We start from the raw sequence: 115,343 nt of genomic DNA, 5'->3' as shown, positions 1-115,343 counted from the left end.
ATAAGATGGTTACGGCTTTAAAGAATCTAGGCGCAGATTATGTATTTGACACCGATTATGCGGCAGACCTCACAATCATGGAAGAAGGAACAGAGTTAATTGGACGGCTTACAAAATTCTTAAATGGCGAGAAGACAGCACTTCCACTGTTAACTTCTTGCTGCCCAGGCTGGGTGAATTTTTATGAAAGTCAGTTCCCAGATATGTTAGATCTTCCATCAACAGCAAAATCACCACAAGGAATGTTTGGTGCCGTTGCAAAGAATTATTTTGCTGAGAAGTTACAAATTCCTAGAGAGAAGATGTTTGTTGTATCCATCATGCCTTGTACGGCTAAGAAGATTGAAGCAGCAAGAGATGAACTCAAAGCAGATGGAAATCCAGATGTTGATGTTGTCTTAACAACAAGAGAAGCTGCTCGTTTGATTAAGTTTGCTAACATTGATCTGGCAAATCTTCCTGAGAGTGATTATGATAACCCATTGGGAGAATCCACTGGGGCAGCAGTAATCTTTGGTGTAACGGGTGGAGTGTTGGAAGCAGCCTTAAGAACGGTTTACGAAGTATTGGAAAAGAAGACGTTACCTAGTATTGAATTCGAAGAAGTAAGAGGATTTGAAGGAATCAAAGTTGCGACCATATCAATCGCCGGACAGGATATCAACGTTGCAGTTGCCCATGGATTGGGAAATGCACGTAAGTTAATGGAAGAGATTAAGAATGGAAACCCTCGCAATCTTCATGCTGTTGAAGTTATGGCATGTCCTGGCGGCTGTATAGGTGGAGGTGGTCAGCCTTATCATCATGGAGATGGTGATATCTTAGCAGCGCGTATGAACTGTACTTATGAGATTGATGAAGGTAAACCAATTCGTAAATCACATGAAAATCCAGCTATTCAAGCACTTTATAAAGAGTATTACCAGAAACCAGGAAGTGAGATTGCCCATAAGCAATTGCACACGCATTATACATATCGTGAAAAATATTAATGTTCCGATGCCACGAACCTAGGAGGTAGGAAAATGATTGTTACAGTTTGTATCGGGAGCTCTTGTCATCTAAAAGGATCACGAGAGATTATCGAAAAGCTACAATACTTACTTCAGGAAAAGGGATTGGATAAAGAAGTGGAGCTGAAAGGTTCTTTTTGCATGGGAGAATGCGTGAACGGAGTATGTGTGAAAGTGAATGATACACTGTTTTCACTCTGTCCAGAGAAGGTAGAGCAATTCTTTGAAGAGGAAATTCTTAATAGACTGACATAAGGAAGGTGGAGCTATGAATGTAATTGGATTTAAAGAGGCAAAATGTAAAAACTGCTATAAATGTGTTCGGACCTGTGAAGTAAAAGCAATTCAGGTGAAGAATGAACAGGCGCAGATTATGAATGATATGTGCATTTTATGCGGACACTGCTTAGAAGCATGTCCACAAAACGCGAAAACATTTATCAGTGATCTTGAAAAAGTGAAGGATTACATCGCTTGTGGTCATAAGACGATTATATCCATAGCCCCTTCTTATGCTGGAATTATGAAGTACAAGAAAGCAGGACAGATTGTAACAGCACTAAAAAAATTAGGCTTTTATCAAGTAAGGGAAACGGCAGAGGGTGCCGTGTATGTTACTAGAGAATATGAAAGACTAATCAAGGAAGGAAAGAGGCGTAATATCATCACCACTAGTTGTCCAAGTGCCAATGAACTGATTGAGATTTATTATCCTTCCCTGGTGGCCGATATGGCACCTGTAGTATCTCCTATGATCGCACATGGGAAAATGCTTCGTAAGCTTTTTGGTGAGGAAGTAAAGATTGTATTCTTAGGACCATGCATAGCGAAGAAGAGAGAGGCAGAAGGGGATGAAAGAACTAGAGGATACATCGATGCAGTAATCAATTTTGAAGAGATGGAGAACTGGCTTCAGAAGGAAGGAATACATATTACGGAGTTAGACGAATCCGAATTTGATAATAGTAATCCAGAGGTGAACCGTCTTTATCCAATTACAAGTGGAGTGATTAGTTCGGTTATTGCTATGAATCAGGGAGTTGAGGCAAAGCAATATCGAAAATTTTATGTTCACGGAATCAAGAATTGTATGGAATTGTTTGAGAGTATGGAACGTGGAGAGGTAGAAGGGTGCTTTATTGAGGCAAACATATGTAATGGTGGTTGCATTAAAGGACCTGCTGTAAACCGTAAAGATTTGTCACGCTTTAAAGTAAAATTGGATATGGAAGAAAGAATTCCAAAACAAGCGCCGGAAGAAAGAAAATTTACGGAATTAAGCAGAGAAGAACTAGGAAAAGAGTTCCATGATCGAGCACCAAATGATCCAATTCCAACGGAAGAAGAAATAAAAAAGATATTAAGGAAAATCGGAAAAGTAAAGAAAGAACAGGAACTCAATTGTGGAGCATGTGGGTACTCTTCCTGTAGGGAGAAGGCAATTGCCGTATACCAGGGAAAAGCAGAACTAACGATGTGTATCCCATATATGCATGAGAAGGCACAGTCTATGGCGAACGTCGTATTGGATACGACACCGAATATTATTATGATTGTGGATGCAGATATGAAGATTGTTGAATTCTCTGGAGCTGCTACAAGATATTTTCATATTACAAGAGCGGAAGCGCTGACAAAGTATTTATATGAGCTAATCGATCATACGGATTTTGAAGATGTTATGCTGACCCATGAGAATATCTATGGTAAGAAAGTGGATTATCCAGATCGGAATCTATCCACGTTACAAAATATCGTATATATTGAAGGTCAGAATAATGTTCTTGGTATATTCCAAGATGTAACCCAAGACGAAGAGAAGAAACAACAGGCATATCGAGTTAAGGTTGAAACAATAGAGATGGCGCAGAAGGTAATCGACAAACAGATGCTCGTGGCACAACAGATTGCTGGTTTACTAGGTGAGACAACAGCAGAAACCAAGGTGACACTGACAAAGTTAAGAGATACCATATTGAATGACGGTGAAGAGTAGTTGGTTCTTTACAACGAAGAGACAGGAGGATAACAGTATGCGTGTTAGTGTAGATGTGTCATATAAGAGTTTGAATAAACATCACGAGGAATTATGTGGCGATAAGGTTGAAATTCTAAAAACGGAAAACTCCTATATTATCATATTAGCAGATGGTATGGGGAGTGGAGTTAAGGCAAATATTCTTGCTACTCTGACTTCTAAGATATTAGGAACAATGTTTCTTAATGGAGCGATGATCGATGAATGTGTGGAGACGATTGTTAAAACGTTGCCAGTTTGCCAGGTTCGACAAGTGGCATATTCTACTTTTAGTATTCTCCAGATCTTTCAAGATGGAAAGGCATATTTGGTAGAATTTGATAATCCTAGTTGCGTATTCATACGGGATGAGAAAATCATTCAATTACCATCAACAGAACGCATCATAGCAGATAAAAAGATTCGCGAATGTCGTTTTGATGTGAAGCTGAATGATTGCTTTATTCTAATGAGTGATGGAGTTATTCATGCAGGAGTTGGACAGGTCCTAAACTTTGGTTGGACATGGGACAATATGGCGGAGTATTCTTTAGAGGCTACGAAACGAACATTATCTGCATCTCGTTTGGCATCAATTTTGAGTAAAGCATGTGATGATCTCTATATGCAAACACCTGGTGACGATACAACAGTAGCAGTTGCAAGAATCATTGATAAAAAAGTCGTTCATATCTTTACAGGGCCACCACAAAAGAAAGAAGAAGATGAAAAAATCGTAGAACAGTTAATGGAAGGAGAGGCAGAACGTATTGTGTGTGGAGGAACAAGTGCGAATATCGTTTCAAGAGTTTTAAATCGAGAGATTAAGACGTCATTGAATTATATTGATCCAGATATTCCACCAACGGCACACATTGAAGGATTTCGTTTAGTTACAGAAGGAGTATTAACACTGAATCGTGCTGTATCTTTATTAAAGCATTATGTGGAAGAGGAAATCGATGAAAACTTCTTCTTAGAATTAGACAAGGAGAATGGAGGATCACAACTTGCAAAAGTATTGATCGAGGAATGCACCTCATTGAAATTATTCGTTGGAAAGGCGATCAATGTTGCGCACCAGAATCCGAATCTACCATTTGATCTAAGTATTCGTATGCATCTAGTAGAACAGTTGTGTGATTACATGAAGAAGATGGGAAAAGAAGTGCATGTGACTTATTATTAGCTTGTTATTCGTTTTAAATCCTTTATGTTTTTGACACCCGAGTATATAAAAAAGAGCTTTTGCATGAAATGACTTGCAAAAGCTCTTTTTACGTATGGTTTAATTATAGATCACAGTTGTTTACCGTTCTAGGGAATGGGATTACATCACGGATGTTGGTCATACCAGTTAAGTACATTACACAACGCTCAAATCCTAAACCGAAACCGGCATGTCTTGTAGAACCGTACTTTCTAAGATCTAAGTAGAAGTCATAATCTTCTTCTTTTAATCCTAATTCGTTCATACGAGTTACTAACTTGTCATAGTTATCTTCTCTTTGGCTACCACCGATGATTTCGCCGATACCAGGTACAAGAAGGTCCATTGCAGCAACTGTTTTATTGTCTTCATTTAATTTCATATAGAATGCTTTGATCTCTTTTGGATAATCTGTTACGAATACTGGTTTTTTAAACACCTGTTCTGTAAGGTAACGTTCATGTTCTGTTTGAAGATCACAACCCCATGAAACCTTGTAATCAAAGTTGTCATTGTTTTTCTCAAGAATTTCGATTGCTTCTGTATACGTAACATGTCCAAAATCAGAAGTAGCCACATGTTTTAAACGTTCAATTAATCCTTTGTCAATGAAAGAGTTGAAGAAATTCATCTCTTCTGGAGCATGTTCAAGAACGTAATTGATTACATATTTGATCATGTTTTCAGCAAGAATCATATCATCTTTCAAATCAGCAAATGCAATTTCTGGTTCAATCATCCAGAACTCTGCAGCGTGTCTAGTTGTGTTGGAATTCTCTGCACGGAAAGTTGGTCCGAATGTGTAGATGTTACGGAAGGCCATTGCATATGTTTCACCATTCAACTGACCACTTACGGTTAAATTGGTTGGTTTGTTGAAGAAATCTTGTGAATAATCAACACTGCCATCTTCCTTCTTTGGAATATCATTCAGATCCATTGTAGTTACCTGGAACATCTCTCCAGCACCTTCACAGTCACTTCCTGTGATCAATGGAGTGTGTACATATACGAAATCTCTTTCTTGGAAGAATTGGTGAATTGCATATGCGATTAAAGAACGTACACGGAATACAGCTTGGAAAGTATTCGTTCTTGGTCTTAAGTGAGAGATTGTTCTTAAGTATTCCATTGTGTGTCTCTTCTTTTGAAGAGGATATTCTGGTGTAGAAGCACCTTCTACAATAATCTCGTCTGCTTGAATTTCAAAAGGTTGCTTTGCTTGTGGAGTAGCAACTAATTGACCTTTAATAATGATAGCAGCGCCAACATTTAATTTTGAAATATCGGTAAAGTTGTTTAATTTGTCGCTATATACGATCTGTAATGTCTCGAAAAAAGATCCATCATTAACAACAATAAATCCAAACGTTTTGGAATCACGAATACTTCTTATCCATCCGCCAACTTCAATGGTTTGACCGATGAATTTGTCTTTTTCTTTGTATAACTCTCTAATAGTTACTAGATTCATCTTAGAATAACTCCTTTAACATAATATTATTAATAGATGTAAGGGGCAAAATATTACTTGTCCCTTATTGATGCACGAATTGTTCCGTTGCTTTGCAACTCCTACAATCTAAAACACTTGCAGTCCACGCATCTGCACGATCGGCTCATGTCCTGCAGGTCAACACATCATGTTCCTGTTTGTGCAAGCACAACGTGAAATGACCATTTGACCCTTGCATCATTAAGTAATGTCCATAATCTGTTTATTATTATAACATAATTAATTGGTAATACAAGTAGAACTAGGGAAACAAACTGCGGTATTCTAGTAGAACAGAAGGAAGAATATTACATATTGTTACCAAACCTTGTATGTACAATTCTTATGGAACTGTGCTATACTACATAGGAATAGCCACTCATATGGAACAATGTGAATGGGACAGAAAGGGAGTATCAGAACAATGAAAGTATTGCTGACAGCCATTAATGCTAAGTATATCCATTCGAATCTGGCAATATTCTGCTTGCAGGCATATGCAAAGAAATATAGAGAAAATATTGAACTTGCGGAGTTTACCATAAATCACTATACGGACTATATCATTCAGGAAATTTACAAGAAGAAGCCAGACGTATTGGCTGTTTCTTGCTATATCTGGAATATTGATATGGTGGAAGAAGTGTTAACCGAATTGCATAAATTACTTCCTGATATGAAAATATGGTTAGGGGGTCCTGAGGTGTCTTATGATGCCAAGGAGAGGATGAAACGAATCCCATTCCTTACCGGAATCATGATTGGGGAAGGGGAAGAAACATTTCTAGAATTGATGGAACATTATGTGGATCATAAGGGACAGCTTGGAGCCATTCGTGGTATCGCTTATCGAGAGTTGAAACAGTATGGACAAGTTGAGATAGGAAATGATTCGAAGGAGAATACGGAGATGGATATCATCGTAACATTACCTCGAGAACAGATGGATCTTAGCAAAGTACCATTTCCATATGAGGATATGGAACAATTTAAGAATAAGATTATCTACTATGAATCAAGTCGAGGGTGTCCATATTCTTGTAGTTATTGTTTATCCTCTATTGATAAACGAGTACGGTTTCGTAGCCTCGATTTGGTACGAAAAGAGTTAAAAATCTTTTTGGATCATAAAATACCACAGGTGAAATTCGTGGATCGTACGTTTAATTGTAACCGGGAACACACAATGGCAATCTGGCGGTTTATCCATGAAAATGATAATGGAATAACCAATTTTCATTTTGAGATATCAGCAGATATCTTGACAGAGGATGAACTTGCTCTGTTAGGTCAAATGAGACAGGGCCTTGTTCAACTTGAAATCGGTGTACAATCCACCAATGAACAGACAATTCATGCCATACAGCGAAAAATGAATCTGGATAAATTGAAACAGGCAGTAGATCGTGTGAATGCTGGACACAATATTCATCAACATCTGGACCTTATTGCGGGATTACCATATGAAGATTATTCCTCATTTCGTAATTCCTTCAACGACGTTTATGCTATGCGACCAAATCAACTCCAGTTAGGATTTCTAAAAGTATTAAAGGGCTCGGCAATGTATGGATTTAGTCAGAAAAATACAATTGTATACAAAAATACAGCTCCATATGAGGTTTTATTCACACAATGGTTATCCTATGATGAAGTATTACAATTAAAACAAGTGGAAGATATGGTGGAAGTATATCACAATAGTGGACAGTTCACCTATTCTATACAATATGTAGAACATTTCTTTGAAACCCCGTTCGATTTTTACCAAGAGCTTGGAAAGTATTATGAGGAACAAGGGTTAAATGCAAGGAATCATACCCGTATGAGCCGTTATGAAATCCTATTATCCTTTATGCAATTTGAAAAAAAAGGAGACGAGAATGTTCTTAAAGCAATTCTCTTATATGATCTATACTTAAGGGAAAACCTAAAAAGTAAGCCAGAGTTTATTTCAGCAATGGAAGTTGAACGTGAAATCTATCATCATTTCTTTGTGGAAGAGGAGTTGGTAAAAGAATATGTGAAAGGATATGAATCGTATTCTGGTAAACAGATCAGTCGTTTAACACATTTAGAAAAGTTCGCTTACAATATAGAAGAAACAGCACAAACCGGTGTTGCTGCAAAGGCGGAAGAGTATATATTATTTGACTACCAAAATCGTAATCCACTTGACCATGGGGCGAATACCATACGTTTTCAAAAGGTGAGTGGAGATATGCTTCGTATTATAGAAAGTTAGGGAATAGATATGGCAAAAAGAAGAATAACGAAAGTGGAACGGGCAAGGATTGATGAGATTCTATCCCGTTTAGATCAGACCTATTCACGGGAATATGTGTGTTATTTGAACCATGAGAATGCATGGCAATTGTTAATTGCTACAATATTAAGTGCACAATGTACGGATGAGCGAGTCAATATGGTTACGAAAGACCTTTTTCAAAAGTACCGCTCCTTAGAAGCGTTTGCAAATGCAGATCTGAAGGAATTAGAAAAGGATATTCATTCTACGGGATTCTATCATAATAAAGCGAAAAACATCATCTCTTGTGCGAATAAGATTCTACTAGAATATGGTGGAGAGGTTCCCAAAACCATAGAAGAGTTAACTTCTCTTGCAGGGGTAGGGAGAAAAACAGCTAATGTGATTCGTGGAAATATATATCATGAACCAAGTATTGTGGTGGATACACATGTAAAGAGAATCTCTAGAAAGTTAGGGTTTACCAAAGAAGAGGATCCAGAGAAGATAGAATTTGATCTAATGGAGGTTCTACCAAGGGACCATTGGATCTTGTATAATATACAGATCATCACACATGGACGTTCCATTTGCACGGCTAGGAATCCTCAATGTACAACTTGTTTCCTACAAGATCTATGTAAGGCATCAGGAAAAGTAAAGTAGGGAAGGAATCGAGAAAGTAATGAGCAAAGAGTATGTTCCATTAAGAGATTACGTTGCATTTGATATAGAAACAACAGGTCTTCATCCAGAGCAGGATGAGATAATTGAGATCGGTGCAGTCCGTTATCGAGAAGGTGTACCAGTAGAAAGTTATACGTCGTTTATTCGGCCAAAAGCAAGAGTATCAGAGAAGATAACGGAAATTACAGGAATTACTAACGATATACTACTAGGTGAGAGAGAATGTACAGAGGTTTTGCCTGAATTCTTAGCGTTTGTTAAGGATGATGTGGTCATTGGACACAATGTACGATTTGATCATAGTTTTATTAAGTTACAGGCAGAACTTCAACAACGCACCTTTCGTAACAAAGCGATAGATACACTATATTTGGCAAAAAAATTACACCCAGATTTGGAAAGTAGATCTCTTGCAGCAATGTGCCAATATTATGGAATTATTAATGAACGGGCACACCGTGCAAAAGAGGATGCAGTAGCATGCGCAAAGCTATACGAACTTCTATTGCAACAGTTTTATGAGAATGCTCCGAAAGTATTCCAGGCAAGGCAAATCGTATACAAGAGAAAGAAAATAGAAGGAATTACGACTAGGCAAAAATACTACTTGAATGATTTGGCGAAATATCATAAAATAAACCTTGAAATGCCAATTGAGGAATTATCCAAAAGTGAGGCTTCAAGGTTAATTGATAAAATCATATTTAATTATGGTAGAATCTCTTATCGATAGTCTGTCATGGTATTAAAGGCAGACAATTTTGTTAATACTAGGAAGAGAGTAATTGTTCTAGATAATGAACCGTGTTGCTTTGATTCGGGCTATTAATAGTTTTGGCTACTTCAAGTAGAGATTGAATCTTTTCTTTGTTATGCTGTTTGGCATAGATATCACCAAGTAAGGTATACGAAACAGCAATATCCGTTTTGCAAGTAACAGCAAATTCAAGTACTGTTTTTGCATCATCAATCTGATTGGAATCCAGTAGAGCTTTTCCCCATTGCTGAAGGGTTTTGATGAGTTCCGTATAGGAGACATCACAATCCATTAAAAAGGGAAGATTGGCTACACCATAGTTAAGTTTCAAGTCAGTATTCGACTGGGTAGACAGATTCAAAATCTTTCGCTCTGCAATTCGTTTAATGGAATCTTGATAGCGTATAATGCTACTGTCTTCTGAATTGTGAAAAGGAAGTTCATCAAGAGGAACAGTAATATATGGAAGATTTGAGATATCCTTTTTACGAACAGAATTGGATTCTTGTTCTCGTTCCCAAAAACTTTGCGCTTCTTCTTGATTTATTTTATTGGTTTTTGAGGAGCGCGTACGAATGAGCAATGATGTAAATGCAAGAATCATGAAGATTGCAATAGCAACTAGCATATATATACACACCTTTCTATTAGTTAATAGTAATACCATTCAATTGTGGCATTGAAATATGCCATGTATTAAACGAAAGAGAAGTTTTTTAAATAATTTTGCCTTTTTAAGTCGATCGACTTATGAAAAGGCATGGATAATAATATGTAAATGAAATATAGGAATATGGAGTATCAGGAAGGAAAATACCTTTTTTAATCCGTATATTCTTAATAATAAAATGAAAGAGGTGATAAAATGATTAATTTTAATAACAAAAAAACGAAAAAAACAATATCAACAGTTATCATAATCTTATTAGTATTATCCATGGTTGTTCCTGTCGTAGTTGATGCAATTGCACGATAGTTCGTGGAACAGGAAAACGTTTGTTTTAACTATACATAATATTTATTAAGTTGTCAATGAATCAGTAGTCAGTGCAACAGGGTATAAAGTGCTATCATTAGGATAGGAAGAATTACTTGATAAATTTATGAATTATGTTAAAATGTAACCTAGGTTTTAAAGCGTAAATAAAGGGGATAAGAAAATGAATAAGAAGAAAGTTGCCTTAATTGTGGCAGGTGTGATGCTTGTACTGACCATTATTGTAGCCGGAGCTTATGTTACGATCTCTGCCTCCATCGATGATGATACAATATGCAAAGGTATATTCATTGATTCAGTTGATGTTGGTGGTATGACAGTTGAGCAGGCACAAGAAGCAGTCGATGCCTATATTACAGATCGAGCAAAGAAAGAGATTACCATACAAGTAGATGAGGATACTGTAACAGGAACATTAGAAGAACTTGGATATCAAGTAAGTGACAATGAAATTATTGATGAAGCCATGAAAATTGGAAAATCCGGAAACATCATTAAACGATATAAAGAGACAAAAGATGTTGAAAAAGAAAACAAAGTTTTTAATTTGGAATTTACTTTAGACCAAAATGCTGTTCAGGAACTTGTAGAAAAAGAATGTACCAAATATGATATTCCAGCAGAAAATGCGACAATGAAACGTGAAAACGGTGAATTCGTATTTGAAGAACATGTCATTGGTAGAAAAATTGATGTAGATGCAACGGTACAGGCTGTTAGTGATGCTGTTATGAATGACTGGAATGGAGAAAATCTTACAATCAATGCCAGCGTGGAAGAGGATATCCCAGAGTATACCTCTGATGAATTGAGAGAATGTACGGATGTATTAGGTACTGCTACTACGAATTTTGCGGACTCAAAGGCAGCACGTGTGAATAATGTTACGGTTGCAACGAACTTTATTAATGGTACCGTTGTATATCCAGGTGAAACATTTTCTGTATATGAGGCCATTTCACCTATTACCATTGCAAATGGTTATGAGAAAGCTGGCGCTTATGAAAATGGTGTTGTTGTAGAAAGTGAAGGTGGAGGAGTATGTCAGGTATCTTCTACTTTATATAATACTGTATTAAAGTCAGAGTTAGAAGTAGTTGAACGTTCCCCACACTCTATGGTTGTATCTTATGTACCTAGATCAGCAGATGCTGCTATTGCAGGTACGTATAAAGACCTTAAGTTTAAAAATAGTACAGAATCACCAATCTATATCGAAGGATATATTGTAGGAAGAAATGTTACATTTACCATTTATGGTAATGAGACAAGACCATCAAATCGTACGATTGAATTTGTGTCTGAAACGATTAGTACAACACAACCACCAGCTGATGTAATAACAGAAGACAAGACGTTACCATCTTCTTATAAGAAAGTAACTTCACCAGCTCATACAGGATATCGGGCACGTTTGTGGAAAGTTGTATATATAGATGGAAAAGAAACGGAACGTATACAAGTGAATTCAAGTACGTATACGGCTTCTCCTCGCTATATAACCGTTGGTAAGCAGGAAGAAGAAAAAGAAGAGGAAGATAAGGACAAGGAAGAGGATAAGAATAAGGAAGAAGATAAAGTTACCGATAAAGATAAAGACGATAACAAGGACAAAGATCAGGATAAAGACAAGACAGAGGAAAGTAAGCCATCCAAAGATGAGACTTCTGAGGATAACTCTGATGATACAGAGGAAGACACCAATCCAGATACGGAAGAGTCAACTGGTGAAGGCGAAGAATAATTTACAATGTCTATGACAGGGAGGCTGTTACACTGTTTTCGAAAATCAAACGATCAGATGATCATGATTACTGGAGAACAAAAGTGTAACAGCCTATCTTTATATAAATTGGAAGGAGAAAAGATGAAAGTAGGGAAAGTACCAGAGATGGTTTTGAAGCGATCGGTATTTAAGCAGATCAGACATAGAAGAAATGAAGTGTTAGTTGGACCTGGTGTGGGATTGGATTGTTCAGTATTTGAAGTGGGTCCTGATGAAGCCGTGGTTCTTTCTACCGATCCAATTACAAGCACAGCAGATCATATTGGAGATCTAGCTATTCACATAACAGCCAATGATATAGCGGCGAGTGGTGCAGAGATGATAGGTGTTATGTTAACAATCATCATGCCTGAACGTGGAAAAGAATCGGAGTTACGACAAATGATGCAAAGAATAGAAGCTTGTTGTGCATCACTTAATATAGAAGTAATGGGAGGACATTCGGAAGTTTCGAGAGCTGTGAATCAGACCATTGTTACGGTAACTGGAGTAGGAAAGATTACGAAAACGAAGCTGAGTAATCCAAAACAAATGAAGGAAGGGCAGGAAATCGTCTTAACCAAATGGGCTGGTTTGGAGGGAACAGCCATTCTTGCAAATGAAAAAAAAGAAGAACTGTGCACACGATATACAACCAACTTTATTGAAGAAGCGTGTACATTCCTTGATTATATATCCATAGTGAAAGAAGCAACAATAGCAAGGAAACATAATGCCGTTATGATGCACGATGTGACAGAAGGTGGTATCTTTGGGGCACTTTGGGAAGTTGGTGCTGCGGGCAATGTGGGAATTGAAGTGGATCTGAATAAGATCCCAATGAAACAAGAAACGGTAGAAATTTGCGAATACTATGATCTTAATCCCTATATGTTGATCTCTAGCGGTAGTTTATTGATCGTAACGGATCGTGCCAATGAATTAGTGGAACATCTGGAAAAAGAGAAAATTAAAGCGACTGTAATTGGACGTGTTACAAGTGGTACAGATCGAATCGCTTGGAATGATTACGAAAAGAGATATCTAGAACCACCAAAGGTGGATGAATTATATAAAGTATTGCGTTAGAACAAGAAGTATAAAACTTTTAATGCTCATGATACTACGTATTGGTAGCGCATAGCACTTTTGCAATACGACAACATGGAATAACTTATGTCCTGCAGGGAAAATTGGGAAAGAACTTTTCTAACAACCTTGCACAACGCCACCAAACTACGAATAGCATGGTGACTAGTAGGAAAGGAGTCTATTATGAGACAAAAAATCTTGAAAGCAATTGATAAGAATAGCAAGTTAACGAGTAAAGAACTGGCTAGTATGCTTGGAATGACCGAGGAGATTGTTGATGCGGAGCTTCGAGCGATGGAGAAGGAATCCATAATCTGTGGGTATCCAACGCTTATTAATTGGGACAAAGCAGATAGCGAACGTGTAACTGCTCTAATTGAAGTGAAAGTTACACCACAACGCGGAGAAGGCTTTGATAAGATTGCAGAGAGAATATACAAATTTCAAGAAGTTGAATCTGTATATTTGATGTCTGGCGGATTCGATCTGACTGTTATTATTGATGGAAAAAGTATGAGAGAAGTCGCTAATTTTGTCTCAAGTAAGCTCGCACCGATGGATTCCGTATTAAGTACAGCAACACATTTTGTTCTTAAAAAATACAAAGAACACGGAATTGAACTAGACAACAAGAAAGTAGACGAAAGGATGTTGGTGACACCATGAGAAACCCATTATCAAGTAAAGTGGTTAATATACAACCTTCAGGGATACGTAAATTCTTTGATATCGTCAGTGAAATGAAAGATGCGATCTCACTTGGCGTAGGCGAACCTGATTTTGATACCCCTTGGCATATTCGAGAGGAAGGAATCTATTCCTTAGAGAAAGGAAGAACATTCTATACGTCCAATGCCGGGCTAAAAGAACTAAAGATGGAGATTAGTAATTACATAAATCGGAAATGCCATATAAACTACGATTACAATAAAGAAATTATGGTGACGGTTGGTGGTAGTGAAGCAATTGACATTGGTTTACGTGCCATGTTAGATCCAGGCGATGAAGTGTTGATTCCACAGCCCTGTTATGTTTCCTATGTGCCATGTGTTACATTAGCAGATGGTGTACCCGTAATCATTGAACTGAAGGAAGAGAATAATTTCAAATTAACAAAGCAGGAATTATTAGATGCAATTACAGATAAAACAAAAATCTTAATTCTACCATTCCCGAACAATCCAACCGGTGCAATCATGGAGTATGAGGATCTTGTGGATATTGCGGAAGTAGTAAAAGAACATGATCTTTTCGTTATGTCGGATGAGATCTACTCTGAACTTACCTATGGTAGACAACATGTTTCTATCGCTTCTTTACCTGGAATGAAAGAACGAACCATATTGATCAATGGGTTTTCCAAAGCGTATGCAATGACAGGTTGGCGTTTGGGATATGCTTGTGCTCCTGAAATTATTATGAAACAGATGATCAAGATTCATCAATTCGCTATCATGTGTGCACCAACAACAAGCCAGTATGCTGCAGTGGAAGCAATGCGTAATGGTGATCAAGACGTCGTATTAATGCGGGATGCGTATGATGCAAGACGAAGATTTCTAATAGATGAGTTGAGACGAATCGGATTGGATTGCTTTGATCCATATGGTGCCTTTTATGTATTCCCAAGTATTAAGAAATTTGGCATGACATCGGATGAATTTGCAGAAACATTATTACGAGAAGAGAAGGTTGCAGTGGTACCAGGAACGGCTTTTGGTGACTGTGGAGAAGGATTTCTACGAATATCTTATGCCTATTCGATCGAGAATCTGAAGATCGCATTGGAAAGAATAGAGAGATTTTTGTCGAATCACAAACCAAAAGAATGACATTTCTAATAGAATTTTCTTGTATAATATAAAAAAATAAGAATTCTTTCTGTGATATTGTTGATTAGACTTGAATTATAAGTCTTAAGTATGATAAGATAATTATACTAACTTGGGAGGAATGTGTATGGGTGAATTGAATGCAGATTTTATCAATCCATTTTTAATTTCAGCGACAAAGATACTGAAAGATATGTGTTTTATTGATCTGAAGATTGGAAAACCCTATATTAGGGATAATAATATAGATAATGAAAGTGTAATCATTATGTTAGGAATCACAGGTGAATTAAAAGGACAAGTTATGATTATACTAAATCAAGTGGCTGCTTGTGATATCGCAGGTAAGATGATTATGACACCAGTTAGCCAAATTGATGAACTTTCAGGGAGTGCAATCTGTGAACTTGGGAATATGATCTTGGGAAATGCGGCTACGATCTTTTCTACAAAGGGGATTACAATTGATATAACACCACCATCATTATGTATTGGTAGTATGGCATTTATGAATACTGCAAAATCCATCTGTGTACCATTAACCTATGATGATAATAAAGTAATTGAGTTGAATATTGGTATTGTATAAGAGAGGCTAATATGTTTAATATTGTTTTACATGAACCGGAAATACCTGCAAATACAGGTAATATTGGAAGAACATGCGTCGCTACTGGTGCAAGATTACACTTGATTGGGCCTCTAGGTTTTAGCTTAGATGAGAAACAATTAAAGCGTGCAGGTTTGGATTACTGGAAGAATCTTGATGTAACTGTTTACGACGATTTTGATGATTTTATGAAAAAAAATCCTAATGCTAAGATTTTTATGGCAACGACGAAGGCACTACATGTGTATAGTGATGTACATTATGATCCAGACAGCTATATTATGTTTGGAAAGGAAAGTGCAGGAATTCCAGAAGATATTCTTTTAGAACATAAGGACACGTCTATACGAATTCCTATGATAGGTGATATTCGTTCTTTGAATCTCTCAAATTCCGTTGCAATCGTATTATATGAAGCGATTCGACAAAACAATTTCTCGCATATGCAGTTAGAAGGACAGCTTCATCATCACTCTTGGAGTGAAGCAAAGTAAAGTAAAGCAATAAAAAAAGCATTATGTTTCAACTAGACAGACTTAATCGTCTATAGTTGATAACATAATGCTTTTTATATTGAAATGAGAAAATAGTAAAATCAATTATTTCGATTTTGGCAGAGTGAAGATGAACTCTGTGCCAACATTTTCGGTACTGATGACATTAATATTTTCATTATGTGCGTTGATGATTTCTTTTGTAATGGATAAGCCAAGACCAGTTCCCTTTTTATCTTTTCCACGAGATACATCTGTTTTATAGAAACGCTCCCATATCTTTTTTAGAGAATCTTTTGGGATACCAATTCCGTAATCTTTAACAGCAGTGAACACCTTGTCGCCTTTCACTTCGGTGGAAACCTTGATTGTAGAATTCTGATGAGAGAATTTGATGGCGTTATCGATCAAGTTATATAGAACTTGCTGAATCTTACCAAGGTCTGCATCAACAAACTGTTCTCGATTGGAAAAGACTAGCTTAAAGGAAATCTTCTTCTTTGTGCAGATTCCTTCAAAAGTTTCTGCAGTATGCTTGATGATCCGATTGATATCAAAGGAGGAAATCTCTAAGATTGTTCCATTGTTATCAAAGGTATTCAAAGCAAGCAGATTGGTTGTTAGTTTCGTTAATCGTTCCGTTTCGAATAGCACGATATCAAGGTATTTGCCCTGCATTTCATAAGGAATCGTACCATCTTGAAGAGCCTCGATGTAACCTTTGATTGAGGTCAGAGGAGAACGGAAGTCATGGGAGATGTTAGCCACGAATTTTTTTTGATAATCATCGAGGCTGTTCAACTCACTAGAAATATAACGGACAGCGTCGGAAAGTTCCTTGTATTCATCGGTAGTATGAATGTTCAGTGGATAATCAAAATTACCAGAGGAGTACTCAATGGCAGCTTTAATTACTTTTTTCAATGGGCGTACCGTTAGATAATAGATATACATAAATACAAAGATCATCAAAACTAAGAAAATAAGAAAACAAATATTGATGATATCCATATAGTAGATACTATCATGTTTGATGGAGGATAAGGAGGTTAGCATAACAATATAACCTCGAATCTCGTATCGGTAGGAAATGGGATACACCACACTTACCATTGGTTCCGTCAGGATTCCCTTAAAATATGTTTGATCGGAAAAGGTTTTTGATAAGAATTTGGAATCCAGTTCATTAAGATTGATCTTGGAATCGGTTGTATAACTAGAACGGGTATCCATTGTTATGGTTCCGCTCTGGTTAACAATCCAAATTCGTGTATTTAAAAATGTATCAATGGTTTTTAACTGAGTAAGCACATCTCTGACCGATTGAGCAGAATTATAGGAATTGCTGTAATAATTGGTCATATATTCAGAGGCTATCGTGGAAGCTTCATTATGAAGAACTGTTTTCTGCCTTTCAACAAGGCTATGTTTTAGCCTATTCACGCCATACGTATTCAAAAGTGTAAACATGGAAATTGCAACGATAAAATAGCAAAGCAATAGCTTAATCAGCAAAGTTCGCTTCATTAGTTCTTCACCTCGAATTTGTAACCAATACCCCAAACAGTAGATAAACTCCAGCTTGTATGGTCTTTGATCTTCTCACGAAGTCTTTTGATATGCACGTCTACCGTTCGCGTGTCTCCAATGTACTCATATCCCCAGATATGATCTAACAGCTGTTCTCTTGTAAATACTTGATTTGGATGAGAAGCTAAGAAATAGAATAGTTCCAGTTCTTTTGGTGGCATATCAATCGTATTCCCATAGTATGTTACAGAATAATTAGATAAGTTGATTAACAAATCTGGATATTCTACGAACTCACCACTTGGTTGCACGATAGGAGATGCCATTTGTGGAGCTTGTGCAGCTACCGGATGGAAGCGTCGTAAAACCGCTTTCACCCGAGCAACCAATTCCTTTGAATCAAAAGGTTTAATAATATAATCATCAGCACCAAGTTCCAATCCAAGAACTTTATCAAAAATCTCTCCTTTAGCAGAGAGCATAATGATCGGAACGTTAGACGTTTTACGAATTTCACGGCAAACCTCATAACCATCAATACCTGGTAGCATTAAATCTAACAGGATTAATCCAGGCTGATACGTATGGAACTTTTCAATCGCTTCTTCACCATCATTTACAATTAATGTGTCAAAACATTCTTTCAGCAAATAGAGCGAGATTAATTCGGCAATATTTGCATCATCATCTACAATTAAAATCTTCTGTTTTTCTGCCATGAAATCTCCTTTCTGCTACTTTTTAAATTCTACAATCGTAACACCTTGGTCGCCTTCACCAAATGTACCAAGGCGATAAGAAGCGACATATTTTAATTTCTTTAAATGTTGATGAACTGCATTTTTTAAGATGCCAGTTCCTCTACCATGAATAACCGTACATTGAGGTAAATGTGCAAGGTATGCATCATCTAAATACTTATCTAGTTCAGGTAATGCTTCGGCTACCGTCTTTCCTATGAGGTTTATACTAGCACTAATGTTCATACTCTTTGTCATCTTGATCTTACCACTGCCGGTTTTCTTTAATGATGGGGTTGTGATAACTGGTTCATCGATCAGTTCAAGATCAGTGATGTTAACTTGAGAACGTAAAATACCCATTTGTACAAATAGGTCTCCTTTGGCATTTGGTAAAGAACTAACCGTACCTTTTAGATTAAGACTAAGCACATGAACAGCATCTCCAAGGTGGAAATCCTTTGGCTTGTTTGTTTTATTCGTTTTTGTTTTATTCTTTAAAGCAAGTTTGGATTCTGTGGAATTAAGTTTCTCGCGAAGTTTAGAACGTTCTTGCTCCATCGCACGACCAAGACCACTTTCCTTCGTCCATTTGTTGTAATTCTTAATGGTTTCATCGGCATATTCCTTAGCTTCGGCAAGGATATCACGGGCTTCTTCATTGGCTTCTCGTAATATTCTTTCTTTTGCTTGATCCAATTTGTCTTGTTTTTGTTCTAACTGTTTCTTCAACGCAGCAGACTCTTGCTTCAGTTTTTCAATCTCTTCCCGTTCTTTTTCAATTGTCACGCGACTTGCTTCAAGATCGCTGATGACATCTTCAAAACTTTGCTCTTCACTATCAATACGACTTTTGGCATCATCGATGATGTAATCAGGAAGACCAAGTTTGCTAGATATGGCAAAGGCATTACTCTTACCAGGAATTCCAATCAAGAGACGATAGGTAGGACGTAAGGTTTCTACACTGAATTCACAGCAAGCATTCTCGACACCTTCTGTAGATAAGGCAAAGATCTTAAGTTCACTGTAATGAGTAGTCGCCATTGTTCGAATATCCTGTTCATGAAGGTAGGATAGGATCGACATAGCCAAAGCTGCACCCTCTGTAGGATCGGTTCCAGCACCTAATTCATCAAATAGAACCAAACTGTTTGGCGTGGCATTCTTAATAATATGAATGGTATTGGTCATATGAGAAGAGAAGGTACTTAAACTCTGCTCAATACTTTGCTCATCACCAATATCTGCGAATACTTCTTCGAAAACCGCAAGGGAAGAACCATCAAATGCTGGAATGTGAAGTCCTGCTTGTCCCATCAGAGTAAAGAGTCCAACCGTTTTAAGGGAAACGGTTTTACCACCGGTATTCGGACCAGTAACAATCAGTAAGTTGTATTCATCACCTAAATGAATGTCAATCGGAACTACTTGCTTGGCATCAATCAAAGGATGACGCCCCTTTTTAATATTCACATAGCCCTTGGTATTGAATTCTGGTTCTGTGGCTTTTAATTGTTTTGATAGATATGCTTTTGCGAAAATGAAATCCAGCTCGCTTAAGATGCTAAGGTTATCAGAAAGTTTTTCTGTTTCAACAGCAATAGAAGCACTTAAGGAAGAAAGGATTCGTTCAATTTCATCTTGCTCCTGAACAGCAAGCTCACGGAGTTCATTATTAAGCTTAACAACTGCCATTGGTTCGATGAAGAAGGTTGAACCAGTGGAGGATTGGTCATGAACCATACCTTGAAATTGCCCTTTGTATTCTTGCTTAACAGGAAGACAATAACGACCATTTCTCATGGTAATGATATTCTCTCGTAACATGGATTTGGTAGTTTGGGAACTGACGATGGAATTCAATTGTTCCCGGACTTTTTCATTGGTATTCTTAATGGTGCGTCTGATGTGCTTTAAAGTTGAACTTGCATCGTCACTCATTTCCTCTTCTGTTACGATACAACGTTTGATTTCGTTATTAATCGGTGACAAAGGCTCTAAGAGTGTGAAACGTTCATCAAGAGAATCCATTTCATTTTCATCACTATCCGTTCTTGAAAATGCCTTAATTCGTAACGTTACATCAAGTACAGAGCTAATCTGTAATAGTTCGCCCATACCAAGTGTGGAACCAATCTCCAATCGTTTGATGGAACCACGGATATCCTTTAATCCAGAAAAAGAAACGCTTCCTTTTTGAAGGATTCGCTTTAATGCATCGGAAGTTTCTTTTTGTGCTTGTTGGATCTCATGTAATTGATTCATTGGTAGAAGTTTGCTACAGCGTTCCTTACCAAGAGGAGATCCTGCGCATTGTACTAATCGCTCAATGATTTTATTATATTCTAATGTGTTGATTGCTTTTGCGTTCAATTGTTTACCCATGCATAATGGAGCCTAATCTTGCTGATAGATTAGGTTATTGGTTTAAAGAAGACATTGCATGGCTCCTTTCCTAAATTGCTATCATAGCGATCCTTCTTTAACCCTTCTCGTCAAATAATGAAACAGAACTACAGGTATTCTGTATATGCGGGATTAGTTATATTCTACATGATTCCTAGGCAAATGAAAATAACTAAATTATTAAAAACAGTAAGAAATTCAGAAATTAGTAAGAATCCAAAGTAGAATTTTAGATTTAATCATCTAGTATAGATGTATGTATACAGGGAAGATGTTAGGAATAGTAATATGTAATATCATTTAACATTTTATTCATAGAGTGTTCACAAGTAAATGATAAAATGTTACAATATAGTAATGACCTGCAATATATGAGCATGTATCACAAATGCTCGGATTGCCAATGACATAGTGAATTCATAACAAAAAGGGGTACAGCATGTCACGTGTTGGTAACAAATTAACGGTTTGGACAGGAGTTAAGGAGAAGTAATATGCCAAATGATAAGAGAATTAGCCCCCTGGTGGACCAAAAGGAGTTTAATTTCATTCAGGAACAGATTATTCCTAAAAAGAGCTGGAAAAATGTACTGGGATGTGTAGTGAAGACAATCATGTTAGCAATACTATTCGGCGTTGTCAGTAGTATTGCCATTTGTGTTACCTACCCTTATATCAAGGACGTATTTCAGGAAGAGGAAGAGGGAAGATTAACGAATTTTATGAGACAGATGAATACTCTTCGACTTGCTTCTGTAATTCCAGATTGTAAGGTGGAAATGGTGGAAGAAACACAGCCAATCATCATGGAGAGAATAACAGATCTAACAGTGGAGGACTATAAGAAAATCTACGAGGAGTTAGATACCATTACGGATGAAGTCAATCGATCCATTGTTTCTGTAGCAGGTATCATCAAAAGTGTAGATTGGTTACAAAATCCATATGAAACGGCAGATGTTACTTCTGGAATAATCATTCATGAGACAGAAGATAAAAAAACGTTATCTATTTTGGTACGTTACAGTAAGATAAAAGAAGTGAATAAGATTCGAGTAACCTTTGATGTAGATAATGTAGTAGAAGCGAAACTCTTTGACTATGATAGCAAACTGGACTTAGCAATCATCAAAGTGGACGAATCCTTATTATCGGAGAAAATCAAGCATACATTTAAAGTTGCCACACTTGGAGAATCAATTGGTTTATCGGCAGGGGAGCCAGTCATAGCAGTTGGTAATCCTAACGGGTATCCATTATCACGAGAATACGGTATGATCACAGGGAAAACCACAAGTGCATATATCACAGATAATCGTGTGGATTTATTTAATACCGATATCTCGAATAATAATGATGGAGACGGAGCGATTGTAAACCTAAAGGGAGAAATTATAGGTATAATAACGCATATCCATAGTTTTAAGAGCGAGTTGAATGCCAATATCAATACGGCATTATCTATTACTAGGATCAAGCCAATCATTGATGCTCTTGTAAAAGGTAGAAATCGGACATACCTTGGTATCATAGGAACGGATCTGACGACAGAGATCGCTGCTAGTTTAGGTGTGGATAACGGGGTTTACGTCAATGAAGTTGAGACAGAATCGCCAGCCTTGGAAGCTGGGTTACAAACAGGGGATGTAATCCTTAAGATTGACGATAGCACGATTATCTCCATGGCACAGTTGAATACCATCATCTCCACTTATCAACCAAAGGATGAGCTTACGATTGTGGTAAAACGTACTACTAGCAAGGGCGAAGAGGAGAAGAAAGAACTGACATTCCACGTGCAGTTGCATAAGAAAAAGAATTAGGGTATAATAGCTAGCAGAATAATATTACACAGTTAGTTTAGAGAGGCTAGGTAGTTAAATGAAATATATAAATGAGTTGCGTGATGGCGAGATGATATCAGAGACCTATCTATGTAAAACGAAACAGAGTTTGAAGACAAAGGCTGGTAAAAGCTATTATTCTCTACTCTTACAGGATAGAACTGGTACGATCGATGCGAAAGTATGGGAATTATCCAACGGAATCGATAATTTTGACGCCATGGATTACATTCATGTAGATGGACAAATCACAAGTTTTCAGAACTCGTTACAATTCAACGTTAAGAGAATTCGTAAGAGTCAAGAGGGAGAATATGATCCAAGTGATTTTGTTCCTACAACGGAAAAGAATGTAAATGACATGTATAACGAGATACTCGCTATGATTTCTAAGATTACCAATCCATATTTAAGTAAATTAGTAAATAGTTTCTTTGTTGAAGATAAAGACTTTGTGAAAGCATTTAAAAATCATTCAGCAGCTAAGACAGTTCACCATGGTTTTGTTGGGGGATTATTAGAACATACGTTAGGTGTTACTCGTTTATGTGAATACTTAGCAACGAACTATCCAGTGATCAATCGTGATCTCTTGATTAGTGCTGCATTATTCCATGATATCGGTAAATTAGATGAATTATCTACCTTTCCAGAGAATGATTATACAGATGATGGACAATTATTGGGACATATCTACATTGGAACAGAGAAGATTAGTTCTCGGATCCAAACGATACCAAACTTCCCAAAGAGTCTGGCAAATGAATTAAAACATTGTATCTTATCCCATCATGGAGAATTAGAATATGGATCACCAAAGAAACCAGCCCTCATCGAAGCGGTAGCTCTTACTTATGCAGATAACACCGATGCAAAGTTACAGACGATGATCGAAATCTTAAAGGGTGCAGATGAAAAAGCCGAATGGCTTGGCTATAACAAGTTCTTTGAATCAAATATAAGAAGAAGTACAAAATAATAGTAGAACTGTTGCAAATATGGATAACGAGGTAGTATACTTCATGTTGCAACAGTTTTTTTGATGTATGATGTAAAAATAGAGTTATGAAGAGGGTAGTGTGAAAACAGAAGTGTTTTCAATATAAGAAGTTTGAAACAAAAAGTGAAAGCAGAAACAGGAAGAACAAACGGTGAATACAAGAATACGAAAATTAAACGGATAAATAAAGTATTTATATTATATAAATGGAAATCAAGAACGTGATAGGAAAGCTTGGAAAGTATGCAAAGTGTACAAGCCTGATAGAAAGAAGGAGAAACTTACATGACCAGAAAGAATAGCAAAAAGAATACAAAACCCAAGGAATGGGAAGCGCTTCCTTTTGAAAAGAATCAAGATCTGACTGTTACCATAGATGCTCTTGGTTCAGAAGGAGAGGGAATTGCCCATGTAGATGGGTATACCTTCTTCGTCAAAGAAGCATTGCCTGGTGATGAAGCAGTCATAAGAGTAATGAAGTTAAAAAAGAATTATGGATATGCTAGACTAATGGAGGTATTGAAGAAATCCTCCTATCGCGTGGAACCAAGATGTGAAGTGGCGCGTCAGTGTGGTGGCTGTCAACTCCAACATCTTTCTTATGACGAACAGTTACGATACAAAGAGAATAAAGTGAAAGATTGCTTCAAGCGAATCGCCCATTTTGGCGAAGAAATTGATACGATCACGGAACCAATCATTGGAATGGAAACTCCTTACCATTATCGGAATAAAGCACAGTTTCCAGTAGGAAAAGGTGAAAATGGACAGATTGTAACAGGTTTCTATGCAAGCCGTTCCCATGCAATCGTGGATTGTGAGCATTGCTATATTCAGGCGGAGAATAATGATGAACTTCTTGCTCTAGTGAAACAATTTATCACGGAGGAAGGAATCGAACCATATGATGAAGAAAATCATACAGGGCTTGTTCGTCATATCTTAACAAGAATCGGTTTTGTTACTGGGGAAATTATGGTTTGCCTTGTCATTAATGGAACAAAGTTGCCACATGCAGAGCATTTGGTAGACAAATTAAAAGATATTCCGGGGATGACAAGCATTGGAATCAACTGCAATACAGAAAAGACAAACGTTATTCTTGGACCAACCTGCCATACATTATGGGGGCAGGATTACATCACCGATTACATTGGGGATATCAAGTATCAGATCTCTCCATTATCCTTTTTCCAAGTAAATCCGGTTCAGACAAAGAAATTGTATGAGACAGCATTGGAATATGCGGATTTGACTGGAAATGAGATTGTGTGGGATTTATATTGTGGAATCGGTACAATCTCTCTATTCCTTGCGAAACAGGCGAAACAGGTATATGGAGTGGAAATTGTACCAGAAGCCATAGCTGATGCGAAGAATAACGCAAAAATTAACGAGATTCATAATGCAGAATTCTTCGTTGGTGCGGCAGAAGAAGTTATGCCAGCACAGTATGAACAAAGTGGCGGAAGTATGCGAGCAGATGTAGTAGTCGTTGATCCTCCAAGAAAAGGCTGTGACGAAACGCTTCTTCAAACAGTAATACAGATGCAGCCGAAAAGAGTCGTCTATGTATCCTGTGATCCAGCAACGTTAGCCAGAGATTGTAGATATTTATGTGACCAAGGATATGAGATGAAGCGGATTCGGGCAGTAGATCAGTTCTCTCATAGTATGCATGTTGAGACGGTGGTCTTGCTTTCAAAGATACACGAATAGATACGAAGAAAAGGCTTGAACAAGGCATTTCCGAGCGCTCGGACAATCTTTAAGGGTTGTCTGGAGGCTCGGATTTTTTGCGTTGCGGGAACAGATTTCAGAAGTTTAATCATTTTGGTTGTTATGCGAATAGATTTATTGTATATTTTGTTGTAAAATATACGAAAGGTTTTAGTAGCAAAATATACCATTATGATAAAAGAAGAGGATATAAAGTTGAAAAATAAAAATTTCAAATATGGGATGCGATTGGGACTTATAATCATGTCTGTAGTATTTTGTCTTGTTATTGTTTATACCCTACTAGCTTCCACTTCAATAATTAAACTTTCAAAAGAGAATCTAACGATCAAATCCAATCACTGTGCAAATCAGTTAAATGACTGGACTGGAGAAATCATAAGTGAACTAGAAATTTATAAGAAGGTCATTGAAGATAATTTTACGAGCGACAAAGAACTTCAACAATTTCTTTCATCAACTTATCAAGTCCATGATGCATATCCTATGGGTATTTATGTGGGGGATGAAACAGGATTTTATGTGGATGCGTCAGGGTGGACACCAGAATCTGATTGGAATATACAAGAACGACCATGGTACATTGCAGGAAAAGACAGTGAAGATTTTGTTTTTTGTGAACCATATTATGATGCACAACTAGGTATAATCTGTACCAGTGTTTCTGCTAAAATCCACCTTGATCATGCAATTCGTGTGCTCTCTGTAGACGTTTATGTAGATTTCGCGGAAAAGCTGATTTCGGAAATTACAAATGTTAATGATGTTGATGGAGCACTTTTTGTTGCTGGTAAAGACCGAATAATACTTGCAGATTCAGGAAAACATATGGGTGGTGATAACTTATCAGAATGTGATGAGCGTTTTTATCAACAGCTGAATGCGATTATTGAAGCCAATAAGTTAGGACAATCAACGATTCGTACAGAGGATGGTGTCTATTATGTGGATATTACGCAAATGGCTATTACGAATTGGTATCTTATATCTTTTATCAAACGGAGTACTTTATTGGCGCCAATGTGGAGATTAGGAATACTGATGGCTTTGATAGGAATATTTTCCGTGCTGGTATTGATTCATGTAACAAGAAATATGGCTATGAGTATGGCAGAGATGACTCGAAAAGCCAAAACAGATAATTTAACAACTCTTCTAAATCGGGAAGGATTTGAAGAACAGGTAATGAAGTTATTGAAGATTACGCCCAATCAAGGAATTCTTTTGATTTGTGATATGGATAATTTTAAAGCGATTAACGATACATATGGTCATCCTATTGGTGATAAAACTTTAAAAAAATACGCAGCACTTCTAAAAAACTATTTTAATCGAAGAGAAGATGTAGTTGCTAGAATGGGAGGGGATGAGTTCGCAGTATTTGTTGGGCATGAAATTTCAAACGAAAATATAGAAGAGATGATGAAAAAGTTTATGGAACTCATTGGCCAACAATTTGAAAAGGATTATCCAGGAATGAAAATATCTACTAGTATTGGTGGAACATTTGTGAGAGATGAACAGGATTTCCAGAAATTATATAGATTGGCTGACTCGGCACTTTATACGGTAAAAGGTCAGGGAAAAAATAATTATTGTATTGTTTCCTAAAACCATTATCAGAATACATAGCAAAGTCCTAACACTTCGACAAGTTGGTCCATGAGACCATTAGACACAGAAAATTCGACATTTTCGGCTTGACATTACGGGAGAAGACAAATGAAAAAAATACTAAGAAAAATGCTTCCAATTTTATTAATCATGGGATGTACGGTGCTGTTATCGGTTGTCGCATTTCATGCAATTTTGAACACCCAGAGAGAAGATGCGTTTAAAACATTAAAAGATAATGCGGAGAGTTTCAATCGGTCTGTGCGTATATGTATTGAGGATAATAAAAATATTCTTTATGCAGCGACTGATGGTATAGCGCAAGTAAATTTAGAGGATGAACAAGCAATTATTAATCATTTGAATCGTCTGCAGCCACTTACTATGTTCTCCAGAGTTGATATGTTTTACAATGACAATACTGTTTTATACCAAAATGGAGAGCGTAAGGAAGCACCGGAAGGAATTGATTTTCAAAGAATCGCAGAACAGGGTGAATACATGTCTCCGCGAGTTATTGATCCAATAAGTGAGAAAGAAACGTTGTATTATGCAGTTCCAGTAGTTCGGGATGGAAAAACAATCGCATATTTAATGGGAGTTATTGATTGTGCATCTCTTTCAAAATATTTTCCTGTTTTAGCATTTGAGGGAAAGGCATTTGCGTGCTTGATTGATAGTACGACTGGCGATTTTGTCTTGGATGATTGGCACAAGGCGTTTCTTAACGTAAAGGAAATGGAAGATCGTGTACCTTTGAAGCGTTTCAAAGAGGTGAATTTAAAGGCTGATATATTGGCACTAAAAACGGGAACTACAGGATTTACTTCACATACAAATGGGGAAACCTCCTATATGTATTATACACCAGTAGGTGTATTTGACTGGGAGTTATTGATGGTTATACAGGAGCCAGTTTTATTTGCCAAGGTGGAGAAGGTTAGAAATATATTGGCAATTGTAGCAATAATCGAGACAACAATATTATTACTTTATTTTTCATTTAGTTTATATACTACACATTTGCTAGCTAAGAGCAGAGAAGAACTTCGTAAAATCAGCTATCAGGATATGATGTGCAAGATACATAATCGGAATAAGTATAAGGAAGATGTTGTGAAATTTTCTCAGAAAGAGTATAAGAATATAGGGGTTGCATTCTTTGACCTAAATGGTCTCAAGAAGGTAAATGATAATCTGGGGCATGAAGAGGGAGACCGCATGATTAAGAAGAGCGCCGAGGTGATGAATTTCTTTTTTAAAGACCAGGTGTATCGTATTGGCGGTGATGAATTTGTAGTGATTGCTCCTGAGAGTAACAGCAAACAGTTTGAGAATACGGTGTATGATATTGTGAATACATTAGCAAAGGAACACATATTGATTGCGTTTGGGTATTCTTTTGACGAGAATAGCAAATCATTGAGAGCACAGCTTCGCAAAGCAGATTGTGAAATGTACACAAATAAACAAGAGTTCTATCAGAAAAACGAAAATAATTAAAAATGCCCAGGAGTACAAGACGTACTTCCTGTGTGTCAAAATAAAGCCTTATTCAGGTCCTATAGTTATAAATGGGAACAATTCTGAATAGGCTTTTTGAATATAGCATAGCTGCACCAAAGATGGAGGTAAAGAGTAATATGATTGAAATAAGAAAAACTACGATGGATTCGGAGGACGCAAAAGCACTTATTCAAGAGTTGAATCAGATTTTGGTAAAAATAACAGGTGATGATGGGACAACTCATTTTCAGCAAACAGATGTGGAACAGGAGAGGTCAGTGTTTTTAATTGGGTATATAGATGGAGAGCCATTTGCTTGTGGAGGATTGAAAGAAATTAGCCAGGAGTGTGGTGAAATCAAAAGAATCTATGCTAGAAAAAATCAATGTCAAATGGGGCGACGGATCATAAAAGCCTTGGAGGAAGAGGCAAAAAGATTAAACTACCAAAAACTTGTTTTAGAGACAAGAATTCAAAATGAACATGCAATTTCTTTTTATGAAAAGAACGGTTACATCCATTGTGAAAAATATGGCGTATATAGAAATAATGAGAATGCTTATTGCTTTAAAAAAGAGTTATGATACACTGGCGGAGGCAATATACTATTTACAAGGTGTTTCTCTATAATGTGCCATATAATGACCTTCTTTCTTTCAATTTGTGCTACCATGATGGTAGCACATTGTTGCTTTAATTTCCTTCAACTATGAGGCTAATTACCACTTGCTTTGAAGTTATAAATTGGTTTGAGTATCTGATTAATGGACACCGTCTCACCAATCACCTCTTTGATTGACTCCATATCTCTGTAGGCAAATGGACCTTCATCTAGGGTGTCCTTACAAATTCAGGAGGAGTAAATCCATTTCATGCCTTTTGTAATCTCATTTATGATAATATCACGGTTTAGGGTTGCATATTCCTGAACAATTGCAAGGTCATGCAGATAGTTCTGCATAAGTTCTCCTTCGAGATAAGTAAGTTCATAAGGAATTGCGATATTATTTGCTTTCAGAACTTTTTGCCCTTCAGAAAGATAGTATTCTGTTACTTCTTTTCCTAAGTGACGACTGCCAGTGTGGATAACAAGATAGGTATCGTTGCAATCATTGACCATTTCTGTTTCTGTCAATGGCTAGAACAACTATAATTTGTAATACGGTATGAAATAAAGAAGGGGTTGTTTCATAGAATAAAAGGTAATGCGCAACATGAAAGAGAATAATGTTGTGCATTTTATGTTAAAAATAGGAAGTTTGCACGATGTGCACAAAAATATATTAGAAATAATGCGAATTGCCAATAAAGTTACGAAAAAGTATACTTAATGTATAAGCGATTAATAGAAATGCGCAATATTATTGCGCAATAACAAGGAGGGTAGAGAAGTAAGGTAATAAGAATAACGGAATAACATCATCAGGTACTTCTGGAAATTAACTTGTTAAGTCAGTTAAACGAACAGGGAATTCACAGGGCGATTTGTGTTTAACACAAATCGCCAGACTTAGGAAAGGGCATAGGAAGAAAGTATGAAGAAATCTGGAATTAGTCTTGGGGGATTATGTATTAGTTTATGTCTCTGCATGGTTCTTTTACTTGGTTGTGGTGGAAAGAATAAGGAATCTGTTGCAGAAACACAAACAGAGACAGAAACTCAAACGGAGATAGAAACACAAACGGAATCAGATATGAAGACAGAGACAGAACTGGAAGCATCAGCAGAAGCAATGGATGAAGCAAATTCATCTCCAGTTCCAGAAATAGCAAAAGAAGCGAAGGTATCTATTGAACCGATTGCAAATGTTTCAGATGATTTTATCTGTGGTATGGATGCATCGGCTGTACTTGTATGTGAGAATAGCGGTGCTACATATTATAATTTTGAAGGGGAAGAACAAGATGTCTTCAAAACATTAGCAGAATCGGGTGTAAATTATATACGTCTACGAGTATGGAATAATCCTTATGACGAAAATGGAAAAGGCTATGGCGGGGGCAATAACGATGTAGCCACTGCAATTAAGCTTGGAAAACGGGCAACCCAGTATGGAATGAAGGTATGCATTGATTTCCACTATTCTGACTTCTGGGCGGACCCCAAGAGACAGCATGCACCAAAGGCATGGGAAGGCATGAGTGGGGAAGAAAAATGCGATGCACTTTATACGTTTACCAAGGAAAGTCTTACTGAAATTCTGGATGCTGGTGTAGATGTTGGAATGGTACAGGTTGGAAATGAAATCAATAATGGAATGTCAGGGGAAACAGATCTAGCTACGGTTACCAATCTGTTGAAAGCAGGAAGCCGTGCCGTTCGTGAGATAACGAAGACAAAGAAACAGGATATTCAGATTGCTATTCATTATACGAATATTGAGAATAACGCACAGATTGATAGTTTAGCTTCCAATCTTTTAAGTTCAGACGTGGATTATGATATATTTGCGTTATCGTATTATCCATTCTGGGATGGAACCAACGAGAATATGCAGAAGGTTGCAAAGAGTATACAAGACACATACGGTAAGAAGGTTCTTATTGCAGAAACATCCTACTGCTATACTTCCGAAGATGGGGATGGCTCTGGTAACAGCCTACTTGGTACATATGACATCGTGCAAGGATATCCAGCAACCGTACAAGGACAGGCACAGATAATTCGAGATGTCTGTGCAGCAGCCAATGAAGCAGGTGTTATTGGTATCTTCTATTGGGAAGGAACCTGGATACCCGTAGGCAAGGCAACGGATGATAATTCTTCAAAATGGGAAGAATTCGGAAGTGGCTGGGCTAGCAGCTATGCATCCGATTATGATCCAGAAGATGCAGGATTATATTACGGCGGCTGTTCCTGGGATAATCAAGCAATGTTTGATTTTGATGGATATCCACTTGATTCTTTAAATGTATTCAAGTACATAAAAGAAGGTACGAAATAAAAAAGAAAATGAGAGCTGTTGCATTAGCTGAAGAAAATCAGCTAAGAACAGCTCTATTTTTATAAGTTTTGGAGCAAGAATTTGTATTATACGCATGTTGATCTGCAGAATAAAAAAAGTATATCAAGTAATTCTTTCTGTGACATAGTAACAGAACAAATTCTCAAAAAAGATTACAATGATTTACAGAAGATTGTTGAATTGATTTCAAAGATGTAGGAGAGGAAGGATTCATGTGAAATGACCTTTTGCTCCATGCATTCTATCAATGTAAAGGAGAATACGATGGCAAAAAAAATTGTAATGATTGGTGGAGTAGCTGGTGGTGCAACAACGGCAGCAAGACTTAGAAGAAGAGACGAAGAGATGCAGATCATTGTACTAGAAAGAGGAGAATATATATCATATGCCAATTGTGGCTTGCCATACTATATTGGCGATACGATTAAGAGTAGAGATGCCCTCCTATTACAGACCCCAGAAGCAATGAATAAGAAGTTTAATATAGATGTTCGAGTTTCCAATGAAGTAACCAAGATTTTACCTGCAGAAAAGAAAGTTGTAATTCATAATACAAAAACAAATGAGTATTATGAGGAAAGTTACGATCATTTAGTAATAGCAACAGGGTCGTCACCAATTAAGCCGGCTATTCCAGGTATTGATAACGAAGCTATCTTTCCATTGTGGACAATTCCAGATACAGATGGAATTAAGTCGTATATCAAGGAAAAACAGCCAAAGACAGCAGCGGTGATTGGTGGTGGTTTTATTGGGTTGGAGATGTCGGAAAACCTTCATAGAGCGGGACTTCAGGTGTCATTAATCGAGATGCAAGACCAGGTCATGGCATCCATCGATGGAGAGATGGCCAATCTACTTCATGAAAATATGGAAGCAAATCAGGTCAATCTTTTCTTAGGGGATGGAGTTAAAGCATTCCATGAAGAAAATGGAACAACAAAGATTGAATTACTTAGTGGGAATTCAGTAGAGGCGGACCTAGTGATCTTATCAATTGGAGTGAAACCTAATAGTGAACTTGCTGCAAAAGCAGGTATAGCGCTTAATAAAAGAAAAGGGATTGTGGTGAATGAATATCTGCAAACCTCGGAAGCAGATATATATGCAGTAGGAGATGTAATAGGTGTAGAACATTATGTAACAGGAGAAACAACGATGATTCCGCTTGCTGGACCAGCCAATAAGCAGGCAAGGATTTTAGCGGATAATCTAAGCGGGGACCAGAAAACGTACAATGGAACCATGGGGACTTCCATAGCGAAAGTATTTGATTTAACAGTAGCAAGTGTTGGGGTGAATGAAAAACAGTTAAGGAGCATGGGAAAAGTCAAAGGAGAAGATTATTACACCGTGTTGATCAATCAGAAATCTCACGCTGGTTATTACCCTGGTGCAACGGCACTTACCTTAAAGATGATTTTTACGAAAGACGGGAAGATCCTAGGTGGACAGATTGTTGGGCAAGATGGAGTGGATAAGCGGATAGATACCTTAGCAACCACAATGCGGTTGAAGGGAACTATTTATGATTTGGAAGAACTGGAACTTGCTTATGCACCTCCATTTTCCTCTGCAAAAGACCCTGTCAATATGCTTGGATTTGTAGCGGAGAATGTGATTCGAGGTATGTTACAATTTATCGAATGGAATGAACTTGATGAACTACTTGCTAATGAGAAAAAGAGAGATAATTTTATCATTCTAGATGTAACAGAGGATATAGAGAGGATGGTATATTCAATTCCAACTTCTTACCATATTCCTCTAGGTCAACTCCATAAGCGATTGGCTGAGCTGGATCCTAGCAAACAGATCATAACGTACTGTGCCATTGGTGTTCGTGCCTATAATGCAGCAAGAATTTTGTTACAACATGGATTTGCACATGTTTCTGTTTTGTCTGGTGGTATAACATTCTATAAATCAATGCATTATTATAAGAGACGTTCTGAACCAATGAATTGGAGTTCTATGGTTCAAAATCCGATAGAAGATAATGATAAGAATATAGAAGAAATAATCGTAGAAAAGGCGAAAGCGGAAACGAAGAAAAGAAAGGAATTAGATGGTGAGGCAAAGAATGCAGACCTAAAAATAGCAGAAACAAAGAGTGAGGAACAAATTGTGGATAAGGAAATGAAAGTTCTCGATTGCTGTGGATTACAATGTCCAGGCCCAATTATGAAAGTTCATGAGACAATCAATGAAATGAAAGATTCAGAGATACTGAAGGTATCGGCTACCGATCTGGGATTTGCAGCAGATATTGATGCTTGGTGTAGAAGAACAGGTAACACGTTAATGAAAACAGAACGAGTGAAGAAAGAGAATATTGTTTATATCAGAAAGGGAACGAACAAGGAGCAAGTACAAAACGAGAGTTTGGTCTCTCCGCCACAAGGAAAAACATTAATTGTATTTAGTGGAGATTTAGATAAGGTTTTGGCTTCCTTTATTATTGCTAATGGAGCAGCATCTATGGGAAGACCTGTTACGATGTTCTTTACCTTCTGGGGATTAAATGCATTGCGGAAGGCAGAGGGAGCTAAAGTGAAGAAACCATTTATGGATAAAATGTTTGGGTTTATGATGCCAAAAGGCAGTAGGAAATTAAAATTATCCAAGATGAATATGGCAGGTATGGGAACAGCAATGATGAAAAAAGTTATGAATGATAAGAACGTAGATTCTTTGGAAACATTGATGAAACATGCTCTAGACAGTGGAATTCGCTTGGTTGCCTGTACAATGTCCATGGATATTATGGGAATTACCAAAGAAGAGTTAATCGAGGGCGTTGAATATGCCGGAGTTGCTTCTTACTTAGGTGATGCAGAAGAATCTAATGTAAACTTGTTTATTTAGAAAGATAAAGAAACCCCACATAAACGGATTTTAGGATCGCGATATGTGGGGGTTTTGTCATTTATGTTGTTATGTATTTTTTTCGTAATAGAACCAACACGGTTGCAGCAGCAAAATATAGAATAGACATCACAACGTAGAATTCGATTCCAGATAGAAGGAAACAATAAGGCAGGTTAAAGCAAAAATGAATTAGTACAGCATAAAATAAGTTGTTTTCTCTTTCTAATACAATAGCCATGATCATATTTAGTGCAGTCATAACGATAACATTGGCAATAATATAGATAACGAGTTCTATTCCTGTAGTATATTCATTGTCTACAAACCAGAGGACCGTATGCCAAAATGCCCAGATTACACCTAGCAATACATTGCCTTTTACAAAACCAAAGTGATCTTGTAATTCATATCGTAGATAACCACGCCATCCACATTCTTCTCCTGTTGGTCCTGAACATAGAGATAAGATTACGGATAACCAAATTGGATATGTACCTATGGAAAACATGGAAGAGAAGGACACCTTCGTCCATAGTGAAACGAACCAGGCAGATAATAGAAAGATACCTGTAACCAAACCAATACAACCTAAGATTATTGATGGACGGAGACGACCAGAGAAGTTCTTTTGAAAGAATGCTTTCTTTGTGTTACTAGGTTGTAATTTGGAAAAAAGTACGAATAAAACAATCGTAGGAGACCAGGCACATAGATTAGAAAGCCAGCGCATCGTCAAAGGTGATGCGTGTAGTACCATAGAGGCTCCACCACATAAAACGAGTACCATTAGCCAAAATGTTAGATATGCAGTGATTACATATCGGATATAAGATTTCTTTTGTGTTTTTTCATTTGTTGGAATCATTAAATTCTCCTTTCAATGTTAGACAGTTCATTTTCTTTAATCATAAAATAAGATCGGATGGTTTGATCTTCTCAAGGTATCACATATTGGATTCGTTCCACGTACGCAATACTTGTTCCCATATTGGGGCATCGTCAATACCAAGCATCTTTCCTAGTACGGAAATTAAAGCACGAAAAACCATCTGTTGTTCCTCAGGTTCAAAAGTAAATATACCATCATCTAAAAGATTTAAGGAGGATACCAAAAAGATTTGCATATATTCTTTGGGATAAGGGCAGTGGAAAATTCCTTTTTCATTGCCCTCTTCTGTTACAGCAACAAGAACGGGTACAATGGCGTCTACCATAGCCGTTAAGGTTTTTTGGTGCATCAAGGAATTCTCCGAACAATGCATCTGATCAATTAATTCAACACTTATAGCATCTGTAACGCGCATTGCTAGAAAAACTTGTAGCAGCTTTTCTTCTGGAGAGAGATTGGATTGTTCGGCAATACTTTGTGCTCGTTGGTAGACGAGGTCAGCAGTACGACCAATAATGGCATCAAGGACTTCTTCTTTGGATTTGAAATAATGATAAAAAGTACCTTTTGCTATTCCAATGGCAGTTAAGATGTCATTTACGGTGCATTTCATGTAGCCTTTTTGGACAAAAAGTTTTTGTGCAGTATCTAATATTTCATTTAGACGCTCATTATGTTCTTTTACAATTCGCATGGCGGGGGACCTCCTTTGTAATGGTGTTCTACAAAATATTTGTTATGTAGCAATTAAAATATTGACCGACCGTCGGTCTATATATAGGATACTATAGGATTTTACTTATGTCAATAGAAACATACGTAAATGTAATGATTGTATAATTAATATTTTATGTATTTTACTGTAATTGACATTATATGGCTTGTACGATATAGTTACTATAAAATAATAGGTTTGTATCGGTTGTATGTTAACAAAATAATTTTAGGAGGAGATATTGATATGAAGGAGATAGTAGAAATTAAACCATTTACCACAGAATTTGAACTTGTTCATCTTCCCGCTTGTAGGATCATTGGAAAGGAAATCCGCAATGGAGGGAAATTAGGAAATACTGCACCCAAATTATGGGATGAAGTATATTCCACAAATGTACATTCTGTTTTGGAGAAATTACCACATCTGATCAGTAAGGATCTATTTGGGTGGACTTGTGAGTATGATAGCGAAACCGATACATTTATCTATATCGTCTGTGCTTTGACCCCTATGGATACCAAGGTGCCTGATGGCTTTACATATCGTGATATACCGGAAACCATTTGTGCAAAAGGACTTTACGGGGAAGATGTGGGACAAACATTGCAAAGAGCGGAAAAAGTAGGATATCAAGCAAATTGGGAAAAGCCTGGATGTGGTTGGAATGCAGAAATGTATTTCCATGAAGAAGAAGAAAATCCACCAATGGAATCAGCAACACAATGGCATTGGTTAATTCCTGTTGTTGAGATGGCGAAGTAGTAGGAAATTTCACACGATGACTTGTGAGAAGAATAGGAAAGGTTTCACATGGAGGTTACAATGAAAAACAAACGAATCATCACACTATTTCTTTGCTTTTTCATGTCACTATTATGTGCTTGTGGGAAAAAAGGCGGATCAGGTGTTGAGGAAAATAAGAAAATAAAAGAAGAGGGTGCCAAGATATATCATTTAAAAGTGGAAGATGCAGGAGAACGGTTCTTACCAAGTATATATCTGGATCCCAAAACAAAAACATTTTCTTTTACCTATAGTCTTCTAAGTTCTTATCTACCATATGGGACTTATGAAATTACGGATGGCATCTTAGTTATGAAAACAGTGGAAGATGCAGAGTGCTACCAATTTGAGGTGGTAGATGATCACACATTAAAATATCTTGAAGAAAGTTCGACAGCAATTCACCAATACGATGAGAAAATAGAATACCCGTTGGAAGATGGTGCTTTATTTGAGCTATATGTACCAACATTACTAGAAGGAGCTAGTCCGGAAACAAGTGCTATGGCACTATGGAAATATGACGGAACCGCAACGACTTGGAGTTGGCTTTACGATGCAGAAAAAGAGAAAGAAATACTGAAAAAGCTTCAAAAGATTACCTTAGGGGAAATCGTTGATACCATTGATACGAGTACGCTTTCCGGTCCCATCTATGGCTTGGAGATTAGTAGGGAAAATGGCGGTGATGCGAAAGTTGCCTGGTGGGATGGATATTGTTTTACGGAGAAAGGAATCTATCAAGTAGACATTGATTTTCAGGCTATTGAAAGTGAATATAAATGGACGGACAAGGATACCATGGATCTCACAGCATTTCCTAATTTCTATCAGATTGTTAAGCAGAATGGAATATGGAATAAGAAGCTACTTGTGGAAAGTGAAGTGGAAGAATCCCAAGAATTGTCCTTGACAGTAGTGTCGGTGAAAGATTCCATTATAACAGCGAAGATAAAAAATAAATCCTCCACAGAAGCGAGTTATGGAGAGTATTTTACAATTCAAGTGGAACTTGATGGTACTTGGTATGCGATACCAACGGAATATAGTATGGCATTTAATGATATTGCATATCTGATACAGGCCGGAGAAGAAACAGATCGAGAGTATAATCTGTCTGCATATGGGGGATTGCCAGCAGGTACCTATCGACTTGTGGTAGAGGGAGCTACCGCGGAGTTTCAGGTGGAAGAGCCATAAACATCTGTACAAGTATTACGTAACTGCAAAGCATTTGGGGAGGATAAACATGAGAAAAAACTATATAGATAACCTACGATCTTTTATTATTGTACTGCTATTTCCCTTTCATACAAGTCGTATGTACACAACATTTGAGATTAATTATGTACAAGGAGATGTTGCAATTGGACATGATTTTTTCGTAGCCTTTACGTCTGCATGGTTTATGTACATGCTATTTCTGTTAGCTGGTATGAGTACGGTATATAGTCTAGAAAAACGTACATTAAAGCAATATTATGTTGAACGTGTACAGAAACTTTTGATACCGTTCTTCTTTGGTGTAATATTAACAATACCAATTCAGACGTATTATGCAGAACGGTTTAATAACGGATATACAGGATCATTCCTGCATCAGTATCGTATGTTTTTTACGAAGAAAACTGATTTGACTGGATACAGAGGGGGATTTACTCCTGCACATCTCTGGTTTTTATTCATTTTATTTCTACTCTCAGGAGTAGCATATCCGTTAATAAAGAAAAAAAGCATGCAAATTAAAAAGAATACGACAAATAATAATGTAATAACGAATAATAAAGTAACAACGAATAATTTGGATACAAAAAAGGAAACTCTTCATAAAGAGATTCCCCAATTGGTAAAACTTCTATCATGGTCGATCGTTATTTGGTTGGCTAGTATAGTTAGTATTGGTGGAGAAGAGATTGGAAGCTACCTAATCTGCTTTTTGTTAGGAATGTATGTGATGACAAAGGAAGAGGTTCTATACATATTAGAGAAAAACAGTTGGATTCTTTGTGGAATGGCTTTGCTGATTAATGGAATATCGGCCTGGACCTCCATTACATTTGACTGGGGAAATACGATTTCTATTACGAATATCGCTTTTTCTATTTTGAGGCATTTTTCGGGCTGGCTTATGATTCTTGCATTACTTGGTTTAGGTAAAAAGTACTTGAATTTTACCAATACGGCATCAAGATATATGAGGAAGAATTCTTTCTCCATTTATTTTGTACATCAGACGATTATGGTAGCTCTAGGATATTATGTAATTTGCAAGATAGAAAACTCTATAATACAATATCTGCTTATCATGTTTGGATCGTTTTTATTAAGCATAGGAATAGTAGAATTGATTAAGCGTATACCGATTCTTAATATCATGTTCGGAATGAAGCCCAAGAAAAACAAATCTATTTACTAGTATTAGTGGATAGTAAATACTGAATTAATTCTTTCGAAGCAAAACTTTGAGGAAGTTGAGAGTCGTAGATTAGGTTAATATTCCGGGAAGGAATCTCCTCGGATACAGATATCTGGTATACTTCTCCTTTGGTGATCGCATCTTTTGCGATTGCTTCTGGTAGGAATCCAATCCCCAAGTTGTGCTTGACCATAGGTAAGATCAGATCGGAGGTAGCAGATTCAATCATTGGAGAGAAGAACAGATTATGTTTCTGATAGATGTCCTCCATGAAATCCCGTGATTTGGTACCTTGTGGAAAGCTAATGAGAGGGTAGGATTCAAGGTCTTTTAAAGATAATGTTTGGTCTTTCAAATGAGAATAACTGCTACCAACAATGAGGATATCCTGAAACGAGCATAAGGCTTGTGTTTTCATTGATTGGTATAAATCGAATGGAGTAGGGGCGACGACAAGGTCCACTACTCCATTTTTTAGTGCTTGGATGGCGTCCTTGGTAGTATAGTTGTGAATCTGCAATTTTACCTTTGGGTAACGTTGACGGAATGCTTCTAAGGCAACAAAGAGATAGCAGTGGAGCGCAGTTTCTGTAGTACCGAGATAGATGATTCCACCTTCAAGGCTTACGGATTGCAGCAGAGCAGTCTCTCCCTTTAGGAGATGTTCGCATCCTACAGAAACGTAAGCGTAGAGCTGTTCACCTTCTGGAGTCAAGGAAATTCCACGGTTTCCTCGGACGAAGAGACGGCACCCAAGTTGGTGCTCCAAGTTTTGAATGGTATGACTGATACTAGACTGACTGGTCATTAGAACATGGGCGGCTTTTGTAAAGTTTTCGTATTTGCAGACGTAATAAAATACACGGTAGTAGTCATAACTGATCATGGGAATTCTCCTTTTCTTTAACGTTATAAGCAAACATAAAAGATCATATCTGTTGTACTTGCAAAAAGTGAATATGGCATCGAATTAAAGTCTGATATGAATATATCATATAACAACGATACTATATTATCATTTTACATCATGTCTAACGCCACGTATACTGAAAAAGTGTGATTAATATACTCAAACTTCACACCACTTTCAATATTTTGAACGCGTATGTGCAAAGTTTGAGTAATATAAGAAATATAGAAAGTGATTGGTGAAGAGATGAATAAGGACTTAACAGTAGGAAAACCAGAAGTTGTTTTATGGAAGTTTGCATTGCCTCTGTTTGGAAGTATTATCTTTCAACAGTTATATAATATTGCAGATAGTTTGGTAGCAGGAAAATTCATTGGAGAACACGCACTGGCAGCCGTGGGAAATTCCTATGAGATCACGTTGATCTATTTGGCGTTTGCCTTTGGGTGTAATATTGGTTGTTCCGTAGTTGTATCACAGCTTTTTGGTGCAAAGGAATGGAAGGATCTAAAAACGGCGGTCAGTACAACATTTATTGTAAGTGGAATATTATGTGGAATCTTGATGGTTTTGGGATTTTTGTTCGCACCCCAGTTGTTGCATATGATCCACACACCTAAGGAAATCTTTTCGGATTCTTTGCTATATCTAAATATCTATACAGGTGGATTGGTGTTTTTATTTTTCTATAATATAGCAACGGGTATCTTCTCGGCACTTGGAGATTCAAAGACACCATTTTGGTTTCTTGCATTTTCCTCCACAGCAAATGTTTTTGTGGATATCTTATTCGTAAAAACCTTTCACATGGGGATAGCGGGAGTCGCTTGGGCAACATTCCTATGCCAAGGTGTGAGCTGTATCTTAGCAGTAATTGCAGTTTATAAACGATTAGGAACGATACCTACGGAAGGAACGTATGAACATTTTTCAAAAGTTTTATTAAAGCGATTAGCGATGATTGCCATTCCAAGTATCTTACAGCAAAGTTTCATCTCAGTGGGGAATATCTATATTCAAAGTATTATTAATGGATTTGGACCAAGTGTTATTGCTGGATATTCTGCGGCAATCAAGTTGAACAACCTAGTGATCACTACGTTTACTACATTGGGAAATGGTATGTCCAATTTTGCTGCACAGAATATTGGAGCAGGTAAGCTTGACCGGATTAAACGAGGATTTCGAGGTGGTATCTTAATGGTTTATACCATCTGCATACCTGTTGTTTTACTTTATGTATTGTCAGGAAGTTTTTTTGTACGGATCTTTATGGATACGAATACAGGAGCTGCGTTACATACAGGGGTTCAATTTCTTCGCATTGTAGCACCATTTTACTTTGTGGTTTCCACAAAATTAATCGCAGATGGGGTGTTACGAGGTGCTGGAGCCATGAATTTGTTTATGATTGCAACATTTACGGATCTGATTCTTCGTGTGGTATTGGCAAAGATTCTATCGACTAATGCAGGTGTTGTGGGTATATGGGAAGCTTGGCCAATTGGTTGGTGCATTGCGACTTCCATGTCGGTATACTTTTATGTAAAAGGCCATTGGAAACGGGGATAGTACTTTGACCGTTGACGGGTTGACGTGGTATACTTCTCTATAAGTAACAGTTTGCATGTTGTTTTTATTCGAGTTTTAGGAAACAAGCATACAGTGGGGTTACGAATTTACTTATATGGGAGAAGAAAGGGGACGGAACATGGAAACGATTCATAATTATCAGGATTTTGTTCAAGAATTGTATCAGGTTGGTTTCAGTGTTGGTGGTGAGAATGGAGAAGGCATCTTTACACTATGTGATTCCTTTGGCGAGGAGATTTGTTGGCATACGGAACAGCCCGATACAGATCCATGGGAATGGCGTATGCGAGTTTTGAATGAAACGAACGATATTGCATATGGTAAATACTTCTTCAAGAAAAGTGGCTATATTACAAAAGAATGGTTCCCATACTTTTATGCAGTACGCAGAGGTAGAGTTACCTTAGAGGAAGAGTATGATGCAGGAATCATTAGCCAATGTGCAAAAGAAATTTATGATTTGCTTGAAGAACATAAGGAATTACCACTCCACCTAATCAAGCAATATGGTGGGTATACGAAAGAAGATAAATCGAGATTTGACCGTGCATTAACAGAGTTACAAACAAGATTTTTTATTACCATGTCTGGTCGAGCCAGAAAACAATCGAAAAAAGGGGAGGAATACGGCTGGTCCTCCACCGTGTTTTGCTTAGTTGAGGATTTCTGGGGAGAAGAGGTCATTGCGCAGGGAGAACATATGGAGAAGACAGAGGCCTATGAGAAAATCAGACAACAGATTTTGCGGTTGAATCCCAATGTAGATTCAAAGAAATGCAAACGGTTTATTGAAGGATAGGAACATCATAAGTATTCAATCGTATCATTCTATTTTATAGGGTTCGTATGCTGTATGCTAGATGTACGTTATATAAAACAGGAGTATAGGAAATTGTACATACTACAATTCTCTATACTCCTGTATTTATGTTGAGGCTTAACAATGTAAGCGGCGATGCAACTCTTCCCTTGCTTCATGGGTAGAGAAGAAGAACAAACCTAATAAGGTCACACCACTATATAGGCAACAAACTAGAGTTGGCCAATGGACAGTTGTTAAAGAAATAATGGCAAGTATCAAAGGAATAATCGCTAAGATACATGTACTAAAGATATAGATGGAGTACTGGTATAAGCGTTTTTTACTTCCTAAGATGCAGCTAGTTGCCAATAGATTAAGAAGGATTAGCCCAAATGGAAGGATGTAATCCAGTGCCCAATGGTAGTTCGTACCTAAAAGAGCGAGTGCCACAAGGAAGAGTAGTGTGTAGAATCCAAAACAATAAACCTTATGGAAGAAACCATTGGATTTACGAAATGTATGAATGAGCAATGCAGTAAACAAACAAGGTAATATCACATATGCAGACCAAGTGATGGAGGAAGGTGCGCTATAGAGATCAATTACCACACAGCATAATACAGCAGCAGTTAATAGGAAATAGAAGAGAGTCGGGAATCCATTACGTCTACGGTCCTTTTTGGTTATGCTAGGATAAGCAAACGGAAGAGAATCTGGATTGGAAGTTTTTGAAGCGGCCTCTTCTAAGGAATTATTACAGAATAAGCAATGGCTAAGGGGAGTACGATAGTGTAGTCCACAAGTTTTACAATATTTCATCATATCCCTCCTTATAATTCGTATCGATGGTTACAGGTATTCCTGCATCAGTTAAGAGCTTAAGAAAATATTGAATGGTAGTTATATCCTTAAACTCAGAATTCAGCATAAGATTTGTATGCCCATGTATGGAGGCTATTGCCATACACGTACCGCCTAAAGCAAATTCCACATCATCAATGTAAGGATCTAAGTCAGTTGGTAGCGATATATTACCTAAGTTGGAGATATAGTAGGTACTGATATTCTCCGCACAATAGTAATACCCAATCTGAAAAGCCAGATTCTTTATGGCGAGAGGTAAGATGCGGATGAAAGGATTTTTTTCAATACTTACATTGGAATTAATGCGGCGGTGGAGATCTTCTTTGGTAAGTTGATCAGCAAACTGTTCTTTGGTAGACGCCAACATTTTTTCAAATGTCCAGGACTCTTTTCCAGAGAATGTAGACTTAATATAGAGTGAAAAATTCCGTAGGGTATTGGACGGAAAAAATTTGCGTAGATTCACGGGTATGAAGATCTTAATTGGTTTCTTACTGGTGCGGCAGTCATGGCTACAAGAATAGATGCTATATGCCATTGCAGCAGTTACATATTGTCCAATGGTAACATGATTCGCTTTAGCAACAGCGGATAAGCGTTCTGTTGGAACTTGTGCACGAACGGCCAAAGAAAAATGATATTTGAACTTTTCACCAGATAAATGGTAAGCAGGTTCCTCGGTTAGGCTCTTACGATTGGTTGAATCATAGGAATCCACGAACATATCAATTTCTCCTGTTACATCATGGGGTAACTGGCTTCGAATGCGTCCATCATGTTCTAACGAATGCCCTTGAAGCTCAAAATATTTATAGACAATGGATTTGAGAAATTCCATTGCACCAGTGCCATCGGTTAACGAGTGAAAGGTCTCCAGTGTTATTTTATTCTCATAATAGTAGACTTTGAACAGATAACCGTTATTCTTCTGCCAGGAGAAGAACTTGGCGATTCGTGCAGACTCTTCTTCCACCTGGAATGGTCGATCGTTTGCAGAAAGATAGTACCAAAAAAGCCCAGACTTCAATTCAACTGCAAAAGTTTCAAATCGAGGAAGCACGTTATTAACAGCTTGTTCTAAAAAATCTTTCTTTACTTTTTCTTTTAGGTAGAATGACAATCGAAAAACACTGCTTCGGCTGTCTTTCGATACAGCAGGAAATATCTTACCAGCATTATCAATTGGATACCAGTATTGGTTCCGTTTCATAAAAAAACCCTCTTTTCTTAGTAATCTCAATAGGGATTAAGGAGATGAACGGATAAAAGGTCGTTCATAACCCTTTTACTTTTGTATTTATCAATATCACATGATGTAGTTTTTAAAACTATTATAAGTCTACTACTAGAAAAGTTCAATAATTTTCTAGTAATATGGAAGGATTCTCTTCAGAGTAGATGCGATAAGAATTAATCTTTGGCGTTTTAAAATTAAGAAGTGGGACTGTTTCAAGAATACCATCCTCTATGTAGGAATGAACGAGGCTTTCTGGCAGAAAACTATAGCCCATTCCATCTATTAAGAATTGCAGGAGTTTGGTACTATTATCAATCTCAAAATGAAATTGATAAAATGGTGGAAAAAGTTCCCGTATGAATAACCCGACTTCCTGTAAAGCAAAGTTACAGAATAGGTATTGAATCTGTGTTAGTTCCTCTTTGCGAATGCCATTATGATACGTATTGTTCTTAGGTGAAGTTACAAGGACTAAAGAATCTGTGGCAAAGACATCACTGCGGTAGCCATTGCGGACAAGAGGAAGATAGGAATAGATAACATCTAACAATCCATCCTGCAACATCTGTAAGAGAGATGTGGAGTGGGCAACGGTAACGGTGAAGGCGCAATTCGTATGGGAGGAAAGCAGTTGCTTCATTGATTCCACCAAGTGACATTCATAGATTGTATTCGTTGTGCCAATCCGTAAACTATGTTCATACTGTTTGATGGAACTCATTTCTTTTATTGCAGATTCTTCTAGATCGATCATACGCTTTGCGTAGGTTAAGAACAAATTCCCTTCTGGTGTCAAAGAAACCGTTTTCTTATCTCTAAGAAAGAGCTTTTTACCAACTTGACGTTCCAATTCTGCAATTCGATTGGTAACGGTTGATTGTGCAACAAAGAGTTGGTCTGCTGCTTGTGTGAAATTCTTTCGATCGGCAAGCACCAAGAAGGTGCGGAGATGTTGGGTATCCATTGGTTCCCTCCTAACGTATGTGTATTATGGGCTTGTGTATATTCTAAATGCTAGAGTATCGATGCATAGCTTTTTGCACGGATTTTCAAGCATAGTAGTAATGTGACAGGTAATTGGCAAAGTAAGTTATATTAGTATCTATATATCGAATTATATGTCATAGATTAATTCGATATACAAATAATACCACCAAAGAAAGAAACTGGTCAAGTAGTATACAGGGAGAGAAAGATTTACTAAGGACTTTTGACACCCGAACAAGTTAATCATGTGAGTTAGAAGGATAATAAAGTGTATTCAGAAATCGGCTAGCATAAGGTCGTGACAAATGGGGAGTCTTTTATAAAAGGAGATGACAATAAGCAGATTGAGAAAATGCTTATTTACATTGCCTTTCTTTTACAATAGAATATAGGTAACTTCATATAAGACGGCTGGTTATGACATTCGTATGAATCAAGAATCGTTAGCAAATCAATGAATAGTTACACCATTCCGTTACATTGGGTTTCACCCAACGCAGGAGACAACCTTTACCAATCGCAATTCGTAGATAATTACTGGAGGGAGAGTAATGAAACTATTACTAGTTGAAGATGATATTGAATTATGCAATGTAATGCAAGAACAGCTTATGGCAGCGGGGTACGAAGTTGATGTTTGCCACAATGCCATCAATGCGGGGTATTATCTGACAAGTACCTCTCATGATATGATTCTATTAGATCGAATGTTACCAGGGAAAGATGGGATGACATTCTTGGCAGAAGTAAGACAGAAACAGATTATGATCCCGGTTATTGTGATTACGGCTATGAACGGTATCTATGACCGGGTTGATGGACTGGATGCAGGAGCGGATGACTATGTAGTGAAGCCATTTGCTATAGAAGAATTATTAGCAAGAATCCGTGCTTTATCAAGGCGACCAAGACAAATTGAAGAATCAGGTGTACTACACTTTGGGGATTTATCCTATCAGGCAGAACGAAAGATATTGGGAAAGGGTGAGGATACCTATACCTTATCAAAGAGGGAGAGTGCTTTACTGGAATTCTTCTTACGCAACGCTGGGCAGGTTGTAACGAGAGAACAGATCTTAGAGAGGGTCTGGGGGTTAGATGGAGAGGTAGAAGAAGGAAATATCGATAACTACATCTATTTCCTAAGGAAACGGTTGCGGGGAATTCACAGTAATGTGATGATTCAGACGGTATATGGAATTGGATATCGGTTGGAAGTACAGAAGGGCATGTGAGCAAGTGATGAGAAGAAAGAAATCTAGAGAAGGAAAAGAGAGACGAAACAAGAGTAGTATGCAAAAGGCGAAACTTCGTCTACTTCTATTGTATAGCATCAGCATGGGTATTATCTTGACGGTTGCTCTGTTTTCCGTCTATATGATTAGTCAAAAGGAGAGGGAACAGAATAAGAAGCGTTTGTTTCAAAATCTGGTGACCTCTGTCTATATGAAGATTTCTACTGATTCTTCCATAACAAACTCCTGGTTATCCGAGATGGAGAGTAACAATGAAGCAATCTTGCAGATCTATGATGGAGACACTAGTTTGCAATCCTGGGGAAGTTGGATAACCGAGGAGCAAAGGGTAACCGAAGTAGACAAAGTGGAGGAAAAAGCACAGGAAGACCGATTTATTATACATACAAGACCAACTTCCATGAAAGAAGGAAGTTATCGCATCTATCCGTTGAAGAATGATAAGGGGAAAACTTATTATGCTTCTGCCTGTATTGTACCGTATGGAAACAGCTTTCGAAGTGCTATTGTTGTACAATATTATTCGAAGCAAGAACAAGCGGCAACCCATCTTTGGAGGATGTTTCTAGGAATCGAGGGGATTGGAATCATCAGCATGGTATTCCTTAATCTGATCTATGTACGATTTATCATGCGTCCCGTCGAAGAGAACAAGAAGATGCAGACGGAATTCTTAGCCGCAGCATCTCATGAGTTAAAGGCACCTTTGGCGGTTATTCGTACCAGTTCCAGTGCAATTGTACGAAAGCCAGAGAAGATGCAACACTACGTGGATATCATTGGGGAAGAATGTGTGCGTATGGCGGGGCTAGTGGATGATCTGTTGATTCTTTCTTCCACTGAAACAAAATCATGGCGTATGCGAATGGAGAAGATCGAATTAGATACGTTACTGTTAGATACCTATGAAGAATTCCAACCTATTTGCAAAGAGGCAAAGATGGAGTTACAGATTCATCTACCAGAGGAATTACTACCAGCTGTTCGAGGAGATGCGAAACGATTGAAACAAGTATTATTCATTCTACTGAATAATGCGGTACAATATGCCCAGAGTAAGGAACCAATCTGTTTGCAAGCAGAGATAAGTAAGCATTATCTGTTTATTCGGGTGGTCGATCATGGAATAGGGATAGCGGATGAAAAAAAGAATGCGGTATTTGAGAAGTTCTATCAAGTGGATTCCTCCCATCATGACCGAAAACATTATGGATTAGGGTTAAGTATCGCCAGAGAATTAGTACAGCTTCATCAAGGATTGCTATTGTTGACAGATACACCTAAGGGAGGCTGTACATTTACAATTAAATTGCCAATTGACTATACGGGGTGAACGTATCCTACATTGTTTGTTCACAATTTTAAAGAAAAGTTAGAGAACTTTTAGAGAATCCTTTGCTATTCTGAATCAGTCAGGAAGAAGACGAGGAAGAATTTTATAAGGAGGAAAGATGAAATGATGAGGAAGAAAGAAAACGTCAGGAAAAGTAGAGGCAGAAGCATACAATCTTATGTAGCATTATTGTTGTGTATAGTACTTGTATGTCTGTTGTGTGTTGGTTGTAAATCAAGTACGAAGAAAGAAGATAGTGTATCCATGGGGAGATATATGGAGCAGGAGTTACAACTTCCAGAAGAGTACAATCAAGGGAATATTATGGACATTAATAATGTAGAGAATACACTGCAAGTATATGTGGAGTTAGAGGGCGCGTATAAATTATTATCCTACAAAGAAGGTTCATGGACAGAGGAGAATATGGATTGGATCACAGCAATCCTAACAGAGAATGGTTTGACATTGAGTGATGTGGTCTTAGGGCAAGACGGTAATCAATATATCTTGTGCTACCACATGGAAGAGAATCAATCCATTTGTTACTCTATATATAAGAAGGAAGCGGCTTCTGGGAAGAAGCTGGAGATTCCTTGGCTAGAGAAAAAACAGGATAATGGATTTGGAGAAATAGAGTATCCGTATGTTACGCATTTTGAAGTCCTTGCAGATGGCTCCATTGTGCTTCCTGACACAGCAAGTTTAGATGGGGAAAGCAGTATGATCCTGTATGATGGAGAAACTGGAGAACCTGTGCTAGAAACAGATTTGGTAGAGCCAATGGCAGTAGAAGAGGATTTTTTGATTGGCTACAATAGAGAAAAACAGCAATTAGTGAAGATTAACCAAAATGGTGAGGAAAAAGGAACGTATGAGTATCAGGGTACCAAACAGGAAGATGGAACGTATTACTATCAAAGTTCCAATGATTCAACATTGCTTGTACAAAAGGATGGATCGCTTTATAAATTAGCCAATAGCGGGATATCCATTTTACAGGAAAAAGGAACAATGTGGCAGAATATCGTGGAAGGTGATCTTACCACATTATCCGACCAAACGCTTAATTTTCAGAAATTAGTCATTCTATCAAACCAAACAAAGAAAGTGGATTATGCTGTTCTCGCCTATGATAGCCAATATATACCAAGGTTGTACTATTATCAATATGATGAAAATGTTGAGGCGATTCCTTCAAAGGAGATCAATGTGTATTCCCTCTATATGAATTCTACGATCCGCCAGGCAATTACCAAATACCAAGCAGAACATACGGATGTAAAGGTGAATTATACATATGCTATAGAGAACGGGCAAGAAGGCGTTGATCAAAAAGACTGTATTCGGGCGTTGAATACCGAATTATTGGCGGGAAATGGTGCTGACCTGTTAGTTCTTGATGGTCTACCAAAAGATTCGTATGTAGAAAAGAATGTGTTAGAAGATATCAGTGATCTAGTAAGCCCCAAAGTGAAAGATGGAACATTGTCTGAAAATGTGATGAACAATTACATCACGGAGAAAGGCTTCTATTATCTACCACTTCGTATTCAGGTACCAGTTGCGTACGGGAATGAAGAACTGGTGAAAAACATAACCTCTTTAGAGAACATGATGAATTATGTTGATCGACTGCAAACAGATCTACCACTTGATAATATAGGAGGAGAGAACTTTGCAAACCTTTTCTGGGGATTGTATCATACGGAGCTGATTAAAGAGGATTCTACCATTGATGAAAATGCATTATCACAGTACTTGGATCTTTTGAAGAACGTAACGGATCGGTATGAGGATGAAGGTGGTAGTGGATATTATTCTAGTATGTTCCAGGCAGACAATGCCATTTCTTTAGAAAATGGATTCTCCATGTATTCAGGAAAGAAGTCATCGGATAAGACCTATCTTGTGCAGATGGTAACTTTATCAGATTGTATTGTTCCATTCCAAGGAGTAAGAGATGAAGAAATGTTTTATGATACGTTACAAAATCAATATGTTGAAAGTGGATTAGTGGGTATCAATAAAACAGGTAAGAATAAGAAGTTAGCAAAAGAATTCTTAGAATATCTATTGGGGGATACGGTGCAGTCCGGTGATTCTCTTGATGGGTTCCCGGTAAATAGCAAATCATTGGAAGCGTTGTTTAGCAATGATAAAGCACTAGAAGATATGAGAATTGTAAGTACGGGAGAGGAAGGTACGTTTGAATATACTCCGCCAAAGAGTGAGCAGATAGCAGAACTCTATGAAAAAGTTACGTCTCTAAACAAGCCAATATCGTATGATTGTACACTTCAGAGTTTGGCAGTAGAGAAAGTGAAGGACTATATAGAAGGAACGACTTCAAAAGAGGAGACCATTCAGAATATTCGAAATGTTGTAAATAGTTATTTGGCAGAATAAGTTTGTATTACTCAGTAAAACGACCATGTAAGAGGATTAGTATTCTTGCATGGTCGTTTTTATGAAAGTACTTCAACTTTCCTATTAAATGAACCCTCCGGGGGAAGCGCACTCGTGCATAAGTGTAATGTACGCTGAATCTGACAGTGTTCTTAACATTTGTGTACAATTCTTCACGAATTCCATGGATTCTTAAAGATTATTTAGAGATTTCCATGCTATTCTTTCTTATAGAAGAAATAGAAAATTATTAATTATAGGTAGTAAGGTGGTTAAAGAATGAAGATACCGATTGAAAAGTATATAAGAACCAAACGAGCAAGGAAGGAAACGTTGTTGGGAATCGGATTCCTTCTTCCAAGCTTGATCGGAGTTTCCATTTTCGTACTGATTCCCTTTATGGATGCAATCAGACGATCATTTAGTGAGACAATGACTAGAAAATTCGTTGGATTTGAGAATTATAGAGTTGTATTTGCAAATGAAGCATTTCAATTAGCGGCAAAGAATACAGGTAAATTCCTACTCGTATGTATTCCATTGCTTTTGGTCTTATCACTGACCTTTTCTGTTCTCTTATACTCGGTAAAAAGGCTGCAGAATGTAATTAAAACCACATTCTTGATTCCAATGGTTATACCAGCAGCGTCCATTGTTCTATTATGGAAAGTATTCTTTGATGAATATGGTTTATTGAATAAGATAATGATAGCCTGTGGGGGAACGGGAACGGATTGGATGAATTCCAATAAAGCTTTTTTGGTATTGGTATTCACCTATATATGGAAGAATATTGGATACGACATTATCTTATGGCTGGCTGGACTGAATGGCATATCAGAAAGTATTTATGAAGCAGCTTCTGTAGATGGAGCAGGTTCCTTGCAGAAATTTATCTATATTACCATCCCGAATCTTATGTCTACACTGTTTATTGTAACCGTGTTATCCTTGATCAATAGTTTTAAAGTGTTCCGAGAGGCATATCTTATCGCGGGGGATTACCCACATGAAAGCATCTACATGTTACAGCATGTATTCAATAACTGGTTTACCAATCTGGATATCCAGAAGATGTGTGCAGGTGCGGTATTGGTTGCCATTGTACTACTAGGGGTGATTGTTTTGATTCAAAAACTTACTAGAAGTGATAAAGAAGAGATCGTGTAGGGAGGCATACAGATTGAGAAACAGAAAACATAAATGTAAAAAAAGTAGTTGTTTGATCTATATGATCTTACTTCTTGCCTGTTTACTCATATGGATACCAATCTATATGGTAGTAAGCGGTTGTTTTATGAGAGGAGAAGAATTAAAAGAATACATTGGAGTTGTACTCGACCAAGGAAATGGATACGTAGCCTGGCCATTGCTCCCCATCTATCCGACACTGAAGTCATTTGTTGAGTTGTTATTTGATGCACCGCAGTTTTTTGTGATGTTTTGGAATTCCTGTAAACAGGTTTTGCCTGCAGTGTTTGGACAGTTTTTGGTTGCAGTACCTGCGGCTTGGAGTTTTGCAAGATTTCGGTTTCCCTTTAAGAAATTTTTATTTTATATCTATATTATCTTGATGATCTTGCCATTCCAGGTAACAATCGTTTCAAGTTATTTGGTATTGAATCACTTACATATATTGGATACCCACCTTGCAATCATATTGCCAGCAATTTTCTCTACATTCCCTGTATTCATTATGACAAAATTCTTCAAGGGAATACCAGAAGAGTTGATGGAGGCAGCAAGACTAGATGGTGCAGGAGAGGCATATATCTTCTTTCGGATAGGTATTCCATTAGGGAATGCAGGAATCATCTCCGCATTGATCCTGTCCTTTATCGAGTTATGGAACTGTATTGAACAGCCGTTGACCTTCTTAAGGGACAAATCCTATTGGCCATTGTCCCTTTATCTACCACAGATATCGGTAGATAATCTAGGTGTTTCTTTTATAGCTTCCATGATCATGATGTTACCTGCCGTTTTGATTTTCTTAAAAGGGCAAGAGTATCTGGAACAGGGAATCGTTGCATCGGGGATCAAGCAGTAATTCATTTGGTGTAGAAAGGTTATTGATTGCCAATTCAGGAAAGAAAAGAAGAATATAGAGAGGAAGAATAGAAAGGATTGAGATAAATGGAAGAGAACAAAAAGAATGGAAAAATGAAAGGATTGCAGAATAAAGCAGGAAAATATCTTGTGATATTCGTGGTTTGCATGATTGCTTTAACGATCGTATCACGAATCAGTGCAAGTTTGACCGTACCAATCGTGTCGACGCAGGTTCCTAAGAAAGATGTTTTGAATTATAAAATTACAGGGGAAGGGGTAATTGATTCCGCTAATGCAATTTACCTTGATCTTGTGAAAAATCTTCAGATTTCAGAAGTCTATGTTAAGAAAGGGCAGAATGTTAAAGAAGGTGATCCTCTGTTTTGCTATGATCTGAATCAATTAAACGATACCATTGAGGAGGCACAAAAAGCGTACGATGCAGCACAACGTGCATATGACAAAGCCGTCTTACAGGAATCGCTAGAGGAAGATAACAAGGATACGAATGCAGAACAGAAGGCAGTAAAACGAGCCAATGAAGACTTAAAGGATGCACAAAAAGAATATGAGAAGGCGAAGGAGGTATATAAGGAGAAGATTCAGGAAATCAAAGATAGTCTGACAGAAACCCAAAAGAAGGAGTATGATGCCGCACAGGAAGAGTATGATACAGCCAAAGAGGCCTATGAGGAAACGAAAGCCAAGAATGCAAAAGCAGTTGCAGATGCGAAAGAAGCATATAGTGATGCACAAACTGAACGAGATGATGCGATTGCAGAAGCAAAAGCTGTTTATGCAGATGCGCAAAGTGATCTAGATGAAGTAACAGAAAAGCAAACCAAGTTATTAAAATACATGGCAACATTTGAACAACATGCGAAGAGTCAAAAATACACAGAGATGGATAAAGATTTGGAGAACATCTATATAACGTATTTTGGAAAAAGTGAATATGAACAGATCAAAGCAAAAGTTGATGAAGCGCAAGATACCTTGAATCAGGCAGAGGATAATTTGAAATCTGTGAAGAAAAAATGGGAATTAACGATGGAAGAAGCAGACCGTGAACTAGCGAAGGTTGACCCAAGCTCGGATGAATATTCTACAGCATTAAATAAATACAAGTTGCAACAGATTGAAAAAGAAGATGCAATTGATGAGGCACAAGATGCAGTTAATTCAGCAAAGAAGCAGGTAGCCAATGTTTCACCAAAATACACAGAAATAACAGATGCGGCGATTGCTTATTTTTACTTCTTAGCAGCCAATCCAACAGGAAGTGATACCACGTTACATAAGAAGTATTACACCGCTATTATTGATTCTTCAGTAATCGATGAAGCGGAATATAAGAGAAAGAACAAAGCAGTGGAGAAAGCAAAAGCAGCAGTAACAACCGTTACGAAAAAACAAGATAAGTTGGTTGCAAAAGCGAAGGCAGCCGTTGAAGAAGCGGTTGCAAACCAAACAAAAGAACTTGAGAAAGCAAAGGCAGTTGTTACAAAGAAAGCAAAAGCAGTTGATGTGCTACTTGATAAAGTATATGAAGATAAAGAAGGAATCCGCGCAGCAAGAGAAAGTCTGGACATGAAAGAAGATGCGGTAGACAAAGCAAAGCGACAAGTTGAAGATGCTATGGACACCTTAAGTGATACAGAGAGAGCCAATGCTATGAAGGAACAAAATGATAGAATCAATGCGCAGATAGCCGCGTTGGATAAGGAACAATTACAGGAAGAGATGGAAACAAAGGAAGAAGTATTGGAAGAACTAGAACAAGTTCAAAAGGCAAAAGGAAATGTAGTAGCAGATCTGGATGGAATGGTGACCGCATTGGATATTGAACCAAGAGGAACGATCTCTGGTTCAGAGAAGGTAGCGATAACACCAAGTTGTGCCGTATTTGTGGGCAATTTCGAAAAGGATTACAAAGAGTATGTGGAGATTGGCGATGAAGTAAGCTGTAAGTTAACTGGATATAAGGATCCAGTGAAAGGAGAGGTTCTTACTTGTACGTACAATAGTGAAATCGATGGATATGAGTTCACAGCAAAATTGGCTGAGGAAGAATATGCACCAGGTATATCTGGTGAATTTACCATATCCAAAGCTTCAGAAAAATACGATTGCTGTATTCCATTAACCGCATTACGTAATGACAATGCTGGAGACTATGTACTTGTTATGAGAGAAGCAAGCACCATATTAGGGAAAGAATACAAGGCCTATCGTGTTAATGTTACAGTAAGTAAGAAGGATTTCCAAACAGCAGTGATTAATGACGTACTTGCTTATGATGATGAAGTGATCATAGGAAGTAACCGAAATGTAATGGAGGGCGACCGTGTTCGTAAAGGAACCTATGAATAGAAGAAAACGATGGAAAATAAAGAATGTGATTTTACTCGTTCTTGCAATGTTTTGCTATATCATAGGAATCCGAACATATAACGGATTACGGGAAAATTATCAAAGTGTAAGTGTTCAATTGCAAGGCGATGGAACAACGAAAAAACAAGTTGTAACCCTATTAGAAGAAGAAAAAGAAAAGTACTCCATCGGTGAGGGAGACACCATGGATGAAACGAATGCTGCGGGAGAAGAAGCAAAGGTAACGACGCGGGTAAAGAAAGTGCCAGAGATCACCGCTTATGAAATGGAAGAACATAAGACGGTGACCAATAAAAAATATGGAAAAGAAAAAGCGACGACAAAGTACTTGGTGTATGGTAATATGCAGCAGATTCTACCATTGCAAATCTATCGAGGAAATTATGTGTATGAGAATGACTATGAGGGCTGTATCTTAGATAAAGAAACTGCTTATGAATTGTTTGGCAGTATGGATATACTTGGACAGCAAGTAGAAGTGGAAGAAACCATTCTTCAAAAGAGAACGGGTGTCACAGAAGGGGAGAATTCTGGGACAGAAGATAAGCAACAACAGACAACGAGTAGTGTGAAGAGAGTGTATTATGTTCGTGGAATCTTGGATACGAGTCATCCTGTTTTTATGGTGCAAGCAAGGAGTGACCAGACAACGTTTCATTACCTACAACTAAATTATGGGGATACGGAACGAGGAAGAGAATATGTAGAACAATTACAGATGATCTATCCTTTGGGTTCCTCTGCGGTGATTGTTGACCAGAATCTGATTGTTCGTCTTGTGGGAAATGTATTATTTTTGCCAGTATTGTTTGTTTTTGTGTTCTTCTTGATTTTCTTTATTCGAAGAATTCAGTTATATGGGAATGGTGAGGAGAAGCTACAAGAACGTCTTCGTATAATGGCTGGTACAGAGTTAAAGAAAGCTTTCCTTTTGCTTGCTTTGGGGATCACAGTAGTGGTAACAGCAAGACAATATGGATTCTTTCCACTACAATACATACCAACAAAGTGGTCGGATTTTAACAGTGTTGGCCGCACCATCAATACCATTCAGAGCCATATGGAAGAGTTAAACTATATGACACCGACTATTCGAGAGGTAATGATGCGAAAAGAACTGGGGGTCTTGGTTGGTTCTGTTATTGCCATGGTAATATTCATATGGGTGTTACAAGAGAGAAGGCAAAGTAAGAGAGAGCAGGAAGAGGAGTAGAGAATATGCTTACCATAATCTTATGTGATGATGATCGTTTTATCCTACAATTAGAAGAGGAAAAGATACGATCAATCATAGAAATGAATAAGTTGACGGCAGTGAAGATTGGCTGTGTCTCCATGGAATCTTCTGAGATTTTTACATATATGAAGAAGAATGTTGGGCCATTTCTCGTGTTTTTAGATTTGGATTTTGGTTGTGGAAAATTGAATGGAATCGATGTGGCGAAGCAGTTAAAAAGTATTCAATCCCAAGTAAAGATAGTATTCGTAACCAATCATCATGAGATGGCGATGAAAGTATTGCAAAGTGGGGTAGAACCCTTTGGTTTTATAGAGAAGACGACGAACATTGAACAGTTAGGAGCTGGATATCGCCGCTATATACAGTTAGCCATTGCTTCAGGGGAAGGAATGGAAGAGAAAGAGGAAGTTCTTAAACTAACCATAGGTTTTGATGAAACGGTTACGATTCCCAAGCCCCAGATTCTATATGTGGAATCAGAAAAGATGATTTCCCATGGAGTGACGTATCACACGATGGATGGCTCGTGTATAACCGTACGGGATACGATGGAACATGTGTTGAAGCAATTAGGAGAAAATTTTGTAAGAGTACATCGTTCCATTGTTGTAAACCATCGATATATGGTAAGTTTGACTGGAATGAATATTCGTTTATCCAATGGAGAAGAAGTACCTTGTGCGGTGCGAATGAGAAATGAGGTGAAAGCATGGTTGAAATCCTAGGACAATGGCTTCGTGTGATCTTGTTTGTATGTGGGGTTGGGGGATTACAATTGTTGTATACATGGTTAGAGAAAAAGAACATCCCCCATTTTGCATGGTTGGAAACAGGAATCACAATAAGTCTGATTGTAATTACATTCTACCTGTTTCAAGGAGAATTGGATTTTGGCCATTGGGGTGGAAGTGCACTTGTCATTTCGACCCTTAGTTTGATTGTTATGGCAATGACTATTTCCATCATTGGCTATATTAAAATTCATGTATCAGATGGAATTTTACTGGTATATACGTTATTTCTCGTTGAACATTGTACCGGTGCATATGTATTTCTAGACAGTTTGCGATATTTTACTGTTTGGATTCTTTTATGCATTTTTCTTTTACGTCGTTATAAGAAAATTCGGGATCTGGCATTACAGCTTGTCATTACAATAGCGATTGCCATAATATCTTATGTGCTATTTAAAAAAATCTTCCAATACGAAGTAAGGGATATCTACTATCGTTATGCATATTATTGGCACTTGGATAATCTAGAAAAGACATTGTTTTTAACTGGATTGGCAACTATTTTTCTAGTGCTGTTTGTGGGAATCTTATTCCTGCTTCGAAAAATCTTAGCTCTGTATATTGAACAAATTCATGCATTTAGTCAGGTATATGAAGAAATTGGACAGTATCTATTACTGATTCCAGGATTTTTTGGCGTCTATCTAATTCTTATGAATTATAGTGAATGGAGATATTTTTATCAGCCAGGAGAATCTAGTGGAACTGTTATGCTTGTCTGTTTGTTTTTATTTTTCTCTGTTCAGATTTTTTACATTCGTTTGCTCGTGCAGACCGTTCGCTTGAAGGAACATTTACAATTTAATGAGATTGAAAAGAAGACAACGGCGCTCTATCAGAGTGATATGGAACGAAATATGAAAGAAATCCGACAGATGAAGCATGACCTTAAGAACATCTTCTTAACAATGGGTGGCTATGTTGCTAGAAGTGATGACACAGAAATGAAAGCCTACTATTATGAGAATATTGCACCATTTGCAGGGAATGAAATACGGAAGAATGATTTGTATGTGACAATGCAAGAGATAAGGAATGAAGCAATTCGTGCCTTCTTATATTATAAATACTTGGAGATACAGAATAAGGGACAGGAACTAGAACTCGAAGTCTATTCAGATCAAAGCTTCTTGCCATACCTGAATAACCCATCTGATATTATTCGCATACTTGGTATTTTTTTCGATAATGCAAGAGAGGAGTGTGCTTGGATACCAGACAGTCAGATTCATTTTGTAGTGAAGGAAAAGGAAGGAGAACTGTTACTCTTAGTAAAGAATCCAGTACGGGAGAGCGTGGAGGAAGTTGGTATTCATATTGGTATTACGAGCAAAGGTCTAGGCAGAGGAAATGGATTGGAAATTGTAAAAACCATTGTGAAAAAGCACAATGATATCTTATGGAATTCCTATTTTAATGAAGGTGAGTTCGTTCAGAGCCTGCTTCTGAAGAAAAGATAAAGGACTGCACGTACCATGCTGTGCCCTAAACGTTGAACTGTATGCCGGAACGTATCAGTCAGATAAGTGAATATGCAGTAGAAGATGGAATGGAGCAAAAATCAACATTGCTCCATTTTTTTGTTATATAGTAAGCCTAACAACAAAAAGGTGGTTTGAAATTTAAAAGAAAGAGGCGAGTAAGATGTTAGGTTATATAACAGAAGCAACTGGGTATTTAGGCAAAGGGGTATTAGCAATTGGAGTATTTCTTTTATTATATGAAGGTTATCTATTATGGAGAGGGAGAAGAATCAGTTGGTGGGAAAGAGGAGGACTGTTCCTGCTTGGTATATATCTCATCGTGGTGTTGTCCGTTACCGTTTCTCCCGTCTATGGATTTTCACTTCAAGCTGATTTGCAGAACATGAATATAATTCCATTAAAAGTGATTGGGGAAGGGCAGAATAATTCATTGAATTTGCTCGGTAACATCGTCATGTTTCTTCCAATTGGTCTTATGTTACCAATGGTTTCACGAAAGATGCAACATGGGATTAGGGCGATTCGAACGGGAGCAGAACTATCCATATTAATTGAAGCAATACAGTTATTCTTAAAAAGGGGAACCGATATTGATGATGTAATACTGAATACTCTTGGTACGGCTATAGGTTATCTAATCGCCGTATTGCTCTTAAAGCAATTTCCATTTTTAAAACAAAAGATTGGAATCGAATCGATGAAGAATGGAAAAAAATTAAGGCGGGATTCCCTTCCTCTCCTATGTTTGGGTGCAATAGTACTATGCAGCGTGTTTGTAGTAGGGTATGAGAAACGAAAAGCCTTGCTACAGGATACCGCCAGTTATGCAAAGGAAGTAAGGCAGAATGCAGAAGTGATTTCAGATGCCAAACAAGATGGTACTACAGACCTGGATTTAGAGAGCGGAACAAAAAAGGTATCTACGAATGAGGAGAAAGATAAAAACCAGAGTAATAAGAAAGAGCATGTACTAAATATAGAAGAAAAACTTACAGCCAGCAATATCTATGTAGTGAAGGTTGCGGATCAGGAGAAACTCTATGGACGGAATGAAGAGGAAAGAATAGCACCTGCCAGCACAACGAAGATGCTGACAGCATTAACGGTATTGAACTACTGTGAATTAGAGGAGGTTGTTACTGTAGGCGATGAAATTGCACTATTACCAGCTCATTCTTCTGTGGCAGGCTTTCAGAATGGGAATGAGGTAACCATAGAGCAGTTGCTGGAGGGATTGCTGTTACCTTCTGGAGGAGATGCTGCATTTACATTAGCTGCATATACTGGTAGAAGAATTGCAGGTCAAGATGATTTAGGTGCAAAACAGGCAGTAGATACATTTGTTGATGCAATGAATGCATTGGCAAAGGAGATTGGTGCTAAACATTCTTGTTTCCAAACACCAGATGGATATGATGAAGAGGGACAATACAGTACGGCTAAGGACTTAGCTCAAATTGCAGTGGCATTCATGGATGCCTCTACAGAAAATGGAATCTTACGTGAGATTGTTCAGATGGAAAGAAGCCGAGTTTGTACGCGAGATGGGAGAGACATAACCTGGGAAAATACGAATCTTCTTTTAAATGAAAATAGCGCATATTATTATGAGAATGCCATTGGTTTAAAAACAGGAAGTACAGACAAGGCAGGTAAATGTCTTGTATCCGCAGCAGTGCTTGATGGAGAGGAATATATAGCAGTTGTCATGGGAGATACCGAGGAAGGCAGATTTAAAGATACCATTGCTTTATATGAAGCAATTCCCTAAGGAATGGTATTGTATGGGAGCGAGAGAAGGCATATAATATAGATAGGAATTCAAACTTCGCACTTGAATGTTTCGTACGAGTAGGTGATTGCTAGATTCATCGGTGATCCCATAGCAATTATCTACTCTGCGGAAATTTTTCGATGTGAAAATTTGAGATAGTATAGCAACTGTCGACGGAAGGAATAGGAGCGCATGGGCAAATGCATCCGTACACCAAAAGAACAGGGGGACTCGTATGAAGTATGCAATGATGGTAGTAGATGTACAACAAGCACTAGTAGGAGACGATTTGGAGCAGAAGGATACATTTATCGCAAATATCAAAGAGTTACTTGCATTTGGTCGTGAACAGAATGTGGAGATTCTATATGTTCGCCATGACGATGGACCAAAGGAAGAACTGACAAAAGGAAAAGCTGGTTATGAGATCTATGAGGAAATCACTCCAGAGGATGGAGAAAAGGTGTTTGATAAATGTTACAACAGTGCCTTTTATAAAACGGGACTGAAGGAATATTTGAAGGAAAAACATATTACCAATCTTATCATCATGGGATTACAGACGGAGTACTGCGTGGATGCAACCATTAAGTCTGGATTTGAGCAGGGATATCGTATGATTGTACCAGAGGGAACCATTACAACAAAAAACAACGGAGAATTTACAGGAAAACAATTAAATGATTTCTACCACTATACAATATGGGAAGGAAGATTTGCCAAAGTATTACCAATAGAGAAAGTAAAAGATTTTATTCGTTAAGATTATGTTAAGAATAAAAAATTACATTGACACAAAAGCAAAAAACTTGGTAAAATGGGTGAAGTCAAAAGGGAGTAGCTAACATTGAAAGATGATTACGGTGTCGTCAATACGATTCAATTGCGAATCCGTACCGTAACGAAATCAATAGTTGTTAATCAACCGATTTTGTAGCGAGACTTTTGTTGTAAGTTAATTACAGCAAGAGTCTCGCTTTTTTTAGGCTCTGCTATATAAAAAAGGAGGATTTCATATGTTAGAATATCAAAAGGACAAAGAAGAAATCATACGTGAACTTGGTACCTCGTGGAAAGGTCACACGGATGAGCAGGCAAAACAAGCTAGAAAAAAATACGGTCCTAATGAATTAGTTGAAGTGAAGAAAAAGAGTGTATTGCAGGTGTTCCTTGAGCAGTATAAAGATTTTCTTGTAATCATCTTGATCATTGCAGCGGTTATTGCTGCCTGTCTTGGAGATTTGGAAAGTGCAATCGTTATTGGTGTAGTTATTACCATGAATGCCATTCTTGGTACCGTACAGCAACAAAATGCAGAAAAATCTTTAAATAGTTTGAAACAACTAGCAGCTCCGATTGCAAAAGTAATCCGAAATGGAGAAACGGTGTTGTTGCCTTCAAAGGAAATTGTTGTAGGTGATATCGTTAAACTGGAAGCAGGAGATTATGTATGCGCGGATGGACGTATTCTTGAAAATGCGAGCCTCCAGGTAAATGAAAGTGCATTAACCGGTGAAAGTACAAGTGTTGAAAAAGAGGATATTACTGTAGAGAAAGAAGTTGCACTTGGAGATCAGAAGAATATGGTATTTCAAGGAAGCTATGTTACATATGGGCGAGCTACGTTCCTAGTAACAAGAGTTGGAATGCAAACCGAAGTTGGTAAGATTGCAGACCTATTAAACAATGCCAGTGAGAAAAAGACACCATTGCAACGGAACTTAGATGATTTCGGAAAGAAGTTATCAATTTTAATTTTGTTAATCTGTGCAGTGGTATTCGCTATGAGTATTGTACGTGGAGAAGAAATTGTAGATGCCTTTTTATTTGCTGTAGCTTTGGCAGTTGCGGCAATACCAGAAGCACTTAGTTCCATTGTTACAATCGTTCTTGCCTTCGGTACACAGAAGATGGCAAAAGAACATGCAATTATTCGAAAACTGCAAGCAGTGGAAGGTTTGGGTAGTGTATCTATCATCTGTTCTGATAAGACAGGAACATTAACACAGAATAAAATGACCGTTATGAATTACTATGTCAATAATACGGATTACAGCAATGACATCGTCGAGAATGGACGTTTAGAAGAGAAGATGGATAATAAGCTTGTGCTGTATAGTGTATTATGTAATGATTCTACGAATAAAGATGGAATTGAAATTGGTGATCCAACAGAGATCGCACTTTACAACTTAGGCAAATCATTTCGAATGGATATTCCAAAACTACGTCAGAATTATAGCAGAATTGCAGAGATTCCATTTGATTCTGATCGAAAACTAATGAGTACCGTTCACATTATTAACAATGAAAAACGTATGATTACAAAAGGTGCAGTTGACGTATTACTAGATCGTATGGGTTATATGGAACTAAACGGAGAAATCCAGAAGATTACATCTGCAGATAAGAAACGAATTCAATTAGCGAACCTTACCTATTCGGAAAAAGGGCTTCGTGTATTAGCTATTGCTTATCGGAATCTTGAGTCAGAAGTGGTTTCTGTTGATGATGAGCAGGAATTGGTATTCTTAGGATTAGTAGCTATGATGGATCCTCCTCGTGTGGAATCCAAAGAAGCGGTAGCCTGTTGTTTGGAAGCAGGTATTCGCCCAATTATGATCACGGGAGATCATAAGATCACCGCTGCAGCCATTGCAAAAGAAATTGGTATATTGACGAAGGATACCATTGCAGTAGAGGGTAGTGCAATTGATGAACTTTCAGATGAAGAATTACAAGAATTTGTTGAACAGGTATCTGTTTATGCCCGTGTATCACCAGAACATAAGATTCGTATCGTTAAGGCTTGGCAGGACAAAGGAAATGTAGTAGCCATGACAGGTGATGGTGTCAACGATGCACCTGCACTGAAACAAGCAGATGTTGGGGTTGCTATGGGTATTACAGGAACTGAGGTATCCAAGGATGCTGCGGCAATGGTATTGACAGACGATAATTTTGCAACCATTGTAAAAGCGGTAGAAAATGGCCGAAATGTATACCTTAACATTAAAAAGGCGATTAAGTTCTTACTTTCTGGTAACATGGCAGGAATTCTTGCAGTAGTGTATGCGTCCCTTGCAGGATTGGCTGTACCATTTGCACCAGTACATTTACTATTTATTAATTTATTAACGGATAGCTTACCTGCTATCGCACTTGGACTAGACCCTCATAATAGTTTAGTCATGAAAGAAAAACCAAGACGTGCCAATGAATCAATCTTGACGAAAGACTTCTTACTTGCTATTTTAGAAGAAGGATTTGTGATTGCATGTTGTACGATGGCTGCTTACTATATTGGAAAAGAAACAAATGCTGCTACGGCTAGTACCATGGCATTTGCCACACTTTGTCTTTCTAGACTGGTACATGGATTTAACTGTAAATCCAATCGTGCCATTCTATTCCGTAAACAAATGATCAATAATAAGTTCCTATGGGGTGCCTTCGGACTTGGTTTCTTGTTGATCAATGTGGTATTATTCGTTCCTGCATTATCTTCTATATTCCAAGTAGCAACTATTACCACAACACAATTACTTTGCATCTATGGATTATCTGTTTTAAATCTGTTCGTTATTCAGCTTTTAAAATGGATTAAAAACTAGGAGTAAACAAACAACGGTTCCTATTCAGAGAATGTAATCCGAATAGGAACCGTTTGAGATTAGGTAATGTTTGTGCAAATTAACGAAAGAAAGTTTTACTAAGGGCTTTTGAAACCCGAATTTGTTCTTGCATATGAAATAGCAAGATGGAAGGGGAGGGAAAGTACGATGAAACCAGATGTCATATCAAATCAAGAGATTAAGGAACAGTTAGCAGAACTGGCAGAAGAGAAATTTCGTAAATTCACCAGTAGATTATTACCTGGGGGAGAGCCAATCCTGGGGGTACGGTTACCAAAACTCCGAAGTATTGCAAAACAGATTGCCAAAGGAGATTATCAAACGTATCTTACCGTTGCACTGGATGACTCGTATGAAGAAATTATGTTACAGGGAATGGTAATTGGGTATGTGAAGGCACCCATTGATGAGATACTCCAAATGATTAAGAACTTCCTATCCAAAATTGATAACTGGTCTGTATGCGATAGTTTCTGTAGTGGTTTGAAGATTGCCAGAGAGGAAAGGGAGATATTCTGGAATTTTATTCAACCTTATGTATATTCTGGACAAGAATTCCAGGTGCGATTTGCGGTTGTTATGCTTCTTGATTATTTTGTAGAGGAAGCATATGTAACAAAAGCATGCCAGATCTTTGATCAGATTAAACATGAAGGATACTATGTGAAAATGGCGGTTGCTTGGGCAATCTCCATTTATTATATTGCATATCCTGCGCGCATGGTCCAATATCTGCAGAATTGTAAGCTGGATTCCTTTACCTATCATAAGGCACTACAAAAAATCTGTGAATCTAGAGCGGTTTCAGCGGAGGAAAAAGAGAAGATCAGAACAATGAGAGATCATGTCGGATTTTTCAGTGAAAACCCAGATAAAGAAAAGGAACAACCTTGAAAATGTACACATACTATACTGTATAATGCAGTATGGGAGGTTCGTGTGATGAATGAGAGATTAGAGTATACTCCTTCCCCATATCGGTGTCATTCCTTAGAAGGAATCGAGGGTAATGTAAATGTAGCAGAGTATGTATCGAGGCAAAAATGGAGTTCGGTTTTTGATGCAGACACAGCGATGATAGAAGGAACCATATTTCCGGAATTCATAGAAGCGTTTGAGAAAGAAGGAAAGAACATTGAAGGAAATGAATGAGGGACAGGAAAAGGAATTGCTACAGAAGATCCAATCGGTGAGTTTTGCCATGGATGATGTGCGGTTGTATCTGGATACGCATCCAGAGGACTTTGCAGCATATGAATACTACGATGCATATAAGCGCATCCGAACAAAAGCTTTGAATCAGTATAACCGATACTTTGATCCACTCGATCCTTATAGTATAAGAAAACAGGAATGGTCTTGGAATACCAAGCCATGGCCATGGGAGGGGGAGATGGAAGATGTGGATCTATGAAAGAAGGTTATTATGTCCAGTTAACATCAGAAAACCGGACCACTCGGTAGCAGAGTTTATTATGGATTGTCTATCTAGTGCGCCATATGAGACAAAAGCGGCTACATCCTATATAAGCCAAAGATATGGGGCACCTTATGGGGAAGTGAGTGGGCTTCTTACCGATATCGGTACAGAAGCATCGATCTTACCTACTAGCATTTGACACCCTAATAATTATTTTTATTAGGTATTTTACGGAAAATAAATGGAAAAATTAAGTGGATTTATTAGGTAGGTTACTAAATAACATAAGTGCCACTAATAACAGTGAAATACAAGAAAATCTACGAAATTTGTTCTTGCAAAAACAGAGATTAGATAGTATCATATTAAATTGTAATGAAATGTATAAGTTTTTATTATGGTAACCAATTGGTGCAAAATAAGGAGGAAGACAATGAAAAAGACAAAATTATCTAAACTTGTAGCTCTTTCGCTTGTTGTTGTATTAGCTTTCACAGGATGTAGTTCTAAAAAGAACAACAACAACAAAAACAACAGCGCAGAGACTCCAGCAGTAGAAACAACAGATGATGCAGCAGCAACAGATGACGCAGCAGCAACAGATGATGCAGCATCTACAGACACAGCAGCTACTTCTGATTTCAAAGTAGCAATGGTAACTGACGTTGGTGGTATCAATGACCAATCATTCAACCAAGGTGCTTGGGAAGGTCTTAAGAGAGCAGAATCTGAACTTGGTGTTACAGTTGGATATCTTGAATCAGCAACAGAAGCTGACTATGCTTCAAATATCGAAACTTTAGTAGATCAAGGAAACGACTTAATCGTTGCTTGTGGTTTCTTAATGGCAGATGCTATCAAAGAAGCAGCTGAAACATATCCAGATCAAAAATTTGCAATCATCGATGATTCAACAAATGCTGATCTTTCTAACGTATCATGCTTAATGTTCAAACAAAATGAAGCTTCTTACCTTGTAGGTGTAGTAGCAGCTATGATGTCTCAAACTGGTAAAGTTGGTTTCGTACTTGGTATGTCAACTCCAGTTATGAATCAATTTGGTTATGGTTATGTAGCAGGTGTTCTTGATACAAACCCAGATGCAACTGTAGAACAATACAATGCAAACTCATTTGGCGATGCAGCAGCTGGTAAAGCAGCAGCAGTTCAAATGTTCACAAATGGTGCTGATGTAGTATTCCAAGCAGCAGGTGGTACTGGTAACGGTGTTATCGAAGCAGCAAAGGAACAAGGAAAATATGTAATCGGTGTTGATATTGACCAAGCTTACTTAGCTCCAGAAAACGTTGTAACTTCAGCAATGAAGAGATGTGATAATGCAATCTATGACTTAGTTGACAAGATGTCTCAAGGACAAAATGTAAGTGGTGTTCAAACTTATGGTATGGACAACGGCGGTGTTGATATCGCTCCAACAACTGACTTACTTCCAGAAGATGTTCTTGCAAAAGTTAATGAAGTAAAAGATAAGATTCTTGCAGGTGAAATCGTAGTTCCTGAAACTCAAGAAGATTTCGAAGCTAAATATGGTGATGTTTATACATTAGACTAATCCATAATGGATCATAAATCTGAATAGATAAGTATGCAAGGAGGCGGTCCTATAATGAACTTATGGACACCTCCTTGTTTTATGGTAAGTATGTGTATTCTTATTTACTTTAGTATGTGTTTGGCTTTAAAATGTGTGTATGTTACTTAACTCTAAGACTAAATGTTTCTGCAATGTCTCAGAGTGGCAAATGGTAGAGTAAATAAGAATGGATATATTATGGTAGAGTGTCAAATAATCACTTGACACTCGTGATACAACGTATTGTTATGGACTACTTGCTATACAATACAAAAACATTATATATTTCCAAATAATTAGGGTAGTTTTCATGTATAAAAAATTGTATAATAAACTTAGTATAGGATGACCACAGCTAAATTATGGAAAGTTAGTCAAAATCATGATTTAGTTCAACAAAAGCAAAGAATAATAAGTAGGCGTATGGGTAACGAATACTTATGTTTAGAAAAGGAGCTTAATGCATGCGAGATATTAGTATGGAACGAGTGAATGCAACAAGAGAAGACATGCTTAATACGATTAAAGATCGAACATTAACGCATGAACAAAAGGTTGCAACATTAGCAAAACAAGCAGATTCTTTATTGGAGGTACTTGATTTACCAGAAGGTTTGGATGAACGGTTAAATCTTGATCCAGCAGACAAGATCATATGTGATTTGAATGAAGGACATGCTCCTATGCGTCCAAGATATATCATTCCAGATTATGAGAAATTCATGAAGAACGGAAGTAAGTTCTTACAACTGGATCCGCCAACCGATATTTGGGAAGCAGTGAATTCCTTATTGATCTTCTATAAGAATGTGCCAAGTGTTACGAATTATCCAGTATATATCGGAAACCTTGATCAATTGTTTGAACCGTTTATCAAGGATGAAGAAGAAGCCAAAAAAGCAATTCGTCTGTTTTTGACTCATGTAGACCGAACGATTCTTGATTCGTTCTGCCATGCAAATATTGGTCCTAAAGCAACGAAAGCTGGAAAAATCATTCTGGAAGTGGAAGCCGAGCTACAGAATGCAGTACCAAATCTAACAATCAAATATGACCAAGATCTTACATCAGACGAGTTTGCCTTGTTAGCAATTGACACAGCGCTAAAAACAGCTAAACCAAGTTTTGCAAATCATAAGATGTTCAAAGAAGAACTTACGGACAACTATGTAATTGCCAGCTGCTACAATGGATTAAAATTAGGTGGCGGATCGTATACATTAGTTCGAGTATTGTTAGGTAATCTTGCAAAGAAAGCAACAAGTATTGAACACTTTAAGAAAGAAGTACTTCCAGAAACGTTAGAGATCATGGCAGCGTACATGGACGAAAGAATTCGTTTCATGGTTGAGGAAAGTGGATTCTTTGAAAGCAATTTCCTTGCAAAAGAAGGATTTATCTCCAAAGAAAACTTCACTGCAATGTTCGGTATGGTAGGAATGGCCGAATGTGTGAATACGTTACTAGAAAAAGAAGGAATAGAAGGCCGTTATGGACATTCGGAAGTAGCAGATGATCTTGGGGTAAGCATTATGGACATTATGGACGAGTTTAACCGAAATCATGTAAGTCCATATTGTTATGGAGCAGACGGTCATTTCTTACTTCATGCACAGGTTGGTATTGATCTTGATGTGAACTCCAGTCCAGGATGTCGTATTCCAATTGGAGAAGAACCAGAAGAATTAATCGATCACCTTGCACATTGTGCGAAGTTCCATAAATATTTCCCATCAGGTATTGGTGATATCTTCCCAATCGATACAACGGTTCACAAGAACATGGAATATCTGTTGGATATCATCAAAGGCTCCTTTGAGAACAAAGTACGTTATATCTCGGTATATGAGAAGGACAGTGATGTTATTCGTGTAACGGGATATCTAGTTAAGAAATCTGAGATGGAAAAACTAAAAAATGGAGAAAATGTATTACAGGATACCACAGCACTTGGTCTCGGTTCTGCAAGAAATTCTCACATATTAGAACGTAAAGTAAGATAACCGTGTGAATATACAAGGAATTGGGTACAATACCAATATAAATGGAGATTTAGTAGTGAATACAGCCATTGTTAATAAAATAATACGTTTTAGCTCTGTAGATGGTCCGGGAAATCGAACGGTCGTATTTTTACAGGGATGCAATTTCAATTGTCGATACTGTCATAATCCAGAAACCATAGGAGCTTGTAAGAATTGTGGGACTTGTGTAAGTTATTGCAAAACAGGAGCACTTACAATGGTGGAAGGAAAAGTATTGTATAATCCGGAACGTTGTGTGAATTGTGATTCGTGTTTTCATCACTGTCCACACGGCAGTTCACCAAAGACAAGATCCATGACCCCAGAAGAAGTATTTGCAGAGGTGAAGAAGAATATCCCATTCATTCGAGGAATTACCGTATCTGGTGGGGAATGTACCTTGTGGAGAGATTTTTTAGTGGAACTTTTACGGCTTGCAAGGCAGACGAATCTCTCGACCATGTTGGACAGCAATGGAACCTATGATTTTATAGAAGATCCGGAACTGTTGGATGTTGTAGACGGTGTAATGTTAGATGTGAAAGCATTTGATGGTGTAGAGCATACTAAGATTACAGGAAAGCAGAATGATCTTGTATTAAAAAATCTGAGAGAACTTGCAAAAAGAGATAAACTTTTTGAAGTTCGCACTGTTGCAGTACCAGAGTTATTTGATGTGGCGCAAACAGTGAAACAGACCAGTAAGATTTTACAAGAACTTGGAAAAGCCGGTCAAGTACGATATAAGTTAATTCGTTTTCGCCCAATTGGCGTAAGAGAGCAGTATCAAAATTATCAAGCACCAGATGATACCTTTATGGAGCAATTGCAAACAGTTGCCAGAGGACATGGGATAACAGACATAGTCATCATATAAGAAGTTACTTTCGTTTGCTTGTAGTAATTAAAATCAAGGAAACAGAGAGATTCGTTCGCCTCAAATGAGGAGTAGAATATAGCAATATAAGGGAGTAAAGTCCCAAATATAATATGTGGAAGAAGGGGGCGTTTTCGCTTGCAAAAAAATTCAAACGTAGACTTAAAAACTAAGACGATCGAGATGAAGAATATTGTTAAGATGTTTGGAAATTTTAAGGCTAATGACGGAGTGAACTTAACTGTTCACAAAGGAGAAATCCATGCAATTTTAGGGGAGAATGGTGCTGGTAAAAGTACACTAATGAACATCTTATACGGACTTTATGAGCCAACATCAGGAGAAATCTTTGTTAACGGAGAAAAAGTTTCAATCGATGGACCAAACAAAGCCATTGAACTTGGTATCGGTATGGTACATCAGCATTTTATGTTGATTCCACCATTTACAGTAACAGAGAACATCATACTTGGTATGGAACCAGTAAAAGGTATGGGTGTTGTTAATATTAACGATGCGAGAAAACGTGTTATTGAGATTTCAGAAAAATATGGTCTAAAAGTAGATCCAGATGCAAAAATTGAAGATATCTCTGTAGGTATGCAACAGAGAGCAGAAATTCTGAAAGTATTATATCGTGGTGCTGATATCTTGATCTTAGATGAGCCTACCGCTTCCTTAACTCCACAAGAAATCATAGAGTTGGTAGAAATCATGCACAACCTTACGAAAGAAGGAAAATCCATTATCCTGATCACACATAAATTAAAAGAGATCAAGGAATCTGCGGATTATTGTACGATCATTCGTCAAGGTAAATACATCAATACAGTAAATGTTGATGATGTAAATGAAAATGAACTGGCATCTATGATGGTTGGTAGAAACGTTGAATTCAAGGTAGATAAGAAAGAGATAGAACCAGGGGAAGTCGTATTGAATGTAGAAGATCTACGTGCAAAAGATTACCGTGGTGTAGAAATCTTAAAAGGTTTGAATATTAATGTAAGACGTGGTGAAATCGTTGGTATCGCAGGTATCGATGGTAATGGTCAATCAGAATTGGTTGAGATTCTTACAGGACTTCGTCGTGCAGACAGTGGTCGTGTAACATTACTTGGAGAGAATACATTTAACAAAACACCAAGAGAATGTTTTAAAAAAGGAATCTCAAGTATCCCAGAAGACCGTCAGAAACATGGTCTTGTGTTGGAGTTCTCTGTAGCAGAGAATATGGTCCTTCAAAACTTTGCAGAACCTGAGTTTGCAAACAAAGGATTTATGAAGAAAGATGCCATTAATGCCCATGCCAGTGAATTAATTGAAAAATTCGATGTTCGTCCAGCAGATTCTGCACAGAAACCAGCTGGTCAATTATCTGGTGGTAACCAACAGAAGGTTATCATTGCCAGAGAGGTAACCAATGATAAGGAATTATTGATTGCAGTAAATCCTACGAGAGGTTTGGATGTAGGTGCAATCGAGTACGTACATCGTTATATCGTTGAACAAAGAAATAAGAATAAAGCAGTATTATTAGTATCTTTTGAATTAGATGAAATCATGAGTTTATCCGATCGAATTGAAGTAATCTTCGATGGTAAGATCGTAGGCAGCGTACCTGGAAAGGATGCTGATGAGAATACATTAGGTCTAATGATGGCGGGAGGTAACACGAATGGAACAAAATAATTCAAAACCTGCAGTTAGAAAACAAAAGATCGCAAAAGACAATAAGGCATTGTATACGGTTATCTCAATCCTCGTTGGATTTGCTATCGGAGCGATCATGCTGATCGTTGTTAAGGTTAATCCATTTGAAGCATATGGATTACTACTTAAGAGTGTCTTCGGAACACCAAAGAATATGGCACAATCCGTTGTATATGCAACACCATTAATTTTAACTGGTTTGTCCGTTGCGTTCTCATTCCGTACTGGTATTTTTAATATCGGTGCTGAAGGACAATTTGTTATGGGTTCTTTAGGAGCAATGGTAGTTGGAGTTGCAGTTGATGCACCAGCCATTATCCATGTTCCATTATGTTTATTAGCTGCTGCTTTAGCTGGTGCTTTATGGGGTGCTTTAGTTGGTTACCTGAAGGCTAAGATTGGAGCCAATGAAGTATTATGTATGATCATGTTTAACTGGATCGCATATTATTTCTCTAACTATGTAGTAAAGAGCAAATTATTTAATGATACAGGAAAGCAAGTTAGTAAGAAAGTTGCAGATTCTGCAAAATTATCTGTAAACAGCTTGAAAGCTTCTCTTGGACAAAAAGTAAACTGGGGTATTATTATAGCAATCATCGCAGTAATCGTTATTTACTTAATCATTAATAAAACAACACTTGGATACCGTTTATGTTCTGTTGGTTTTAATCGAAATGCTGCAGAATATGCGGGTATCAATGTAAAAGTTGCAATCGTTTCTGCAATCGCAATTTCTGGTGCATTAGCAGGTTTAGCAGGAGCAACTCAAGTACTTGGATATAATTACAGTATTAGTGAATTCGCTGGACAAGAAGGTTACGGTTTCGAAGGAATCACCGTTGCCATGATTGGAGCAACACATCCAGTTGGGGTATTTTTCGCAGGATTGTTCTACGGAGCTATGAAATATGGTGGAAAGAACATGAACTTACTTGGCGCACCAACCGAAGTAATTGATATTATCATGGGATCAATCATCTTCTTCATTGCCATTTCAAGTATTCTAAAGACAATTCGTACAAGATTTAGTAGAAAGGGAGGTACAAAGTAATATGAATGAAATAATTAAAGATTTTGGTCTGATTTTAAATACTACTCTTATGTACACTCCACCACTATTATTCGCAGCACTTGGTTCTGTATTCTCAGAGCGAAGCGGTGTAGTTAATATCGGTATTGAAGGTATGATGACTATTGGTGCATTTGCTGGTGTTGTTGGTACTTTATTTACAAGCAATCCATGGTTAGGTTTCTTGATTGCTGGTTTAGCAGGTGGAATTTTTGGTTTGTTACATGCATTCGCAACAATTACATGTAAAGCAGACCAAACAATCTCTGGTACTGCAATCAACTTCTTGGCACCTGGTTTTGCAATCTTCTTATGTCGTGTATTATATGATTCAACAGAAACACATAGTGTGGAATTATCAGATAAGATGCCTCGTTTCTTAAATGGATTGTTCCAAGGAAGTTCAGGAATCTTTAGAAAAGGTGGTTTCCTTGATAATGTATTTAACACATATGCAACTGCTTATCTGGCATTTATCTTAGTTGCTGTTGTTTGGTTCGTATTCTATAAAACTAAATTTGGTCTTCGTATTCGTGCAGTAGGAGAGCATCCAAAGGCTGCGGATACGTTAGGAATCAATGTTATTCGTATTAGATATATCTGTGTAATTTTATCTGGTGTACTTGCAGGTTTCGGTGGTGCTTCTGTTACATTAGCAACCGTATCCCAGTATCGTCCTTCCGTTATTACAGGACAAGGTTTCATCGCCATTGCTGCTGTAATCTTCGGTAAGTTTAAACCACAAGGTGCGATGCTTGCTTGTATCCTATTTGGTTTCTGTAATGGTATTAAGGTATTCGTTGGTTCAGGAAGCGTCGTTTCTCCTCACTTAATTTCAATGATCCCTTACGTTGTAACTATCGTTGTATTGATCTTATTTGTTGGAAAATCACATGTACCAGCTGCCAACGGTAAACCTTATGAAAAATCTAGATAAGTTTGGTTTATGTAAGTAGACAGGAACGATATTACGTAGGTGAACAATTTGCGTAAGTAGATACTTTACTTAGGTGAACATTTTGCATAAGTAAACACTTTGCTCATAAGCTTCTTCCTTATAGTAGGAATCCCAACAGTTGTTGGAGATTTCCTGCAGAAGGGAAGAAGCTTTCTGTTGCTTTTGGGGAAACTTTGTGGATAAGCAATCGAAATAAGAAGATGGTTGTGGATAACAATCTTGTACCTAACCAGTTCTAATTAAAAGTAGTTGCATATGAGACAAAAGTCTCAATGAATTCTTTCAAGGTTTCTTTGACAGATGCTAGAAATATGTATAAAATAGTAGTATATGGGTGTCGATTATCATCGGTTGAATACCAGATATAGGACAATCAGTATAATGCACATGTAAGATGATGAGAATAAAATGCATTTTACATATATGCAGGAGGAGTACATCATGGAAGAGAAGAAAAAATCGAAAAAAGGGTTGTTACTTGTATTGTTATTCAGTGTAGCAGCGCTTGGCATCGCTTTAGTACTATGTGCAACCATCGGAACTGGCTTTGGAAAATCGGATTCATCGAGCAAGCAAGAAAATTATGTGGATTCCGATAATATTCAGAAGCAGGTCATGAAGACCTTAAACCTGGAAACATTAGATACGGTTTATGACACTGCCTTTCAATCTGCTGTAAAGACAAAACTAGATAAGATGAAGCAAAATTATAACTGTACGTTTGAAGATCCCCTCTTTGTTATGAATCCATTTGGAACCAATGTAACAGGTTTGTACGCTTTTTTCCGTACAGATGAGGAAACGAATATTGAGTATACGATTTCCGTGAATGATGTTTCCATACCGGAATTTACACGAAGAATGTATACCGATGAAGAAGGAAATCCGACGAAGAAACATGAAGGGCAGATTATTGGTCTGATTCAAGGTATGACCAACACAGTAACTCTTCGTCAATATGATAAAGCTGATAAATTCATTGGAGAAGCTAGCTTCAAAATTGAAGTTCCGGATTATGGAACAATTAAAGAGGAACAGCTAAAAGTAACCAATAAGCAGGATGCGAAGAAATTAAGCAATGGTCTATTTGTAATCTTTGGTTACGACCGTAGGAATAAAAAAGAACCAAGACATATGCTGTTTTATGATAACGATGGTGTCATCCGTGCAGAAGTACCACTGGATGTGTCCTATGGAGACGTAAATCTGGAAATCATTGATGGCATGTTATTCTACGCTTGCAGCGATTCTAGCTATGCCTATGTGAATCCACTTGGTCAGGTAGAAGATATCTTTAAGACGGATGGCTACACGACCCATCATGACTTTGCTTACGATGAACAGAATAAACGGATTATTGCATTAGCAACGAAAAAGAAAAGTAAGAGTAAACAGGATATTATCTTATCCTTAAACTTGAATACAGGTGACGTGGAGGAAGTGATTGATTTTGGGGATCTGATGCCAGATGTGAAGAAAGGCGCTGTCATCTCCAAAGATGCACCGGATCAGGAGGATGTGGACTGGGTACATTTCAACTCTGTACAAGTTATTAATGGACGACATCTGATCTTAAGTTCCAGAGAATTAAGCTCAATTATCCGTATTAATAATTATTATACGACACCTAAGATTGGATATATCATTGCAGATTCTGCCATCTGGAAGGGAACCCCATACAGTGGCTTAGTGCTGGATAAAGTTGGTAGATTCCCATCACAAGCAGGGCAACATTCTGTGAATTATGTGCAGGATTCGTCCCTAAAGAGTACACAATATTATCTGACCTTCTATAATAATAATTATGCCCAGCGATTATCATACCCAGATTTTGACTGGTCCTTTATTAAGAATGTTGGAATGGAGAAAAAAGATGCAGACAACTCTTACTACTACAAATACCTTGTTGATGAGAAAAAAGGTACGTACAAACTAGTGGAAAAGATTAAAGTTCCATACTCTTCTATTGTAAGTAATGTGCAGGAGTATGATGGAAACCGAGTGATCTGTTCAGGAGAAGCAGGAGTCTTTGGCGAGTATGATGAGAAGGGCAAACTGATCAGCAGATACAAGATGAAAGTAAAATACCTTACCTATCGTGTTATGAAAGAAACAATGGAGGGATATTGGTTTAACTAAATGAAAATTGACCTAGATATCATTATATTCAAAAACCACGAAAAAAGTACACAAAATTAAATATGTTTAGCATATAAGGGGAGGTTCTCTTCATATACTTATGTATAGTAAACAGATAGGAGCGTGATCTATGCATCGGAGTCTGAATGTAACCAGACATGATCTGCTGGTCAAGACTTGTCCAAGTATATCGAAGGAGGACCTCTTTCACAAACATCAATTCATATCCAGTTATCAAAAAGCAACCTTATATTCCTTGTTTGCACAGAATAAGATAACGAAGAAGCAATATGAAAAGAGTTTAGAGACGTTGAGTACAGAGTGAGTCCAATAAAGAAAATGAAATAATCCCATCTTACCGTTGGTTTTGGTAAGGTGGGATTGTTTTGTTAGAACCTATATCTTATGTTGTATATAAGGACAAATTGTATTCATATACATGCAGTAGAAGGATGAACATATAGGAGAATGGTATGGAGAAGAGAAGAAGCCATTTGGAGATTGCAAACTTAGAAAAACTAGAGGAACAAGAGCAGAAAGTGGAGATTACGCAGGAGTTTCTTATGATATATGAACATGCTCTTCTACATAATCTGTGGCAGGAAGGGAAAATGACAAGAGCAGAATATCAGTGGTGTTTGGAGGAATTAAAGAAGAAACCAATAAAAGTACGATGAGATAGCAGATTAGCTTGTGGCATTGAAAGGGATGAAAGGAGGAAGTCATATACAGATTGCAGCATATTGTAGGGTTTCCACAGAGAAAGAGGATCAAGCAAACTCTTTTGACAGCCAACAACGGTATTTTCTGGAGTATATTGAACGTAGAGAAGGGGATTCCTTATATAAAATCTATGCAGATGAGGGGCTATCAGGAACTAGTACCAAGAAGAGACGAGCGTTCAATCAAATGATTGAAGATGCCATGGAGGGAAGGTTTCAATTGATTATTACAAAGGAGATTTCCAGATTTGCAAGGAATACGTTAGATAGTATTTATTATACAAGGGAACTGAAACGACATGGTGTTGGGATCATTTTTTTAAATGATGGGATTCATACGATGGATTCGGATGGGGAACTTCGGCTTACAATTCTAGCTTCTATCGCACAGGAGGAGAGTAGACGTACCTCACAACGCGTTAAGTGGGGACAGAAGAGAAGAATGGAGCAAGGAGTTGTATTCGGAAGAAGTATGTTAGGGTATGATGTAAAAGAAGGATCTATGAAGATAAATGAAGCTGGTGCAGGGGTTGTCAGACGAATCTTTGATAAATGTCTTCTCGAAGGAAAAGGAACCTATGTGATTGCAAGAGAACTGACAGAAGAAGGGATCCCCTCCATGCAGGGAAATGGGTGGTCTAGTTCGGTAATTCTACGGATTTTGCGAAACGAAAAGTATTGTGGTGATCTGTTGCAGAAAAAAACATACACCCCAGATTATCTTACCCATGAAAAACGTTACAACCATGGACAGGAGGAATATGTCATGATTCCTGACCATCATGAACCCATTATCGATCGACAAACATTTCAGAAGGTTCAGGAAATCTTAGATGCACGGAGTACGAAGAGGAAAGGGAAGGAACAGGCATTGCGCTATAGCAATTGTTATGTATTATCTGGGAAGATACGGTGCCTGTATTGCAATCGGACTTATACAGCACGAAGCCGTATTCGGAAAGATGGTAGTGAATATCTCGTATGGCGTTGTGCCCATAAGAAAGGGTACGTGTGTGAAGAAGGCAGTGAGAAAGAGTACGATCTTTTAGATGATGAAAATAGCAGGAAAGAACAACGTAGTATGTATGTGGAAAAGCGATTGAAGAAAGAAGGGTGCATCTGGAACCAAGATTTGATGGAGATTCTTATGAAAGTAACAGAAAAGCTACCAATTACACAGGAAGTGATCGAGCAACATTTGGAGGAAGTAAGGAAAAATTATAAAAGGTACAGACAGAAAGAAGAAAACAAAAGAGTTAAAATGGAAGAAAATCGAAAACAGGCTGGAAAAAACACCTACCAGGAAAACATGGAATTACATAAAACTAGAAAAACACAAGCAGATTGTCAGATGAGAAGACAGGAGATCAAAGAATTAATCCATTTATATCAAATCGGCCATCTCAACGAAGTGGAGTTCCAAAGAGCAATGGTAAACTTAGAAGAAATATATGGAGAGCATACGAGAAAAGAAGAAGAGCGAAAGACGGAGGGGAATGTAGAGGCAAATAAAGAGAAAAAAGAGGAAGGGGAAAAAGGTCGAAAGGGAAAAACAAAGGCTGAAGGAGAGAATGTACGAGTAGGTGAACGGATGAAAGCGTGTAGAGAACAACGCTTATTATTGCGAGAATTAATTAAACAGATTACGGTTAGTGAGCAAAATATTACAATCGATTATTACGGACTAAAAGAACCGGTGAAGGTAGAAGTGGTAAGATCGATGCGCATGTAGGTACAGAAGAGTTTGCACATATGGAGATTTTAAGTGCGATTCTTTATCAATTGACCAAGGAAGTAGGTGCAGAACACACTGTTCAACAGGAAAAAGTATATGTACTTGAACGCATGGACGTCCGAAAGGAGAGAGAAATACCGGAGTTCAGATTTACATTATGCCGAAGTAAGGAAAATGTATTGATGTTTCTTCATGAGGATATGGCAGCAGAACAGAAAGCGCAGGCACTCTACGATCGCATGTTGTCACAGATTCATAATCCAGAAGTATGTGATCCCATTCGTTTCCTACGAATGCGGGAGATTGTGCATTATCAACGCTTGGGCGAAGCATTGCAACTTGTACAAGAAAAGATTGAAACTGAGGGATAAAAAGCAGGTAACAGTAGAAACTATATGTGAAACTAACTGGTTAGCCAAAGGCCAATAAAATGCACTTCATTACATGAGGTAAGGTAATGTACGTGCAAATTACGAAAGTAATTTTGGTGAAGGCATTAACCTAGGTGACACAAATCTAAATAAGGAGGAACATATGAAAAAACTGTTTTGGTTGGTTTTCTTTGCAGTTTTTATTACAGCATGCAATAGAAGAACAACGGATCAAGGAAAGGACGGTAATATGAATCGCGAACAGAATATTATTCTATATGAACAGATTACAGCAAAAGAAGCAAAGAAGCTTATGGATGAACCACAAGATGCAATTATTCTTGATGTAAGAACAGAAGAAGAATATGAAGAAGGGCATATTGACCATGCAATCTTACTTCCTCACGATCGTATCGATGAGGAAGTAAGTTCTATATTGCCCGAGAAGGACCAGATGATCTTAGTGTATTGCCGAAGTGGAGTACGGAGCAAGCAGGCTGCACTAAAACTTGCTGAACTGGGGTATACGAATATTAAGGAATTTGGCGGTATATTGGACTGGCCTTATGAGATAGAGAAGTAGGTAAGTTAAATAGTTCTACCATAAGTAAGGGTTAATGGGTCTTGAAAAATCGGAAGATGAGGTGGACTCGTCGTAAAAAAGAAAAATGCAAGTAGGAGTAGCGCAAGGAGAATACCAGTAACAAGTTTGATTATAGGAGATTGAAACCTTACATTTTCCAAGTTACGATAACTAAATATATAGGCGATTAGAATACCTATAGAAAATAGCGCAATATCCACAGGAACAAAAGAATCACCCATAATTCCTGTATATGTGTAAAAGGATACAACCACAAAGAGCATACCAATAACCATGGATACGATCTTCACAGGAAAAAATTGCTCCAACTCTTTTCCGTAGGCTAGATATTCAATAATGGTAAAAAAGAAAATGGGAACGAACAATAATTTTAGATGTTCCCATACGCTTTCGTTAACAGGAGAGAAGTAGGAGACAAGTGTATTCTGTCCAGACCAATCGTACACAAAGTGTAAGAGAGAGCCAACCACTAGGGAAAATAGAGCCCCCGCAACTTGCCAACATTTTCGGTTATTCATAAAATCCTCCTTATAGGAATAAAAGTAAAGTACTTTACATAGTAGCCATTTGGTTATACTTTTATGCAAGATTTTTTATATCTCTTGAAAGCCAAGGCATAATTGATGAAAAGTATGTGATTTACATGCATTTGTTGGCATATTCGGTGTCAAAATATATTGGAGCTAGGTATAAAAGGGGCTAAACACACAACTATAAGTGTGACGAATAAGTAATATAAGTAAATGTTAAGCATCAATGAGATGGGGTTGTAACAAAAGTACAATCATTTATGCTAAAATAATAGTACAAATGACATATTATGAAAAAATGCATTTCGCTCTAGTTAAATCAAAAATATTGTTGTATGATATATGTATTGTGTGTCGATTCATTTCAGAATACACGCATTTTCCTAAAACAGATTTGCCCGAACGATCATGCAAAAATGTTATGATGAAAATATTTGTAGCAAAACACTTATCAGATGTAAGTATAGGAGGAATTCACGTGAATAAGGAAATGGTCATCGTTCTTGACTTTGGTGGACAATATAATCAGTTAATTGCCAGACGCGTCAGAGAATGCAACGTATATTGTGAAGTATTACCTTATAATACAAGCTTAGAACGTATCAAAGAAATCAATCCAAAAGGTATAATCTTAACAGGCGGTCCTGCAAGCGTATATCTAGAGGAATCACCACGCTGTGGAAAAGAGTTATTTGAGTTAGGAATCCCAGTGTTAGGAATCTGCTATGGAGCTCAGCTGATGACGCATGTATTAGGTGGAGAAGTTAGCACAGCCCCAATTAGTGAATATGGAAAAACAATTGTGACTACAGATCCTTCTTCTAAACTCTTTGCTCATGTTGCAAGAGAAAATGTATGTTGGATGAGTCATACAGATTATATAGCAAAAGCGCCAGCTGGATTTAAGGGAACAGCGAAGACAGAATCATGTCCATTCGCAGCACTAGAATGTGAAGAGAAGAATCTATATGCCATTCAATTCCACCCAGAAGTTGTTCATACAGTAGAAGGAAAGCAAATGCTTCATGATTTCGTATTCGATGTATGTCACTGTGCAGGAGATTGGGTAATGAGCTCTTTCGTGGAAGAATCCATCAAATCCATTCGTGAAAAGGTTGGAAACGGAAAGGTATTATGTGCATTATCAGGCGGTGTTGACTCCTCTGTTGCAGCCGTTCTTTTATCCAAAGCAGTTGGAAAACAATTGACTTGTATCTTTGTAGACCATGGTCTATTAAGAAAGAACGAAGGCGACGAAGTAGAAGCGGTATTCGGACCAAATGGCGGATTTGATCTAAACTTCATTCGTGTCAATGCACAAGAGCGTTTCTACAGCAAATTAGCTGGTGTTTCAGAACCAGAACAGAAACGTAAGATCATTGGAGAAGAATTCATTCGTGTATTCGAAGAAGAAGCAAAGAAAATTGGTACCGTAGATTTCTTAGTACAAGGAACCATTTACCCAGACGTAATCGAAAGTGGTCTTGGAAAATCAGCAGTTATCAAATCTCACCACAACGTTGGAGGACTACCTGACTATGTTGATTTCAAAGAAATCATCGAACCACTTCGTCTCCTATTCAAAGACGAAGTACGTAAAACAGGTCTTGAACTTGGAATCCCTGAAAACCTTGTATTCAGACAACCATTCCCAGGCCCAGGTTTAGCAATCCGTATCATCGGCGACATCACTCCAGAGAAAGTTCGTATCGTACAAGATGCCGACTACATCTACCGTGAAGAAATCGCCAAAGCCGGAATCGCCAAAGAAATCGGTCAATACTTCGCAGCATTAACAAACATGCGCTCCGTAGGTTGTATGGGTGACGAAAGAACGTATGACTACGCCATCGCACTTCGTGCTGTAACAACAAGCGATTTCATGACAGCAGAATCCGCAGAACTTCCTTGGGAAGTACTTGGAAAAGTAACAACTAGAATTGTAAATGAAGTAAAAGGGGTTAACCGTGTACTTTATGATTGTACGGGGAAACCACCGGCTACGATTGAGTTTGAGTGATTTTAAATGCTTGAAAGCATTGATTTTAAAGGGTTTATGTAATATTTTATAAATTGAAAAGTGGGTAGTTTATGAGCTGTTTTTGATATTAGAAAATGGTAATCATGACTACTCACTTTTTTATTTTATAGGAGGTTATGATATGACAAAAGAGCCAACGAGCAATACTATTTTACCAGAGATAAAAAGAAGAAAAAGGAAGGTTTATTCTGATTATGCATTAACTAATATAAGTTATCAGAGTTTATATGAACTTTATATTAGAGAATGTAAGATTAAAGGATTATCAGAAACCACGCAAAAAGGATATTGAAGATGTTAGAACGATACTATGCTTTTAATCCTACTGACCTTGTGAATATTGTAGATGAGTATAATCCACTAGAGGACTTTAAGCCGAAAGAGAGGAAATACTAATAAATAAACGTGGAAAGGTATTTGTTTAATTGTAAATGTTGAAAAATGGAGTATTGTGTGATAAGCTTGTTTATGGATATTTATGTAAAAACAATAGGAGAGATTATTTTGAAAAAATATTTATTAGTTTTTCTATGTGTAGTACTAATGTTGCAAGGTATTTCGGTAAAAGCAGAATCAAAAACTAAAGTTTCAATATCAAGTACATCCTATAACGAACAAACTGGAACATGGGACTTTACAATTCAATCAAATAGCAATAAAAAAATTTATTACACATATTCTAATGAACATTTAGATAAAAAATGCAAGTATGTATACGATGGAGATAAAATAAGTGTTCAAGCAAGTCTGATAAATACTACTTATACAACATTAAAGTTATTTATATTTGAAAAAGACAAAATGATTAAGATGTATTATAGAATTAATAACATTGCTAATAATGTTTATGCTAAAGATTTATTGAGTTTATGTTATGATATTGTTGACACAAACGACTCTGATTATATAAAAGCGAAAAAACTTTACACTTGGATAGGTGAGAATAAACTTTATAAGTTTGAAGGAAATAAAAATAATGTCTATAATGCATTGTATGGGAAATATTGTGCTTGTAGTGGATTTGCAAGATTGTATGTAGATATGTGTAAACTAGTTGGGTTAAAGGCAGAATATGCATCAGAATATATAGTCGATTATAAATATACTGAATGGCATGCATGGGTTCATTTATACCTTGATGGAAATATCTATTTAGTAGACCCAACTTGGTCTGGTGTTTGTTTTAATAATGAAGTAAATTACAGTCATTTCTGCAATAATTCAGTTGTTAATTATGTTGTAACTGAAAAATATGACTTAAGTAGTAAGAATATCTACGAGCAATAGATAAACTTATAAGTATATATAAAATGAAAAGGATACCTTATGAATGGGGAGGTATCCTTTTATTATAGGGGGATTAGTCATTAATTTATTTTATTGTTATACAATTACATAATAAAAAGGATATTAGGTTCTATAATAAATGTTGGGGTATATATTACTATCGTATTTCCCAGCATTTTTTGTACCAGATGACAAATATCAGTCTACTATAGTAGCTTTACGGAAAGACAAGCCGAGACTAATAATCAGCCGTGGTCAGAAATCTGTCATGATAAATCCGTCATGGAAACCTATCACGGAAAAATGGTGGTGGATTATCTATCCTGTAACAGGTAATAATTGACATATGTCGGAAATGAGAGTATAATGAAAATATCAAGGAGAGTGAAATATGCCTAGACCAAAAAAATGTAGGCGAGTATGTAGAGAACCATCATTTGATTCCTTTTCCCCTAATGGTATTCCAACAGAAGGAGTTATTAGTTTATCAGTAGACGAGTATGAGGTACTACGTTTGCTCGATTACGAAAAAATGACACAAGAAGAATGTGCAACGCAGATGGAAGTAGCAAGAACCACAATAACAGATATGTATAACCAGGTACGTTTTAAGATTGCTGACGCTATTGTGAATGGAAAGCAATTGGTTATTGGAGGTGGAAATTACAAGGTTTGTGATCGAAGAGTAAAATGCGGAGGACCTAAAGATTGTCAATATACAGAGTCTTTCACAGTAAAGTGTAAATTAAAACCAAAGGGGAACAGACAGATGAGAATAGCGGTTACTTATGATAATGGAGAAAATTTTTAGCATTTTGGATATACAGAAAGCTTCAAGGTTTATGATGTTGAAGAAGGATAGGTTGTTTCTGAGCAGGTAGTAGAAACAAATGGTCAGGGACATGGAGCGTCATTAATTTAATATAAAAAAGGAGGTATTTATTATGGAACAGAAGTTTTATGTATGTGAGCATTGTGGAAACATGGTTGAGGTGATTAAGGAATCAGGAATTCCAATGATGTGCTGTGGTCAGAAGATGACAGAACTTTTAGCAGGAACTACAGATGCAGCGGTTGAAAAACATGTACCAGCTTACGTAGTAAAAGATGGAAAGGTACGTGTAAAGGTTGGAGAAGTGGAGCATCCAATGGTTGAAGATCATTTTATTGAGTGGGTTTCACTTGTTACCAATATGGGCACACAGATGAAGAAATTGGCACCAGAGCAGAAACCAGAAGCTGTATTTGCAATTTGTGAGGATGAAACAGTAGAGGCAGTATATGCGTACTGTAATCTTCATGGACTTTGGAAGAAATAGGAGGATAGATCTTTATGAAAAAATATGCAGGAACACAGACAGAGAAAAACTTAGAGACAGCTTTTGCTGGAGAATCACAGGCTAGAAATAAATATACATATTTTGCTTCCAAGGCTAAAAAAGAAGGATTTGAACAGATTGCAGCTTTGTTTTTAAAGACAGCAGATAACGAAAAAGAGCATGCCAAGATGTGGTTTAAGGAATTAAACGGTATCGGTGATACTGCACAAAATCTTGAAGCAGCTGCAAATGGTGAAAACTATGAATGGACAGATATGTATGAAGGTTTTGCTAAAACTGCTGAGGAGGAAGGTTTTCCTGAACTTGCAGCAAAATTTAGATTAGTAGCTGAAATTGAGAAACATCATGAGGAAAGATATCGTGCACTTCTTAAAAATGTTGAAGCGCAGGAAGTATTTAAAAAGAGCGAGGTTAAGGTTTGGCAGTGTCGTAACTGCGGACATATTGTAGTAGGAACAGAAGCACCGGCTGTATGTCCAACATGTGAGCATCCACAGAGTTATTTTGAGGTTCTCGAAGAAAATTATTAAAATTATGTCAAATGGGCAGACAAATTCATTATGAGTGTCTGCCTTTTTGTTTGTAGCGATTTGTATAGCCATAGCATATTATCGTATAAACGATACGCTGTCCAATGAATTAAGTGTGCTTACGATGAACGCTTCTTTGATATTCAGTTTAGAGAAAGAATTAGGTTATTCATACCAGTAAGAGCTGCTTAGGAGATAGTGGACAAAGAAAATTACGCCTGACTATAATATTATATAGAAAATTACAACTTACAAAAACCTCAAAATATAGTATTATATTTTTGAGGTCTTTTTTAAATTCTCGGATAAGGATAGAAACAGTAGGAATATTAATTTATAGAGGGAAAAAAGGAATGATAGAAACAATCTTGGGTGATGGGAGAGATAAGGCATATGAAAAAGAATGAGATAGAATCGTATCGGAAGATTATTGATGATGATTTTGAAGGAACCAAATTGGATACAAGTAAATGGCTTCCAATGTATTTGCCTCAATGGAGCAGTCGTGAAAAATCGAAACCAAGTTATAGAGTAAAAGATAGTATACTGACATTGTATATTTCAGACAATCAAGAAGCATGGTGCCCAAAATGGAACGGAGAAGTTAGGGTATCCAATCTGCAAACAGGCGTATTCTCAGGGGAGATTGGAAGTTCCATTGGGCAACATCATTTTACGAAGGAGTTGGTTGTGACAGAAAAGCAGCTATGTGAGTTTACGGCAGTGTTTCAATATGGCTATCTTGAATTGAAAGCACGTTGCCATATATCTTCCGAGAACGTTGCAGCATTGTGGTTGATAGGAGTGGAAGTAGAGCCAACACAGTCTTCAGAAATATGTCTGTTTGAACTGAAAGGCTGGAATGTGAAAGAAAAATCCGCCATTATTGGTTATGGGGTGCATCCATTTGGAGATCCGCAGATTATGGATGAATTCTACGAAGATGCGTTCTCCATTGATGTGAAAGATTGGAATGTATATGCACTTCGGTGGGATTCAGATCGAATAACATTTTATCTGAATGGAGAGGAAATTCGGACGATTAGACAGAGCCCAGATTACGCTATGCAGATTATGTTGAATCTCTATGATTTGAAAGGAATTAATAATGAAAAAAATACCTTTGAGATTGATTATGTGAGGATGTATCAAAAAGCCGATAGTATTCTAGAAACACCGTAATCAATGAATGTACATAATGATTAGGCAGGATCGAGAGTAGTCATTCAAGAGAAAAGTATTAGAAACGAATCCCTGTCTTTGAAGAAGAAGCTAAGAGATCGGCAAAGTAGACTTTCTTGCTTAGAGATTCAGTATTTCATTTTAATGATAAGGGTGAAGGAATATATCAGTATAGGTAGACTATGAGTAATAAGAAAGATTAGTTATAGTATAGTATCAACATTTCTTTTACGAGTTTGAATAGAGAAAAACAGCGGGAAGCATTTATCATATAAGTATGAATTTTTTTATGATAAGGAATTTACAGAAAATCATAAAGGGTATTATAAAATAAAGTATCTAGAAGTAAAGATTGTTAAGTTTCAAGAACTGAGGTGAGAAAGTACAACTAATATATGATAGAGCAATAAATAGAATATATTTTTTAGATAAAATATACTTTCGTTAGCGAAAAATTCGTATTTAAGGAGAAGGGGTAGAATGTTAAATCTGAATAATTTTGATAATATAAAAGTCGTACATATTACAAAGGATAACCAATTAATTTATGAATATATTAGAGAAAATGAACAAGGAACAACCGTATTTCCTGTTGGCTGCATATTCAAATCTTTTTTATCGGTTCTTGTTGGTATTGCTCTATATGAGGGAAAGATTAATAGCATAGAGGATTGTATTATTGACTATGTTTCCCATGATGAACTAGCAGATATTAATTGGTATAAATTAAAGATTAAGCATGCACTATCTAAAACTACGGGAATTATTTGGCCAGGACCGCAGGAAACGCTTCCAGCAAATATGAATGAAGTAATGAAATTGAAGTTTGGAAGTGAACCAGGCGTCTCTTTTCAATATAAGCCCGATCCACAAATACTTGTGTATTTATTGGAAGAGATATATGGCTTAGAAATAACCGAATTATTTAAATTGAAAATTATTTCACACTTTACAAATAAGGATTATGAATGGGATAGAGATGATATTCAAGGTATGAAAACATCCGTTCCGTTATTAGACGAGTTGGGACTGTTGTTTCTAAACAAAGGAGTAATAGGAGGCAAACGTTTATTCTCGGAGGAATATTATGAACAAACTATTTGTAAGTATTCTTGTGGCGGATTTCCAAAGTGTACCGCTTACGGATTAGGTTTGTGGTTGGAAAATGATACGCATACGCCATATTTTTATGCGGCTGGTTTTGGTGGGCAGGTATTGGCTGTAATTCCACAGAAAAAAATGATAATCAGTATATTGTCTGATATGGATCGGCCACATCCAGAGAATAAAGAAATAATTAAGATGGCATTGCAGAATAAGGAACTATAGGATAAAACAACAAGGAAAACATCTATTCACCAAAATAGAAAATATATTGAAAATGGGGAATAGATGGACTATATTATCTTTCGGATCACTCTTTTAAGGTTGCATAGCTGGGAATAAGGAATCCGAATTATGGAAGAACACTTGAGAATATTGTAGCCATTGAATTATTAAAAAGAGGCTACGAAATTTATGTAGGTGTTTTATATAAGAAGGAATTAGATTTCGTGGTAATTAAGGATAATGAAAGATTATATATCCAAGTTGCTAATAGTATTGAAGATGAAAAAACAAAAGAGAGACCCTAAAGCAGGATTTCATTTTAATGATAAGGGTGAAGGAATATATCAGTAGAGGGAGTCTATGAGTAATAATCGTGAATTAATGAAAGATGCAATTATAGGTATCAAGCATGCCCTGTTAACATGCGAATATGAAAAGGCCAGAGCAATACTAAAAAAGAGAAAGGTTTCATTTTCAAAAAGTCAGTATGAATATTGGAATAGGCAGATACAAGTAAATCAAAAGAATGAAGATATGAAGAATCCTACACTAGCAAGAGGAATCTTTACAACTTTTATTTGCTTAGAAGCCTTCTTTCTCTGGCTGGGGAGTTTGGCAATCATATATTATACGAATAACAACAAAGGGATTTATTTATGCGGACTTACAATCATAAGTCTACTCATCATCTGTATAAATAGAACGTTGAAAAGTCATTACGATAATAAATATGGATTTGTTGTATTTCGAAAGTATTTTCATGATTTAATAACGTTTATGAATACTTCTTATTTAACGATACTCGTTGTATTCGTGGTTTTTGTCTTTTTCTAAATGTTGATAGAGTAAGAGGCTCTTTGATGGTCTGGAGTTGAGCCGACAGAATCTTATAAATCAGATATAGCGGTAAGTGTAAGGTATTCGGTAATAGCATTGATATAGGAGTTGGATAATGTGTGTAAATCAGAGATTTTATATAGAGACGCAAGGCAAGAAGACATTAATAATATAGCTCAATTTCATTAAATAATAAAAATCGCTATATCATAGCCTTGGTCAGCCATGGCGCAACGATTTTGTTCAATTTGAATTTGAAGAGGAGTATTTTATGGTGCATAAAATGAATTTATGGCATGATTCTTTTGAAAAAATTAAGGAAAAAACAAAAACCATAGAAATGAGATTGAATGATGTAAAGCGTTCACGCATAAAAAAGGGGGATATGATTGAATTTATTGATACTAGTAATAGTGGAAAAATAAATTGTTTGGTAATTAATCTATATAAGTATTCTAGTTTTGATGAATTGTATCAAAATCATAATAAGATTCAAATTGGGTATGATGAAAATGATTGCCCGAATCCTTTGGATATGTTGGAATATTATTCGATTGATGATATTAAACAATATGGAGTTGTGGGAATTGAAATAAGAGTTATATAATTTTCGATTTGATGCTAGATGTGATAATGAAATATCTATTACCAAATTCAAAGATTATCGTAATAGAAGATTTGGTGAATGTCTAAGGGAACTTGATTTATCAGTAAGAAGAACTTGTTCGAATAAGCTACGAGCAGAGATCCTATAAAAGGCTCTATGTCAAGTGTTGGGGGGCGAGGTGTGATGCACCCGCATAAACACTGACATTAGAGCTTATTTTTGTGTGTTTTTCTATAATTATAAATCTGGGCACACAAAAGAAGCCAAGTGCCAGTCTATTAAAATAGCGATTATATTTACGATTTTGCCAGCACGCAAAAAAACTCGAAAATGTTTGAAATTTGCATGGGGTGGGTGTTAAAATAGTACATCTAGAAAGACTTTCTTTCTTGACTTACTATTATAATAAATCGCGAGGTGGCGAAATGACAAAGAAAAAGCGAAAAGAAGGAAATGCGGTGCTTATCCTTCTGTTATTGCTTATTTCATTTGTAACAACATCAACTTATGTTTATGCAGATGAGAAAGAGGAAACGAATGTTGTTAAGGTTGGTTATCTGATCACGGAACGTTATCAGGAAGGTTTGGATGATGAACCAAAGTCTGGATTTGGTTATGCGTATTTGCAAAAGATAGCATCCTATACTGGTTGGGAATATGAATATGTATATGGTAGTTTCGCGGAATTGCTACAAGGTGTGGCGGATGGTGAAATTGATATAATGGGAAATATTTCTTTTACGGAAGAGAGAAGCCAGTTGATGGACTATGGTGAATATCCACAGGGAAACGAAGAATTTTACTTATATACTTTATATAAAAACAGTAAGATTAAGCCAAATGATCTGAATTCCATTAATGGTACTACCATTGGGATAAGTAAGGGCAGCATACAATTAAGTTTATTCAAGGATTGGCTGAAAGAGAATCATATTAAAAATGTAAAGATTATTGAGTTTGATAATCGCGAAAAAAGGATTGCGGCTCTTGAAGAAGGCAGTATAGATGGTACCGTAACCACGCATGTTGGTATTGACTATGATTGGAACAGGATTGCCAATATTGGTCAGAGTCCTTTCTACTTTGTTATCAATAAAAATAAACCATATTTGAAGGAACAGTTAGATGATGCACAATCGAGAATTCTTGAGTTAAATAATAATTATAATGAATACATCCTACATAGATGGGATGCAATGGAGGCTGTAACGAGAATCCATCTGACAGAGGAAGAAGAAGGCTGGATCAAAAACAAAGGGAAGGTTGATGTTGGATACATTAAAGATCTGTTTCCTTACTGTGGAGCAACTGAAAATGGTCACATGCTTGGAATGTATCGTGTTGTTTTAGAACATATAGCAACTACTTATGGAATTGAATTCAATTATGTAGAGTATGCGGATTCTAAGGAAATAGTAGAAGCAATGGATCGGAAGGAAATAGATATCGCAGTTCCTATGTACTTCAATTACTGGGTAGCGGAGCAATTAAATATTCTGATTACAGATGATTTTGCAATTGAAGCTACTAATGTTTTGTATAATGTGCAGGATGTCGAAAATCTGTATGATACCATTGCACTTCCAGAAGGGAAATTGATAACATATTATGAATTGAAATCAGCCTATCCAAACAGTGCATTCATTTTTGGAGAAGACATCAATGCGTGTATTACATTGGTTGCGACAGGCAAGGCTACTTGTACTATTTATCAAGCAGATGTAGTTAATGAATTAATGTCAGAAAGAGCGCTACCAACGAATATTCGTGTATCGGAGGCACAGCATTCACAGGATCTGTGTATGGGGGTACGAAAAGGAGAAGCGGTGCTTCTTTCCATTCTTAACAAAGGAATTGCAACATTGGATCGAGGTGCAGTAAGCAATGCGTTGATTCAGTATGCGCATTGGTATGGTAAGGATCATTTTAATTTTAAGGAATTTGTTACAAGATATGCGGTTCGATTGGTAATGCTTTCAGTAATAATAATTATTATATTGCTTACCTTGTTCATTTCATTTATTATTGCGTCACTTAGACATCATAGATTACAGGAAGAATCGAAAGCACAAATGGCTAAGTTGCTCGAACTGGTACAAACGGATGAATTGACACAGATAACGAATCGAAGTGGAAGTAAACTAATTGAGAATTTGATGACCGAAGGCAAGGAAGGTCTTCTTACATTGTTGGATGTTGATAAGTTTAAATCGATTAATGATACCTATGGTCATCTAGTAGGGGATGAAGTTATCATTGCAGTAGCGAATTGTATGAAAGAAAATTTCAGAGACAGTGACGTTGTCATGAGATTTGGTGGTGATGAATTCGCATTTTATTTGGTTGGTATTACGGATGAAGTGACCGGTGTGAAATGCATAGAGAATTTTATAGAGAAAATATCATCAATTAAGATTCCAGAACTGGAAGGACGAAAAATTGAGTTAAGTTTGGGTGCAATATTTTGCAAAAAAGATACCATTTTGGATTTTGAAAAAGCGTGCCATTATGCAGATGAAGCATTGTACCGATGCAAAAAGATTAACGGATCAGCATATGAGATTTATGCTTATAAGATTGCTGAATAAAGGGGTGGTAGGGAATATATAGACAACAGATGGATAAAGCGTATTGATCAAAAAGAAAAATGAAATGAGAACAAGGATTCGTGTTATAAGTCCGTATTTTGGTCACGAGCAAGTAGTATCATGGAATCAGGATAAGAAATTGTCCTGGTTCCTTTGTTTATATACGAGGAAAATTCTCCGACTTTCCTATTATAGAAACCATCCGGGGGATGCGCACTCGCACAGAAGTATTTTTAATTATATGGAGGTGTCGATATGAAGAAAATATTTTTTACAATAGCAGGTCTTAATCATTATTATGGAGATGAATTCTTTGAAGCTGGAATGGAAGTTACGCTAGTCAAAGAACCAGACAATGAATTTGACAAGGAAGCAATTAAAGTAGAACTAGAGGGACTTGGGCTTGTGGGTTATGTGGCTAACAGTCCTTATACCGTTAAGGGCGAAAGTATGAGTGCTGGAAGAATATATGACAAGATTGCTGACGAGGCAAGTGGTGTTGTGAAATACAAATTGCCAGGAGCAATTCTGTGTGAACTTGTTATGGAAGAAAATGTTATTGAGCGGACAGAAAGCGAGTAGGTGGAATATGAGAACGGATACCATCGTTGCTTACAGAATGAACACATATTCAACCGAAAGATGTTGCAAAGGCAATTTCCATGCTTCCATTTTGGTGCTATAATAATGTCATACAATTTTGAAATGGAGGCAATGCTATGGCGGAAGGAAATACACAGAAACTTAAAATATTGTATTTGATGAAGTATTTATTGGAAAAGACAGATGAGACGCATAGTGTAACCATTCAGAATATGATCGAAGAACTTGGCAGGTATGGAATCCGTGCAGAGCGAAAGAGCCTTTACAATGATATTGAAAACTTAAAATTATTTGGGATTGATGTGATAGGAATCAAGGAGAATAGAACCTTTAACTATCATGTTGGGAATAGAACGTTTGAATTAGCAGAACTGAAATTGCTCGTGGATTCTGTGCAATCGGCAAAATTTATCACGGAGAAAAAGTCGAATGAGCTTATTAAGAAGATCGAGAGCTTTGCTAGTGAATATGAGAGGAAGCAACTTCACCGACAGGTATACATATCAGAACGTATTAAGACCGAAAATGAGTCAATCTATTATAATGTAGATCAGATTCATGCAGCGATTGGAGAAAACATGCAGATAACCTTCCAGTATTTTAACTGGGATGTGAATAAGAAGCAGGTACTTAGAAAAGACGGTGCATTATATCAGGTAAGTCCTTGGGCATTATCTTGGGATGATGAGAATTATTATCTGGTTGCATTTGATGACAAGGAAGATAAAATTAAACACTTCCGTGTAGATAAGATGCTCCATATTGAAATGACCAGAGATAGAAGAAAAGGAGCAAGCGTATTTCGTTCTTTTGATATGGGTGCTTATGCTAAGAAGATGTTTGGCATGTTCGATGGGGAAGAAGAATATGTACAGATCAAGTGTGAAAATTATCTTGCAGGGGTTATCATTGATCGATTTGGCAAGGATGTAGCATTCATTAAAACAGATGCGGACCATTTTAATGTGAATGTAAAGGTGGCTGTGAGCAGGCAGTTTATTTCTTGGGTGATGGCACTTGGTGAAGGAGCAAAGATTATTGGACCGGAGAGTGTACTAGAGAAAATCAATGAAGAAGTTACAAGAATGGTAAGGCAATACGGAGTTAAGAGGCGGAGGTACCAATGAAGGACTTAGAATGCTTACAAAGAGCGGTTGAGTATATAGAGGAGAATCTTACAAACAAGATTCTGGTATCTGAAGTGGCAGAATATGCGTATATATCAGAAAGAGTTCTGACGGAGTTGTTCCGTTCCATCGCGGGATATCCTGTAATCGAATATATCAGAAAAAGAAGACTTACACGGGCTTCCTATGATCTGAAAAACACAGAGGATAAGATCATTGATATTGCACTGAAGTATTGTTATGAATCTCCGGAAAGCTTTTCAAGAGCTTTTCGAAGGTTTTTTGGCATTTCCCCTCAACAGTTGCGTTTGCAAGGGATAGAACCGGAAGGGATAGGAAAGCTACAATTCATTGAAAGCGATGTGATTGGCCGACAGAGGAGCGAGGGATATCGAATCTTGGAAAATTGCCCGATTTATTATACAAAAGAGATGGATAGGATTGCAGATTGGTTCCGCAATGTACTTGGTTGGATTGTCAATATTGATTTAAGGAATGAAGCAGGAGAAGGAGTATATGGTTGCGCAATGCCAATACCGGAAGATAACGTAAGTCAGAAATTAACCACATTTATGGGTTTTTCTTTATTTTATGGGGAGGCGTTGCAAAGAGTGATTGGATACATCACCGTTGATCATGTAGATCCTCTTCGTAACTACATTTTGCAAAGTGGTTGGACAAAGGTAACAGAGATTTTGTTTACGCCTTGGGGGGCTAGAGAATTTAGCGTAACGACGCCGGATGATGGAGAAATTCGATTTTCTAGTTATGATGTTATGACCTAACATCCATTTGCGATTACTGTCAGGTTTTTTAGAATATTTCGTTGTATTCTTAATCTACAAAAGAAAACAAGGAGGATTCAAAAAATGAGAACAGAGTATGAAAAAAGAGGTTACAAAGTATTGGAAAATGGTCCGGTGTATTACACAAAGGACATGGATCGAACCATTGAATGGTTTGAGACGGTTTTGGGGTGGTACGGCACAGTGGATGCCAGGGATGAAAATGGAAATGCTATTTTTGGAGGAATTGCACCGATTCCAAATGAGATAACGGAAACAACGAATCTGACTTATCTTGGATTCAGCTTATTAGAAGGCGAACCGACTAATCGTGTAGTTGCGTATTTTGTGGTAGATGATGCCAGAGCAGCCTATGAATTTATGCTAAAAAGTGGTTGGAAAGAGTATACAGAGATTATGGAACAACCATGGGGTGGAATGGAATTTCGTGTGAGGACAATTGATGGGAGTTTAATAAGGATAGCCAGCTACTAAAATACGTGTAATTAACGCAATCTTCGCACTTGCAGGTATTTACTATAGCATATCTCGATTTACCTTGACATCCCCCAATAGGCTGGATTACGTTTCGAATAGAATTTGCACGAGTCATACAAAGGAGGAATAGATGTGAAAGTAGTATTGATTAATGGGCAGAATCATAAAGGTAGTACATATCATATTGGAAGAATACTAGCGGAAAGACTGGCAGATGTGGAAGCGATTAAGGAGATTTTTCTCCCAAGAGATTTAAATCATTTCTGTTTGGGATGTTATTCCTGCATACAAGATGAAAAGAAATGCCCATATTTTGAAGAAAAGAAGGGTATTGAAGAGATGATGCTAGAGGCAGATGTTTTAATTTTTACAACACCAACATATTGTATGGAAATGTCAGCACCACTTAAGTCATATTTTGATTTGTTTTACCAGTACTGGATTCCACACAGACCGAGAGAATATATGTTCCACAAAAAGGCTGTGGTGATATCTACCGCGGCAGGTGCAGGAACTAGAAGTGCGATAAAGTCGGTAATAAGAAATCTTACATGGTGGGGCGTACCCTTTTGTATGAAATATGGAATATCTGTAGGTGCAAGCAAGTGGGATGAAGTGTCTGAGCGGAACAAGACGAAAATTGAGAAGGATATGGACAAACTTTCTAGACGATTAAAGAAGGCTAAGGCAGGAAAGCCGAGTCTGATGATTCGATTTATGTTTGGTCTTATGGCTAAAGCAAAGAAGAGTTCTGTCGAGGGTGCTTATGATGCCAATGAGGCAGCTTATTGGCGAGAAAAGGGCTGGCTTGATGGGAAGAAACCGTGGAACTGTATCGCAGGGATGACAGACGAATCGAAGTCGCCATCCTGATGAGAGGCATTCATAGCCTTGCTATAGGTGAAGAACGGGACAGAAATGCGTATTTTGTGCGCAAAACAGTAAGAAAGGAAAAGAGGAAGTGTCAAACATCATACTCTGTGCAGGCGGTTCATTTGCATAGTAGTATTTTTATGTATAATGATGACAAATCCTCTTTTTACTATATTACAAATCTCTAAATAGCGTTAACGGGTATCCAAATCTCACTTTTATAGTCAGCTGCACCGAGATCACCTTGTGAGTACCATTCCACTTCGGGTGCTTCCGCATGCTCATAACCGGATGTAGGAAACCATTCGGAGAAGATGCGTCCCCATACATCTGCCATAGCGGTAGGCAAAGGACCGACTATTTCAAATATTGCCCATGTATGAGCAGGTATTTCAAGGGTACACATTGTTTCAGGACAGTCTTTCTCGGTTATAGAACCTATGTAATAATCTGTGGTGTTGTCTTCATACATTCCACTGTATACACCTACTAGCCCATCTCCAAGTGCGGAGATTTGTGTAATTGTTTCTGCGGGAGTTTCGCTCCACATCTTTCCTACGCTTTCTCCTAAATTAGTTTGAGAAAATCTCTGGGTAATACCTACAACGGTAAAGGATTCTTTCTTTTCAATTCTGTAATTCATCTCAACAACTCCTTTCAATGATAAAGAGAAGGTTATGCGAGGATACGCCTTTAAGGATATGCCCTTTTCTCTTATTTTTGAAGGCAAAATTCCATGCACTGACATAAATGCACGAGTAAATGAATCAGGCGAGTTATAGCCATACTTCAAAGCGATATCAATGATCTTTTCATTACTATTTTGCAAGTCAAAAGCGGCAAGTGTTAAGCGACGTCGCCTTATATACTCGGATAGTGGTACGCCAGTTAAAAAAGAAAACATGCGTTGAAAATGATATTGTGAACATAAAGCGATTTGAGCAATTTTGGAATATTCAATTTGACCATCAAGATTGTCTTCAATATAATTAATCGCTTGTCTCATATTTTCTAGAGTATCCATATACTTCCCCTTTCACATTAATCATAATATAAGAGAACAACAAATACTCGATAATATTTGCAAGTATTTGTAGGGTTGCGGGTGATTTTAAATGATATTAATGAATAATGAATGAATAATTCTGTTCCAATACATCTTCTATTATAGTATAGAAGCTTCGCGCCTACAAGAAAACTAGCAGAAGTTTTTTATGAGAATTCACAATTTAACCGCTCTTTGACTTGCTAATGCATACAAAATAAAGGGAACAAAAGGAATGTGGAAGTTTGGATTCATAGGTTGGTAATCATACAAAAAGGGATTGACTAAATCGACACATGTGTCTATAATAATAATCGACATGAGTGTCGAAAACAGAAAGGAGGATACAGAATGAGCTTGAAAAAAGAACGAACAAGAGAACGCATATTAGATGCAGCATATAAACTTTTTGCAAAGAATGGTTTCAAATATGTCACGATGAAAGATATTTGCCAAGTTACAAATCTTAGTAGAGGAGGTTTATATAGCCACTTTTCCAGTACAAGAGAATTATTTGAGGCAATACTTGAGGAATTAAACCAAAAAGAAGAAATGAATTTTTACGAGGAAATGAAGCAAGGTGTTTCAGCAACACAAATATTAAATCAAGCGCTTGCCTTGATGGAAGAGGAAATGAATCATCCAGAAGATTCTTTAAGTCTTGCATTATATGAATATGCTGGCAGTGGAGAGAATGACTTTGTGGAGTCTTTTATCAAATGTGGAGAGGAAAAATGGACGGCACTCATTCATTATGGAATAGAGCGTGGAGAATTCCATGCTGTAAATGTATATGAAATTGTAAATATCATTTTATATGCCTACCAGGGTATTCGAATGTGGAGTTGTATTGTTTCAATAAATCGAGAAACGAATGAATCCGTTATTTCATATATCAAAAAACAACTAATAAAGGAGAGGAACGATCATGGAAAGTAAGACAGAAAGAACGGCTATTTTATATGTTCATGGGAAAGGTGGGAGTGCGAAAGAGGCAGAACACTACAAAACATTATTTCCTGAATGGGACGTATATGGGTTAGACTATAAAAAGAATACTCCTTGGGAGACAAAGGGAGAGATTCAATCTAAGGTAACATCACTGAACAGAGAATATGATAATATAATACTTGTAGCAAACAGTATAGGTGCTTTCTTTTCTATGAATGCCAAAATAGAAGATGCAATAAAACGTGCATATTTAATATCACCGATTGTAAATATGGAAAAACTGATTATGGATATGATGGAATGGGCAAACGTGACGGAAGCTGAGTTGAAAGAAAAGATGAATATTACAACGGAATTTGGTGAGACCTTATCGTGGGAATATTTATTCTATGTAAGAAGCAATCCGATTCATTGGGATGTTCCAACGTACATACTATATGGAGAAAAGGATAATCTAACATCGATAGAAACGGTTACACAATTTGCTGAAGCGCATCATGCAAATATAACGGTTATGCCAACAGGAGAGCATTGGTTCCATACAAAAGAGCAGATGGAATTTTTAGATAACTGGATGAAAAATAAAGTACATTAATGGGGAAGAAGTTGCAAAGAGGGTACGCTTTCAAGGGCAGTAATTTGATCGTGAAAATGATGGAGAATCGTGTGTTGTCGGTAATGGCATCACGTTTGGATTGTGATAATTTGGTAGTTATGATAGAATATGAAGTAGAAAAATGAAGTAGAAAAATGTAGAAGAGGACTACCACATATGGAGCTTAATCAAAAAATATCGGATATAAATACTTGGTTGGACCCGGTGAACGCAAAAAAATCGGAGGACCCAAGAACACTTCGCGAGATAACAGAATGTACCTTGGATTATTATAATAAGAGAGCGCAGGAATTCGTAGATGGAACGGTGGATGTACATTTTACAGAGGTTCAGGAGCTGTTTCTCTCTTACCTGTCGAATGGCAACAAGATATTAGATTTGGGATGTGGTTCAGGGCGTGATACAAAATATTTCTTGGAAAAGGGATATCAGGTTGACGCTATTGACGGTTCTGCAGAGTTGTGTAAGCTTGCGACAGAATATACCGGGATTCCAGTAAAGCATATGGTATTTGAAGAGTTGAATGAAAAGGAACAATACGAAGGTGTTTGGGCCTGCGCGTCAATTTTACATGTTCCAAGAAGGAGCCTTCCGAACATATTGAGCAAAATAACAGATGCAACGAAGAAGGATGGCATTGTTTATATTTCCTTTAAATATGGTAATGTGGAAGGAATTAAGAATGGTAGATATTTCACGTATCTCACAGAGGAAACATTGATAGAATTGTTAGAGCAGGGACAGACAAAGAACTACAAACTTGCAGTAGAGAAACAGTGGGTTTCAGGTGATGTTCGAGTAAACCGAGGTGAGGAACGATGGTTGAATGTAATTCTAAGAAAAAAAGAAATCCGTTAGGGATTGATGAAAAATATTATAATGCTTTAGATATTGAAGGGTTTTCACGTATGATGAAGGATCCCTCCTATTGTTATAAGTTTTATTGGCTGGAAGCAATTGTGCATTTGATTGCAGAGAATCGGACAGAAGCGACCTATGATGATGTTATTGATGAAATGATTGCCAATGCCTGGTACCCAGTGGTTGAGTACCATATACATTTGAGCGGAATCTTTGGAAATGGTGAGATTAAGGATAATCTTGAACGTGCAGTAATAAAATTGCAGGAATTAAGTGGGTTGCAGACGGAAGTCTCTTGTGTGGAAATTAAGAATGCAATCAAAGAATTTCAGAAGGAACTTCATGCGGAAAAGATGGATCTTACAAAAAATGTTCCCTACAAAGCACTATCCGGCTTTGCTAATAAGACGGGGAATAGAATTAGCTTAGATAGTAGTGCAGGAAGAATGATGGAATACTATAATCGTTTGAGCCAAAGGGAAATCGTACTTCCCTATACCTTTGGTGATAAGAATGGGTTGGATCGCAAATTAACATTCAGCAGTGCGTGGGTTCAAATGATTAAGGATCATACAGTTCCCATATTAGGTTGGATTCAATGTGAGAAAGTAAAGTGGTTGCAAAACAATAATCCAGAGGTGCCAGGAATTATCTATAAGTTGGATTTGTCAGAGGAAAAAAATCGTAAGTTGGCTCATGTACATAAATTATGGGATGGAATACTGGAATTAAAGCCGGTAGTAGATGTGTTCACGGATGAAGCAATTAGTCAGGCGGAATATGATGTTGATCACTTTATTCCTTGGTCATTTGTAATGAATGATGAGTTGTGGAATTTGATGCCGATGGATTCTAATCTGAATTCAGTGAAGAGTAATAAATTACCGTATTGGGATGATTTCTTCATTCGGTTTGCAAAGAATCAGTACATAATGTATGAGCAGATACATGAAAAAGAAGGAATTCGAAAATTATATGAAGCATGTTATCGAGACAATTTACATTCCATATGGGCAAATCAGGAATTGTACCGAAAAGGAAATTCAGAAGAAGAATTTTGTAGTGTATTAGAAAGAAATATGAAACCAGTCTATGATTCTGCAAGAAGACAAGGGTACGATGTCTGGGACCGAAGATTTGTTGGGTAAAAGTATACGATGCATTGTTACACTATAGCAAATAAAGGAGAGATATAGCAATGGAGGATAAATTAAAAAAATCGTATATATGGTCATTTGTTTTCTTGATAGTTGAATTATGTTTGATCTATGTTTTAAAATATCTAACTAATGAAAAAATATTATTTGTATCATTTGTTGGGGTTACCTATATGGTAATCAACCTTTTTTTCATGAAATATAAAAGAGAGCGGCTATTTGTAAATGGATTGATTACTTACTTCACAGTCGTTATGCTTGGTGTTTTAGTTGGTATTCATTTGGAGGTTGAAGGGGTACTTAGCATAGGTGCTGCAATTTCAGTAAGTGACCTTTTAAGTTTCACTAAGTATGGGAAAGAAACGGCTAATGCGAAAGCGATGGGAAATAAAGAATTTATGTATAAGGCAATCATTTATGGTTGTGGAAAAAAGGATAATCTATATCCTACTTGCGGGTTTGGGGATTATTTTTATTTCGCTTTGTGGCTTAGTGGATTGAGTCATAGTGTCAAACTCTTTCTCTTACTTGCACTTGGATTACTGATTGGAAATCTTATAAATAAAGTTATTATTCTTAAGCTCCATAACAAATCAAATTATAGGGGAATTCCAGCTACACCTATTCCATTCCTATGTGTTATGATGGTTTATTTTATTTGGTAAGTGAACAAAATAGAAAACAACAGTAGACAATAAAAAAGTTAGAAGATGGTGAAAATGAACCGTCTTCTAACTTTTTTCTATACTAGGAAAGTCCTACGACTTTCCTAGTATAAAAACCCTCCGGGGGATGCGCACTCCCACATAAGGTAGATTACAGTTGAAGCTGACTGTGCTGGGCGCGGAGAACAAATTGTACTTTGAAAATGCTATTAACGCGAGAGTATAAAAGTACACTTTGTTCATGGGCATATTATAGAAGAATTATCGGATTTATGGACGAAACAGGTAAAATGATGTAAAATAATGTCGTATATGTATGGAAATAAACTAAAGGAAATGGAAAGTAATGACGATATATATAATTAGTATTAAGAAATAGTTGGGTTAAATAACTGGATACGCAAGGAGGTGAGGGAATATGCTTGAATGTTGGACGATAAAGTATAATACTGCTTATTTATCAGGAGGTCAGTACGGTTAAACACAAAATTATGTAGACATGCTATGTCTGTAATTTTGTGTCTTTTTAATCTCAAGGAGGCATCGAAAAAGGGCGATATCGTTTTTTTTGTTTTGTATGTTTATTTTCGATACGGAACTTTCCAAAGAACAGAAAAGGGTTGCTAAGGAGGGGGATAAGGATCGATCGGAGAGCATACAATTGTATTCTTTATGACACCTAAGGTTCTTTATGACAGAATAGTGTTGGCGCACTTACATATGATGAAGTTTTTTCATATATATGATTTCATCAAATATATGGAATAGAAGGCTTATCAGAATAGAAGGCTTATCAGAAGAGAATGATTCAAATCTGACTGTGGTGGAAGTACAGAAGGTTTGGATATAATTTACAAGCGGTATTAGGGTGATAGGAGAGATGATTTATGATATTAAAAGAAAGACAGCAACAGGAAAAAAATAAGACAGCAATGATATTAGGCGGGGTGACTTTAGTCTACTCCACATTACTTGCAGTACTTGGTTTAGTAGATACTACAGCAAATATGAAAGTAGTTATTCCGAGAGCAATACTTAGTGTTATTATTTTGGTGGCATTCTTGGTTATCTATTTTAAGTTTCGAAACAGTGAGAAGTTTGACGTTGCATGCATGGGGTGTTTGTTAGCATCTTATACATTGACACTTTTTACACAACGTCATATATATATGTATGCACTGATCTATCCGATTATGTTGAGCGTAATGTCGTATATGAATGTAAAACGTGCAAGAAATGCGATGATAATAGCAATTGCTTTGAATGTGGCTAGTGCTACTAGGAATTTTGTTTTGTATCCGGATACACAGGACCAAAGTTTTATGCAGACATTTTATGTTGTGCTTTTCTGTATTGGAGCATATAAAATTATTAAGATGTTGAGTAAACATATGAAGGAAAATATAGAAGAAATTAGTAAACAGATGGATACGACATCATTGTTAGTGAAAGAGATTATAGGTGCTTCAGAACAATTGACAGCAAAATTTAAATGTGCACAGGAAAATGCACAAATTCTTACAGAGAGTATGCAAGTTAGCGATAGTTCTGTAAAAGAGATTGCAGCGAGTGTAAAATTAACTGCAGAAGCAATTGAATCACAGACTATGCGAACCAGTGACATACAAACTAGTTTGGAAAATGCAGGACGTGAGACATCAGAGATGAGGGAATCATCTTTGACATCACAAAGGGTAATCGGTGAAGGAACGGAATTAATTCGAGAGTTAAAACATCATTCCCTTCAGACTGCAGAGATTAATTCTTCTACAAGGATTATTACAAATGAATTGAATAACCGTATCAAAGAAGTAGAAGTAATTATTGGTACGATTTTAAATATTTCAGAACAGACCAATCTATTGGCATTAAATGCTTCGATTGAAGCGGCTAGAGCTGGTGAGGTAGGTAAAGGATTTGCAGTTGTTGCGGATGAGATTCGTAAACTATCTGAGGAGACAAAAGAATCTACCACTAAGATTACGGAGATCATTGAGAAATTAACCGTTAACGTGGAAGAAGCGTCTGTGAATATGAAAAAGTCAGCAAAATATTCCGACATGCAAAAGTCCATGATTGAGACCACGAAAGAAAAATTTGATCTCATTGAAGAGAAGGTAGATGGATTGAACGATACAATAGTGAATCTTTCTGATGAAATGGACAGTATATTAAAAGCAAATGTACAGATTAATGACAGTATCACAAACCTCTCGGCCACAAGCGAAGAGGTGTCAGCATCTGCGGAAAGTAGTATTTCTGTAAGTGAAAACAGTATGGATGCCTTAAATAAATTGAATGATATATTAGAGGAAATCTTTGAAATATCTACACATATGGAAGAATTAGCGAAGAGCTAAGGTGAAGAAATCACCTATTCATTTTAGAGAGGTTAGACAGAACTAGTGATGTTCGTCGTTTATGCAATCATAGACAGATAAGGGAAATTAAGTTACACTTGGATGCGTGAAACTGGACTACCCAAATTATTATCATACTTAAAACAAGATCAATACTTGTTACATAAATACCAGGTAGATGGACAGAAGACTAGTAAGGTGAAAGGTGAATGCAGATGGAAAACATATTATCAGAATTAAGTTTAGGAATGAATACCGCATATATGAATAGTACGGTGAATTCAAACCTTGCATATCGTCCTGAATTTGTTTCAAATAACTACAAAAAAGGCAAGAAAGTATTGTCTTCTTTGGAGTGGGAGTTGGAGAATTGTGATGCATTTTCGATTAGCGTTGCTTTTATCACAAAAAGTGGAATCACTCCGATGTTACAGACACTGAAAGCATTGGAGAAGAAGCAAATACCAGGACAAATCTTAACAACGGATTATTTGATGTTTAGTGATCCAGAGGCATTGGAAACCTTGCATTCATTAAAGAATATCGAAGTTCGAATGTTTTGCACGAATAGTAATAATAGGGCAGAAGGTTTTCATACGAAGGGGTATATTTTCGAAAAGGATGAGATTTATCGTATTATTATTGGTAGTTCTAATATGACATTGAGCGCTATTACTACAAATCGTGAGTGGAATACGAAAATCGTTTCCACTCGTGATGGCGAAATAGCAAAGGAAATTGTGGGTGAATTTCAGACATTATGGACTGACGAGAGAACTCTTCCTTTTGATGCTTTTATCTCAGATTATGCGGATAGATATAAGCAATATCAGAAAATCGTAAGACAGCAGAGACAAATTGCTAAAACACAGAACATTATTGATATTAAGAAAAGCACATTAAAACCAAATGCAATGCAGGTTGATTTTATCAATAACTTGAATAAGTTAAGAGAAGATCCAAAAGTTGATCGGGCAATGCTGATATCAGCCACCGGAACAGGTAAAACATATGCATCTGCTTTTGCACTTCGTGAGATGAAAACCAAAAGGGCTTTGTTTATTGTTCATAGAGAACAGATCGCGAGACAGGCGATGGCCAGTTATCAGCGAGTATTTGATAGTGATAAGAAATTTGTGCTGTTATCAGGAAATTCGAAGGATTACGAAGCTGCAAAGGATGCGGATTTTGTGTTTGCAACAATGCAGATGATGGCGAAAGATGAGATTCACTGTTTGTTTTCAGAAGAGCATTTTACAGAAATAATTTTGGATGAATGCCACCATGCAGGTGCAGAGAGTTATCAACGTATCCTGTCTTATTTTAAACCAATATTTTGGCTGGGTATGACTGCAAGTCCAGAAACAAAACGATTCGATGTGTATGCGATCTTTGACCATAATATTGCTTACGAGATTCGATTGCAACAGGCATTGGAAGAAGATTTATTGTGTCCGTTTCATTACTTTGGAATAACGGATATAGAAATTGATGGAGAAGTGTTTGATGATGAAACGGGTACGAAGAATTTTAATCGATTGGTATCGGACGAACGTGTTAATTATGTGATTGAACAGGCAAAATACTATGGACATAGTGGAGATCGTGTAAAAGGATTGATTTTCTGTAGTAGAAAAGAAGAAGCAAAAGAGCTTTCTTTGAAATTCAATCAAAGAGGATATTGCACAGAAGTATTAACAGGAGAAGATAACGATGGGAAGAGGGAAGAAGTTATTGAAAAACTTGTTATGGATGTGCCTGATCATAAGAGCGTGCATGATGCAGGTGCGTTAGATTACATCTTTTCTGTAGATATTTTCTCTGAAGGTGTAGATATTCCTCAAGTAAACCAGGTAATCATGCTTCGACCTACACAGTCACCAATTGTATTCGTCCAACAGTTAGGACGAGGTCTTAGAAAGGCATTGGATAAGGAATATGTAGTCATCCTTGATTTCATAGGAAACTATAAGAATAATTTTATGATTCCTATTGCATTATCTGGAGATCGAAGTTACAATAAGGATTCCATTCGAAGATATGTTATGGAGGGGGAACGAGTTATACCGGGAGCCTCCACAATTCATTTTGATGAAATTTCAAAGAAAAGAATCTTTGCAGCTATTGATAGTGCGAATTTTAGTGATGTTAAGCTCATCAAGGAGAATTATTATAACTTAAAATGCAAACTTGGCCGTATTCCAAAGCTAACCGATTTTGATCAATATGGAGAGATGGATGTATGTTGTATCTTCGATAATTCCAATCTTGGTTCGTATTATAAGTTCTTGGTTAAGTATGAAAAGGAATATTCTGTGCGCTTATCAGAACAAGAAGAAAAAACTGTTGAATTCATATCAAAGAAGCTCGCTAGTGGAAAAAGGATTCATGAACTGGAATTGTTAAAACGGTTGTTATCCTATTACACGGGAATAATTGCGGTTTGGAGAAAGTCATTGTCTGAAAACTATAGTGTTAAGATGAATGAGCTAGTGGAAGAAAATGTTATTAATGTTATGACAAATGAGTTTCCTTCTGGTAGTGGAAAAAAGTCATATTCGAATTGTATTTTCCTTGAAAAAAGTGGTGGAGATTATACGATTAGCAAGCAGTTTAAGAGCATGTTACAAAATCCAGAGTTTCGTCAGATTGTAGAGGAACTAATTGAGTTTGGAATAGCACGATATAGATCAGGATATAGTAATACCTATGCGGATACAGACTTGGTCTTATACCAGAAGTATACGTATGAAGATGTGTGTAGGCTTTTGAACTGGGAACATAATGAAGTCCCTTTGAATATTGGTGGATACAAATATGATAGAAGAACAAATACATTTCCGATCTTTATTAACTATGATAAAGAAGAAGATATTAGTGCCACTACGAATTATGAAGATCATTTTGTAAATAATAGTACATTGATTGCTATATCAAAATCAGGAAGAAGTCTTTCTTCAGATGATGTACAGAATTTTTTACATGCAGAAGAACGTGGAATATGTGTTGAACTTTTTGTCCGAAAGAATAAGGATGATAAGATTTCCAAAGAGTTTTACTACTTAGGCCGTGTGAAAGCAAGCGGTAAAGCAGAAGAATTTGTTATGCAAGGAACAGAGAAGACGGCAGTTGAAATTGAGTGGATACTTAACACACCAGTAAGAGATGATATATATGATTATTTTGTAAGCTAAAAATCAAATTGTTTAAAATCGGAATGGAATCTTTCATTTGCAATTTTGTGTTTAGCATATAGTCAACAGATGTTTGAAAGGACATAAAAATATTATGAATACAGTAAGAGTAGTTGCAGCAATTATTCGATCAGATGATAAGATATTTGCTACGCAGCGTGGATATGGGGAATTTAAAGGTGGCTGGGAATTTCCGGGTGGAAAGATTGAAGAAGGAGAAACTCCACAAGAAGCTTTAATTCGTGAAATTATGGAAGAGCTTGCGACAGAAATTCATGTAGGTGATTTCTTGCATACAATCGAATATGATTATCCATCCTTCCATCTGTCAATGGATTGTTTTTGGGCAGAAATAGTATCAGGAGACTTAGTACTCAAAGAGCATGAAGCAGCAAAATGGCTTGCTAAAGGAGAGTTGGATACTGTGGAATGGCTACCAGCGGATATTGAGATTATAGAGATGGTAAGAGAGACTTTGTAAGAGAGGATTAACAATGATAATTAAGGGACTAAAGTTTGGAATTATCATTACATATTTCGGAGTACGACTTGCTGTAAAACGTATATAATTGTAACAAAGAAAAACCTGTTCGTGATTAGATGGACAGGTTTTTTGCATTTTTAAGAATGATGTTATAAAATAAATGGTACGCATACGAAGGAGGAAACGAATGAAAAAGAAGCTATTAATAAGAATGTTGAATTATGTTTTTGGGTTTTTGCTTATGACAATGGGAGTTGCAATTTCGGTTAAGTCGAATCTGGGTGTGTCTCCTGTTAGTTCCATTCCCTATACGATGACCTGTGTATGGGGGATTGAAATGGGGAGAGCAACAATTTTATTCCACATTGCATTGGTGCTACTTCAGATTCTATTATTGAGAAAAGCATTTCGAATAAAGAACTTGTTACAGGTTCCAGTTGGAATTTTATTTGGTAGTTTTACTACGTTTTGCAACTATCTTGTGACATATTTGCCTGATCCAAACAATATGGGGATTCAGTTGCTCATGATGATCTTTAGCACGGTTCTAATTGCATTTGGAATCTTTCTATATGTACCAGCGGATTTTGTTCCATTGGCGGGGGAAGGAGCAATGCTTGCCATTTCCCAAGTTACGAAAAAGAAATTCTCAAGTGTGAAGTTGGCCTTTGATATCTCGATGGTAATTATATCGCTGTGCACTTGTCTACTGTTGTTACATACGTTAGGAAGTGTTGGTATTGGAACGATTTTAGCCGCGGTTCTAGTCGGGACAGAAATAAAAGTAATACATAGAATATGGAGAGCACCTACGCATATAACCAATGCACCGTAGCGAAATAAAATGGAAATCCGCCAAAGGTGTTGTGGATAAAATCCATCTGAGATCTAGAAGCAAACATAGATACAAAAAAGTTGACAGTTCAATATGAGATGTGTTATTGTTATGATAATTCGATAAGTATCAAAGTGAGGTTGGTTATGACAACAAAACAGTTAGCGAATATTCATAAAGCCTTGTCTAATGAGAATCGATTGGAGATTTTTCATAGTATTTTAGAAAGTGAGGAAAAATCCTTTGATTCCTGTCCTTGTTTAGTTTCAGCAATCATGGATAAATTGTGTATTGGAGCACCAACCATTTCTCATCATCTGAAAGAGTTGGTCAATGCAGGTTTGATCGAGACAATGAAGGACGGTAAATATTTAGTAGCTAAGGTGAATTACGAAACAGTTAATGCGTTACGAGAGGAACTACATGTGAAATAAAGAAATTGTACATACAGTTTCTTTATTTTTTAACATACACTTCGATAGATGTCGAAATGTAAAAGTGAAATGGAGTATAGGAATAAGGAGAATAGAAATGAAGGCAGAGAAGAAAACAGAGAAAAAAACAGTAATATTTTATTTTACCGGAACCGGAAATAATATGTATGTTGCAAAAAGAATACAGGAGCAGATGGAAAATGTGGATATCTACCCATTTCATAAACTAAAGGAAGTAGCAGACATTGTACAGGAATATGATCGAATCATATACTGCGCTCCAGCGTATTATTCCCATATTCCGCCATATGTGGCTGAGGTTTTAAGGGACATTTCCTATGGTTCTACGAAAGAAATCATTACAATTGTAGGGTGTGGTGGAAATCGAGGACATGCAACAGAGGATATGAGGACGTGTATTGAAGCTACGGGACAAATGGTTGCGGGCGAATATATGGTTATGTTTCCGGGAAACTACATATTGTCTTATAATGCATTTCCAAAATTATATCAGAAAATCGTATTACATATGGCAGATCGAAAGATTGACCGAATCGTTAAGGATATAGAAAAGCATACCGTATCGGTATTAAAGAAGTCAGGCATACTCTACAGTAAGATATGGGAGCCAAGTTTACAAAAAGCAATGGCATCTTTCTCGGACATTGGTCAGCACTATGATGTGGCAAATACATGCAATGGTTGTGGTACCTGTGCCAAAATCTGTCCTGTACAGAATATTCAAATTGTGGATAAACGACCAGATTTCTCAAACCATTGTCAACAATGTATGGCATGTGTACAATGGTGCCCTACCCATTCTATTGATTATCGGCACAAAGCAAAGTCAAGAAAACATTACCACCATAGAGAGATATCCCTTGTGGATTTGGTGAAGGGGAATATAGGAAATCAGAAATAACAAGTAGACTATGTTTGAAATCCTAACCAGTTTGTAATAAGGATAAAATAAAACAAACGCGAAAATGAGATAATAGATGAGATAGGAGAGAATCATAATATGAGTAATATGGTGATTGGTGGCTATGGACAGGTGGGGAGCATTGTCTCCAAAGCATTAAGTTCTGTCATAGTGGCCGGTAGAAGTTTGCAGAAGGCGGAACAGTTTATAAAGAAGGAGAAAATCAAGGGAGAAGCAAGGGCAATTGATACCTCAAAACTAGCAGATCGTGATTTTGCTGGTGTTGATACCATTGTGATGTGTGTGGAAAGCAATAATGAAGAAGTTTTTCTTCAGTGTATCAAACGGAAGATCCATTATATTGATATTTCTCCCACATCTACAATTTTGGACAGATTAATGGTACATAAACAAGAGGCAGAACATGCGGGAATTCATGTCATACTAGGTGTTGGAATTGCACCAGGGATCAGCAATCTGTTGTGTGAGAAAGCGGTAGAAGGGTTTACATCGATTAATACGATTGATAGTTACTTAATGCTTGGGACCGGTGAGGATCATGGTGCTAATGCAATTCAATGGTTGTTTCATCAGCTTGGGTTGAAACAAGAGGGACGGAGAGCATTTATGAACAAAGCAAAGATTCAAATACCAAGACAGAAAGGCAGGAAAGTACAGATCTTTACGAATATCCATCTAGCAGATGCGCCAATCATGGAATCATTTCATAAGGGGGCAACCGTTCATTCTTGGTTCAGTTATGATGTAAATTGGATCACCAGATTGGTGGTGACTATGCAGCGATGGGGGATTCTATCAAAGGTTTTATGTGGAAGTGAGAAACACGTTACGCGTCTTATCAAATCAACAACCAGTTTAATGAAATTAGCCCAGAAGATGCATATTGGCACGGCAGAGTATATTTCTCACGTTGTCGTTACAGGACAAAAAGCAGGAAGTCTGTATAGACGAGAGGTATCCATACATGGTTTTGAGAATCGTCAATTAACAGGAGCAGTTGCTGCCTATGTTGCGAGGAATATCACATCTTATGAGAATGGAATCTACTATCTACAGGAAGTTGTATCACTGGATCAACTTGGGGAGCTGAATCTGCATCTTATTGATCAAGAAATGAGAGTAAGTAGTGCACGCTAATATGTGGTGGTTATGAAGAAGAGGAACTGACCAATTGTGGTTCAAAGTTGTTTGGAACCCATTGCCTATCAGCATAAGAGGATTTTGAAACGTTAGTAGCGCACCTTACCGTGCGCTTATTTCTTTTCTAAATCTATTCGGTGACATCTTCATGTGCGCATTAAATTGTCGAATGAAGTGTTCCGTATGACGATAGCCACATTGGAAAGCAATCTCTTCAATGGATAGATTGGTTGATATGAGTAGTTCAGTTGCATTCTTGATTCGTTGTTCAATGAGATCATTCATACAGGATCTGTTAAAGTACCGTTTATATAAGGAATGGAAATACCCTGCCGTGATGTTCAGTTCATGTGCAAGCCTTGGTACAGTCCATTGCTTTTCGGGAGAACGGAGCATTTGCTCTCGAAGTGTAAGAAACTTATAGTATAGATCGGGATATGCAATGGAATCGCATTCATCTAAAAGCTTATCAAGTAAGGCATGAATAAGATTGTTCATAATCATGTTATGATGAGAGGTTTTGGAAAAATACTCATTGTAGATTACATGGAACAGATTATAGTAGTCCATTTGGTTATGTAGAACGATAGGCTTGCCAAAGGGAAAATGTTCATTCAGTAAAGGCTGTGAGGAAGTGATATGTGCCCAATCATCAATATAGCAACTGCCTTTTGCATAGTAACGATGCTGCTGATAGGGCTTGAATAAAAATGCAGTGCCTTCTGTAATAGGGACCCATTCCTCTTCGATTAAGAATACGCAAGGTGTCTTTACAAGTAAAAGCAGGTAAGAAGGGTGACCATTGGGTCTATTTACACTATAGGTAGAATCATGATAGGCGTCTTTTCCGATGTTTGTGATTTGTATCATATGGCCTCCTTAAACTTTGAATAATATGAGAATTGATCAATTATGTAATAGTATAATGCATTGTAAAGCATGAAACAAGGGGTGTATACTTATTGTATTGATAAAAGGTACATAACAAAAAGTCATTTTGGAGGTAGTAAGGATGATAAGAACATTTGACATGCATCGGGTAAGAAAAGGAAGGGAACTCACAGAGCGGCTTTGGGAGTTTAAAGCATGTGAAGGGGAACATGCGAATCAGGTTTTAAAGGTTGCAACACCAAGTTGTTGGGAAGGTTATCCAGGATATGCAGGATATAGAGGAAAAGGGATCTACACCACAACTTTTGAAGCAGAAGGAAACATCAGGCTGGAATGTAAGGGAGTATGTCATACTGCTACGGTATATCTTGATGGGAAGAAGATTGCAGAGCATTACAATGCTTATACGAGTTTTGCAACAATTGTGAAAGATCTTCCAAAGGGGGAACATATCTTAGAAATCCTAGCGGATAACAGCTTTTCAGAGAAGAGTGCGCTACATATACCGAATGATTATATGTCCTATGGTGGAATTGGAAGACCGGTTGTGTTAGAAACCATAGAAGATGTCTATATTAAGAACATTCTGGTCACACCGTGCAAAACTGAAAATGGTTGGAATGCACAAGTGCAGGTGTGTCTTGTGAATGTTAGTGATGAAAAGCATGTGATTGATCTGGATACCATTCTTTCTGGAAAAGGGTTGAAGAAAGAAAAATGGAGCAAACAAGGGATTGTTGTTGAACCAAAGGAAGAGCTTGTAATTAGTGAGAGTATGGCATGCAAGGATGTGGTGGAGTGGTGCCCAGAAGAACCCGAATTGTATTACATCACATCAAACTTGTATGAACAAGGGGTTGCCATTGATGATTATATTGATCGATTTGGTTTTCGCCAGATTGCAATAGAAGGTAAGAAGATTTTACTTAATAATAAGGCTCTACGTATCAAAGGGGTATGTAGACATGAGGATCATCCACAGTTTACTTGCGCATTACCTTATGCAGCAATGGCAGCAGATTTGCAGATTATCAAGGATATGGGATGCAATTCCGTAAGAACATCTCATTATCCAAATGATGAGGTATTTCTTGATCTGTGTGATGAAGAAGGAATTCTTGTATGGGAAGAGAATCATGCAAGAGGATTAAGTTTAGAAGATATGCAAAATCCGAATTTTGAACCTCAGGCGGAGAATGTGATCCGCGAGATGATTCCCTTGCATTATAACCACCCAAGTATCTATATATGGGGAATTCTGAATGAATGTGCAAGTGACAGTGAGTATGGAAAGGATTGTTATGCAAAACAGTTTGCTCTTATTAAGGAGCTAGATCCGTCGCGTCCCCGTTCTTTTGCAAGCTTCAAATTCAAGACAGATATATGTTTTGGACTGCCGGAGGTGGTTTCCTACAATATCTATCCATTGTGGTATCACGATACACCAGTCGATGCGTATCTGGATGACTTGTATCAATGGGTTCAGAAGGAGACAGAAGGAGCAGGAAAACCATTTTTAATCACGGAGGTTGGCGCAGGTGCCATCTATGGATATCATGATGCATATAATTCCAAATGGACGGAAGAATATCAAGCAGAAGCTTTGGAAAAACAGCTACAAGCAATCTTAGGATACGACGATTGCAGTGGTGTGTATATATGGCAATTTTGTGATGTGAAAGTAAGTAAAGAGTGGTTTGACAAACGCCCAAGAACTATGAATAATAAAGGAATTGTAGATGAATACAGAAGAAAGAAACAAAGCTATGAAGTAGTAAAGAACTTATTTCACTCTTATGGGAATTATTTTTAGAATATGATTTAGTAAGCAAATCCAATCAGAGAAGCTAATTCTGATTGGATTTGCTTTTGTAATTATAGATCACGGAATAATTACGTAGATTTTATAGTTTTAACACAAACTTCTCACTGTTACGTGTGGAGCCAAGAGAGAGTGCGTTTACGATGATTATAGCAAGCATCTGCTCGTTTAAAAACTGCAATTGCGAAGTTTGAGTTTATGTATAAGGGGCAAAAGTAGTTGTGCCCCTTATATTATACAGATAATAGATAGAATTAATACGAATTTACAGAAAGAAAATGTCATCTGTCAGGATTTGATGTTGTCTGTCAGGAATGCAACATTTTTAGTAAGAAATATGCTACCATAACCGAAGTAATTGAAAAATAGCTCATCAGGCAAACAATGAAAAGGGAGGATATCTAGCATGGCTAGCATTGCACTAAATTATGATTCAATCTATGACGCAGCAAAACATGCAAAAAAAGTTGCTAGTACAGCAGAGGATTACGTTCTTAAATTACAAACGAAGATAATCAATAATATTGACTCATTAAGTGGAGTGAATACGAACTACACAACAGAAGCTAAAATGCAAGTATCAAAAAAGATGATGCACTTATATGATAAGAGAGATATCTATGAAGAGTATGGTTTGAAACTAGAACAATTTATTGAAAACGAGGAATATGGTGCGAAAGCAGTCGATCAACGAGTTGCGGAATTGTTTCAATCGGAAGGAGGCTTCCCAAAGAAGAAAAAGAAAAATAAATCTGTTGGAAGCAGAGTTTTTACTTTTTTATCAAATGCAGTGCAGACAGCGGGGGAATTTGCCTATGATGTTTTGCTGGATATAACATATGCGGTGAATTGGGTAGTAGGAGAATTACCTGGTAAAATTGATTATTGGTACGAACATCAAGGTGGGAAATACATAATAAATCCATTGTTAAAAGCAGGAGCAATAATATTACTATTTGTTAGTCTTCCTTATGCGGGAGTTGCAATTTTAGCAGTCAAAGCATTGCTACTCAAAAAGATCGTTGATTTACCAATCAGTATTTACAATAATATGAGAGCTTATGAAGAATCTCAAAATGGAAATAAAGAAATAGCAGAATATTATAGTAGTATTGATACGTGCGCAAAAGAAATTGGTGCAAATACGAACAATAAGATCACAATAGCACTAACGAAAGGAATCGATTTTACGGAATTCACATTGGAAATGGTATTGATGGTTCAAGGTTTATTCCAACTAGGAGATTGTATTATTCAGAAAATTTCGCAGAAAATTGGAAATGCTAATATTGCAGAGGAAGTTAGGAATAGTTATAATGTGGTTGATGACTTTGGTGATGATGTTGTTGGTAAGGGTGGAAATAAGACTAAATTAGATTACGTTACTTCAAATGGATTAGTGATAGAAGCTACACCAGGTAAGACAACGACGGTGTTAGGGACATATAGAAGTGATACTGGTGCAATTCTTGACGAGTTAGGTAATGTGAAATCTCTTGATTTTGGACCAAAAGATGGTAGTTTTAATTTGTTAAATACGCCCGATGAATTATATGTTTCTCCTAATCAATTTTGGAATGAATATAATCAACCATGGTTAAGTAATGCAGTAGAAAGAAATGATATATTTAAAATTGCAACAGAACCTACATGGGATAACTTAACTCGAACAAATATGTATACAGGGAAAATAGAACTTACAGGATTTGGTAGAGAATATACATATTTGAGAAAACATGGATATTCATTTGATAATGTTACGAAAACTATGTTTAGGAAGAGGTGATAACAGTGGATAATTTATGGACAAAGATTAATGACGAGATACCAACATATATGACAGAATTGTGTCAAAAGCACAATTTGAAATGTGTAAAAGTATCTGAGTTAAAAACAGCTATGGTAGGAAGAGATTTTTCAATACTTATTGCTGTTGATAGATTTGATATAGAATTGTACTATTTGTATAAAAAAGGGGATAAAATGATTAAACATCCATGTGGAAGTTATTTTGCACAAGCATATGATAGCAAAGATAGAGAACATTTATTAAAAGGAGAGGGAGCGGATATTTTTGTAAGAAATTGTATTTTGATAACTGAACATGGATTAGCTAGTAAATGGAAGGATGTTTTAGATGGAGACAAAAATTGGTTAGATAAATATAAGAGTTCATCTCGTTATGCAACAGAGAAGTTGACAAGCGATGAAATTGATGTGTTAACAGATATATTTATTTAATTATGTATATACTTTAGGACTTCAATGCCCCTAATTCAAAAAGCTATTTTAATCTCTGCCTGTGTACCGACCCCCAAAAGTTAGACCTAAAAAATCTAATGATTGGAGATCGGTATTTTTATGGCAAAATATAGTTATGAATTAAAGAAAAAGGTTGTTACTGCGTATCTATCTGGAGAAGGCAGTGCATACTCACTAGCAAAAAAATACGAAATAACGCACAAAACATCTATTGATAACTGGGTTAAAAGCTACCAAGCAGAAGGTGATAATGGATTATTGCGTTCTAGACAAAATAAAGCTTATTCTTT

Annotated in this window: 102 protein-coding genes (1 of these 102 running past the window's edge); 87 read left to right on the top strand and 15 right to left on the bottom strand. The window is 37.0% G+C overall.

The features are described 5' to 3' along the window. The 4 genes in view from HBB17_RS08735 to HBB17_RS08720 are tightly spaced (at most 37 nt apart) and all read left to right on the top strand, a layout consistent with a single transcriptional unit that may run on beyond the window. Nucleotides 1-992, top strand: partial view of an NADH-dependent [FeFe] hydrogenase, group A6 gene (locus HBB17_RS08735; protein ID WP_167957098.1) — the 3' portion only. Its footprint begins 769 nt before the window's first position; 992 of the gene's 1,761 nt are visible here — the last part of the coding sequence; its start codon lies off the left edge, out of view; it ends in the stop codon at nt 990-992. Nucleotides 993-1,025: 33 nt separating this feature from the next. Beyond that, nucleotides 1,026-1,268: a (2Fe-2S) ferredoxin domain-containing protein gene (locus tag HBB17_RS08730; protein ID WP_167957097.1), complete on the top strand. Its 243-nt coding sequence runs from the start codon at nt 1,026-1,028 to the stop codon at nt 1,266-1,268. Nucleotides 1,269-1,281: 13 nt separating this feature from the next. Next, nucleotides 1,282-3,009, top strand: coding sequence for a [Fe-Fe] hydrogenase large subunit C-terminal domain-containing protein (locus tag HBB17_RS08725; protein WP_167957096.1), 1,728 nt, complete (start codon nt 1,282-1,284; stop codon nt 3,007-3,009). Between the two features lie 37 nt (nt 3,010-3,046). Further along, complete coding sequence (locus tag HBB17_RS08720) at nt 3,047-4,219, top strand: SpoIIE family protein phosphatase (RefSeq protein WP_167957095.1); 1,173 nt, start codon at nt 3,047-3,049, stop codon at nt 4,217-4,219. A 103-nt stretch (nt 4,220-4,322) separates the two neighbouring features. On the opposite strand, the gene asnS is transcribed toward HBB17_RS08720, so the two are convergent. Beyond that, on the bottom strand, nt 4,323-5,714 hold the full coding sequence (asnS, locus tag HBB17_RS08715; RefSeq protein ID WP_167957094.1) for an asparagine--tRNA ligase: 1,392 nt from the start codon (nt 5,712-5,714) through the stop codon (nt 4,323-4,325). 445 nt (nt 5,715-6,159) lie between these two features. On the opposite strand from asnS, the gene HBB17_RS08710 reads away from it, so the two are divergent. Genes HBB17_RS08710 through HBB17_RS08700 form a run of 3 tightly spaced genes read left to right on the top strand, consistent with a single transcriptional unit; the run spans nt 6,160 to nt 9,403 of the window. Beyond that, nucleotides 6,160-7,980 carry a B12-binding domain-containing radical SAM protein gene (locus HBB17_RS08710; protein WP_167957093.1) on the top strand — a complete coding sequence of 607 codons (1,821 nt, stop codon included), beginning with the start codon at nt 6,160-6,162 and terminating at the stop codon, nt 7,978-7,980. Nucleotides 7,981-7,989: 9 nt separating this feature from the next. Continuing rightward, nucleotides 7,990-8,649 (top strand): endonuclease III, encoded by a 660-nt coding sequence (nth, locus tag HBB17_RS08705; protein ID WP_167957092.1) that lies wholly within the window; start codon nt 7,990-7,992, stop codon nt 8,647-8,649. A 19-nt stretch (nt 8,650-8,668) separates the two neighbouring features. After that, nucleotides 8,669-9,403 carry a 3'-5' exonuclease gene (locus HBB17_RS08700; protein ID WP_167957091.1) on the top strand — a complete coding sequence of 245 codons (735 nt, stop codon included), beginning with the start codon at nt 8,669-8,671 and terminating at the stop codon, nt 9,401-9,403. Between the two features lie 37 nt (nt 9,404-9,440). On the opposite strand, the gene HBB17_RS08695 is transcribed toward HBB17_RS08700, so the two are convergent. After that, nucleotides 9,441-10,055: a hypothetical protein gene (locus tag HBB17_RS08695; protein ID WP_167957090.1), complete on the bottom strand. Its 615-nt coding sequence runs from the start codon at nt 10,053-10,055 to the stop codon at nt 9,441-9,443. 532 nt (nt 10,056-10,587) lie between these two features. Here HBB17_RS08695 and HBB17_RS08690 point away from each other — a divergent pair. From HBB17_RS08690 to HBB17_RS08665, 6 genes are all read left to right on the top strand, one after another. Next, complete coding sequence (locus HBB17_RS08690) at nt 10,588-12,168, top strand: VanW family protein (protein WP_167957089.1); 1,581 nt, start codon at nt 10,588-10,590, stop codon at nt 12,166-12,168. Nucleotides 12,169-12,291: 123 nt separating this feature from the next. Further along, a complete protein-coding gene (locus tag HBB17_RS08685; protein ID WP_167957088.1) occupies nt 12,292-13,278 on the top strand; it encodes an AIR synthase family protein in 987 nt (328 codons plus the stop codon). 186 nt (nt 13,279-13,464) lie between these two features. After that, the gene (locus HBB17_RS08680; RefSeq protein WP_167957087.1) at nt 13,465-13,947 is read left to right on the top strand and encodes an Lrp/AsnC family transcriptional regulator; all 483 of its coding nucleotides are present in this window, start codon (nt 13,465-13,467) and stop codon (nt 13,945-13,947) included. Then, nucleotides 13,944-15,113 carry an aminotransferase class I/II-fold pyridoxal phosphate-dependent enzyme gene (locus tag HBB17_RS08675; protein WP_167957086.1) on the top strand — a complete coding sequence of 390 codons (1,170 nt, stop codon included), beginning with the start codon at nt 13,944-13,946 and terminating at the stop codon, nt 15,111-15,113. Before HBB17_RS08680 ends, HBB17_RS08675 begins: the two co-directional genes overlap by 4 nt. Nucleotides 15,114-15,240: 127 nt before the next feature. Then, nucleotides 15,241-15,702 (top strand): chemotaxis protein CheX, encoded by a 462-nt coding sequence (locus HBB17_RS08670; protein WP_167957085.1) that lies wholly within the window; start codon nt 15,241-15,243, stop codon nt 15,700-15,702. Nucleotides 15,703-15,713: 11 nt separating this feature from the next. Next, nucleotides 15,714-16,217, top strand: a complete 504-nt coding sequence (locus tag HBB17_RS08665; RefSeq protein WP_167957084.1) for a tRNA (cytidine(34)-2'-O)-methyltransferase — start codon at nt 15,714-15,716, stop codon at nt 16,215-16,217. Nucleotides 16,218-16,322: 105 nt separating this feature from the next. Here HBB17_RS08665 and HBB17_RS08660 read toward each other — a convergent pair whose 3' ends face one another. Genes HBB17_RS08660 through HBB17_RS08650 form a run of 3 tightly spaced genes read right to left on the bottom strand, consistent with a single transcriptional unit; the run spans nt 16,323 to nt 20,863 of the window. Continuing rightward, nucleotides 16,323-17,744: a HAMP domain-containing sensor histidine kinase gene (locus HBB17_RS08660; RefSeq protein ID WP_167957083.1), complete on the bottom strand. Its 1,422-nt coding sequence runs from the start codon at nt 17,742-17,744 to the stop codon at nt 16,323-16,325. Further along, the gene (locus tag HBB17_RS08655) at nt 17,744-18,466 is read right to left on the bottom strand and encodes a response regulator transcription factor (RefSeq protein ID WP_167957082.1); all 723 of its coding nucleotides are present in this window, start codon (nt 18,464-18,466) and stop codon (nt 17,744-17,746) included. The genes HBB17_RS08660 and HBB17_RS08655 overlap by 1 nt, the downstream gene beginning before the upstream one ends. Before the next feature lie 15 nt (nt 18,467-18,481). Then, nucleotides 18,482-20,863, bottom strand: coding sequence for an endonuclease MutS2 (locus tag HBB17_RS08650; RefSeq protein ID WP_167957316.1), 2,382 nt, complete (start codon nt 20,861-20,863; stop codon nt 18,482-18,484). A gap of 527 nt (nt 20,864-21,390) precedes the next feature. On the opposite strand from HBB17_RS08650, the gene HBB17_RS08645 reads away from it, so the two are divergent. The 6 genes from HBB17_RS08645 (at nt 21,391) to HBB17_RS08620 (ending at nt 29,184) form a co-directional block, all read left to right on the top strand. Continuing rightward, the gene (locus tag HBB17_RS08645; RefSeq protein WP_167957081.1) at nt 21,391-22,719 is read left to right on the top strand and encodes a S1C family serine protease; all 1,329 of its coding nucleotides are present in this window, start codon (nt 21,391-21,393) and stop codon (nt 22,717-22,719) included. Nucleotides 22,720-22,777: 58 nt separating this feature from the next. After that, nucleotides 22,778-23,719, top strand: coding sequence for a 3'-5' exoribonuclease YhaM family protein (locus tag HBB17_RS08640; protein WP_167957080.1), 942 nt, complete (start codon nt 22,778-22,780; stop codon nt 23,717-23,719). Between the two features lie 306 nt (nt 23,720-24,025). After that, complete coding sequence (rlmD, locus tag HBB17_RS08635; RefSeq protein ID WP_167957079.1) at nt 24,026-25,459, top strand: 23S rRNA (uracil(1939)-C(5))-methyltransferase RlmD; 1,434 nt, start codon at nt 24,026-24,028, stop codon at nt 25,457-25,459. 216 nt (nt 25,460-25,675) lie between these two features. After that, nucleotides 25,676-27,091, top strand: coding sequence for a sensor domain-containing diguanylate cyclase (locus HBB17_RS08630; protein WP_167957078.1), 1,416 nt, complete (start codon nt 25,676-25,678; stop codon nt 27,089-27,091). Between the two features lie 111 nt (nt 27,092-27,202). Beyond that, entirely contained in the window at nt 27,203-28,597 is a 1,395-nt protein-coding gene (locus tag HBB17_RS08625; protein WP_167957077.1) for a sensor domain-containing diguanylate cyclase, read from the top strand. A gap of 140 nt (nt 28,598-28,737) precedes the next feature. Then, nucleotides 28,738-29,184 (top strand): GNAT family N-acetyltransferase, encoded by a 447-nt coding sequence (locus HBB17_RS08620; protein WP_167957076.1) that lies wholly within the window; start codon nt 28,738-28,740, stop codon nt 29,182-29,184. Nucleotides 29,185-29,450: 266 nt separating this feature from the next. On the opposite strand, the gene HBB17_RS08615 is transcribed toward HBB17_RS08620, so the two are convergent. Then, nucleotides 29,451-29,735, bottom strand: coding sequence for an RtcB family protein (locus HBB17_RS08615; protein WP_238483708.1), 285 nt, complete (start codon nt 29,733-29,735; stop codon nt 29,451-29,453). Between the two features lie 400 nt (nt 29,736-30,135). Between HBB17_RS08615 and HBB17_RS08610 the strand changes: the two genes are divergently transcribed. Both HBB17_RS08610 and HBB17_RS08605 read left to right on the top strand, forming a co-directional pair. Beyond that, complete coding sequence (locus HBB17_RS08610; protein WP_238483707.1) at nt 30,136-31,545, top strand: glycoside hydrolase family 53 protein; 1,410 nt, start codon at nt 30,136-30,138, stop codon at nt 31,543-31,545. A gap of 285 nt (nt 31,546-31,830) precedes the next feature. Further along, nucleotides 31,831-34,434: a DsrE/DsrF/DrsH-like family protein gene (locus tag HBB17_RS08605; RefSeq protein WP_167957075.1), complete on the top strand. Its 2,604-nt coding sequence runs from the start codon at nt 31,831-31,833 to the stop codon at nt 34,432-34,434. 61 nt (nt 34,435-34,495) lie between these two features. On the opposite strand, the gene HBB17_RS08600 is transcribed toward HBB17_RS08605, so the two are convergent. Together HBB17_RS08600 and HBB17_RS08595 are read right to left on the bottom strand one after the other, a co-directional pair. Further along, entirely contained in the window at nt 34,496-35,302 is an 807-nt protein-coding gene (locus tag HBB17_RS08600; protein WP_167957074.1) for a CPBP family intramembrane glutamic endopeptidase, read from the bottom strand. 79 nt (nt 35,303-35,381) lie between these two features. Further along, complete coding sequence (locus HBB17_RS08595) at nt 35,382-36,020, bottom strand: TetR/AcrR family transcriptional regulator (RefSeq protein ID WP_167957073.1); 639 nt, start codon at nt 36,018-36,020, stop codon at nt 35,382-35,384. Nucleotides 36,021-36,287: 267 nt separating this feature from the next. On the opposite strand from HBB17_RS08595, the gene HBB17_RS08590 reads away from it, so the two are divergent. From HBB17_RS08590 to HBB17_RS08580, 3 genes are read left to right on the top strand one after another with little or no spacing between them, the layout of a single operon-like run. Next, nucleotides 36,288-36,806 (top strand): effector binding domain-containing protein, encoded by a 519-nt coding sequence (locus HBB17_RS08590; RefSeq protein WP_167957072.1) that lies wholly within the window; start codon nt 36,288-36,290, stop codon nt 36,804-36,806. A 60-nt stretch (nt 36,807-36,866) separates the two neighbouring features. Further along, complete coding sequence (locus HBB17_RS08585) at nt 36,867-38,027, top strand: immunoglobulin-like domain-containing protein (RefSeq protein WP_167957071.1); 1,161 nt, start codon at nt 36,867-36,869, stop codon at nt 38,025-38,027. A 49-nt stretch (nt 38,028-38,076) separates the two neighbouring features. Next, nucleotides 38,077-39,243 (top strand): acyltransferase family protein, encoded by a 1,167-nt coding sequence (locus tag HBB17_RS08580; protein ID WP_167957070.1) that lies wholly within the window; start codon nt 38,077-38,079, stop codon nt 39,241-39,243. Here HBB17_RS08580 and HBB17_RS08575 read toward each other — a convergent pair. Continuing rightward, a complete protein-coding gene (locus tag HBB17_RS08575) occupies nt 39,233-40,129 on the bottom strand; it encodes a LysR family transcriptional regulator (protein WP_167957069.1) in 897 nt (298 codons plus the stop codon). The genes HBB17_RS08580 and HBB17_RS08575 overlap by 11 nt on opposite strands. Nucleotides 40,130-40,384: 255 nt before the next feature. Here HBB17_RS08575 and HBB17_RS08570 point away from each other — a divergent pair, with 255 nt between their 5' ends. Then, a complete protein-coding gene (locus HBB17_RS08570) occupies nt 40,385-41,725 on the top strand; it encodes an MATE family efflux transporter (protein WP_330588192.1) in 1,341 nt (446 codons plus the stop codon). Between the two features lie 115 nt (nt 41,726-41,840). Further along, nucleotides 41,841-42,545: an AlkZ-related protein gene (locus HBB17_RS08565; RefSeq protein ID WP_238483706.1), complete on the top strand. Its 705-nt coding sequence runs from the start codon at nt 41,841-41,843 to the stop codon at nt 42,543-42,545. Nucleotides 42,546-42,683: 138 nt separating this feature from the next. Here the strand turns inward: HBB17_RS08565 and HBB17_RS08560 are convergent, their stop codons facing one another. The 3 genes from HBB17_RS08560 to HBB17_RS08550 form a co-directional block, all read right to left on the bottom strand. Then, nucleotides 42,684-43,370, bottom strand: a complete 687-nt coding sequence (locus HBB17_RS08560; RefSeq protein WP_167957068.1) for a DUF6320 domain-containing protein — start codon at nt 43,368-43,370, stop codon at nt 42,684-42,686. After that, the gene (locus HBB17_RS08555) at nt 43,354-44,622 is read right to left on the bottom strand and encodes a hypothetical protein (protein ID WP_167957067.1); all 1,269 of its coding nucleotides are present in this window, start codon (nt 44,620-44,622) and stop codon (nt 43,354-43,356) included. The genes HBB17_RS08560 and HBB17_RS08555 overlap by 17 nt, the downstream gene beginning before the upstream one ends. Before the next feature lie 145 nt (nt 44,623-44,767). Continuing rightward, on the bottom strand, nt 44,768-45,613 hold the full coding sequence (locus HBB17_RS08550) for a LysR family transcriptional regulator (RefSeq protein ID WP_167957066.1): 846 nt from the start codon (nt 45,611-45,613) through the stop codon (nt 44,768-44,770). A 574-nt stretch (nt 45,614-46,187) separates the two neighbouring features. On the opposite strand from HBB17_RS08550, the gene HBB17_RS08545 reads away from it, so the two are divergent. The 28 genes from HBB17_RS08545 to HBB17_RS08410 all read left to right on the top strand — a co-directional run bounded on the left by HBB17_RS08545 (nt 46,188) and on the right by HBB17_RS08410 (nt 79,215). Then, nucleotides 46,188-46,871, top strand: a complete 684-nt coding sequence (locus HBB17_RS08545; RefSeq protein ID WP_167957065.1) for a response regulator transcription factor — start codon at nt 46,188-46,190, stop codon at nt 46,869-46,871. Next, nucleotides 46,831-48,225, top strand: a complete 1,395-nt coding sequence (locus tag HBB17_RS08540) for a sensor histidine kinase (protein WP_167957064.1) — start codon at nt 46,831-46,833, stop codon at nt 48,223-48,225. The genes HBB17_RS08545 and HBB17_RS08540 overlap by 41 nt, the downstream gene beginning before the upstream one ends. A gap of 123 nt (nt 48,226-48,348) precedes the next feature. Continuing rightward, nucleotides 48,349-50,634, top strand: coding sequence for an ABC transporter substrate-binding protein (locus tag HBB17_RS08535; RefSeq protein WP_167957063.1), 2,286 nt, complete (start codon nt 48,349-48,351; stop codon nt 50,632-50,634). Between the two features lie 279 nt (nt 50,635-50,913). Beyond that, nucleotides 50,914-51,804, top strand: coding sequence for a carbohydrate ABC transporter permease (locus HBB17_RS08530; protein WP_167957062.1), 891 nt, complete (start codon nt 50,914-50,916; stop codon nt 51,802-51,804). A 61-nt stretch (nt 51,805-51,865) separates the two neighbouring features. After that, complete coding sequence (locus HBB17_RS08525; protein ID WP_167957312.1) at nt 51,866-52,684, top strand: carbohydrate ABC transporter permease; 819 nt, start codon at nt 51,866-51,868, stop codon at nt 52,682-52,684. A gap of 86 nt (nt 52,685-52,770) precedes the next feature. Beyond that, nucleotides 52,771-55,059 (top strand): hypothetical protein, encoded by a 2,289-nt coding sequence (locus HBB17_RS08520; protein ID WP_167957061.1) that lies wholly within the window; start codon nt 52,771-52,773, stop codon nt 55,057-55,059. Further along, complete coding sequence (locus HBB17_RS08515; RefSeq protein WP_167957060.1) at nt 55,052-56,293, top strand: ABC transporter permease; 1,242 nt, start codon at nt 55,052-55,054, stop codon at nt 56,291-56,293. Before HBB17_RS08520 ends, HBB17_RS08515 begins: the two co-directional genes overlap by 8 nt. Before the next feature lie 5 nt (nt 56,294-56,298). Then, a complete protein-coding gene (locus HBB17_RS08510; protein WP_167957059.1) occupies nt 56,299-57,045 on the top strand; it encodes a LytR/AlgR family response regulator transcription factor in 747 nt (248 codons plus the stop codon). Then, nucleotides 57,030-58,574: a GHKL domain-containing protein gene (locus tag HBB17_RS08505; RefSeq protein ID WP_167957058.1), complete on the top strand. Its 1,545-nt coding sequence runs from the start codon at nt 57,030-57,032 to the stop codon at nt 58,572-58,574. Before HBB17_RS08510 ends, HBB17_RS08505 begins: the two co-directional genes overlap by 16 nt. 184 nt (nt 58,575-58,758) lie before the next feature. Further along, nucleotides 58,759-60,369: a VanZ family protein gene (locus HBB17_RS08500; RefSeq protein WP_167957057.1), complete on the top strand. Its 1,611-nt coding sequence runs from the start codon at nt 58,759-58,761 to the stop codon at nt 60,367-60,369. 238 nt (nt 60,370-60,607) lie between these two features. Further along, nucleotides 60,608-61,135, top strand: a complete 528-nt coding sequence (locus HBB17_RS08495) for a cysteine hydrolase family protein (RefSeq protein ID WP_167957056.1) — start codon at nt 60,608-60,610, stop codon at nt 61,133-61,135. A 253-nt stretch (nt 61,136-61,388) separates the two neighbouring features. Next, a complete protein-coding gene (locus HBB17_RS08490; RefSeq protein WP_167957055.1) occupies nt 61,389-63,986 on the top strand; it encodes a cation-translocating P-type ATPase in 2,598 nt (865 codons plus the stop codon). Nucleotides 63,987-64,154: 168 nt separating this feature from the next. Then, nucleotides 64,155-64,901, top strand: a complete 747-nt coding sequence (locus tag HBB17_RS08485; RefSeq protein ID WP_167957054.1) for a DNA alkylation repair protein — start codon at nt 64,155-64,157, stop codon at nt 64,899-64,901. Between the two features lie 48 nt (nt 64,902-64,949). After that, on the top strand, nt 64,950-65,159 hold the full coding sequence (locus HBB17_RS08480; protein ID WP_167957053.1) for a spore coat associated protein CotJA: 210 nt from the start codon (nt 64,950-64,952) through the stop codon (nt 65,157-65,159). Beyond that, nucleotides 65,152-65,421 (top strand): spore coat protein CotJB, encoded by a 270-nt coding sequence (locus HBB17_RS08475; protein WP_167957311.1) that lies wholly within the window; start codon nt 65,152-65,154, stop codon nt 65,419-65,421. Before HBB17_RS08480 ends, HBB17_RS08475 begins: the two co-directional genes overlap by 8 nt. Continuing rightward, nucleotides 65,408-65,626: a manganese catalase family protein gene (locus HBB17_RS08470; RefSeq protein WP_167957052.1), complete on the top strand. Its 219-nt coding sequence runs from the start codon at nt 65,408-65,410 to the stop codon at nt 65,624-65,626. The genes HBB17_RS08475 and HBB17_RS08470 overlap by 14 nt, the downstream gene beginning before the upstream one ends. 234 nt (nt 65,627-65,860) lie before the next feature. Continuing rightward, nucleotides 65,861-67,000, top strand: a complete 1,140-nt coding sequence (locus HBB17_RS08465; protein ID WP_167957051.1) for a BMP family lipoprotein — start codon at nt 65,861-65,863, stop codon at nt 66,998-67,000. A 485-nt stretch (nt 67,001-67,485) separates the two neighbouring features. Beyond that, nucleotides 67,486-69,024: a YjjI family glycine radical enzyme gene (locus HBB17_RS08460; protein ID WP_167957050.1), complete on the top strand. Its 1,539-nt coding sequence runs from the start codon at nt 67,486-67,488 to the stop codon at nt 69,022-69,024. A gap of 4 nt (nt 69,025-69,028) precedes the next feature. Further along, complete coding sequence (locus HBB17_RS08455; RefSeq protein WP_330588190.1) at nt 69,029-69,922, top strand: YjjW family glycine radical enzyme activase; 894 nt, start codon at nt 69,029-69,031, stop codon at nt 69,920-69,922. A 183-nt stretch (nt 69,923-70,105) separates the two neighbouring features. Beyond that, a complete protein-coding gene (locus HBB17_RS08450) occupies nt 70,106-71,614 on the top strand; it encodes an ABC transporter ATP-binding protein (protein ID WP_167957309.1) in 1,509 nt (502 codons plus the stop codon). Then, nucleotides 71,601-72,689 carry an ABC transporter permease gene (locus HBB17_RS08445; protein WP_167957049.1) on the top strand — a complete coding sequence of 363 codons (1,089 nt, stop codon included), beginning with the start codon at nt 71,601-71,603 and terminating at the stop codon, nt 72,687-72,689. The genes HBB17_RS08450 and HBB17_RS08445 overlap by 14 nt, the downstream gene beginning before the upstream one ends. Before the next feature lies 1 nt (nt 72,690). Continuing rightward, complete coding sequence (locus HBB17_RS08440; protein ID WP_167957048.1) at nt 72,691-73,644, top strand: ABC transporter permease; 954 nt, start codon at nt 72,691-72,693, stop codon at nt 73,642-73,644. 462 nt (nt 73,645-74,106) lie between these two features. Then, nucleotides 74,107-75,804: an aryl-sulfate sulfotransferase gene (locus tag HBB17_RS08435; protein ID WP_167957047.1), complete on the top strand. Its 1,698-nt coding sequence runs from the start codon at nt 74,107-74,109 to the stop codon at nt 75,802-75,804. Nucleotides 75,805-75,934: 130 nt separating this feature from the next. Next, a complete protein-coding gene (locus HBB17_RS08430) occupies nt 75,935-76,129 on the top strand; it encodes a hypothetical protein (protein WP_167957046.1) in 195 nt (64 codons plus the stop codon). A 148-nt stretch (nt 76,130-76,277) separates the two neighbouring features. Beyond that, the gene (locus HBB17_RS08425) at nt 76,278-76,481 is read left to right on the top strand and encodes a hypothetical protein (protein ID WP_167957045.1); all 204 of its coding nucleotides are present in this window, start codon (nt 76,278-76,280) and stop codon (nt 76,479-76,481) included. A gap of 31 nt (nt 76,482-76,512) precedes the next feature. Continuing rightward, nucleotides 76,513-78,258, top strand: a complete 1,746-nt coding sequence (locus tag HBB17_RS08420; protein ID WP_167957044.1) for a recombinase family protein — start codon at nt 76,513-76,515, stop codon at nt 78,256-78,258. Nucleotides 78,259-78,278: 20 nt separating this feature from the next. Next, nucleotides 78,279-78,632 (top strand): manganese catalase family protein, encoded by a 354-nt coding sequence (locus HBB17_RS08415; RefSeq protein ID WP_167957043.1) that lies wholly within the window; start codon nt 78,279-78,281, stop codon nt 78,630-78,632. Between the two features lie 163 nt (nt 78,633-78,795). After that, nucleotides 78,796-79,215: a rhodanese-like domain-containing protein gene (locus tag HBB17_RS08410; protein ID WP_167957042.1), complete on the top strand. Its 420-nt coding sequence runs from the start codon at nt 78,796-78,798 to the stop codon at nt 79,213-79,215. Between the two features lie 5 nt (nt 79,216-79,220). Here the strand turns inward: HBB17_RS08410 and HBB17_RS08405 are convergent, their stop codons facing one another. Next, nucleotides 79,221-79,754, bottom strand: coding sequence for a DUF6512 family protein (locus HBB17_RS08405; RefSeq protein ID WP_167957041.1), 534 nt, complete (start codon nt 79,752-79,754; stop codon nt 79,221-79,223). A gap of 490 nt (nt 79,755-80,244) precedes the next feature. Between HBB17_RS08405 and guaA the strand changes: the two genes are divergently transcribed. The 16 genes from guaA to HBB17_RS08325 all read left to right on the top strand — a co-directional run bounded on the left by guaA (nt 80,245) and on the right by HBB17_RS08325 (nt 95,393). Further along, nucleotides 80,245-81,786, top strand: a complete 1,542-nt coding sequence (gene guaA / locus HBB17_RS08400) for a glutamine-hydrolyzing GMP synthase (protein ID WP_167957040.1) — start codon at nt 80,245-80,247, stop codon at nt 81,784-81,786. Between the two features lie 142 nt (nt 81,787-81,928). Next, nucleotides 81,929-82,099 (top strand): hypothetical protein, encoded by a 171-nt coding sequence (locus HBB17_RS08395; RefSeq protein ID WP_167957039.1) that lies wholly within the window; start codon nt 81,929-81,931, stop codon nt 82,097-82,099. 212 nt (nt 82,100-82,311) lie between these two features. Continuing rightward, nucleotides 82,312-83,094: a transglutaminase-like domain-containing protein gene (locus tag HBB17_RS08390; protein WP_167957038.1), complete on the top strand. Its 783-nt coding sequence runs from the start codon at nt 82,312-82,314 to the stop codon at nt 83,092-83,094. Nucleotides 83,095-83,485: 391 nt separating this feature from the next. Then, nucleotides 83,486-83,905, top strand: coding sequence for a DUF134 domain-containing protein (locus tag HBB17_RS08385; protein ID WP_167957037.1), 420 nt, complete (start codon nt 83,486-83,488; stop codon nt 83,903-83,905). A gap of 133 nt (nt 83,906-84,038) precedes the next feature. After that, nucleotides 84,039-84,413 carry a desulfoferrodoxin family protein gene (locus HBB17_RS08380; protein WP_167957036.1) on the top strand — a complete coding sequence of 125 codons (375 nt, stop codon included), beginning with the start codon at nt 84,039-84,041 and terminating at the stop codon, nt 84,411-84,413. A 14-nt stretch (nt 84,414-84,427) separates the two neighbouring features. Further along, nucleotides 84,428-84,964 (top strand): rubrerythrin, encoded by a 537-nt coding sequence (gene rbr, locus HBB17_RS08375; protein WP_167957035.1) that lies wholly within the window; start codon nt 84,428-84,430, stop codon nt 84,962-84,964. 393 nt (nt 84,965-85,357) lie between these two features. Then, complete coding sequence (locus tag HBB17_RS08370) at nt 85,358-86,146, top strand: glycoside hydrolase family 16 protein (protein WP_167957034.1); 789 nt, start codon at nt 85,358-85,360, stop codon at nt 86,144-86,146. A 480-nt stretch (nt 86,147-86,626) separates the two neighbouring features. Further along, nucleotides 86,627-87,475 carry a serine hydrolase gene (locus HBB17_RS08365; RefSeq protein WP_167957033.1) on the top strand — a complete coding sequence of 283 codons (849 nt, stop codon included), beginning with the start codon at nt 86,627-86,629 and terminating at the stop codon, nt 87,473-87,475. Between the two features lie 360 nt (nt 87,476-87,835). Further along, nucleotides 87,836-88,309, top strand: a complete 474-nt coding sequence (locus HBB17_RS08360; RefSeq protein WP_167957032.1) for a hypothetical protein — start codon at nt 87,836-87,838, stop codon at nt 88,307-88,309. A 274-nt stretch (nt 88,310-88,583) separates the two neighbouring features. Further along, the gene (locus HBB17_RS08355) at nt 88,584-88,919 is read left to right on the top strand and encodes an ASCH domain-containing protein (RefSeq protein ID WP_167957031.1); all 336 of its coding nucleotides are present in this window, start codon (nt 88,584-88,586) and stop codon (nt 88,917-88,919) included. A gap of 425 nt (nt 88,920-89,344) precedes the next feature. Beyond that, complete coding sequence (locus tag HBB17_RS08350) at nt 89,345-91,507, top strand: GGDEF domain-containing protein (protein ID WP_167957030.1); 2,163 nt, start codon at nt 89,345-89,347, stop codon at nt 91,505-91,507. 255 nt (nt 91,508-91,762) lie between these two features. Continuing rightward, nucleotides 91,763-92,089 carry an HIRAN domain-containing protein gene (locus HBB17_RS08345; protein WP_167957029.1) on the top strand — a complete coding sequence of 109 codons (327 nt, stop codon included), beginning with the start codon at nt 91,763-91,765 and terminating at the stop codon, nt 92,087-92,089. Between the two features lie 137 nt (nt 92,090-92,226). After that, nucleotides 92,227-93,237 (top strand): helix-turn-helix transcriptional regulator, encoded by a 1,011-nt coding sequence (locus HBB17_RS08340; RefSeq protein WP_167957028.1) that lies wholly within the window; start codon nt 92,227-92,229, stop codon nt 93,235-93,237. Continuing rightward, nucleotides 93,234-94,022, top strand: coding sequence for a helix-turn-helix domain-containing protein (locus tag HBB17_RS08335; RefSeq protein WP_167957027.1), 789 nt, complete (start codon nt 93,234-93,236; stop codon nt 94,020-94,022). Before HBB17_RS08340 ends, HBB17_RS08335 begins: the two co-directional genes overlap by 4 nt. Before the next feature lie 84 nt (nt 94,023-94,106). Further along, on the top strand, nt 94,107-94,517 hold the full coding sequence (locus HBB17_RS08330) for a VOC family protein (protein ID WP_167957026.1): 411 nt from the start codon (nt 94,107-94,109) through the stop codon (nt 94,515-94,517). Between the two features lie 135 nt (nt 94,518-94,652). After that, complete coding sequence (locus tag HBB17_RS08325; RefSeq protein ID WP_167957025.1) at nt 94,653-95,393, top strand: flavodoxin family protein; 741 nt, start codon at nt 94,653-94,655, stop codon at nt 95,391-95,393. Nucleotides 95,394-95,577: 184 nt separating this feature from the next. Here the strand turns inward: HBB17_RS08325 and HBB17_RS08320 are convergent, their stop codons facing one another. Then, nucleotides 95,578-96,417: an AraC family transcriptional regulator gene (locus HBB17_RS08320; RefSeq protein WP_167957024.1), complete on the bottom strand. Its 840-nt coding sequence runs from the start codon at nt 96,415-96,417 to the stop codon at nt 95,578-95,580. A 372-nt stretch (nt 96,418-96,789) separates the two neighbouring features. Here HBB17_RS08320 and HBB17_RS08315 point away from each other — a divergent pair, with 372 nt between their 5' ends. The 13 genes from HBB17_RS08315 (at nt 96,790) to HBB17_RS08255 (ending at nt 110,075) form a co-directional block, all read left to right on the top strand. Continuing rightward, the gene (locus HBB17_RS08315) at nt 96,790-97,377 is read left to right on the top strand and encodes a TetR/AcrR family transcriptional regulator (RefSeq protein WP_167957023.1); all 588 of its coding nucleotides are present in this window, start codon (nt 96,790-96,792) and stop codon (nt 97,375-97,377) included. Then, complete coding sequence (locus tag HBB17_RS08310) at nt 97,367-97,984, top strand: alpha/beta fold hydrolase (protein WP_167957022.1); 618 nt, start codon at nt 97,367-97,369, stop codon at nt 97,982-97,984. Before HBB17_RS08315 ends, HBB17_RS08310 begins: the two co-directional genes overlap by 11 nt. Then, nucleotides 97,984-98,130 (top strand): hypothetical protein, encoded by a 147-nt coding sequence (locus HBB17_RS08305; protein WP_167957021.1) that lies wholly within the window; start codon nt 97,984-97,986, stop codon nt 98,128-98,130. The genes HBB17_RS08310 and HBB17_RS08305 overlap by 1 nt, the downstream gene beginning before the upstream one ends. Before the next feature lie 31 nt (nt 98,131-98,161). Then, a complete protein-coding gene (locus HBB17_RS08300; protein WP_167957020.1) occupies nt 98,162-98,863 on the top strand; it encodes a class I SAM-dependent methyltransferase in 702 nt (233 codons plus the stop codon). Then, nucleotides 98,824-100,014, top strand: a complete 1,191-nt coding sequence (locus HBB17_RS20340; protein ID WP_238483705.1) for an HNH endonuclease domain-containing protein — start codon at nt 98,824-98,826, stop codon at nt 100,012-100,014. The genes HBB17_RS08300 and HBB17_RS20340 overlap by 40 nt, the downstream gene beginning before the upstream one ends. A 50-nt stretch (nt 100,015-100,064) precedes the next feature. Continuing rightward, on the top strand, nt 100,065-100,688 hold the full coding sequence (locus HBB17_RS08290) for a hypothetical protein (protein WP_167957019.1): 624 nt from the start codon (nt 100,065-100,067) through the stop codon (nt 100,686-100,688). Between the two features lie 887 nt (nt 100,689-101,575). Continuing rightward, nucleotides 101,576-103,048 carry a methyl-accepting chemotaxis protein gene (locus tag HBB17_RS08285; RefSeq protein WP_167957018.1) on the top strand — a complete coding sequence of 491 codons (1,473 nt, stop codon included), beginning with the start codon at nt 101,576-101,578 and terminating at the stop codon, nt 103,046-103,048. A 209-nt stretch (nt 103,049-103,257) separates the two neighbouring features. Beyond that, nucleotides 103,258-106,242 carry a DUF3427 domain-containing protein gene (locus HBB17_RS08280; protein WP_167957017.1) on the top strand — a complete coding sequence of 995 codons (2,985 nt, stop codon included), beginning with the start codon at nt 103,258-103,260 and terminating at the stop codon, nt 106,240-106,242. Between the two features lie 94 nt (nt 106,243-106,336). After that, nucleotides 106,337-106,723 (top strand): (deoxy)nucleoside triphosphate pyrophosphohydrolase, encoded by a 387-nt coding sequence (locus HBB17_RS08275; RefSeq protein WP_167957016.1) that lies wholly within the window; start codon nt 106,337-106,339, stop codon nt 106,721-106,723. A gap of 190 nt (nt 106,724-106,913) precedes the next feature. After that, the gene (locus tag HBB17_RS08270) at nt 106,914-107,561 is read left to right on the top strand and encodes a YczE/YyaS/YitT family protein (protein WP_167957015.1); all 648 of its coding nucleotides are present in this window, start codon (nt 106,914-106,916) and stop codon (nt 107,559-107,561) included. Nucleotides 107,562-107,707: 146 nt separating this feature from the next. Continuing rightward, complete coding sequence (locus tag HBB17_RS08265) at nt 107,708-107,995, top strand: ArsR/SmtB family transcription factor (RefSeq protein ID WP_167957014.1); 288 nt, start codon at nt 107,708-107,710, stop codon at nt 107,993-107,995. A gap of 97 nt (nt 107,996-108,092) precedes the next feature. Then, on the top strand, nt 108,093-108,917 hold the full coding sequence (locus HBB17_RS08260; protein ID WP_167957013.1) for an EFR1 family ferrodoxin: 825 nt from the start codon (nt 108,093-108,095) through the stop codon (nt 108,915-108,917). A gap of 99 nt (nt 108,918-109,016) precedes the next feature. Next, nucleotides 109,017-110,075 (top strand): saccharopine dehydrogenase family protein, encoded by a 1,059-nt coding sequence (locus tag HBB17_RS08255; RefSeq protein WP_167957012.1) that lies wholly within the window; start codon nt 109,017-109,019, stop codon nt 110,073-110,075. 105 nt (nt 110,076-110,180) lie between these two features. Here HBB17_RS08255 and HBB17_RS08250 read toward each other — a convergent pair whose 3' ends face one another. Further along, nucleotides 110,181-110,948 (bottom strand): helix-turn-helix transcriptional regulator, encoded by a 768-nt coding sequence (locus HBB17_RS08250; protein ID WP_167957011.1) that lies wholly within the window; start codon nt 110,946-110,948, stop codon nt 110,181-110,183. Between the two features lie 142 nt (nt 110,949-111,090). Between HBB17_RS08250 and HBB17_RS08245 the strand changes: the two genes are divergently transcribed. The 4 genes from HBB17_RS08245 to HBB17_RS08230 all read left to right on the top strand — a co-directional run. Next, the gene (locus HBB17_RS08245) at nt 111,091-112,782 is read left to right on the top strand and encodes a glycoside hydrolase family 2 protein (protein ID WP_167957010.1); all 1,692 of its coding nucleotides are present in this window, start codon (nt 111,091-111,093) and stop codon (nt 112,780-112,782) included. Nucleotides 112,783-113,197: 415 nt separating this feature from the next. After that, complete coding sequence (locus tag HBB17_RS20335; protein ID WP_207717334.1) at nt 113,198-114,577, top strand: hypothetical protein; 1,380 nt, start codon at nt 113,198-113,200, stop codon at nt 114,575-114,577. Nucleotides 114,578-114,582: 5 nt separating this feature from the next. Further along, nucleotides 114,583-115,032, top strand: coding sequence for a hypothetical protein (locus HBB17_RS08235; protein WP_167957009.1), 450 nt, complete (start codon nt 114,583-114,585; stop codon nt 115,030-115,032). A gap of 120 nt (nt 115,033-115,152) precedes the next feature. After that, on the top strand, nt 115,153-115,343 hold a 191-nt coding region (locus HBB17_RS08230), incomplete at its 3' end, for a helix-turn-helix domain-containing protein (RefSeq protein ID WP_167957008.1).

The sequence above is a fragment of the Anaerosporobacter faecicola genome (assembly GCF_012070565.1).
Lineage (GTDB): Bacteria > Bacillota > Clostridia > Lachnospirales > Lachnospiraceae > Anaerosporobacter > Anaerosporobacter faecicola.
This window is presented reverse-complemented; position numbering and strand designations above follow the sequence as displayed.

Bases quoted from the DNA above. Each gene is read 5' to 3' on its own strand.
- HBB17_RS08640 (WP_167957080.1), top strand. From the start codon at position 22,778: ATGAAATATATAAATGAGTTGCGTGATGGCGAGATGATATCAGAGACC.
- HBB17_RS08335 (WP_167957027.1), top strand. From the start codon at position 93,234: ATGAAGGACTTAGAATGCTTACAAAGAGCGGTTGAGTATATAGAGGAG.
- HBB17_RS08500 (WP_167957057.1), top strand. From the start codon at position 58,759: ATGTTAGGTTATATAACAGAAGCAACTGGGTATTTAGGCAAAGGGGTA.
- HBB17_RS08430 (WP_167957046.1), top strand. From the start codon at position 75,935: ATGCATCGGAGTCTGAATGTAACCAGACATGATCTGCTGGTCAAGACT.
- HBB17_RS08540 (WP_167957064.1), top strand. From the start codon at position 46,831: ATGGAATTGGATATCGGTTGGAAGTACAGAAGGGCATGTGAGCAAGTG.
- HBB17_RS08415 (WP_167957043.1), top strand. From the start codon at position 78,279: ATGGAGATTTTAAGTGCGATTCTTTATCAATTGACCAAGGAAGTAGGT.
- HBB17_RS08320 (WP_167957024.1), bottom strand. From the start codon at position 96,417: ATGGATACTCTAGAAAATATGAGACAAGCGATTAATTATATTGAAGAC.
- HBB17_RS08305 (WP_167957021.1), top strand. From the start codon at position 97,984: ATGGGGAAGAAGTTGCAAAGAGGGTACGCTTTCAAGGGCAGTAATTTG.
- HBB17_RS08565 (WP_238483706.1), top strand. From the start codon at position 41,841: ATGGGAGAAGAAAGGGGACGGAACATGGAAACGATTCATAATTATCAG.
- HBB17_RS08485 (WP_167957054.1), top strand. From the start codon at position 64,155: ATGAAACCAGATGTCATATCAAATCAAGAGATTAAGGAACAGTTAGCA.
- HBB17_RS08425 (WP_167957045.1), top strand. From the start codon at position 76,278: ATGGAGAAGAGAAGAAGCCATTTGGAGATTGCAAACTTAGAAAAACTA.
- HBB17_RS08660 (WP_167957083.1), bottom strand. From the start codon at position 17,744: ATGAAGCGAACTTTGCTGATTAAGCTATTGCTTTGCTATTTTATCGTT.
- HBB17_RS08595 (WP_167957073.1), bottom strand. From the start codon at position 36,020: ATGCGAATTGTAAAAGAACATAATGAGCGTCTAAATGAAATATTAGAT.
- nth (WP_167957092.1), top strand. From the start codon at position 7,990: ATGGCAAAAAGAAGAATAACGAAAGTGGAACGGGCAAGGATTGATGAG.
- HBB17_RS08545 (WP_167957065.1), top strand. From the start codon at position 46,188: ATGAAACTATTACTAGTTGAAGATGATATTGAATTATGCAATGTAATG.
- HBB17_RS08310 (WP_167957022.1), top strand. From the start codon at position 97,367: ATGGAAAGTAAGACAGAAAGAACGGCTATTTTATATGTTCATGGGAAA.
- HBB17_RS08505 (WP_167957058.1), top strand. From the start codon at position 57,030: ATGGTTGAAATCCTAGGACAATGGCTTCGTGTGATCTTGTTTGTATGT.
- HBB17_RS08580 (WP_167957070.1), top strand. From the start codon at position 38,077: ATGAGAAAAAACTATATAGATAACCTACGATCTTTTATTATTGTACTG.
- HBB17_RS08475 (WP_167957311.1), top strand. From the start codon at position 65,152: ATGAATGAGGGACAGGAAAAGGAATTGCTACAGAAGATCCAATCGGTG.
- HBB17_RS08605 (WP_167957075.1), top strand. From the start codon at position 31,831: ATGGCAAAAAAAATTGTAATGATTGGTGGAGTAGCTGGTGGTGCAACA.
- HBB17_RS08270 (WP_167957015.1), top strand. From the start codon at position 106,914: ATGAAAAAGAAGCTATTAATAAGAATGTTGAATTATGTTTTTGGGTTT.
- HBB17_RS08300 (WP_167957020.1), top strand. From the start codon at position 98,162: ATGGAGCTTAATCAAAAAATATCGGATATAAATACTTGGTTGGACCCG.
- HBB17_RS08695 (WP_167957090.1), bottom strand. From the start codon at position 10,055: ATGCTAGTTGCTATTGCAATCTTCATGATTCTTGCATTTACATCATTG.
- HBB17_RS08450 (WP_167957309.1), top strand. From the start codon at position 70,106: ATGAAGAATATTGTTAAGATGTTTGGAAATTTTAAGGCTAATGACGGA.
- HBB17_RS08585 (WP_167957071.1), top strand. From the start codon at position 36,867: ATGAAAAACAAACGAATCATCACACTATTTCTTTGCTTTTTCATGTCA.
- HBB17_RS08315 (WP_167957023.1), top strand. From the start codon at position 96,790: ATGAGCTTGAAAAAAGAACGAACAAGAGAACGCATATTAGATGCAGCA.
- HBB17_RS08420 (WP_167957044.1), top strand. From the start codon at position 76,513: ATGAAAGGAGGAAGTCATATACAGATTGCAGCATATTGTAGGGTTTCC.
- HBB17_RS08250 (WP_167957011.1), bottom strand. From the start codon at position 110,948: ATGATACAAATCACAAACATCGGAAAAGACGCCTATCATGATTCTACC.
- rlmD (WP_167957079.1), top strand. From the start codon at position 24,026: ATGACCAGAAAGAATAGCAAAAAGAATACAAAACCCAAGGAATGGGAA.
- HBB17_RS08445 (WP_167957049.1), top strand. From the start codon at position 71,601: ATGGAACAAAATAATTCAAAACCTGCAGTTAGAAAACAAAAGATCGCA.
- HBB17_RS08610 (WP_238483707.1), top strand. From the start codon at position 30,136: ATGAAGAAATCTGGAATTAGTCTTGGGGGATTATGTATTAGTTTATGT.
- HBB17_RS08330 (WP_167957026.1), top strand. From the start codon at position 94,107: ATGAGAACAGAGTATGAAAAAAGAGGTTACAAAGTATTGGAAAATGGT.
- HBB17_RS08245 (WP_167957010.1), top strand. From the start codon at position 111,091: ATGATAAGAACATTTGACATGCATCGGGTAAGAAAAGGAAGGGAACTC.
- HBB17_RS08680 (WP_167957087.1), top strand. From the start codon at position 13,465: ATGAGACAAAAAATCTTGAAAGCAATTGATAAGAATAGCAAGTTAACG.
- HBB17_RS08710 (WP_167957093.1), top strand. From the start codon at position 6,160: ATGAAAGTATTGCTGACAGCCATTAATGCTAAGTATATCCATTCGAAT.
- HBB17_RS08655 (WP_167957082.1), bottom strand. From the start codon at position 18,466: ATGGCAGAAAAACAGAAGATTTTAATTGTAGATGATGATGCAAATATT.
- HBB17_RS08365 (WP_167957033.1), top strand. From the start codon at position 86,627: ATGTTAAATCTGAATAATTTTGATAATATAAAAGTCGTACATATTACA.
- HBB17_RS08280 (WP_167957017.1), top strand. From the start codon at position 103,258: ATGCAGATGGAAAACATATTATCAGAATTAAGTTTAGGAATGAATACC.
- HBB17_RS08370 (WP_167957034.1), top strand. From the start codon at position 85,358: ATGAAAAAGAATGAGATAGAATCGTATCGGAAGATTATTGATGATGAT.
- HBB17_RS08535 (WP_167957063.1), top strand. From the start codon at position 48,349: ATGATGAGGAAGAAAGAAAACGTCAGGAAAAGTAGAGGCAGAAGCATA.
- HBB17_RS08575 (WP_167957069.1), bottom strand. From the start codon at position 40,129: ATGATCAGTTATGACTACTACCGTGTATTTTATTACGTCTGCAAATAC.
- HBB17_RS08360 (WP_167957032.1), top strand. From the start codon at position 87,836: ATGAGTAATAATCGTGAATTAATGAAAGATGCAATTATAGGTATCAAG.
- HBB17_RS08275 (WP_167957016.1), top strand. From the start codon at position 106,337: ATGAATACAGTAAGAGTAGTTGCAGCAATTATTCGATCAGATGATAAG.
- HBB17_RS08620 (WP_167957076.1), top strand. From the start codon at position 28,738: ATGATTGAAATAAGAAAAACTACGATGGATTCGGAGGACGCAAAAGCA.
- HBB17_RS08435 (WP_167957047.1), top strand. From the start codon at position 74,107: ATGGAAGAGAAGAAAAAATCGAAAAAAGGGTTGTTACTTGTATTGTTA.
- HBB17_RS08355 (WP_167957031.1), top strand. From the start codon at position 88,584: ATGGTGCATAAAATGAATTTATGGCATGATTCTTTTGAAAAAATTAAG.
- HBB17_RS08685 (WP_167957088.1), top strand. From the start codon at position 12,292: ATGAAAGTAGGGAAAGTACCAGAGATGGTTTTGAAGCGATCGGTATTT.
- HBB17_RS20335 (WP_207717334.1), top strand. From the start codon at position 113,198: ATGGCTAGCATTGCACTAAATTATGATTCAATCTATGACGCAGCAAAA.
- HBB17_RS08530 (WP_167957062.1), top strand. From the start codon at position 50,914: ATGAAGATACCGATTGAAAAGTATATAAGAACCAAACGAGCAAGGAAG.
- HBB17_RS08255 (WP_167957012.1), top strand. From the start codon at position 109,017: ATGAGTAATATGGTGATTGGTGGCTATGGACAGGTGGGGAGCATTGTC.
- HBB17_RS08380 (WP_167957036.1), top strand. From the start codon at position 84,039: ATGGAACAGAAGTTTTATGTATGTGAGCATTGTGGAAACATGGTTGAG.
- HBB17_RS08720 (WP_167957095.1), top strand. From the start codon at position 3,047: ATGCGTGTTAGTGTAGATGTGTCATATAAGAGTTTGAATAAACATCAC.
- HBB17_RS08555 (WP_167957067.1), bottom strand. From the start codon at position 44,622: ATGAAACGGAACCAATACTGGTATCCAATTGATAATGCTGGTAAGATA.
- HBB17_RS08260 (WP_167957013.1), top strand. From the start codon at position 108,093: ATGAAGGCAGAGAAGAAAACAGAGAAAAAAACAGTAATATTTTATTTT.
- HBB17_RS08440 (WP_167957048.1), top strand. From the start codon at position 72,691: ATGAATGAAATAATTAAAGATTTTGGTCTGATTTTAAATACTACTCTT.
- HBB17_RS08495 (WP_167957056.1), top strand. From the start codon at position 60,608: ATGAAGTATGCAATGATGGTAGTAGATGTACAACAAGCACTAGTAGGA.
- HBB17_RS08515 (WP_167957060.1), top strand. From the start codon at position 55,052: ATGAATAGAAGAAAACGATGGAAAATAAAGAATGTGATTTTACTCGTT.
- HBB17_RS08285 (WP_167957018.1), top strand. From the start codon at position 101,576: ATGATATTAAAAGAAAGACAGCAACAGGAAAAAAATAAGACAGCAATG.
- HBB17_RS08670 (WP_167957085.1), top strand. From the start codon at position 15,241: ATGGGTGAATTGAATGCAGATTTTATCAATCCATTTTTAATTTCAGCG.
- HBB17_RS08470 (WP_167957052.1), top strand. From the start codon at position 65,408: ATGTGGATCTATGAAAGAAGGTTATTATGTCCAGTTAACATCAGAAAA.
- HBB17_RS08490 (WP_167957055.1), top strand. From the start codon at position 61,389: ATGTTAGAATATCAAAAGGACAAAGAAGAAATCATACGTGAACTTGGT.
- HBB17_RS20340 (WP_238483705.1), top strand. From the start codon at position 98,824: ATGGTTGAATGTAATTCTAAGAAAAAAAGAAATCCGTTAGGGATTGAT.
- HBB17_RS08480 (WP_167957053.1), top strand. From the start codon at position 64,950: ATGAATGAGAGATTAGAGTATACTCCTTCCCCATATCGGTGTCATTCC.
- HBB17_RS08350 (WP_167957030.1), top strand. From the start codon at position 89,345: ATGACAAAGAAAAAGCGAAAAGAAGGAAATGCGGTGCTTATCCTTCTG.
- HBB17_RS08730 (WP_167957097.1), top strand. From the start codon at position 1,026: ATGATTGTTACAGTTTGTATCGGGAGCTCTTGTCATCTAAAAGGATCA.
- HBB17_RS08725 (WP_167957096.1), top strand. From the start codon at position 1,282: ATGAATGTAATTGGATTTAAAGAGGCAAAATGTAAAAACTGCTATAAA.
- HBB17_RS08265 (WP_167957014.1), top strand. From the start codon at position 107,708: ATGACAACAAAACAGTTAGCGAATATTCATAAAGCCTTGTCTAATGAG.
- HBB17_RS08520 (WP_167957061.1), top strand. From the start codon at position 52,771: ATGGAAGAGAACAAAAAGAATGGAAAAATGAAAGGATTGCAGAATAAA.
- HBB17_RS08385 (WP_167957037.1), top strand. From the start codon at position 83,486: ATGCCTAGACCAAAAAAATGTAGGCGAGTATGTAGAGAACCATCATTT.
- rbr (WP_167957035.1), top strand. From the start codon at position 84,428: ATGAAAAAATATGCAGGAACACAGACAGAGAAAAACTTAGAGACAGCT.
- HBB17_RS08600 (WP_167957074.1), bottom strand. From the start codon at position 35,302: ATGATTCCAACAAATGAAAAAACACAAAAGAAATCTTATATCCGATAT.
- HBB17_RS08700 (WP_167957091.1), top strand. From the start codon at position 8,669: ATGAGCAAAGAGTATGTTCCATTAAGAGATTACGTTGCATTTGATATA.
- HBB17_RS08560 (WP_167957068.1), bottom strand. From the start codon at position 43,370: ATGATGAAATATTGTAAAACTTGTGGACTACACTATCGTACTCCCCTT.
- HBB17_RS08465 (WP_167957051.1), top strand. From the start codon at position 65,861: ATGAAAAAGACAAAATTATCTAAACTTGTAGCTCTTTCGCTTGTTGTT.
- HBB17_RS08665 (WP_167957084.1), top strand. From the start codon at position 15,714: ATGTTTAATATTGTTTTACATGAACCGGAAATACCTGCAAATACAGGT.
- HBB17_RS08525 (WP_167957312.1), top strand. From the start codon at position 51,866: ATGATCTTACTTCTTGCCTGTTTACTCATATGGATACCAATCTATATG.
- HBB17_RS08675 (WP_167957086.1), top strand. From the start codon at position 13,944: ATGAGAAACCCATTATCAAGTAAAGTGGTTAATATACAACCTTCAGGG.
- HBB17_RS08410 (WP_167957042.1), top strand. From the start codon at position 78,796: ATGAAAAAACTGTTTTGGTTGGTTTTCTTTGCAGTTTTTATTACAGCA.
- HBB17_RS08550 (WP_167957066.1), bottom strand. From the start codon at position 45,613: ATGGATACCCAACATCTCCGCACCTTCTTGGTGCTTGCCGATCGAAAG.
- HBB17_RS08460 (WP_167957050.1), top strand. From the start codon at position 67,486: ATGCGAGATATTAGTATGGAACGAGTGAATGCAACAAGAGAAGACATG.
- HBB17_RS08405 (WP_167957041.1), bottom strand. From the start codon at position 79,754: ATGAATAACCGAAAATGTTGGCAAGTTGCGGGGGCTCTATTTTCCCTA.
- HBB17_RS08645 (WP_167957081.1), top strand. From the start codon at position 21,391: ATGCCAAATGATAAGAGAATTAGCCCCCTGGTGGACCAAAAGGAGTTT.
- HBB17_RS08590 (WP_167957072.1), top strand. From the start codon at position 36,288: ATGAAGGAGATAGTAGAAATTAAACCATTTACCACAGAATTTGAACTT.
- HBB17_RS08345 (WP_167957029.1), top strand. From the start codon at position 91,763: ATGAAGAAAATATTTTTTACAATAGCAGGTCTTAATCATTATTATGGA.
- HBB17_RS08340 (WP_167957028.1), top strand. From the start codon at position 92,227: ATGGCGGAAGGAAATACACAGAAACTTAAAATATTGTATTTGATGAAG.
- HBB17_RS08510 (WP_167957059.1), top strand. From the start codon at position 56,299: ATGCTTACCATAATCTTATGTGATGATGATCGTTTTATCCTACAATTA.
- asnS (WP_167957094.1), bottom strand. From the start codon at position 5,714: ATGAATCTAGTAACTATTAGAGAGTTATACAAAGAAAAAGACAAATTC.
- HBB17_RS08625 (WP_167957077.1), top strand. From the start codon at position 27,203: ATGAAAAAAATACTAAGAAAAATGCTTCCAATTTTATTAATCATGGGA.
- HBB17_RS08290 (WP_167957019.1), top strand. From the start codon at position 100,065: ATGGAGGATAAATTAAAAAAATCGTATATATGGTCATTTGTTTTCTTG.
- HBB17_RS08690 (WP_167957089.1), top strand. From the start codon at position 10,588: ATGAATAAGAAGAAAGTTGCCTTAATTGTGGCAGGTGTGATGCTTGTA.
- HBB17_RS08395 (WP_167957039.1), top strand. From the start codon at position 81,929: ATGACAAAAGAGCCAACGAGCAATACTATTTTACCAGAGATAAAAAGA.